Origin of the sequence: Rhizobium sp. NZLR10, assembly GCF_019685125.1 — a bacterium.
GTDB lineage: Bacteria > Pseudomonadota > Alphaproteobacteria > Rhizobiales > Rhizobiaceae > Rhizobium.
The window spans coordinates 114008-216303 of sequence record NZ_JABDWE010000012.1 but is presented as its reverse complement, the minus strand read 5'-3'; the positions used below and the strand labels follow the sequence as shown (position 1 = coordinate 216303).

General features: G+C 61.7%; 81 protein-coding genes, 1 tRNA gene and 2 pseudogenes (1 of these 84 cut by a window edge). 45 read left to right on the top strand and 39 right to left on the bottom strand.

Annotation, left to right across the window (positions count from 1 at the left end):
- A partial coding sequence (locus tag HJB82_RS19385) for a hypothetical protein (protein ID WP_221141023.1) occupies positions 1–180 on the top strand: 180 nt, incomplete at its 5' end.
- 100 nt (positions 181–280) lie between these two features.
- Here HJB82_RS19385 and HJB82_RS19380 read toward each other — a convergent pair.
- On the bottom strand, positions 281–2116 hold the full coding sequence (locus HJB82_RS19380; RefSeq protein WP_207581747.1) for a DUF882 domain-containing protein: 1836 nt from the start codon (positions 2114–2116) through the stop codon (positions 281–283).
- A gap of 178 nt (positions 2117–2294) precedes the next feature.
- Positions 2295–3839, bottom strand: a complete 1545-nt coding sequence (locus tag HJB82_RS19375) for a sigma-54 dependent transcriptional regulator (RefSeq protein WP_207581748.1) — start codon at positions 3837–3839, stop codon at positions 2295–2297.
- Between the two features lie 207 nt (positions 3840–4046).
- Here HJB82_RS19375 and HJB82_RS19370 point away from each other — a divergent pair, with 207 nt between their 5' ends.
- From HJB82_RS19370 to HJB82_RS19320, 11 genes are all read left to right on the top strand, one after another.
- Positions 4047–5903 carry a M3 family oligoendopeptidase gene (locus tag HJB82_RS19370; protein ID WP_221141021.1) on the top strand — a complete coding sequence of 619 codons (1857 nt, stop codon included), beginning with the start codon at positions 4047–4049 and terminating at the stop codon, positions 5901–5903.
- A 90-nt stretch (positions 5904–5993) separates the two neighbouring features.
- On the top strand, positions 5994–7154 hold the full coding sequence (locus HJB82_RS19365) for an aminodeoxychorismate synthase component I (protein WP_221141031.1): 1161 nt from the start codon (positions 5994–5996) through the stop codon (positions 7152–7154).
- Positions 7151–7780, top strand: a complete 630-nt coding sequence (locus HJB82_RS19360) for an aminotransferase class IV family protein (RefSeq protein WP_207581750.1) — start codon at positions 7151–7153, stop codon at positions 7778–7780. Before HJB82_RS19365 ends, HJB82_RS19360 begins: the two co-directional genes overlap by 4 nt.
- A 2-nt stretch (positions 7781–7782) precedes the next feature.
- Positions 7783–8067, top strand: coding sequence for a YciI family protein (locus HJB82_RS19355; protein WP_207581751.1), 285 nt, complete (start codon positions 7783–7785; stop codon positions 8065–8067).
- A 183-nt stretch (positions 8068–8250) separates the two neighbouring features.
- Positions 8251–9702 carry a homospermidine synthase gene (locus tag HJB82_RS19350; RefSeq protein ID WP_007631624.1) on the top strand — a complete coding sequence of 484 codons (1452 nt, stop codon included), beginning with the start codon at positions 8251–8253 and terminating at the stop codon, positions 9700–9702.
- A 172-nt stretch (positions 9703–9874) separates the two neighbouring features.
- Complete coding sequence (omp10, locus tag HJB82_RS19345) at positions 9875–10243, top strand: outer membrane lipoprotein Omp10 (protein WP_207581752.1); 369 nt, start codon at positions 9875–9877, stop codon at positions 10241–10243.
- Between the two features lie 20 nt (positions 10244–10263).
- The gene (locus tag HJB82_RS19340; RefSeq protein WP_207581753.1) at positions 10264–10584 is read left to right on the top strand and encodes a hypothetical protein; all 321 of its coding nucleotides are present in this window, start codon (positions 10264–10266) and stop codon (positions 10582–10584) included.
- A gap of 169 nt (positions 10585–10753) precedes the next feature.
- Positions 10754–12688 (top strand): bifunctional UDP-sugar hydrolase/5'-nucleotidase, encoded by a 1935-nt coding sequence (locus tag HJB82_RS19335; RefSeq protein ID WP_221141020.1) that lies wholly within the window; start codon positions 10754–10756, stop codon positions 12686–12688.
- Between the two features lie 127 nt (positions 12689–12815).
- On the top strand, positions 12816–13850 hold the full coding sequence (hemH, locus tag HJB82_RS19330) for a ferrochelatase (protein WP_221116423.1): 1035 nt from the start codon (positions 12816–12818) through the stop codon (positions 13848–13850).
- Positions 13851–14042: 192 nt separating this feature from the next.
- Positions 14043–15080, top strand: coding sequence for an SPFH domain-containing protein (locus tag HJB82_RS19325; RefSeq protein ID WP_207581756.1), 1038 nt, complete (start codon positions 14043–14045; stop codon positions 15078–15080).
- Between the two features lie 3 nt (positions 15081–15083).
- Positions 15084–15539 (top strand): NfeD family protein, encoded by a 456-nt coding sequence (locus tag HJB82_RS19320; protein WP_207581757.1) that lies wholly within the window; start codon positions 15084–15086, stop codon positions 15537–15539.
- A gap of 58 nt (positions 15540–15597) precedes the next feature.
- Here HJB82_RS19320 and HJB82_RS19315 read toward each other — a convergent pair whose 3' ends face one another.
- Positions 15598–16593, bottom strand: a complete 996-nt coding sequence (locus HJB82_RS19315; protein WP_207581758.1) for an SIS domain-containing protein — start codon at positions 16591–16593, stop codon at positions 15598–15600.
- Between the two features lie 143 nt (positions 16594–16736).
- On the opposite strand from HJB82_RS19315, the gene HJB82_RS19310 reads away from it, so the two are divergent.
- A complete protein-coding gene (locus HJB82_RS19310) occupies positions 16737–18275 on the top strand; it encodes an outer membrane beta-barrel protein (protein WP_207581759.1) in 1539 nt (512 codons plus the stop codon).
- Between the two features lie 177 nt (positions 18276–18452).
- Here HJB82_RS19310 and galU read toward each other — a convergent pair whose 3' ends face one another.
- Positions 18453–19340 carry a UTP--glucose-1-phosphate uridylyltransferase GalU gene (gene galU, locus HJB82_RS19305; protein ID WP_207581760.1) on the bottom strand — a complete coding sequence of 296 codons (888 nt, stop codon included), beginning with the start codon at positions 19338–19340 and terminating at the stop codon, positions 18453–18455.
- A 203-nt stretch (positions 19341–19543) separates the two neighbouring features.
- Between galU and HJB82_RS19300 the strand changes: the two genes are divergently transcribed.
- Both HJB82_RS19300 and HJB82_RS19295 read left to right on the top strand, forming a co-directional pair.
- Entirely contained in the window at positions 19544–20767 is a 1224-nt protein-coding gene (locus tag HJB82_RS19300) for a lytic murein transglycosylase (RefSeq protein ID WP_221131760.1), read from the top strand.
- A 171-nt stretch (positions 20768–20938) separates the two neighbouring features.
- Entirely contained in the window at positions 20939–22174 is a 1236-nt protein-coding gene (locus HJB82_RS19295) for an SGNH family hydrolase (RefSeq protein ID WP_207581762.1), read from the top strand.
- 36 nt (positions 22175–22210) lie between these two features.
- Here HJB82_RS19295 and HJB82_RS19290 read toward each other — a convergent pair whose 3' ends face one another.
- The 3 genes from HJB82_RS19290 to gltB all read right to left on the bottom strand — a co-directional run bounded on the left by HJB82_RS19290 (position 22211) and on the right by gltB (position 29666).
- Positions 22211–22843, bottom strand: a complete 633-nt coding sequence (locus tag HJB82_RS19290) for a hypothetical protein (protein ID WP_207581763.1) — start codon at positions 22841–22843, stop codon at positions 22211–22213.
- 422 nt (positions 22844–23265) lie between these two features.
- A complete protein-coding gene (locus HJB82_RS19285) occupies positions 23266–24720 on the bottom strand; it encodes a glutamate synthase subunit beta (protein WP_207581764.1) in 1455 nt (484 codons plus the stop codon).
- Positions 24721–24941: 221 nt separating this feature from the next.
- Positions 24942–29666: a glutamate synthase large subunit gene (gene gltB, locus HJB82_RS19280; protein ID WP_207581765.1), complete on the bottom strand. Its 4725-nt coding sequence runs from the start codon at positions 29664–29666 to the stop codon at positions 24942–24944.
- 536 nt (positions 29667–30202) lie between these two features.
- Between gltB and HJB82_RS19275 the strand changes: the two genes are divergently transcribed.
- Positions 30203–31255 carry a low specificity L-threonine aldolase gene (locus HJB82_RS19275; protein WP_221116428.1) on the top strand — a complete coding sequence of 351 codons (1053 nt, stop codon included), beginning with the start codon at positions 30203–30205 and terminating at the stop codon, positions 31253–31255.
- A 23-nt stretch (positions 31256–31278) separates the two neighbouring features.
- Here HJB82_RS19275 and HJB82_RS19270 read toward each other — a convergent pair whose 3' ends face one another.
- Complete coding sequence (locus tag HJB82_RS19270; RefSeq protein WP_207581767.1) at positions 31279–32133, bottom strand: LysR family transcriptional regulator; 855 nt, start codon at positions 32131–32133, stop codon at positions 31279–31281.
- A 48-nt stretch (positions 32134–32181) separates the two neighbouring features.
- Between HJB82_RS19270 and HJB82_RS19265 the strand changes: the two genes are divergently transcribed.
- Complete coding sequence (locus tag HJB82_RS19265) at positions 32182–33231, top strand: bile acid:sodium symporter family protein (RefSeq protein WP_207581768.1); 1050 nt, start codon at positions 32182–32184, stop codon at positions 33229–33231.
- Positions 33232–33299: 68 nt separating this feature from the next.
- Here the strand turns inward: HJB82_RS19265 and HJB82_RS19260 are convergent, their stop codons facing one another.
- Positions 33300–33770 carry an Hsp20 family protein gene (locus HJB82_RS19260; RefSeq protein ID WP_207581769.1) on the bottom strand — a complete coding sequence of 157 codons (471 nt, stop codon included), beginning with the start codon at positions 33768–33770 and terminating at the stop codon, positions 33300–33302.
- Positions 33771–34192: 422 nt separating this feature from the next.
- Here HJB82_RS19260 and HJB82_RS19255 point away from each other — a divergent pair, with 422 nt between their 5' ends.
- A complete protein-coding gene (locus HJB82_RS19255; protein WP_221141018.1) occupies positions 34193–35167 on the top strand; it encodes an alpha/beta fold hydrolase in 975 nt (324 codons plus the stop codon).
- Positions 35168–35195: 28 nt separating this feature from the next.
- Here HJB82_RS19255 and hisN read toward each other — a convergent pair whose 3' ends face one another.
- Both hisN and HJB82_RS19245 read right to left on the bottom strand, forming a co-directional pair.
- Positions 35196–35969, bottom strand: a complete 774-nt coding sequence (gene hisN, locus HJB82_RS19250; RefSeq protein ID WP_207581771.1) for a histidinol-phosphatase — start codon at positions 35967–35969, stop codon at positions 35196–35198.
- A 312-nt stretch (positions 35970–36281) separates the two neighbouring features.
- Positions 36282–37163, bottom strand: a complete 882-nt coding sequence (locus HJB82_RS19245; RefSeq protein ID WP_221116430.1) for an N-formylglutamate amidohydrolase — start codon at positions 37161–37163, stop codon at positions 36282–36284.
- Between the two features lie 188 nt (positions 37164–37351).
- Here HJB82_RS19245 and cpdR1 point away from each other — a divergent pair, with 188 nt between their 5' ends.
- The 4 genes from cpdR1 (at position 37352) to HJB82_RS19225 (ending at position 40330) form a co-directional block, all read left to right on the top strand.
- The gene (cpdR1, locus tag HJB82_RS19240; protein ID WP_003542883.1) at positions 37352–37714 is read left to right on the top strand and encodes a response regulator CpdR1; all 363 of its coding nucleotides are present in this window, start codon (positions 37352–37354) and stop codon (positions 37712–37714) included.
- Between the two features lie 84 nt (positions 37715–37798).
- A tRNA-Val gene (locus tag HJB82_RS19235) sits at positions 37799–37873 on the top strand.
- 514 nt (positions 37874–38387) lie between these two features.
- The gene (locus HJB82_RS19230) at positions 38388–39431 is read left to right on the top strand and encodes a porin (protein WP_221141016.1); all 1044 of its coding nucleotides are present in this window, start codon (positions 38388–38390) and stop codon (positions 39429–39431) included.
- Positions 39432–39820: 389 nt separating this feature from the next.
- Positions 39821–40330 (top strand): hypothetical protein, encoded by a 510-nt coding sequence (locus tag HJB82_RS19225; RefSeq protein WP_207584375.1) that lies wholly within the window; start codon positions 39821–39823, stop codon positions 40328–40330.
- A 122-nt stretch (positions 40331–40452) separates the two neighbouring features.
- Here HJB82_RS19225 and HJB82_RS19220 read toward each other — a convergent pair whose 3' ends face one another.
- The 3 genes from HJB82_RS19220 to HJB82_RS19210 all read right to left on the bottom strand — a co-directional run bounded on the left by HJB82_RS19220 (position 40453) and on the right by HJB82_RS19210 (position 42007).
- Entirely contained in the window at positions 40453–41175 is a 723-nt protein-coding gene (locus HJB82_RS19220; protein ID WP_221141015.1) for a hypothetical protein, read from the bottom strand.
- Between the two features lie 360 nt (positions 41176–41535).
- Positions 41536–41715 (bottom strand): hypothetical protein, encoded by a 180-nt coding sequence (locus tag HJB82_RS19215; RefSeq protein WP_221141012.1) that lies wholly within the window; start codon positions 41713–41715, stop codon positions 41536–41538.
- Between the two features lie 61 nt (positions 41716–41776).
- Complete coding sequence (locus HJB82_RS19210) at positions 41777–42007, bottom strand: hypothetical protein (protein WP_221116432.1); 231 nt, start codon at positions 42005–42007, stop codon at positions 41777–41779.
- Positions 42008–42360: 353 nt separating this feature from the next.
- On the opposite strand from HJB82_RS19210, the gene HJB82_RS19205 reads away from it, so the two are divergent.
- Entirely contained in the window at positions 42361–43452 is a 1092-nt protein-coding gene (locus HJB82_RS19205) for a DUF475 domain-containing protein (RefSeq protein WP_221131758.1), read from the top strand.
- Positions 43453–43619: 167 nt separating this feature from the next.
- Here HJB82_RS19205 and HJB82_RS19200 read toward each other — a convergent pair whose 3' ends face one another.
- The 8 genes and pseudogenes from HJB82_RS19200 to HJB82_RS19170 all read right to left on the bottom strand — a co-directional run bounded on the left by HJB82_RS19200 (position 43620) and on the right by HJB82_RS19170 (position 49973).
- Positions 43620–43790 (bottom strand): hypothetical protein, encoded by a 171-nt coding sequence (locus tag HJB82_RS19200; protein ID WP_221131757.1) that lies wholly within the window; start codon positions 43788–43790, stop codon positions 43620–43622.
- Positions 43791–43962: 172 nt separating this feature from the next.
- Positions 43963–45480 (bottom strand): tripartite tricarboxylate transporter permease, encoded by a 1518-nt coding sequence (locus HJB82_RS19195; protein ID WP_221131756.1) that lies wholly within the window; start codon positions 45478–45480, stop codon positions 43963–43965.
- Positions 45481–45569: 89 nt separating this feature from the next.
- Complete coding sequence (locus HJB82_RS19190) at positions 45570–46061, bottom strand: tripartite tricarboxylate transporter TctB family protein (RefSeq protein WP_221131755.1); 492 nt, start codon at positions 46059–46061, stop codon at positions 45570–45572.
- Entirely contained in the window at positions 46058–47002 is a 945-nt protein-coding gene (locus tag HJB82_RS19185) for a tripartite tricarboxylate transporter substrate binding protein (protein WP_221141010.1), read from the bottom strand. The genes HJB82_RS19190 and HJB82_RS19185 overlap by 4 nt, the downstream gene beginning before the upstream one ends.
- 285 nt (positions 47003–47287) lie before the next feature.
- Entirely contained in the window at positions 47288–48334 is a 1047-nt protein-coding gene (locus HJB82_RS19180) for an ABC transporter substrate-binding protein (RefSeq protein WP_221131753.1), read from the bottom strand.
- Positions 48335–48425: 91 nt separating this feature from the next.
- Positions 48426–48581 (bottom strand): hypothetical protein, encoded by a 156-nt coding sequence (locus HJB82_RS31655; protein WP_259673972.1) that lies wholly within the window; start codon positions 48579–48581, stop codon positions 48426–48428.
- Positions 48582–48639: 58 nt separating this feature from the next.
- A pseudogene (locus tag HJB82_RS31650) lies at positions 48640–48897 on the bottom strand (GNAT family N-acetyltransferase); the annotation flags it as partial.
- A 217-nt stretch (positions 48898–49114) separates the two neighbouring features.
- Positions 49115–49973: pseudogene (locus HJB82_RS19170) on the bottom strand (ornithine carbamoyltransferase).
- Positions 49974–50404: 431 nt separating this feature from the next.
- Here HJB82_RS19170 and HJB82_RS19165 point away from each other — a divergent pair.
- The 14 genes from HJB82_RS19165 to HJB82_RS19100 all read left to right on the top strand — a co-directional run bounded on the left by HJB82_RS19165 (position 50405) and on the right by HJB82_RS19100 (position 74641).
- The gene (locus tag HJB82_RS19165) at positions 50405–52273 is read left to right on the top strand and encodes an adenylate/guanylate cyclase domain-containing protein (protein WP_221116630.1); all 1869 of its coding nucleotides are present in this window, start codon (positions 50405–50407) and stop codon (positions 52271–52273) included.
- 197 nt (positions 52274–52470) lie between these two features.
- Positions 52471–53148, top strand: coding sequence for a response regulator transcription factor (locus HJB82_RS19160; RefSeq protein WP_207581784.1), 678 nt, complete (start codon positions 52471–52473; stop codon positions 53146–53148).
- Positions 53145–54527, top strand: a complete 1383-nt coding sequence (locus tag HJB82_RS19155) for a sensor histidine kinase (RefSeq protein WP_221131750.1) — start codon at positions 53145–53147, stop codon at positions 54525–54527. Before HJB82_RS19160 ends, HJB82_RS19155 begins: the two co-directional genes overlap by 4 nt.
- A 207-nt stretch (positions 54528–54734) precedes the next feature.
- Complete coding sequence (locus HJB82_RS19150; protein WP_207581786.1) at positions 54735–58061, top strand: DUF2126 domain-containing protein; 3327 nt, start codon at positions 54735–54737, stop codon at positions 58059–58061.
- A gap of 53 nt (positions 58062–58114) precedes the next feature.
- Positions 58115–60532: a circularly permuted type 2 ATP-grasp protein gene (locus HJB82_RS19145; protein WP_221116628.1), complete on the top strand. Its 2418-nt coding sequence runs from the start codon at positions 58115–58117 to the stop codon at positions 60530–60532.
- Between the two features lie 5 nt (positions 60533–60537).
- Positions 60538–61416 (top strand): transglutaminase family protein, encoded by an 879-nt coding sequence (locus tag HJB82_RS19140; protein ID WP_221131748.1) that lies wholly within the window; start codon positions 60538–60540, stop codon positions 61414–61416.
- Positions 61417–61529: 113 nt separating this feature from the next.
- Positions 61530–62765 (top strand): TadE/TadG family type IV pilus assembly protein, encoded by a 1236-nt coding sequence (locus tag HJB82_RS19135; RefSeq protein WP_221141008.1) that lies wholly within the window; start codon positions 61530–61532, stop codon positions 62763–62765.
- 273 nt (positions 62766–63038) lie between these two features.
- Complete coding sequence (locus HJB82_RS19130) at positions 63039–65501, top strand: glycogen/starch/alpha-glucan phosphorylase (RefSeq protein WP_221141006.1); 2463 nt, start codon at positions 63039–63041, stop codon at positions 65499–65501.
- Positions 65498–67705, top strand: coding sequence for a 1,4-alpha-glucan branching protein GlgB (gene glgB, locus HJB82_RS19125; protein WP_221141004.1), 2208 nt, complete (start codon positions 65498–65500; stop codon positions 67703–67705). Before HJB82_RS19130 ends, glgB begins: the two co-directional genes overlap by 4 nt.
- 19 nt (positions 67706–67724) lie before the next feature.
- Positions 67725–68987: a glucose-1-phosphate adenylyltransferase gene (gene glgC, locus HJB82_RS19120; protein WP_221141002.1), complete on the top strand. Its 1263-nt coding sequence runs from the start codon at positions 67725–67727 to the stop codon at positions 68985–68987.
- 3 nt (positions 68988–68990) lie between these two features.
- Positions 68991–70433, top strand: a complete 1443-nt coding sequence (gene glgA / locus HJB82_RS19115) for a glycogen synthase GlgA (protein ID WP_221141000.1) — start codon at positions 68991–68993, stop codon at positions 70431–70433.
- Between the two features lie 6 nt (positions 70434–70439).
- Entirely contained in the window at positions 70440–72071 is a 1632-nt protein-coding gene (locus HJB82_RS19110) for an alpha-D-glucose phosphate-specific phosphoglucomutase (RefSeq protein WP_207581794.1), read from the top strand.
- A gap of 12 nt (positions 72072–72083) precedes the next feature.
- Positions 72084–74063, top strand: a complete 1980-nt coding sequence (glgX, locus tag HJB82_RS19105; RefSeq protein ID WP_221116625.1) for a glycogen debranching protein GlgX — start codon at positions 72084–72086, stop codon at positions 74061–74063.
- An 89-nt stretch (positions 74064–74152) separates the two neighbouring features.
- Positions 74153–74641, top strand: coding sequence for a MaoC family dehydratase (locus HJB82_RS19100; RefSeq protein ID WP_207581796.1), 489 nt, complete (start codon positions 74153–74155; stop codon positions 74639–74641).
- Between the two features lie 15 nt (positions 74642–74656).
- On the opposite strand, the gene HJB82_RS19095 is transcribed toward HJB82_RS19100, so the two are convergent.
- From HJB82_RS19095 to HJB82_RS19075, 5 genes are all read right to left on the bottom strand, one after another.
- Complete coding sequence (locus HJB82_RS19095) at positions 74657–75055, bottom strand: VOC family protein (RefSeq protein ID WP_207581797.1); 399 nt, start codon at positions 75053–75055, stop codon at positions 74657–74659.
- Positions 75056–75102: 47 nt separating this feature from the next.
- Positions 75103–75651: a sarcosine oxidase subunit gamma gene (locus HJB82_RS19090; RefSeq protein ID WP_207581798.1), complete on the bottom strand. Its 549-nt coding sequence runs from the start codon at positions 75649–75651 to the stop codon at positions 75103–75105.
- Positions 75644–78637 (bottom strand): sarcosine oxidase subunit alpha, encoded by a 2994-nt coding sequence (locus tag HJB82_RS19085; RefSeq protein ID WP_221140998.1) that lies wholly within the window; start codon positions 78635–78637, stop codon positions 75644–75646. Before HJB82_RS19085 ends, HJB82_RS19090 begins: the two co-directional genes overlap by 8 nt.
- Positions 78634–78975: a sarcosine oxidase subunit delta gene (locus HJB82_RS19080; protein WP_207581800.1), complete on the bottom strand. Its 342-nt coding sequence runs from the start codon at positions 78973–78975 to the stop codon at positions 78634–78636. Before HJB82_RS19080 ends, HJB82_RS19085 begins: the two co-directional genes overlap by 4 nt.
- Before the next feature lie 145 nt (positions 78976–79120).
- Positions 79121–80374 carry a sarcosine oxidase subunit beta family protein gene (locus tag HJB82_RS19075; protein ID WP_207581801.1) on the bottom strand — a complete coding sequence of 418 codons (1254 nt, stop codon included), beginning with the start codon at positions 80372–80374 and terminating at the stop codon, positions 79121–79123.
- 298 nt (positions 80375–80672) lie between these two features.
- Here HJB82_RS19075 and HJB82_RS19070 point away from each other — a divergent pair, with 298 nt between their 5' ends.
- Positions 80673–81707 carry a FecR domain-containing protein gene (locus tag HJB82_RS19070; RefSeq protein WP_207581802.1) on the top strand — a complete coding sequence of 345 codons (1035 nt, stop codon included), beginning with the start codon at positions 80673–80675 and terminating at the stop codon, positions 81705–81707.
- A 5-nt stretch (positions 81708–81712) separates the two neighbouring features.
- Here HJB82_RS19070 and HJB82_RS19065 read toward each other — a convergent pair whose 3' ends face one another.
- Positions 81713–83884: a CHASE2 domain-containing protein gene (locus HJB82_RS19065; RefSeq protein WP_207584376.1), complete on the bottom strand. Its 2172-nt coding sequence runs from the start codon at positions 83882–83884 to the stop codon at positions 81713–81715.
- Between the two features lie 357 nt (positions 83885–84241).
- On the opposite strand from HJB82_RS19065, the gene rpsU reads away from it, so the two are divergent.
- The 4 genes from rpsU (at position 84242) to HJB82_RS19045 (ending at position 87886) form a co-directional block, all read left to right on the top strand.
- On the top strand, positions 84242–84454 hold the full coding sequence (rpsU, locus tag HJB82_RS19060; RefSeq protein WP_207581803.1) for a 30S ribosomal protein S21: 213 nt from the start codon (positions 84242–84244) through the stop codon (positions 84452–84454).
- A gap of 135 nt (positions 84455–84589) precedes the next feature.
- Positions 84590–85456: a tetratricopeptide repeat protein gene (locus HJB82_RS19055; RefSeq protein ID WP_207581804.1), complete on the top strand. Its 867-nt coding sequence runs from the start codon at positions 84590–84592 to the stop codon at positions 85454–85456.
- Between the two features lie 235 nt (positions 85457–85691).
- Positions 85692–87344, top strand: a complete 1653-nt coding sequence (locus tag HJB82_RS19050) for a sensor histidine kinase (protein ID WP_207581805.1) — start codon at positions 85692–85694, stop codon at positions 87342–87344.
- 59 nt (positions 87345–87403) lie between these two features.
- Positions 87404–87886, top strand: a complete 483-nt coding sequence (locus tag HJB82_RS19045) for a DUF992 domain-containing protein (RefSeq protein ID WP_221140995.1) — start codon at positions 87404–87406, stop codon at positions 87884–87886.
- Between the two features lie 39 nt (positions 87887–87925).
- On the opposite strand, the gene HJB82_RS19040 is transcribed toward HJB82_RS19045, so the two are convergent.
- From HJB82_RS19040 to HJB82_RS19015, 6 genes are all read right to left on the bottom strand, one after another.
- Entirely contained in the window at positions 87926–89323 is a 1398-nt protein-coding gene (locus HJB82_RS19040) for an NAD(P)(+) transhydrogenase (Re/Si-specific) subunit beta (RefSeq protein ID WP_207581807.1), read from the bottom strand.
- 7 nt (positions 89324–89330) lie between these two features.
- A complete protein-coding gene (locus HJB82_RS19035) occupies positions 89331–89729 on the bottom strand; it encodes a proton-translocating transhydrogenase family protein (protein ID WP_007631757.1) in 399 nt (132 codons plus the stop codon).
- The gene (locus tag HJB82_RS19030; RefSeq protein ID WP_221116622.1) at positions 89729–90877 is read right to left on the bottom strand and encodes a Re/Si-specific NAD(P)(+) transhydrogenase subunit alpha; all 1149 of its coding nucleotides are present in this window, start codon (positions 90875–90877) and stop codon (positions 89729–89731) included. Before HJB82_RS19030 ends, HJB82_RS19035 begins: the two co-directional genes overlap by 1 nt.
- A gap of 208 nt (positions 90878–91085) precedes the next feature.
- Positions 91086–91310, bottom strand: a complete 225-nt coding sequence (locus HJB82_RS19025; protein WP_007631760.1) for an aa3-type cytochrome c oxidase subunit IV — start codon at positions 91308–91310, stop codon at positions 91086–91088.
- 341 nt (positions 91311–91651) lie between these two features.
- Complete coding sequence (locus tag HJB82_RS19020; RefSeq protein ID WP_207581809.1) at positions 91652–92404, bottom strand: N-acyl amino acid synthase FeeM domain-containing protein; 753 nt, start codon at positions 92402–92404, stop codon at positions 91652–91654.
- Between the two features lie 143 nt (positions 92405–92547).
- Positions 92548–94851 carry a bifunctional diguanylate cyclase/phosphodiesterase gene (locus tag HJB82_RS19015; RefSeq protein WP_207581810.1) on the bottom strand — a complete coding sequence of 768 codons (2304 nt, stop codon included), beginning with the start codon at positions 94849–94851 and terminating at the stop codon, positions 92548–92550.
- Between the two features lie 327 nt (positions 94852–95178).
- On the opposite strand from HJB82_RS19015, the gene HJB82_RS19010 reads away from it, so the two are divergent.
- A complete protein-coding gene (locus tag HJB82_RS19010) occupies positions 95179–95718 on the top strand; it encodes a TRAP transporter small permease subunit (protein WP_207581811.1) in 540 nt (179 codons plus the stop codon).
- 21 nt (positions 95719–95739) lie between these two features.
- Complete coding sequence (locus HJB82_RS19005; RefSeq protein WP_221116620.1) at positions 95740–97227, top strand: TRAP transporter large permease subunit; 1488 nt, start codon at positions 95740–95742, stop codon at positions 97225–97227.
- A gap of 91 nt (positions 97228–97318) precedes the next feature.
- On the opposite strand, the gene HJB82_RS19000 is transcribed toward HJB82_RS19005, so the two are convergent.
- Entirely contained in the window at positions 97319–98425 is a 1107-nt protein-coding gene (locus HJB82_RS19000) for a TRAP transporter substrate-binding protein (RefSeq protein ID WP_207581813.1), read from the bottom strand.
- 290 nt (positions 98426–98715) lie between these two features.
- Between HJB82_RS19000 and HJB82_RS18995 the strand changes: the two genes are divergently transcribed.
- Positions 98716–99498 (top strand): gamma-glutamyl-gamma-aminobutyrate hydrolase family protein, encoded by a 783-nt coding sequence (locus tag HJB82_RS18995; protein WP_207581814.1) that lies wholly within the window; start codon positions 98716–98718, stop codon positions 99496–99498.
- A 50-nt stretch (positions 99499–99548) separates the two neighbouring features.
- Here HJB82_RS18995 and HJB82_RS18990 read toward each other — a convergent pair whose 3' ends face one another.
- The 4 genes from HJB82_RS18990 to HJB82_RS18975 form a co-directional block, all read right to left on the bottom strand.
- Entirely contained in the window at positions 99549–100328 is a 780-nt protein-coding gene (locus HJB82_RS18990) for a VWA domain-containing protein (RefSeq protein WP_207581815.1), read from the bottom strand.
- Between the two features lie 2 nt (positions 100329–100330).
- On the bottom strand, positions 100331–101218 hold the full coding sequence (locus HJB82_RS18985; protein WP_259673969.1) for a hypothetical protein: 888 nt from the start codon (positions 101216–101218) through the stop codon (positions 100331–100333).
- Positions 101219–101381: 163 nt separating this feature from the next.
- Positions 101382–102089: a TerD family protein gene (locus tag HJB82_RS18980; RefSeq protein ID WP_221116618.1), complete on the bottom strand. Its 708-nt coding sequence runs from the start codon at positions 102087–102089 to the stop codon at positions 101382–101384.
- A gap of 22 nt (positions 102090–102111) precedes the next feature.
- On the bottom strand, positions 102112–102296 hold the final stretch of the coding sequence (locus HJB82_RS18975) for a Toxic anion resistance protein (TelA) (RefSeq protein WP_221116617.1). The gene runs 991 nt beyond the window's last position; 185 of the gene's 1176 nt are visible here — the last part of the coding sequence; its start codon lies off the right edge, out of view — the gene reads right to left on this strand; its stop codon occupies positions 102112–102114.

Below are 102296 nucleotides of genomic sequence, written 5' to 3'. Positions count from 1 at the left end.
AATAAGCCGATATGGCCAGAAAACCCGCCTCAATCGGCCAAAATCCCACCGCACGACAGCCAGTCTGTAAAAAAATCAGACCCACAGCAAGCAACTGCGCCAACGCAGAGCGAATTTCAGCAGCCTGCTAGAACAGGATGTCATAAGAAAACCGCTCACACTTTCGGCATCACGCCCTGAAACACACTTGGCTAAACGGTCACCTCGCCTCGGTCGAAGCGGACAAAGAAAAACCGCCGGAATCGCTCCGACGGTTTTCGATATTTCATGATCGGCCGGCTCAGTTCGTGTTGAACTTGCGCACTTGCATGAAGTTCACCGCCGTGCCGCTGAAGCGGGCGGGGTCGACCGAAGCGGTCTTGACATTGAAGCCCTCGGCATAGACGGCGGTTGGTTGGGCACGCATCGTCTGGCTGACGAAACGCGGCGCCTTGACCTGCTTGGAGGCCATTTCGAGGCGGGCATTGGTCAGCGCCCACTGCGAGATCATCTTTTCCGTCAGCTTCGGCTCGGTGCGCACTGCCGCGCGGCTGGCATCGGCTGCGGCGGCTTCCTTGTGTGTCGGGCGGCCGCCCTTGGCAGGAAGTCCCTGAGCCACAGCGCTTTCGGTGGCCGGTTCGTCGAAGCCGTCACCAAAGCTTGCCGATTTGGACATCGGCGCCAAGGCGGCGAGTTCGAGCGGCGGCTTTGCGGCAGGCGCCTTTTGCGTCATCGCGGCGTTGATCGCCTGCTCTACTGTGATTGGCGGCGCCTTCGACGCGATCTGACTTTCCGCACCCTCGTTTCGCTGCTGGTCGAGCGCATCGGCGACGGCGGGAGACAACGCGTCCTGATCGGCTTCGTCGGCCTCCGCTTCGGGATCGGCATCGGCCGCGGCAAGAAGGTTCTCGGCAACGGCAGGGCGTTCGACCGGCGTCGGAACCGGCAGCGCATTGGCGCCCGTCAGCGACGCAAGCTCGGCGTCGCCAGGCGCACGGCGCGGGCCGAGAAGCGAGGGGACCGGAATACTATAGGCGCTGAGATCGGCAAACTGCTGCGGTTGGGCCTGATCGGCAGGAAGGGCCGCTGCAAGAGCCTGTTGCGCCGCATTACCCGAAGACGGTGCGACGAGCGCGCTCGCCACGTCGCTGCCGGCCGGCTGGTTGCTGAATGCCGGGCGAACCTGCGGCACCGGCGCGTTCAGATCGGCGACCTCGGTCTGTTGCGGCTCGGCAGGGGCTGGCTCGGACTTCGGCGGCGTCGCCTTGGCGACGGCAACAGGGGTCGAATCGTCCGTATCGTCTTCCTGCTCATCCGCTCCGCCGCCGAACAGCGCGGCAAACAGCGTCTTGTGCTTCGGCGCCGATTCGGAGGCGCTGGCGATCTCGATCTGCGTGCCGCTGACGCGGCGCTTGTAGTCGACCATCGCCTGCTGGTAGCCCGGCAGCGGCTTGCCGTCAGCCGGAATATGAATGGTGTTGCCGTTCGGGAAAAGCCGGACAAGCTCGTCACGGCTCATGCGCGGCCAGGCGCGAACGCCGCCGACGTCCATATGCACGAAGGGCGATCCTGATTTCGGATAGAAGCCGACGCCGCCGACCTGCATCTTCATGCCGATCCCACGTAATGTCGCGAGTTTGACGTCCGGAATGAAGAAGTCCATCGCCTTGCCGAGCATATGCTGGCTCTTTTCGGCGACGCCTGAGTTGCGCGAGCGGCCGCGCAGCATCTCGTTAGTTCCCGGCGAACGGAAACCGCAGACGACGTTGATATAATCCCTCGAACCGCTCTGGCGATAGACGTCCCAGATCAGGTCGAACAGGCGCGGATCCATCTTCGTCGGCTGATTCTTGCGCCAGTCGCGCAGGAAGCGGTTCAGCTGCTCCAGACCCTTCGGGTCGAACTTGCCGTTGCGCTTGTAGGTGATGACGGCTTTTTCGCCGGTATGGATGAAATAGAGCTTGAGGCTGCGGGTGTCGCCCGCGGCCTGCGAAGGTGTACCAACGAATACCGGTGAGGAAACCGCGAGCGCAAGAAGGGCGGCCGCTGCCGTCCTTATTGCCTTTCCGCAAATGTCGGCGCACAACAAACGCCAGCTCAAGCGCGAACGCTTGGAATTCCCATTCAGATTCGGCAACTCGATCCCCGTCAGACAGACAATGTCCCGTACTGTCTCAGATGACTGTCAAATGCGGTCACACGATGGCAAAAATGCCACACATGATCAACCTTTTCTTTACATAGTGAACGAGCCACTAACAAGTGGTTTATGACCAGTAACAAATCGTGGTTGCCTTAGTCTTAACAAAAAGCGCTTAAGCCGCATCTTTCTGGGGATTGTCGGGGTCTATACCGTAATCCTTGAGCTTGCGATAAAGTGTGGACCGGCCAATGCCAAGTTTGCGCGCCACTTGACTCATCTGCCCGCGATAGAATTTGAGCGCGAATCGAATGAGCTCTTCCTCGACATCGGCAAGCCTGCGTACGTCGCCGGCGGGATTGACGCTGGCGATCGCGTTTTCGGAGGCTTCGGACAGACGGTGATGCACCGCTCCCGAGATCGACGCCCTGAAATCCTCACCATAGGTGTCGTCGGGATCGAGGCCGGTATTGTCGGCAACGAGCGCCAGGTGATCCACGACTTCGTATTCCGGAAGCTGGGCGGCGATCTGCGGGAAGTCCCCCTCGGTCAGCTCCGGCCCTTCGGCGAGAACGACCGCGCGGAAGATTGCGTTTTCGAGCTGGCGGATATTGCCTGGCCAGTCATAGGCGGTCAGCAACGCCAGCGTGCCCGAGTTCACCGTCATGCGGCGACCATTTTTCTGCTCGCTGGAGAAGCGCTCGGCAAAGACACGCACCAGATTCGGAATGTCCTCCTTGCGTTTGCGCAGCGCCGGAATGGTGATCGGGAAGACGTTGAGGCGATAGTAGAGATCCTCGCGGAAATGGCCGTTCTTGACCTCCTCGATCAGATCCTTGTTGGTCGCCGAGATCAGCCGGACATTGACCTTATGGGCGGTGCGCGCACCGACGGTCTCGATCTCTCCCTGCTGCACGGCGCGCAACAGCTTCACCTGCACATCGAGCGGCAGGTCGCCGATCTCGTCCAGGAAAATGGTGCCGCCGTCGGCTTCCATGAATTTGCCGATATGGCGCTCGGTCGCGCCGGTAAACGCACCCTTCTCATGGCCGAAGAGAATGCTCTCGACGAGATTATGCGGGATCGCCCCGCAATTGACCGTGACGAAGGGCTTGTTCGAGCGGTCGCCGCCGGATTGGATGGCACGCGCCACCAATTCCTTGCCGACGCCGGATTCGCCTTCGAGCACGACGGGAATATTGGACTGAGCCGCCCGCTGGGCGAGATCGATGACGCGGATCATCGCCGGGCTTGCCGATACGATGTCGTCGAAGCCGACCGAGCCTGAGCGCGACCGGCGGCCGGCCCGCGCCTTCACCTCGCGCTGGTCGAGCTTCATCGCGTTCGAGATCGAGGTGGCGATGCGCTCGGGCGAGACCGGCTTGACGACGAAGTCGAAGGCACCGGCCCGCATCGCTTGCACCACCGTTTCGATACCGCCCTGCCCCGTCTGAACGATGACCGGGATCTGCGTGCCGAATTCGTGAAGCGCGTCGAGGAACTCGAGGCCGGTCATCTCCGGCATCATCAGATCGAGCACGATGACGCTGAAAAGGCCGCTGTCGCGTTTGACCATTTCCAGGCCGATGCGACCGTTTTCCGCCTGGTGCACGACATGGCCGTGCCGCTCGATTGCATTCTTGAGCAGGCGGCGCTGCACGGGGTCGTCCTCGACCACGAGGATTTGCCCTGCTCCCTTGAGCTCATTGTAACCGGTCATTGTCGCCTCACTTCATGCGAAACCATGGAGCGCACTCTGACAGGAAGGCTTGAACATCCAGTTTTGAGAAATAATTGCATTTTAACGATTGGAACGGGTCATTTTCGTGCCGAACCGATGCCTTTCTTGCGCCGAAAGGCCCTTGATGCCGGGCCTTCTCGCGCTTATTCAAGCAGACCTGTTATGAAAGTGGAGAGGAATTGCCCCATGAAAATCAAGCTCCCGCACGCCAGCCTTCTTTTCTCGGCAGCAGCGCCAGCTGGGGCGACCGATCCGGCGCTCGGCGATCTGCCGGTCTGGAAGCTGCAGGATCTTTATCCCTCCGCCACCTCGACCGCCTTCGTCGCCGACATGGAAAAGGCCGGCAAGGCCGCGATCGCCTTTGAAGAAAAGTGGAAGGGCAAACTGGCGGCGGCGGCGACCAAGACCGGCACTGAGGGCATCGGCGCGGCGCTGAAGGAGTATGAGGCGCTGGACGACATCATCGGCCGCCTCGGCTCCTTTGCCGGCCTCACCTATTTCTCCGACACCGCCAATCCGGCAAACGGCAAGCTCTATGGCGACGTGCAGACCAAGATCACCGAATTCTCCGGCCATCTCCTGTTCTTCGCGCTGGAACTGAACCGCATCGACGACGCGGTGATCGACGCCTGCATGGCTAGAGATACCGCCGCCGGACACTATCGCCCCTGGCTGATCGACCTCAGGAAGGACAAGCCCTACCAGCTCGACGACAGGCTGGAACAGCTCTTCCTCGAAAAGTCGATGACATCGGCCGCTGCCTTCAACCGCCTCTTCGACGAAACCATGGCGGAACTTCGCTACGATATCGATGGCGAGAAAGTGCCGCTCGAAGTGGCGCTGAACAGGCTGCAGGAAAAGGACCCCGAAGCCCGCCGCAAGGCCGCCATGGCGCTCGGCGAAACATTCAAGGCGAATATCCGCACCTTCACGCTGATCACCAATACACTTGCCAAGGACAAGGAGATCGCCGACCGCTGGCGCGGCTTCGAGGACATTGCCGACAGCCGCCACTTGGCAAACCGCGTCGAGCGCGAGGTCGTCGATGCGTTGGCCGCCGCCGTCCGCGAAGCCTATCCCCGCCTTTCGCACCGCTATTACAAGATGAAGGCGAAATGGCTCGGCATGGAGCAGATGAATTTCTGGGACCGCAACGCGCCGCTTCCGGAAACCTCCACTGCCGTCATCTCCTGGCCCGAGGCGAAGGACACGGTACTTTCGGCCTACGGCAATTTCGCCCCCGAGATGGAGGCGATCGCCAGGCGGTTCTTCGACGAGCAGTGGATCGATGCCCCGGTCCGCCCCGGCAAGGCGCCCGGCGCCTTCGCCCATCCGACGGTTCCCTCGGCCCACCCCTATGTGCTGGTCAACTACATGGGCAAGCCGCGCGACGTGATGACGCTTGCCCATGAACTCGGGCACGGCGTGCACCAGGTTCTGGCCGGCGCGCAAGGGGCACTGATGTGCCAGACGCCGCTGACGCTTGCCGAAACCGCCTCGGTCTTCGGCGAGATGCTGACTTTCCGCGCGCTCCTGGAAAAAACCAGCGACATGCGCGAGCGCAAGGCGATGCTCGCCCAGAAGGTCGAGGACATGATCAACACGGTCGTGCGCCAGATCGCCTTTTACGAATTCGAGCGCAAGCTCCACACCGCCCGCAAATCAGGTGAACTTACCGCCGACGACATCGGCGAACTTTGGCTCTCCGTCCAGTCGGAAAGCCTCGGGCCGGCGATCAACATTTCTGAAGGATACGAGACCTATTGGGCCTATATCCCTCATTTCATCCATTCGCCCTTCTATGTCTATGCCTATGCCTTCGGCGATTGCCTGGTGAATTCGCTCTATGCCGTCTACCAGAAAGCCGAAAAGGGCTTTCAGGAAAAGTATTTCGAACTGCTGAAGGCTGGCGGCACCAAGCACCACTCGGAACTTTTGAAGCCTTTCGGCCTCGACGCCACCGATCCGTCGTTCTGGAGCCAGGGCCTGTCGATGATCGAAGGGCTGATCGACGAATTGGAAGCTTTGGATAGAGCTGCCTGATCTGCCTCCCCACGGCCGACCTCTTCCCGCAGGCGGGGAGAGGCGCCGGCAGGCGGATAAGGGATCGTGCTCCAAGAAAAGACGCCGCTGATGGCCGAAACCCAACCCTCTATTCTCTACCGCGACGACACATCAGGACAGGTGATGCTTTTCGCCGAGCCGGCAGAGATCATTATTGCCAGGACGCGGGGCGAATTCTTTGCCGGCCTTGCCCGAATGGAAGAGGCCAAGGCCGAGGGCAAATGGCTCGCCGGGTACATGGCCTACGAGGCCGGATATCTCTTCGAAGAAAAACTCGCTCCCTTCGCCGGGGAAAACCGTGAAACGCCGCTACTCTGTTTCGGCGTCTTCGACGCCCCGCAGCCGGACACACACCCGCTTGCCCAACCAAAACAGCGCCTCGAAAACGAGGAATTCCTGACGGCCCCCAAGGCTGCCTGGGATTTCCCTCTCTATAAAGAGCGCTTCGACCGCCTGCACCAGCACCTGCGGCTTGGCGACGCCTATCAGGCGAACCTCACCATGCCGGTCGAGGCCCGCTGGAACGGCGATCCCCGTGCTGCCTTCTGGTCGCTGATCGAACGCCAGCCGGTCAAATACGGCGCGCTGGTTGATCTCGGCGGTCCGGTTATCCTTTCGCGCTCGCCGGAACTGTTCTTCCGCATTGATGAAGAGGGCTGGATCGAGACCCATCCGATGAAGGGCACTGCGAAACGCGGCGCTACCGCGGCCGAAGATGCCGAAATCATCGAGGCCATGCGCCGCGATATCAAGACGCAGGCGGAAAACCGCATGATCGTCGATCTGCTACGCAACGATATTTCCCGCATCACCGAGGTGGGCACGCTCGACGTCCCGAAGCTCTTCGACATCGAGACCTATCCGACCGTCCACCAGATGGTGAGCCATGTGCAGGCAAGGCTCCGTCCGGAGCTTTCGATCCGCGACGTCTTCGCCGCGCTCTTTCCCTGCGGCTCGATCACCGGCGCGCCGAAGATGCGGTCGATGGAAATTCTGCATGCGCTCGAAGACACGCCCCGCGACGCCTATTGCGGCGCGATCGGCATGATTTCGCCGAGCGGCGCCATGCGCTTTTCCGTCGCCATCCGCACCATCACGCTTTTTGACGGCGGCAGAGCCGTCTTCAATGTCGGCGGCGGCATCGTCTTTGATTCCACAGCCGAGGCCGAATATGAGGAATGCCTGCTCAAGGCCCGCTTCGCCGTCGGCGACCAATGGATTGCACGATGATCGATTTTTCGCTGGTCGAGACGCTGCGCTGGCAGCCTGGTGAGGGTTTTATCCGCCTGCGGCTGCATCTCGCCCGGCTTTCCCGCTCCGCCCGTCGCCTTGGCTTCCCGCAACCGATCGACGCCATGGCAAGGCTTGACGAAGCCGTTGCCGGTGCTGCCGGTCGGCTGCGTGTCCGCCTGACTTTCGACGCCCAAGGCCACATCGAGGTGACAAGCGCCGCGTTCGTGCCGCTGGCGCCCGACACCACCTGGACCGTGCGCCTTGCCGAGACACGTCTGAACTCCACCGACAGGCTGCTGCGCGTCAAAACCACCCGCCGCGCCGTCTACGAAAGCGCACGCGCCGAATACAGGCTCGACGAGGCCGACGAAGTCATTCTTTTGAACGAACGCGGCGAAGTCTGCGAGGGCACCATCACCTCGATCTTCCTGGACGACGGAACCGGCATGCTGCGCACCCCGCCGATCTCCTGCGGCCTGCTCGCCGGCGTGCTGCGCACGGAGCTGATCTGCGCCCGCAAGGCGCATGTCGGCCGCCTCACGCTTGCCGATCTCGATGCCGGCGCGCTTTATATCGGCAACTCGCTGCGCGGCCTGATCCGCGCAAACCTCGTCAGGAACTGACCATGTTCATTCTCTCCCTCACCTACATCAAATCCAATGACGAAGCCGACCGGCATATGGAGCCGCACTTGGCCTGGGTGAAGGAGGGTTATGCGAAGGGCTGGTTCCTCGCCTCCGGCCGCAAGGTGCCGCGCACCGGCGGCGCGATCCTGGCAGTCGGCGACTGCGCCACAATCGAGGCCTATGTCGCCGCCGATCCCTTTACAATCCATGGTGTTGCCGAATACGACATCACCGAGCTTGCGGTGACGACGACGGCCGAAGGGCTGGAAATCCTGAAGCGCTGATTTTAGAGAGGCCGGTCGGATGATCCCGTCGTCCCTCGCCGACCCGATATTTGCCCTTTCCCCCTCAACGCTCTTTATTGTGACGCCGTTTTATGGTTAGAGCCGGTCACTTCGCATCTCTGCGGCAATTTCAAAAGAATTCTTCGGGCTGAACGCCTTCGTCCCCTTCCATAGGAGAAAAGAATGACGGAACAAAACTATCCGGTATATGCCGAAATCACCGGTCCGATCGTGATGATCGGCTTTGGCTCCATCGGCCGCGGCACCCTGCCCCTGATCGAGCGCCACTTCAAATTCGACAAGAGCCGGATGGTCGTCATCGACCCGCGCGAAGAGCCCTCCGACATGGAGATTCTGAAGAAGCACGGCGTTCGCCACATCAAGGAATATGTCACCAAGGAAAATTACAAGGAACTGCTGAAGCCGCTGCTGACCGAAGGCGAAGGCCAGGGTTTCTGCGTCAACCTCTCGGTCGACACCTCCTCGCTCGACATTATCAAGCTCTGCCGCAAGCATGACGTGCCCTATGTCGACACCGTCGTCGAACCCTGGCTCGGCTTCTATTTCGACAAGGGCATGAGCAATGCCGACCGCACCAACTATGCGCTGCGCGAAACCATGCGCAAGGAAAAGGCAAAGAACCCGGGTGGCGCCACCGCCGTCTCCACCTGCGGCGCCAATCCGGGCATGGTCTCCTGGTTCGTCAAGCAGGCGCTTGTCAATCTCGCCAACGACACCGGCCTCAAATTCGAGGAACCGGACCAGCACGATCGCGAAGGCTGGGCAAAGTTGATGAAGAAGCTCGGCGTCAAGGGCGTCCACATCGCCGAGCGCGACACCCAGCGCACCAAGCATCCGAAGCCGCTCAACGTCTTCTGGAACACCTGGTCCGTCGAAGGCTTCATCTCCGAAGGCCTGCAGCCGGCCGAACTTGGCTGGGGCACGCATGAAGAGTGGATGCCGAAGAACGCCAAGAAGCACAAGAAGGGCAACAAGGCGGCGATCTACCTGGAGCAGCCGGGCGCCAACACCCGCGTACGCACCTGGTGCCCGACGCCCGGCCCGCAATACGGCTTCCTCGTCACCCACAACGAGTCGATCTCGATCGCCGATTATTTCACCGTCCGTGACAAGGACGGCGAAGTGACCTTCCGCCCGACCTGCCACTATGCCTACCACCCGGCCAACGACGCCGTGCTCTCGCTGCATGAGATGTTCGGCAATGGCGGTACGGCGCAGCCGGTCCACCACGTTCTCGACGAGGACGAACTGGAGGACGGCATCGACGAACTCGGCGTCCTGCTCTACGGCCATGAGAAGAACGCCTACTGGTATGGCTCGCGCCTGTCGCTGGAAGAAACGCGCCGCATCGCGCCCTATCAGAACGCCACTGGCCTGCAGGTGACCTCCGCTGTTCTCGCCGGCATGGTCTGGGCGCTGGAAAACCCGAATGCCGGCATCGTCGAGGCCGACGAGATCGACTACAAGCGCTGCCTCGAAGTACAGATGCCCTATCTCGGCCCGGTCGAGGGACACTACACCGACTGGACCCCGCTCGATGGCCGCCCAGGCCTCTTCCCGGAAGATATCGACACCAAGGATCCGTGGCAGTTCAAGAACATTCTCGTTCGCTGAGATCGCTCGCGCGACCCTGAAGATGCCCGCCGCAAGGCGGGCATTTTTGTAACGCCGGCTGTCTAAATGCCGCCCGGCGCGCCGCCAAGGCTTGCCTTCACGGCGGGCGCGCGCCATGTTTTGCCCGAACTTGGCGGGTGTTCCGCCGCGCCGATTCGCCGGGAGAAGCTTTATGAAAATCAGAACTGGTCTCGTTCTTGTCGGTGCAGCGGCTGCTCTTGCCGCCTGCGTTTCATCAGAGCCGCGCCGCCTGCCAGTTGCAATGACGCCGTCAGCCACCGGCGTCGAAGGCAACTGGAGCGATCCGAACGGCATCGTTTCCACCTTCCAGGGCGGTAGTTTCACCACCCGCACGACCGACAGCAACCAGCTTCTTGCCTCGGGCACCTATATCAACACTTCGCCGACCTTGGTGGAGATCAACATGACCTCGCTGGTGCGTAAGACCCAGTCCAAGGTGAATTGCGCCCTTGTCAATCAGAGCCAGCTCAATTGCACCTCCGATTCCGGCGCACAATTCACGCTTTCCCGCCGAGGCTAAGGGGATAGGCTAAGCACGCCATGCGCGCCCTCGCCGTTTATCTCGTCCTGCTGCTCGCGCTGCCGCTTGCAGCACTTGCCGTCGTTTTTCCGGCCAACGTCTATCGTGCCCAGGGCATCGCCGCTCCCGATTGCGACAGACCGGGCCAGGTGCTGATGTTGGCCGTGCCGGCAATATTGATCTACGGCGCCGGCGCACTCTTTGCCTATCGAGCCGGCCGGCGCTTTAATCGCCTCATTTTCCTTCTCTGTTTGAGCATCGCGCTCGCTACGGTTCCGAATATTGCGGAGGCCGTGCACGAACTCTATCGAAATGCCGCCGCCGGCGAATGCCGGGGATAGCAACCGGCTTTTTTGCCCTGCCCCCTTGGAAAGCGTCAGGCCTAGCCCAGCTTTCTCTTGCGGTCGCCCATCCTCTGATGGAACATCCGCAGGCCGGGACCGCCCCCGGCGGACTATGAAGGGATCGGCGAGGATCAGGGGGATCTCTCGCCCAATCAGGAGAACAGGGATGACGAAGTCTTTCAGCTTCGGTCTTTTGACCGCGTCCATGCTGGCGCTGAGCGCGGGCGCTGCCTTTGCGGATTACGAACTCAATATTCTTCATATTAACGATTTCCATTCGCGCATCGAATCGATCAACAAGTTCGACTCCACCTGCTCGGCCGAGGAAGAAGGCAAGAACGAATGCTTCGGGGGTGCTGCCCGCCTGAAGGTCGCGATCGACCAGCGGCGTCAGGCGCTGTCGGGCAAGAACGTCGTCCTCCTGAATGCCGGGGACAATTTCCAGGGCTCGCTCTTCTACACGACCTATAAGGGCGCTGCCGAAGCCGAATTCCTGAACCTGATGAAGTTCGACGCCATGACCGTCGGCAACCATGAATTCGACGACAGCGAGGACGGGCTTGCGACCTTCCTCGACAAGGTGCAGTTCCCTGTCGTGACGGCGAACGTTAAGGCGACAGCCGCCTCCAAGCTCGGCGACCGCATCAAGCCGTCGCTGGTGCTCGATGTCGGCGGCCAGAAGATCGGTATTGTCGGCGCCGTCACCAATGATACGGCCGAACTTTCCTCCCCCGGCCCGAATGTCACGATCGCCGATGACGTCCAGGCGATAACCTCCGCCGTTCAGGATCTGAAGGGCCAGGGTGTCAACAAGATCATCGCGTTGACCCATGTTGGTTACCCCCGCGATCTCGCTTTGATCGCCAAGATCCCAGACGTCGATGTCGTTGTCGGCGGCCACTCCCATAGCCTGCTCTCCAATACCGATCCAAAGGCTGAAGGCCCCTACCCGACGATGGTCGACAATCCCGGTGGCTACAAGGTGCCGGTCGTTCAGGCTGCCTCTTACAGCAAATATCTCGGCGATCTCGTCGTCAATTTCGACGATAGCGGCGTCGTCAAGGATGCCAAGGGCGATCCGATCCTGATCGATTCAACCTTTACGCCCGATCCGGCCGTCGTTGCCCGCATCACCGAACTGGCCAAACCGATCGAAGAATTGCGCAAGAAGGTCATCGGTTCCTCCGAGGCCCCGATCGAGGGCGACCGCAAGGTCTGTCGCGTCAAGGAATGCTCGATGGGCAATCTGGTGGCCGACGCCATGCTCGACCGCACCAAAAACCAAGGCGTTACCATCGCCGTCCAGAATGGCGGCGGTCTGCGTGCTTCGATCGACGGCGGCGAGGTCACCCAGGGCGAAGTCATCACCGTCCTGCCTTTCCAGAACACGCTTGCCACGTTCGAGGCAACCGGCGCAGATGTCGTCAAGGCGCTTGAAAACGGCGTCAGCCAGATCGATCAGGGCGCCGGCCGCTTCCCGCAGGTCGCCGGCCTGAAATTCTCCTTCGACCAGTCCAAACCTGTCGGCAGCCGCGTCAGCGATGTCCAGGTGAAGGAGGGCGACAACTCCGCCCCGATCGACCCTGGTAAGACCTACAAGGTCGCCACCAACAATTTTATGCGGGCCGGCGGCGATGGCTATTCGATCTTTAAGGACGGCAAGAACGCCTATGATTTTGGCCCGGATCTCGCCGACGTGACCGCCGAATATCTGGCAGCCCACTCACCGTATAAACCCTATACCGAAGGCCGCGTCACCGAAATCGCCGCGGTTGTGGCGCAGGCCCCCGCCGCCGAACCCGCTGCTCCGGCGACGCCGGCAGCACCTGCACCAACCACCGAACCTGCCCCCGCCCCTGCGGCAGCGCCAGCTCCGGCCACGCCGGCCGCACCCGCGCCTACTGCGGAACCGGTACCGGCGTCGGCACCCGCCGCAACGGCGCCGTCCACCTACGTGATCGCCGCGGGCGACACCTTCTGGGATCTCGCCGTGACCTTCTATGGCGACGGCACGCTATGGCGGAAGCTTTCGGAGGCCAACGGCAGTCCGAACCCACGCCACCTGACGGTCGGCAAAGAGATCGAAGTTCCGGCAAAATAAGACAATTTGTCCCGATTGCCATGACCGGTCCGGGGTTTCCCGGGCCGGTTTTTCTTTCTATAGGGTGAACCAAGATCTCCAGGCTGCGTATGAGCCGACGAGACAGAAAAGAGAGCGTTGGGGCCAAATGACAGCAGATCTTTCACACCGCCCGGCGGACCATCCGGCCGTCAAGTCAGGCAAGGTGGGTGTCCTTCTGGTCAATCTCGGCACGCCCGACGGCACCGATTATACCTCGATGCGCAGCTATCTCAGGGAATTCCTGACCGATCGCCGCGTCATCGAATGGTCGCCCTGGAAGTGGTATCCGATCCTGTTCGGCATCGTGCTCAACACCCGCCCGCAGAAAGTCGGCAAGGCCTATGAGCTGATCTGGAACAAGGAGAAGAACGAAAGCTATCTCCGCACCTACACGCGCAACCAGTCGGAGTTGATGACCGGGCGCCTGAGGGATCTTGATAACGTCAAGGTCGACTGGGCGATGCGCTACGGCACCCCGTCGATCGCTTCGCGCATCGAGGCGCTGAAGCAAGAGGGTTGCGACCGCATCGTGCTCTTCCCGCTCTATCCGCAATATGCGGCGGCAACGACCGCCACGGTCAACGACAAGGCCTTCCAGAAGCTGCTCTCGATGCGTTGGCAGCCGGCGCTGCGCACCGTGCCCGCCTATCACGACGACGAGACCTATATCGAGGCGCTCGCGAAGTCTGTCGAACGGCATCTTTCGACGCTCGACTGGAAGCCCGAAATGCTGCTCGCCTCCTTCCACGGCATTCCGATATCCTATTTCAAGCAGGGCGATCCCTATTACTGCCAATGCCAGAAGACCGGCCGGCTGCTGCGCGAGCGGCTCGGGCTCACCAAGGAAAACTTCATGGTCACCTTCCAGTCCCGATTCGGGCCGGAGGAATGGCTGCAGCCCTATACAGACAAGACAGTGGAGAAGCTTGCCAAGGACGGCGTCAAGCGCATCGCTGTCATCAATCCCGGCTTCGTCTCCGACTGTCTGGAGACGCTGGAGGAGATCGCCGAACAGGCTGCTCATTCCTTCCATGAGAACGGCGGCGAGACGTTCGCGCATATCCCCTGCCTCAACGACGGAGAGGACGGCATGACGGTGCTGGAAAAGGTCGTCCGCCGCGAATTGCAGGGCTGGGTCTGAGAAACCGTTTTCAGAAGGCAGCACTGCACGGTTAGCCGGCGACAGCCCGAATGGGCATTGCAAGACCAAACCTTCTTTCCACTTGGATGGGAGGTGGGCATGCGTGTGTCGTTTCCTCCTCGCAAAGAACATGCTAACTCACCACATCTATGGTGTGCACGCGCGCGCATGCGCGGATGAGAGGAATTTTTCATGCTGTTCGGCGGCTTCGATATCGTCGTGATCGTGCTGGTCATTTTCGTCATTCTGGTGCTCTTTGCCGGGATCAAAACCGTGCCGCAGGGCTACCGCTATACGATCGAGCGCTTCGGGCGTTATACCCGCACGCTGGAGCCCGGACTTAACCTGATCACTCCCTTCATCGAGCGTGTCGGCGCCCGGTTGAACGTGATGGAGCAGGTGCTGAGCGTGCCGACCCAGGAGGTGATTACCAAGGACAATGCCTCGGTCTCGGCCGATGCCGTCTCCTTCTATCAGGTGCTGAACGCCGCCCAGGCCGCCTATCAGGTCGCCAATCTCGAAAATGCCATCCTCAATCTGACCATGACCAACATCCGCTCGGTCATGGGCTCGATGGATCTCGACGAGCTGCTTTCCAACCGCGATGCAATCAACGACCGGCTGCTGCGCGTCGTCGACGAGGCCGTGCATCCCTGGGGCATCAAGGTCACTCGTGTCGAGATCAAGGACATCCAGCCGCCGCGCGACCTCGTCGATGCCATGGCTCGCCAGATGAAGGCCGAGCGCGAGAAGCGCGCCCAGGTGCTGGAAGCCGAGGGCTCGCGCAACGCGCAGATCCTCAGGGCCGAAGGCGCCAAGCAATCGGCCATTCTCCAGGCCGAAGGCCAGCGCGAGGCCGCCTTCCGCAATGCTGAAGCTCGCGAACGCCTGGCCGAGGCTGAAGCCAAAGCGACCAAGATGGTCTCCGAAGCGATCGCCGCCGGCGACATTCAGGCGATCAATTATTTCGTTGCGCAGAAATACACCGAGGCGCTCACCTCGATCGGCTCCGCATCCAATTCCAAGATCGTGATGATGCCGATGGAAGCCTCGTCCATCCTCAGCTCGCTCGGCGGCATCGGCGCCATTGCCCGCGAAGTCTTCGGCGATGCCGGCAACAACCCGGCAACGCTGCCACCCTTGTCGCGTCCGCGCCCCGCGCCGGCGCGCTCGACGCCGCCGATCAATCCGTCGACCCCCAATCCTTTCAATCCCGATCCGGAGCGATAAGCCATGCTGGCGAAGATCGTCGCCGAACTTGGTCCGTGGAGTTGGTGGGTCGCAGGCCTCGTGCTGCTCGCCGCGGAAATGATCGTACCCGGCTTCTTCCTGGTCTGGATCGGCCTGGCCGCCTTGATCGTCGGCGCGCTGTCGCTGCTCTTCTGGGACAGCGCCTTCTGGGTCTGGGAGCTGCAGGCGATCCTTTTTGCGCTGCTCGCGGTAGCCACGACGTTCGCCGGCCGTCGGCTGACGCTGCGCAATTCCACGACCGACGAGCCCTTCCTCAATCAGCGCGGCGCGAGCCTCGTCGGCCGCACCGCGACGCTGCACGAACCGATCAGCGAGGGCCGCGGCCGCATCCGCCTCGACGATACGCTATGGCAGGTGATGGGACCGGACCTGCCCGTCGGAACGCAGGTGAAGGTGGTTTCGAGCAACGGCCGCGACCTCACAGTCGAACCTGTCTGATCGAGCAAAAACAAAGACCTAAAGCGCAGGAAGTGAACCCGTTGGATCGCGGCGCGCCTCAGGCGACGCCAATCCGCAGTAGGTCATGGAAATGCACCAGTCCGACCGGCCTGCGGTCGTCGTCGGTGACGATCAGCGCGCCGATGTGATGCTGGTTGAGCAACGCCAGGGCGGCGGTCGCCAGCACCGTCGACTTCACGGTTTTCGGCGTCCGCGTCATGATGTCGTCGACGGCAAGTTCGGAGAGATTGCGGGTCAGGTTGCGCGCCATGTCGCCTTCGGTGACGATCCCGCAGAGCCGCCCATCCTCGTCAAGCACGCCGACGCAACCGAAATGCTTGCGCGACAGCACCGTGATCGCCTCCGGCATCGGTGTGCCCTTGGCAACGAGCGGCAGCCGCTCGCCGGTATGCATGATATCGGCGACGTGCATCAGGCTCGCCCCCAGCTTGCCGCCGGGATGGAACACGTGGAAGTCCGTCGCGGTAAAACCGCGCGCCTCCAACAGCGCCACCGCCAGCGCATCACCGATCGCAAGCTGCATCAGCGTCGAGGTCGTCGGCGCCAGCCCATTCGGGCAGGCCTCCTGCTCATTCGGCACGAGAAGGACGATATCGGCGGCGGTCGCAAGCGAGGAACGGTCGCTGCAAGTGATCGCGATCAGCGGAATGGAGAAGCGCCGCGTGAAGGAAATGATGCTCTTGAGCTCAGCACTCTCGCCGCCTTTGGAAATCGCCAACACGACGTCGTCGCGCGCGATCATGCCGAGGTCGCCGTGATTGGCCTCCGCCGCATGCACGAAAAAGGCAGGTGTCCCCGTTGAAGCGAACGTCGCCGCGAGCTTGGCGCCGATATGTCCGCTTTTGCCGACGCCGGTGACGATGACCCGCCCCGAGATGTCGCCGATCACTTCAATGGCGCGCGTGAAAGGACCGGCCAATCCATTGTCAAAGGCCTGTTCAAGCGCTTCAAGACCGCGTCTTTCGGTCTCTATCGTGCGTTTTGCCGATTCGAGCACGCTGTTTTCAACGAGGTTTATCGCTCTTCTGTTCATGAAATTGCGTTAGACCTTTTCACTTTCCAAGTCCACCCCGCACTCTTTCCGAAATGTGAACAGCGCTCGCCGCCGGCAACGAATGATTAACCACGAGGCTTTACCTTTGGGTAAGAACCGAAAGCATGTCAGGCGCGAATTGCATGGGCCAGCCAAAACAGACGAGCAGTGTGACGCCGCTCCGCGCCATGAGCCGTGCCGTCTCGTTTGTCGCGTTCTGCAGTCTGCTGCTCGGTCAGACAGCCTTTGCACAGTCCGCCTCGCCGCAGCCGGCAGGCACGGCAAACAGGCGCTCCACGGCCTCTCAGGACTATCGCACCACGAACAATGCTGCCGGTTTTGATGACGAGACCGACGATACCGCCACGCCCGCGACAAACGGCACATCCGCGAACGCGGACGATGCCCAGCAGAGGCCGGCGATACCGGATGCGCAAGCCAGCGACGACATTACCGGCTCCATCCTCGACGACGACATCCGCCGGCTGAACACACGCGAAACGCCGATCGACGAGACGCTGCCGCGCCGTAGGACTGCCGAAAGTGCCTCGGCGGCCGAAACGCCGGGCATTCCGATCGGCACGTTCGTGCTCCGCCCGAGCGTCACCCAGAGCATCAACACCGAGACCACTAAGGACGGCAACACCAGGCAACGGCGCGCCTTCCTCGAAACGGACGCAGCCGCGACCCTGACCTCGGACTGGGGCCGGCATCAGCTGACCGTAACTTCGGAAGGCGCCTGGCAGAGGAATATCAGCGGCGAGGGCGAGGAGCAGCCGTCCTTCAAAGTCAACGGCGACCTCCGGCTGGATCTTTCCGACGATACGGTCGCGCATCTCACCGCCGGGTACAATTTCTACCGCGAGGATACGGACGATCCCGAGGCCATCGCCAACGCAGCACAGCAGTCTGATGTGCAGGAGTTTAGCGCGGGCGCCTCAGTCCAACGCGATTTCGGCATCCTGCGCGGCACGACGGCACTGGCACTGACCCGCTCGATCTATTCGGATGCCACGCTTGCGAACGGCACGACCGTTGAGCTGAGCGACCGCAACCAGACGGCTGGCACGCTGCGCGGCCGCGTCGGTTACGAGCTGTCCCCCGCGCTCATCCCCTTCATCGAGGCGACGATCGGCCGGAGTGTCTATGACGAGACGCGCGATTCCGCCGGCTATGAGCGTTCTGGCCACGCCTATGGCGCCAAGGCAGGCGTCGAGGTCGACCTCGGCGAAAAGCTGAAGGGTGAAGTCGGTGTCGGCTACGAGATGGCGAATTTCGAAGACAGCCGCCTGTCCTCGATCGATACCGCCACGCTCGATGCGAGCCTGCTCTGGTCGCCGATCCGCGGCACCGACGTCAATCTCGACCTGCAGACGAGCATCCAGCCCTCGACCACGGCGGGCGAAAGCGGCTACGTCTCGCACGCGCTGACGACGACGGTCACCCACCAGCTGCGCGACAATCTGGTCGGGACGATGATCGGCGGGGTAACGTGGCGCGATTATCCCACAGATAGCACCATCAATGACGAACTCGTCTATACCGCCGCGACCGGTCTGACCTGGAACATCAACCGCTATCTCGATTTGACCAGCACGCTCGGTTACGAGCTGACAACGCGCAAGGAAGGCACCGATTCGCAGCAATTGCGAGCCGGCGTTGGTCTCAAGTTGAAGCGCTAATGCATGTCGCCGGGAAGTGTGCGGCGGTTCCCGGATAACGACATACACAAAAACAAAGAGCTAAAGCGCGTCGCATGAATCAAGCTAAGTGCGACGCGCTTTAATTTAGGGATGCAAAAACGCCACGCATCTGGGAGGATACGCGGCGCTCTATCATTTATATGCTGTGCGGGAAGGTTACTTCAGACCGGCGAGCAATTCCTTGAAGCCGCCTTCGACGGTCGGGCGGATATCGTCGCGTTCGAGAGCGAAGGCGACGTTTGCCAGGATGAAGCCATCCTTGGCGCCGCAGTCGTAGGTCGCGCCGCGGAAGTGGTAACCGGCGAAATCCTGCTCCTTCAGCAGCTTCAGCATGCCGTCGGTAAGCTGGATCTCATTGCCGGCGCCACGCTCCTGGGTTTCGAGGATCTTGAAGATCTCCGGCTGCAGGATGTAGCGACCGTTGATGAAGAAGTTGGAAGGCGCTGTCCCCTTGGCAGGCTTTTCCACCATGCCGGTGATTCGGAAGCCATCGCCGATCGCCTCGCCGACGCCGACGATGCCGTATTTATGGGCCTGGTCGGGCGCGCATTCCTCAACGGCGATGATATTGCCGCCGCTCTGGCCGTAGAGGTCGATCATGCCCTTCATGCAGCCCTTGTCGCCCTTCATGATCATATCGGGCAGCAACAGTGCGAAGGGCTCGTCACCGACGATTTCGCGGGCGCACCAAACCGCGTGGCCGAGGCCGAGCGGCTCCTGCTGGCGGGTAAAGCTCACCGTGCCGGCCTTCGGCAATTGCTGGGCGAGAAGGGTTATCTCGGCCTTCTTGGCGCGCTCGCGCAGCGTCTGCTCCAACTCGAAATGGATGTCGAAATAATCTTCGATGACGTGCTTGTTGCGTCCGGTGACGAAAACCAGATGTTCGATCCCGGCCTCGATCGCCTCATCGACGACATATTGAATGATTGGCTTGTCGACGACGGTCAACATTTCCTTCGGAACAGCCTTGGTTGCCGGTAGGAATCGCGTTCCTAACCCCGCAACCGGAAATACTGCTTTACGAACTTTATTGTGTTGAGCCACACGCGGCCTCCTGGTTCGATCATATCGCTTGGAAATGGAGCTTTTTAGCTTTAACTAGTATAGAATTGCTACGGTTTTGCAAATGGTGACCGCAGCGGATCGCCATGGTAAAGAATTTGTTGACTCCGTTCCTGTAGTCTCGGGTTTGGGCGGACATGATGCCCCGCTGCACCGGAAACTGAAGATGACGGATACGATTGTCGATGGCCCAGAATCACAAATACTCCCTTCGTGGTCTTGCTCTCGCCCTCGTTGTCGCCGCCCAGGTCGGGCTGGTTCCTGACAACGCGAAAGCCGATTCCCGGTTCCAGAAATGGATCGCGGATTTTTACCAAACTGCCGCTCAGAGTGGCATCAGTAAGGCAACTTATCAAAAGGCCTTTTCCGGAGTGACCGAGCCCGATCCGACCGTGCTCGAAAAGGCGGCCTACCAGCCGGAATTCACTTCGAAAATCTGGGACTACGTCGATTCCCGTGTCAATCCCTATACGATCAAGATCGGCCGCGAGATGGCCGTTAAGCACGCAAGAACGCTCGATGCGATCGAGCGGCGATTCGGCGTCGACAAGACCATTCTCTTGGCCATCTGGTCGATGGAATCGAATTACGGCGCAATCCTCGACAAGGACGACCGGCTGCACTACGTGCCGCGGGCGCTCGCAACGCTTGGCTATGCCGATCCGAGCCGCGCCAAATTCGCCAAGAAGCAGCTGGTCGCCGCGCTGAAGATCCTGCAGAACGGCGATGTGCCGGCACGCGAGATGACCGGCTCCTGGGCCGGCGCCATGGGCCACACCCAGTTCATTCCGACAAGCTACCTGCTTTATGCTGTCGATGCCGATGGCAACGGCCATCGCGACATCTGGAACTCGGTGCCCGATGCACTGGCGACCTCGGCCAATCTTCTGATGAAGAACGGCTGGGACACCGGCAAGACCTGGGGCTACGAGGTTGTCGTTCCCGCCGCAGCCGCCAAGCAGGCCGGCAAAACCCACACACTGGCCCAATGGGCGGCACTCGGCCTGGCACGCCCGAACGGCAAGGCTTTCCGAGAGAGCACCACCAAGGCCATGCTGAAGATGCCGGCTGGCGCCGGCGGCCCAGGCTTCCTGATGACCGCCAACTTCTTCACCATCAAGAACTACAATGCGTCGGACAGCTATGCGCTTGCCGTCGGCCTGCTCGCCGACCAGATCGCCGGCTACGGCGGCCTGCAGCAGCGCTGGCCGCGCCCGGACGGCGCCCTTGACGTCACCGAGAAATTCGAGCTGCAGACCCGCCTGAAGACGCTCGGCTATTACAATGGCGAGGTCGACGGCAATTTCGGCTCGGGTTCGAAGGCGGCGATCTCAGCCGCGCAGTCGCGCATCGGAATGCAGCCGGATGGCGAGCCCTCGCTGCCGCTTCTGAACGCACTACGCCGCTAGACCTGATGATCCCGACCGGATCGAACGGAACCTGAATCCGCCTTTGAATCAAGGAAATAGGGTATGATGCCGCCCGAAGACCACACATACTTTTCGGCATATGCCCTACAACTGGCAGAACCGTGACCTACATAGCAGCGGGAGTGGACGCTGGCCTACCCTGCCTGCAAGATGCCGGCAGATGCGGAACTGCCCATGACGAATAAAACTGATCGAACCCCAATCCGTTGGCTCATGCTCGCCGTGGCGGCCGCTTCGCTATGCCTCGGCGCCCTTGCGCCGGTGCATATTGCGGAAGCGCAGGAGCAGCGCTACCAGCGGCGTTCGATCCTCGATTTCTTCCTCGGCCGGCGCTATCTCGACGACGGCCCGCAAGCCCCCGACGTCCCGCAGCCGAGGCGCCAGCAGCACAAGCGACCGCCGTCGCAGAAAGCCGTCGTCAACACCCGCACCGCGCCGCCGCTCCGCGCGCCCGTGCAGGAGGAGCCGGTGGTGCAGAAGCTCGGCGACGCCAAGAAGATCCTGATCGTCGGCGATTTCCTGGCCAGCGGCCTTGGCGACGGCCTCACTGCCGCCTTCGAGACCTCGCCGGGGGTTGTCGTTGAAGCCCGCGGCAATGTCTCATCGGGTCTCGTCCGCGACGATTATTACGACTGGCCGGAACAACTGCCGAAGATGATCGACGAGCTGAAGCCGGCAATGGTCGTCGTGATGATCGGCGCCAACGATCGCCAGCAGATGATGACCGATACGGCCAAGGAAAAATTCCGCACCGATAGCTGGTTTACCGAATACCGCCGCCGTGTTCTCTCCTTCGGCAGGCAAGTTACCGACCGCAAGATCCCGCTGCTCTGGGTCGGCCTTCCCGCCTTCGAATCCGATCAGATGACGGCCGATGCCGTCCAGATGAACCAGCTCTACCGTAATCAGGTCGAAAGCATCGGTGGTGAATTCGTCGATATCTGGGATGGTTTCGTCGATGAAAACAGCAACTTCATCGTCACCGGTTCGGATGTGAACGGCCAGCAGGTCAGACTGCGCACATCCGATGGCATCAACCTTACCCAGGCCGGTCGGCGCAAGCTCGCCTTCTATGTGGAAAAACCGGCACGGCGTCTTCTCGGCACGCAGGCAAGCCCCGATCTGGTTCGCCTCGACTCCAGCAATCTGCCCGGTCTCGGCCTTCCCGCCAATCCGGCCGAACACACCGTGCCGATCAGCCTCTCCGATCCCAATCTCGACGGCGGCGCCGAGCTTCTCGGCGCAAGGCCGCCGCCTGTGGCTTTGACGCGGTCGCCCCGCGACCTGCTGGTCGAGCAGGGCGAAATGACGCCCGCGCCTCCTGGGCGCATCGATGATTACCGCCTGCCGGTGGCAAAGACGGCGGCCGAAGTCTCGGTCAAATGAAAAGGCCGCGTGCGCCAGCCTTGCTCGTCGTTCCGTTTATGTCGCCGTCGCCTGCGGCCAGCTCAGATAATAGTAGTTCGAGCCGATCAGGCCGAAGAAGGCGTTGCTGTCGTTCGTCTGGTCGACATAGCTGCCGTTTTCCTTGACGAAAGCGCCGTCGGCGCCGCGCTCCAGATGCGCATCGAGGAAGTCGCTCCAGCCGCTGACATCGATCTCCTTGCCGTCCTTGCTCTGAGTTTCCGCCTCATCGGCATCGTCCACGTCCCAGGCAGCAATCGATACGCCCTGCGTCGGGTCGGAGATGGTCAGCGTGCCCGCTTCGAGGGCGGCTAGCATGTCGTGGGCCTTGCCGCTCTCGCCTTCGGCCGCAGCCGCATCCTGCAGCTGCTTCTTCAGCATCGACATGAAGGAGGCGCTGGTCACGTCGGCGCTTCCGCCCGTCGTGTCGGTCGCATCGGACGTGTCGTTCTGGGATGAAAGCGTGTCGAGCAGCCCTGACAGGGCCTGGTTGGAAAGCAGCGAGGCGGAGCTCGGATCGAGCCCATAGCTGCTCAAGATACCGGCAGCCGACGAACTCTGCGTATCCTGCGAACTGTCATCGGAGCTGCGAAGGTTTTTCAGCGCATATCGGGCAGAAACCAGCCGCGTGCTGTCAAGTGCAGAAACCATTTGAAAAATCCTTGTCGAACATTCGCGGCGGTCGATGTCCCTAACGCCCGCGGCCGATGGTGAAATGCCTTCACCGAAACGGCATGGCACCTCCGCTCCGGTCGCCGCCGACTCTTCCCGAGCCCGCGTCCTGCGAAAATCTCGCTTCCCGGTATTGCCTGAGGCTTGCGCCGAATGCCGGCGCGTCAAGCGGTCGCACCCGGGTATAGTCCAAAGCGATAATGCATGTCGCCCGGAAGTGTGCAGCGGTTCCGGGATAACGACATGCATCAAAACAAAGAGCTAAAGCGCGTCGCATGAATCAAATTTGATCCGACGCGCTTTAAAGCGTCCTTGCGCGCCGACAGGACACGCAGCGCTTTACTATAAAACTCCGCCGTAGGGCGGAGCTCTTGTGTCGTGAGCGTCTGTGCCGCCGACGGTCAGTTCGGCAGGACGGTCGAGCCCATCAATTCCTCGTCGATAGCGCGCGCCGCTTGGCGGCCTTCGCGGATCGCCCAGACCACCAGCGATTGGCCGCGGCGTACGTCGCCCGCCGTCCAGAACTTGTCGACCGAAGTCTTGTAGTTGCGGTCGTTGGCGACGACGTTGGTCGAGCCGCGCTTGTCGGTGTTGAGCGTCAGCTTGCCCTCGAGCTCCTTCAGCACGCTGCCGGTGAACGGGCCACGGAAACCGATGGCGATGAAGGCGAGATCGGCCCGGATGACGAATTCGGTGCCCGGAACGGGCCGCCGGCGTTCATCGACCTCACAGCACTTGACACCGATCAGCACGCCGTCTTCGCCGACGAATTCAAGTGTGGCCACCTGGAATTCACGCACCGCGCCCTCGGCCTGCGAGGAGGAGGTGCGCATTTTCGTCGCCCAGAAGGGCCAGACGGCAAGCTTGTCTTCCTTCTCCGGCGGCTGCGGCCGAATGTCGAGCTGGGTGACCTTGACGGCTCCCTGGCGAAACGCCGTGCCGACGCAGTCCGAAGCCGTATCGCCGCCACCAACGACGACGATGTGTTTGGCGCCGGCAAGGATCGGGTCTGACGGCCAGCCGACGCTGTCGATGTTCTCGCGCCCGACGCGGCGGTTCTGCTGCACGAGATAGGGCATCGCATCATGCACGCCGGCAAGGTCTGCGCCCGGAATGCCAGCCTCACGCGGGGTTTCGGAGCCGCCGCAGTAGAGAACGGCGTCGTGATCGGCCAACAGCTGCTCGACCTTGACGTCGACGCCGACATTGGCGCCGCAATGGAAGGTGACGCCCTCGCCCTTCATCTGCTCGACACGGCGATCGATGAAGTTCTTCTCCATCTTGAAATCGGGGATGCCATAACGCAGCAGGCCGCCCGGCTTGGTCTCGCGCTCATAGACGTGCACCTCGTGGCCGGCGCGGCCGAGCTGCTGGGCGGCCGCCATGCCGGCAGGACCGGAGCCGATCACGGCGACCTTCTTGCCCGTATGCACCGTGGCCGGCTGCGGCCGGATGAAGCCGAGCTCGTATGCCTTGTCGGCGATTGCCTGCTCGACCGTCTTGATGGCAACCGGCGCATCCTCGAGATTCAACGTACAGGCTTCCTCGCAAGGCGCCGGGCAGACGCGCCCGGTGAATTCAGGGAAGTTGTTGGTCGAATGCAGGTTCTGGATCGCCGCTTCCCAATTGTTGTTGTACACGAGGTCGTTCCAGTCGGGGATCTGGTTATGAACCGGGCAACCGGTGGGGCCGTGGCAATAGGGGATGCCACAGTCCATGCAGCGCGCAGCCTGTTTCTGCACTTCCAGGTCCGACATCGGGATCGTGAACTCACGGAAATGACGGATACGATCCGACGCCGGCTGGTACTTCGCCACTTGCCGGTCGATTTCCAGAAACCCTGTTACCTTACCCATATTTTCGTCCCTTACCCTCATGACCGCCTCACCGCAGCCAATCTGTCTATCGTCAGTCCCGGTAGCCCGAGCGAGTTGCTTGTCTTGACCGTCATTGGATCATATCCCTTGCAAGACATCCGTGCGATCAAGACAGCCTTCGCCGTCGGCTCCACACGGGTCGTCGAGATATTTCGTCATCCGTCACCTCAGTCAGCAGGTGACGGATGCCCCAGTACAAATCATTCCGCGGCGATGCCCATCCGACTGCGTTCCATTTCCTCGAGCGCACGACGGTATTCGACCGGCATGACCTTGCGGAACTTCGGACGGTAGTCGGCCCAGCTGTCGAGGATCTGCTTGGCGCGGGTCGAGCCCGTATAGTGCAGATGGTTGGAGATCAGCTGGTAAAGGCGCTCCTCGTCATGGCGCGTCATGTCGCCGGAGACGTCGACGCGTCCCTTGTGCATGAGATCGCCGCCGTGATGATGCAGCTTCTCCAGCATGTCGTCCTCCTCGGGCACCGGCTCGAGCTCGACCATCGCCATGTTGCAGCGGCTGGCGAAATCGCCGGTCTCATCGAGCACGTAGGCGACACCGCCGGACATGCCGGCCGCGAAGTTGCGGCCCGTGGCGCCGAGCACGACGACGACGCCGCCGGTCATGTATTCGCAGCCATGGTCGCCGACACCCTCGACGATCGCGATTGCGCCCGAATTGCGCACGGCGAACCGCTCGCCCGCCACACCGCGGAAGTAGCATTCACCCTCGGTCGCACCGTAAAGCACGGTGTTGCCGACGATGATCGAGTTCTCGGCCACGATCCTCGAATTCTCCGGCGGCCGGATGATGATCTTTCCGCCCGAAAGCCCCTTGCCGACATAGTCGTTGCCGTCGCCGATCAGGTTGAAGGTGACGCCGCGCGCCAGGAAGGCGCCGAAACTCTGGCCAGCCGTGCCGCGAAGCGTCACATTGATCGTGTCTTCCTTCAGCCCGCGGTGGCGGTAACGCTTGGCGACTTCGCCGGATAGCATCGCGCCCACCGACCGGTCGACGTTCTTGATGCCGACCTCGAAGGCAACGGGTGTCTTGGCGGTCAGTGCCGGCTGTGCCTGCTCGATCAGCGCGCGGTCGAGAATATCGTCGATCGGGTGCTTCTGCCGGGTCGTCCAGAAGGTCTCCTCCTTGGCAGCATCAACCTTGTGGAAGATACGGCTGAAATCGAGGCCCTTCGCCTTCCAGTGGTTCAGCATCTCGTCCTTCTCAAGGAGCTCCGAGGCGCCGATGATATCGTCGAGCCGGGTAAACCCGAGCGAGGCGAGGATTGCGCGCACTTCGTTGGCAACGAAGAAAAAGTAGTTGATGACGTGCTCCGGAGCGCCCTTGAAGCGCTTGCGCAGCACCGGATCCTGCGTCGCCACACCAACCGGACAGGTGTTGAGATGGCACTTGCGCATCATGATGCAGCCGGCCGCAATCAGCGGCGCGGTGGCGAAGCCGAATTCATCAGCGCCGAGCAGTGCCCCGATGATGACGTCGCGGCCGGTCTTCAGGCCGCCATCCACCTGCAGCGCGACGCGCGAACGCAAGCCATTCAGCACCAGCGTCTGCTGGGTCTCGGCAAGGCCGATTTCCCAGGGGCTGCCGGCATGTTTCAGCGAGGTCAGCGGCGACGCACCCGTGCCGCCGTCGAAGCCCGCGACCGTGATGTGGTCAGCGCGTGCCTTGGCAACGCCGGCAGCAACCGTGCCGACGCCGACTTCCGAGACGAGCTTGACCGAGACATCCGCGGTCGGGTTGACGTTCTTCAGATCGTAGATCAGCTGCGCCAGATCTTCGATCGAGTAGATGTCGTGATGCGGCGGCGGCGAGATCAGGCCGACACCCGGCGTCGAATGGCGGGTCTTGGCAACCGTCGCATCGACCTTGTGACCCGGCAGCTGGCCGCCTTCGCCGGGCTTGGCGCCCTGCGCCACCTTGATCTGCAGCATGTCGGAATTGACGAGATATTCGGTGGTGACGCCGAAGCGGCCCGACGCGATCTGCTTGATCGCCGAACGTTCCGGGTTCATCGAACCATCGGGCAGCGGCATGTAGCGGTCGGATTCCTCGCCGCCCTCGCCGGTGTTCGACTTGCCGCCGATCCGGTTCATGGCGATCGCCAGCGTCGTATGCGCCTCCCTGGAGATCGAGCCGAAGGACATCGCCCCGGTCGAGAAACGCCTGACGATATCGGCCGCCGGCTCGACCTCGTCGATCGAAACCGGCTTGCGTCCGAGCGCCTCGGCGCTCTTGACGCTGAAGAGCCCGCGGATCGTGTTCATGCGCAGCGCCGAATTGTTCACCATATCGGCGAATTCGCGGTAGCGGTCCTCGGCATTGCCGCGCACGGCATGCTGAAGGGCGGCGACTGCATCGGGCGTCCAAGCATGGCTTTCGCCGCGCATGCGGTAGGCATATTCGCCGCCGATGTCGAGCGTCGTGGCAAGCAGCGGATCCGCGCCGAAGGCCGCGGTATGGCGGTCGACGGTCTCCGCCGCGATCGCCTCGAGGCCGACGCCTTCGATCATCGTCGCGGTGCCGAAGAAATACTTGTCGATGAACTCCGACTGCAGGCCGATCGCATCGAAGATCTGCGCGCCGCAATAGGACTGATAGGTCGAGATGCCCATCTTCGACATGACCTTGAGGATGCCTTTGCCGACCGCCTTGATGTAGCGGTAGACGACTTCGGTGGCATCCACTTCCTTCGGGAATTCGCCCTTGGCATGCATGTCGAGCAGCGTGTCGAAGGCGAGGTACGGATTGATCGCCTCCGCGCCATAGCCGGCAAGCAGGCAGAAATGATGGACCTCGCGTGGTTCGCCGGTCTCGACGACGAGACCGACCGAGGTGCGAAGCCCCTTGCGGATCAGGTGATGGTGCACCGCCGCTGTGGCAAGCAACGCAGGAATGGCGATCCGGTCCGGCCCGATCTGGCGGTCGGAGAGCACGATGATGTTGTAGCCGCCCTTGACGGCGGCTTCCGCGCGCTCGCAGAGCCGGTCGAGCATCTCGGGCATGCCAGCCGCGCCGCGCTCGATATCATAGGTGAAATCCAGCGTCTTGGTGTCGAAACGGTCTTCCGTATGACCGATCGAGCGGATTTTCTCGAGATCGCCGTTGGTCAGGATCGGCTGACGCACCTCGAGCCGCTTGGCGTTCGCCGCACCCTCGTGGTCGAGAATGTTCGGCCGCGGCCCGATGAAGGAGACGAGGCTCATCACCAGTTCCTCGCGGATCGGGTCGATCGGCGGGTTCGTCACCTGCGCGAAGTTCTGCTTGAAATAGGTGTAGAGCAGCTTCGGCTTTTCCGACATCGCGGAGATCGGCGTGTCCGTGCCCATCGAGCCGATCGCCTCCTGGCCCGTCGTCGCCATCGGCGACATCAGGATGCGGGTGTCTTCGAGCGTGTAACCGAAGGCCTGCTGACGGTCGAGCAGCGACACGTCGCGGCGCAGCGCCCGCGGCTCCACCGGCTTCAGTTCTTCCAGGATAAGCTGGGTGCGGCCGAGCCAGCTGCGATAGGGATGCGCCGTCGCCAGCTGCGACTTCACCTCGTCGTCGGAGATGATGCGGCCTTCTTCCATATCGATCAGCAGCATCTTGCCCGGCTGCAGGCGCCACTTCTGAATGATCCTCTCCTCCGGAACCGGCAGCACGCCGGCTTCCGACGCCATGATGACGCGGTCGTCATCGGTGACGAGGTAGCGCGCCGGTCGCAGGCCGTTGCGGTCGAGCGTCGCACCGATCTGCTTGCCGTCGGTGAAGGCGACGGCCGCCGGCCCGTCCCAGGGCTCCATCAAGGCGGCATGATATTCGTAAAAGGCCTTGCGTTCGGCGGCCATCGACTGGTTGCCAGCCCAGGCTTCCGGGATCAGCATCATCACCGCATGCGCCATCGAATAACCGCCGCGCACCAGGAATTCGAGCGCATTGTCGAAGCAGGCCGTGTCCGATTGTCCTTCGTAGGAGATCGGCCAGAGCTTGGAGATATCCTCACCGAACAGCGGCGACGACACCGACGCCTGGCGCGCCGCCATCCAGTTGACGTTGCCGCGCAGCGTGTTGATCTCGCCGTTATGGGCAACCATGCGGTAGGGATGCGCCAGCTTCCACGACGGGAAGGTGTTGGTGGAGAAGCGCTGGTGCACGAGGGCGACCGCGCTTTCGAAACGCGGATCCGACAGGTCCTTGTAATAGACGCCGACCTGATAGGCCAGGAACATACCCTTGTAGACCACCGTCGCCGACGACAGCGATACCGGATAGAAATTGCTCTCCTCGCCGTCGAACTCGTCATAGATGCGGTTGGAGATCACCTTGCGCAGTGTGAACAGCCGACGCTCGAACTCGTCGTTGTTTTCGGCATCCTCGCCGGCGCCGATGAAGACCTGCACATGATGCGGCTCGGTTGCGGCAATGGCCGGCGCCTTGGAGAGCGAGGAATTGTCGACCGGCACGTCGCGAAAACCGATGCAGACCTGACCTTCCTCGGCGATGACGTCCTTGATCACCTTCTTGAAGTGCTCGATCTGCTTTTCATCGCGCGGCATGAAAATATGACCGACGCCATATTCGCCGGCCGGCGGCAGCGTGATGCCTTGCGCGGCCATCTCCTCGCGGAAGAAACGGTCGGGAATTTGCACCAGGATGCCGGCACCGTCGCCCATCAGCGGATCGGCGCCGACGGCGCCGCGATGCGTCAGGTTTTCGAGCATGAACAGGCCGTCCTTGACGATCTGGTGCGACTTCTGACCCTTCATATGCGCGACGAAGCCGACGCCACAGGCGTCGTGTTCGTTGCGGGGATCGTAGAGGCCCTGCTTCTTCGGCAGGCCGGAGGCGGATTTGGACGTATTGGCCGTGGCGCGCACCTCGGCAGCAGCGAACCGGTCAAATTCCATGGATGGCGTCTTCGTCATCATCTTTCCTCCTGTCGAAGCCCGCGGGGCTGCGGGCGGCTTTTCGTCCCGCGCCGCAACCCGAAGATAGGTTCGGCGCATGACAGCGCTGCTGCATGGTGAAGATCGGCCGCAGACATCTGCTTTGAAGGAAAGCAAACCGTCGCGTTCCGCGCCTGCCATTCGCCTCCGCGCGCCGCCCTTGAGGCTTGACGCTCGGAAGAACTATAGCGTGAAAGCCCATCTGTTCCAGGGTTTTCAGCGCCTCCTCGGCCGTGAAGGCCAAAATAGGACAGCAACACTGTCCTAATTCATCAGCTCTATGCCAGAAAGCACTTCGCTCCGCAAGAGCGCGCCGCTAAAAAACATCAATTTGCGACGGAAGATTGCCCGAGAAATGGTCGTCGCGACATAAAATTACAATATTCGTGATTATTCTTTTTATTGATTGCGTAGTTCGATTTCTGTGATGTGTCGCGAGCGGCAACCTTGATCCCGTGAAGCTTTGGCGTAATCTCCGCTGCGACTTGCCAAGCTTTCCCTTCCAACGGTTTCCCCTCATGTTCTTTGCTTCCGATAATTGGGCCGGCGCCCATCGATCCATTGCCGAACGATTGCTGATGGAATCGACCGGTTTTGCCGCCGCCTACGGCGCCGGCGATCTCGACAAGAAGGTCGCGGCCCGCTTTTCCGAGATCTTCGAGCGCGACGTTTCGGTCTTCTTCGTCGCCACCGGCACGGCCGCCAACTCCCTGTCGCTGGCAAGCGTCCAGCGCCCCGGCGGCATCACCTTCTGCCATTCGCAGGCTCATGTGATCGAGGATGAATGCGGGGCTCCGGAATTCTTCTCCGACTCCGCCCGCCTCGTTGCCGTCGACGGCGAAGCCGGCAAGATCGACCCAGCGAAGCTCGTCGCCAAAATCGCAGGCTTTCCAGAAGATGCCGTCCGTCAAGGCCGCGCCAGCGCAGTGACCATCACCCAGACAACCGAGATCGGCACCGTCTATTCCCTGCCGGAGATCGGCGAGATCGCCGCCATCGCCAGAAAGCGCAGCCTGCCGCTCCACATGGATGGCGCCCGCTTCGCCAACGCGCTGGTCGCGCTCGGCGCTACGCCTGCCGAAATGACCTGGAAACGCGGCGTCGACATGCTGTCCTTCGGCGGCACCAAAAACGGCTGCTGGTGCGCGGAAGCGATCGTCTTTTTCAATCCGGATCAAGCCGGGGAAATGCCGTTCATCCGCAAGCGCGCCGCCCAGCTTTTCTCCAAGTCGCGTTTCATCGCCGCTCAGTTCGATGCCTATTTCGAAAATGGCCTCTGGCTCGATCTCGCCCGCCACTCGAACGGCATGGCCGATCGACTGCGCGCCGGCATTGCCATAAGCAACGCCGCGCGCCTCGCCTGGCCGACCGCGTCCAACGAAGTCTTTGCCGTCGTCAGCAAACATGCGGCAAAAACCGCCGAGGAAAAGGGCGCGAAATTCTACGAATGGCCGACCCCAGCGGCAACGCCCGAGCTCGTTTCCGAAAGTGAAACCCTGATCCGCCTGGTCACCAGCTTCGCGACGACGGAAGCGGACGTGGATGGTTTCCTCAAGTGCCTGGCCGCCTGATCGACCGCCGAAACGGCAGTGCCTCACCCCGACCTCAGCCCCCTCACCTTTTGCAGAATATCGTCCGACAGCGCCGAGACCAGCGCCTGATCCGCCCCTTTGCGCGGCACCAGCACGAATTCCACATCCTCCAGCACCGGGAGTTTACCCGCAGCGATCTCTTTCAGGCCCGAGGGCGCCATGCTGCGCGGCTGCACCAGCACGCCCATCCCGGCCCGCGCCGCCGCCGTCAATCCGCTGAGACTCCCGCAGGTGCAGACGATCCGCCAGGCGACGCCGTTTCGCGCCAGCGCCTCCAAGGCGATTACCCGTGTGACGCTCGGCGGCGGAAAGGCGATCAGCGGCAAAGGGCCGGAGGCCAGCACACGCTCCGGATCACGCGCCAGCCAAACGAGCGGCTCGCGATAGACGAGCTTTCCGCGGGCATCGCCGAGCCGGCGCTTGGCGAGCACCAGGTCGATCTCGCCATTGTCCTGCATCTCGTAGAGGACGCCTGATAGTGCGACCGTCAGTTCCAGGTCGACCGACGGATGCGAACGAACGAAATCCTCCAGCACCGCCGGCAACTGGCTGGTGACGAAATCCTCCGACACCCCGAGCCGCAGGCTGCCGCGCAGGCTGTTGCTCTGAAACAGCGACTGCACCTGCCCCGCGATCGAAAGCATCGCGCGCGCGTGCGACAATAGCGCCTCGCCATCGCCGGTCAGCATCACCTTATGTGTGTCACGGACGAGCAGCTTGCGCCCAAGCGCAGCCTCGAGCCGCTGGATATGTTGGCTGACCGTCGACTGCCCGAGGCCCAACCTGTCTGCGGCGAGCGTGAAACTGCCCATCTGTTCGACAGCGACGAAACTGCGCAATTGCGAAAGGTCGAGCATGAATATCCAGTTTCTCGATAACTGTTATTCCTTGCATCCTGGATCACAATGGACGAGAAAGCAATGACTGTTTTATCATGCCGCGAGATCGCCATGCGCCGCTTTCTGCCCGATACATTCACCATCCTGCTGGTCTGCACCGTCATCCTCGCCTCGCTGCTTCCGGCACACGGCACTTTCGCGGGTTATTTCGGCATCGCCACCGATCTTGCCATCGCGCTGCTGTTCTTCCTGCATGGCGCCCGCCTCTCGCGCGATGTCGTCATTGCCGGCCTGCTGCATTGGCGACTGCACCTCGTCATCCTGCTGACCACCTTCGGCATCTTCCCGCTGCTTGGCCTGGCGCTCGGATTGATTCCCGACACCATCCTGCCGCAGCCGCTTTATCTCGGCATCCTCTTCCTCTGCGTGCTGCCGTCGACCGTACAGTCGTCGATCGCCTTCACCTCGATGGCCGGCGGTAACGTGCCTGCCGCCATCTGCTCGGCCTCGGCATCCAACATCTTCGGCATGTTTCTGACACCGCTGCTCGTCGGCCTGCTGTTTTCGGTCGGCGGCCATGGCGGCTTCTCCTTCGACGCCCTGCAGCAGATCCTGCTGCAGCTGCTTGCCCCCTTCATTGTCGGCCAGATCCTGCAGCCTTGGATCGGCGACTGGATCCGCGCCAAGAAAAAGATCCTGATGCCGGTCGACCGCGGCTCGATCCTGATGGTCGTCTATCTCGCCTTCAGCACAGCTGTCGTCGAGGGGCTGTGGCATACCTTCTCGATCGCCGATATCGCGGTCGTCATCGTTGCCGACATGGTTCTGCTGGCAATTGTCCTCGTTTTGACGATGTTCGGCAGCCGCGGCCTGGGCTTCAACAGGCCCGACCAGATCACCATCACTTTTTGCGGCTCGAAGAAAAGTCTCGCAAGCGGCGTGCCGATGGCCAACGTCATCTTCGCCGGCCAGTCGATCGGCGCGATCGTGTTGCCGCTGATGCTCTTCCACCAGATCCAGTTGATGGTCTGCGCCGTTATCGCTCAGAAATACGCGGCCGCCGCAGCCCGCCGGGCGACGGAAAAGGAAATAGACGAAGCCGCGAGCCCGGCTTGAACCGCAATGCCATAATAAAAACGGCGCCCCGATGAGAGCGCCGTCTCTTTTACCCGAAGGGGAAACAATCAGCCGTTGATAATCTGCGCTTCGATGGCCTTCGGAGCCTCGATCGGTTCTGCGGCGATCGCAATCTTGCGGGGCTTCATGGCCTCGGGAATGTTGCGCAGAAGGTCGATGTGCAGCAACCCGTTCTTCAGCGAAGCGGCCGTCACCTCAACATGGTCGGCAAGCTGGAAGCGCCGCTCGAAGGCGCGCTTGGCAATGCCGCGGTAGAGGAATTCGCCGCTTTCGGCAGGTTCCTCGTTCTTTTCGCCTTTCACCGACAGCACATGGGCATGGGCCTCGATCGAAAGTTCGGTCTCGTCGAAACCGGCAACGGCCATGGTTATGCGATAGGTGTTTTCACCGGTGCGCTCGATATTATAGGGCGGATAGGTCTGGGCCTGCTCCGGCTGGGCAAGGCTGTCGAGCATGGTGAACAGCCGGTCGAAACCGACGGTGGAGCGATAAAGGGGAGAGAAGTCTACGTGACGCATGATGTCCTCCTGTGGAAGCGACGTGTTGCGATGAAATGCCCCTGAAACCCCATCTTTGGCGGCCTCGGGACGGTTGCGCGGGCCCTCTTCGGCACCCGCAAAGAGGAGATGGTGATGGGATTTGACGAGTTCAAGACCCTTTCGGAATCGCCTCGATCGGCCCGTGAACCGCGCATGAACGGCCGGTTCGGAGCGCATTCAGGCGCATGAGCCTAGAGATCGCAACGTCGGGTGAATCTGGTCCCGGCGGCTGAAGTGCATCGTCCCTTCTTCTTCAGCTTCAAACTCGGCCGGCTGTGAGCACCTCATGCTCCTGCCGGCCCTTTTCGGGCCGCGGCTTGGCGGCCCCAACGCTTTCCAAGCCGGATGCCATGCGTTATCCCTGAAGACGAAGCAGTCAGCAGCGGCGCATTGGCAAAGTCATGGATCAGGTTCTCTATTCGACGCCCGACAATCCCGCCCCGGAAAACCGCACGGAGGGGTTCTTCGAAACCCATGACGGCCACCGGCTGCGTTATGCCGTTTTCCGTTCCGGCGCCCAGGTCGCCAAGGGCACTGTCGTCATCCTGCATGGCCGCAACGAATATATCGAAAAATATTTCGAGACGATCCGCGACCTGACGGCCAAAGGCCTCTGGGTCGCTACCTTCGACATGCGCGGCCAAGGCGGTTCGCCGCGGCTGCTGAAGCGCCGCAATCACGGCCACATCCGCCGCTTCGTCGATTACGAGCGCGATCTGGACACCTTCCTCGAAAAGGTGGTGCTGCCGGATACACGCCTGCCCTTCTACCTGCTCGCCCATTCCACAGGCGGGCTGATCGCGCTCTCGGCCGCCCCCTATCTTACCACCCGTATCGATCGCATGGTGCTGTCGGCGCCCTTCATCGGCCTGACCGGCCAGTCGGCATCACCGCGCGTTATCCGAACGCTTGCCGGCACGTTGACCGCCCTCGGCCTCGGCTTCCTGCCGCTGACGTCGAAACTGAAGGAGCCGGATTTCCGCGACAATCCGCTGACCTCGGACGAACACCGTTTCGAGCGCAATGTCGCGATGATGAAAGCCCATCCGGAGCTGACGCTCGGGCCGCCGACGGCCCGCTGGTTGATCGAGGCTTTTCGCACCATGGACCGGGTGACCTCACCCAACCATCTCTTCTCGATCACCATCCCGACCATCGTCATCGCCCCGACCCGTGACGGTGTCGTGCCCTACACGGCGCAGGAGCGGCTATCGCGTTATTTCCGCGCCGGTCAACTGGTGCCGATCAACGGCGCCCGCCACGAGATCTTCCAGGAACGGGATACCTACCGCGCGGCAGCCCTTGCCGCCTTCCACGCCTTCATTCCCGGCAGCGATGCCGAAGAAAACCAGGACGTCGTCGCCCTCGGAACCTGACACCCGATCGGCACGACCGAGCTTGGGATTAGCGCTGCAGGACGGCGATCGCCTGCTCGTAGACCGCCCGGCTGCCGGCGGCGATGATCGAGCCGCCGTTTTCCGGCCGTCCGCCGTCCCAGGTGGTGATGATGCCGCCCGCCCCCTCGATGACGGGAATGATGCCGCCGACGTCATAGGGCTTCAGGCTGTTTTCGATGACGAGATCGATATGGCCGGCGGCAAGCAGCGCATAGGCATAGCAGTCGCAGCCGTAGCGGAAGAGCCGGACCTGACCCTCGATCTCGCGGTATTTCTCCATCTCCTCGCCGTTAAAGAGATGCGGAGAGGTGGTGAACAGGATGGCGTTCGAAAGCGTGTCGCACTGGCGCGTCGCCAGCCGCCGCTCCCCCTCCGGCCCGGTATAGAGCGAGCCGTTCTGGTCGGCGAAATAACGTTCGCCGGTAAATGGCTGTTCGATCATGCCCATGATCGCCCGCCCCTCTTTCTGCAGGCCGATAAGCGTTCCCCACACCGGCACGCCTGAGATGAACGCACGCGTGCCGTCGATCGGATCGATCACCCAGACATATTCGCGGTCGAGCCCGACATTGCCGTGTTCCTCGCCGAGAATGCCGTGGCCGGGGAAATTCTCCTCGATCAGCGCCCGGATGGCGAGTTCGGCCGCCCGGTCGCCCTCCGTCACCGGATCGAAACCGGAGGAAAGCTTGTTCGTGACATCGAGACCGGAGCGGAAGCGCGGCAGCGTCTCGGCTCGGGCGGCTTCCGCCAGGCGGTTGAAGAACGAACGGTCAGGAAGCATGAGGGATCCGTTTGGCTGGCGGGAGTGACGCTTTCATAACGAAAAGCAGCGGGAATGCAAACACAGCAGGCAGTTCGATAGGGTTGCGACGAACCCTCCAATCGCTTCCATTACGCGCCCACTGCCCAAAGATGTCGCAGCGCAATATATTGCTTGACATTTGTGCAATGCAATAGTAGCGTCGTTTGTACAGTCTTCTGACTGTAAATACCCTCCTTGGGTGTTTCCTCCCTAGACTTAGCCGCGCTTACAAGCGCGGTTTTTTTTGGCCGGGAAGACCAAGTGGAAAGACGTCGGTATAATCGACAGAGGTTATTCGGCGGCCAGCGCCCGATCGCCGGCGAATTTCTCGACATAATCTGCCATCTGCTGCATGAAACCCGTGACTGCCTCAGCGACCGCGGCGAAGTCGGCGCGTTTCTCCAGCGTCGCCTCGTCGACATAGATCGCCCGGTTCACTTCGATCTGCAGCGCGTGCAGTCCGCGCGAAGGCCGGCCGTAATGTTCGGTGATGAAGCCGCCGGCATAAGGCTTGTTGCGGATCGCCGCAAAGCCCATTTCCTCGAGGATGGCGATGGCCGCGCGCGAAAGCTCGGCCGAAGCGCTGGTGCCATAACGATCGCCGATTATGAAGTCGGGCCGTGCGGTGCTGCCGGCGACGCGCACATTGCCGGGCATCGAGTGGCAGTCGATCAGCACGCCGAAACCGAACTGCACATGCGTCCGCGCGATCAGCCGGCGCAGCGCCGCATGATAGGGCTTGTAGACCGCTTCGACCCGGTCGAGCCCCTCCTGCACCGGCAGGCGCCGCGCATAGATCTCCATGTTCTCGGCGACGATACGCGGGATGGTGCCGAGCCCGCCGGCGACGCGGAGCGAATTGACATTTGCATAGGGTGGCAACAGCCCGTCGAACATCCGCGGATCGAGTTCGTAGGGCTCGCGATTGACGTCGAGAAAGGCGCGCGGAAAGTTGGCCGCCAGCAGCGGTGCGCCGAGTGCGACGGCCGAGCCGAACAGCTCGTCGACATAGTGATCCTCGGAACGACGGATGGCGATACCCTCGAGCCTGGACTGCGCGATAAATTCCGGTGGATAAATACGGCCGCTATGGGGGGAGTTGTAGACGAAAGGGATGGTCTGCGACACGGGCTCATGAACCTCAAAAAGCTCGTATTCGCGTATTTCCGGCACTTTCGGCCCTCTTTACCATGTCATGAACTGACTGCTTTGCCCATGTTGCCAGTTGCCCGGCCTCAAGTCCATACTATGTAGCAGGGATGGCGGTCGGGCACGGGCAATTCACCGGTTGTTTACCGGGTGAAGACTAGTGTAAACGCTTGGCAGCCCACCAAAAACTTATTGATCAGCGGTCTGGATTGATGACTCAGAAGATACTTCTCGCAGAAGACGACAACGACATGCGCCGCTTCCTGGTGAAAGCGCTCGAAAAGGCCGGTTACAAGGTCCTTTCCTATGACAATGGCGCCAGCGCCTACGACCGGCTGCGCGAGGAGCCGTTTTCGCTGCTGTTGACCGATATCGTCATGCCGGAAATGGACGGCATCGAGTTGGCGCGCCGCGCCACCGAACTCGACCCCGACCTGAAGGTGATGTTCATCACCGGTTTTGCGGCGGTGGCGCTGAACCCTGATTCGAAGGCGCCGAAGGATGCCAAGGTCCTTTCCAAGCCTTTCCACCTGCGCGATCTCGTTGACGAGGTCAACAAGATGCTTGCCGCGTAAGGCTTGCCGGGCGGCACGTCACAAAACTGCAAAAAGCCTATTGACGGCTCCAAAGGTTTTGTGATCTATCCGCCGCCATCGGATGGGCGTGTAGCTCAGCGGGAGAGCACTACGTTGACATCGTAGGGGTCACAGGTTCAATCCCTGTCACGCCCACCATCCGATCCCCTTGCCCCACAAGGGATTTCGCCAAGCCGCTGTTTGGTGAATTTTCTCGGTCTCCATCCCATTTATTTTTGCCGATGCCGGACCTTCGTCGCTTCTCGAGGCGACATCGACATGGCCTGTCCCGGCAAACCATGTTGTCGGCCTTGGCTGGTCCGTGCAGATGGCAGTCATGACGCGCCGCATATGAGGGCGTGCTCACACGATCATCAATTGCACATCACTCGCTGGGATTCAGCCCCTCGTTGCTCGAGCATCCGGAAGTCCGGTTTTGTGACGGAGAGATGACGGGTTTGTGACAAAACGCGTGTTATTTCAGCAACATAGCTGACCGAGCCTACTGTCATGATCGACAATCTCGTTGCGGCGCAGCATCGCCTATGTAATTTCCGCGGCGAGGCAGGCGCCAAGCTAAAGGGTGCCGCTTCGGTCACACGGGGTGAAGATACGTAGGGACTGCCGATGGCAACGGTCTTCATCCTCTTGCATCTGAACTGGAGGTTATTCCATGAACATTAAGCGCCTTCTTCTCGGCTCCGCTGCTGCACTTGCAGCAGTATCCGGCGCTCAGGCTGCCGACGCTATCGTTGCTGCCGAACCGGAACCGGTTGAATATGTCCGCGTCTGCGACGCTTACGGCACCGGCTACTTCTACATCCCGGGCACCGAAACCTGCCTCAAGATCAACGGCTACATCCGTTTCCAGGTTGACGTTGCTCCGCACGCCAGCTCGATCGGCGCCGGCGGCGGCGGTTCCGTCGCCAACGACTCGGATTGGGACGCCCGTACGCGCGGCCAGGTTCAGTTCACCGCCAAGAGCGACACCGAATACGGTCCGCTGACCGGCGTCATCGTCATGCAGTTCAATGCTGACAACGCAACCGCTCAGAAGGCTCAGCTCGACTCCGCTTATATCGACATCGCCGGCTTCCGCGCCGGTCTGTTCTACAGCTGGTGGGATGACGGCCTCTCAGGCGAAACCGACGACATCGGTTCGCCGGTCACGCTGCATAACTCCATCCGTTATCAGTACGAAACCGACGCTTTCTACGCTGGCATCAGCGTCGACGAGCTGGAAGACAGCCCGTTCTATGATGGCGAAACCGCCAACAACGTCGGCGTTGCAGTCGGTCTCGGCGGCAAGGCTGGTGCATTCAGCTACCAGATCACTGCCGGTTACGACACCGACAACGAAGAAGGCGCCGTCCGCGCTATGGGTACGGTTGCTGTCGGTCCGGGCACGCTCGGCCTCGCAGTTGTCTACGCAACGAACCCGAACGCCTATTACAACAAGGCTGAATGGGCGATCGCGGCCGAATACGCCATCAAGGCGACTGACAAGCTGAAGATTACCCCGGCTGTTCAGTACTACGACAACTACGGTGTCACTGCTGGCGAGTTCAACGACGACGTCAGCGCCTGGAAGGCCGGCGTAACGATCGACTACCAGATCGTTGAAAACCTCTCGGCAAAGGTTTCGGTTCAGTACCTCGATCCGGACAATGCTGAAGACGTAACCTCGGGCTACTTCCGCCTGCAGCGCGCGTTCTAATAAAAGGCTGCAGCACTTCAAAGTGCTGCAGCGTCCTCTGTGCGTCTTAAAAGACGCGGGGCACTGTAAACCGGCAGCTACAAATTCCTGATCTGACTGACCTCCGATCGGGAAAGAATGGGCCTGGATTTCCCTGCCTGGGCCCATTCCCCTTGACCAGAAGTGCGTCCAAGACGGCAGGCGCTCGATGAGCGCCTTGCCATCGTCGCGTCACATCGGTCCTTTTTCGATGTCCGGCCGCCAATCCCATTGCTTGACCTTGCAATCGATCGCCGGCAGGCCCGGCGGCCATGGTATCTTTGTGCCGCGGGGACAATGGAACCAAATTCGGACACAGAGCCATGCCATGGCGAATCGAGGCTGAGAGGTGTGATTCGCCTCGCCAGGACATGGGGTTTGAGATCGAAATGAAGTTATCCGCGTTTGTTGCCGCCGCCATTTTTTCCGTCGCCCTGGCCCTGCCGGCTTCTGCCGCGCAAGCTCCTGTAGAGACGTTTCCAGGGGCTCCGGGGGTCATTACGCTGTCCGGCAAATGCGCCAAGCTTGTTGTCGCCAAGTTCGATGCCACCAAGGGCTGCAAGAACGAACTTGCCAGCGTCACCCTCGCCAATGGGGTGGTGACCTTCATCTTCACGTCGGATGGCAAGGCGCTTGGGTTCCAGGGCGACGGTAGCGGCATCAAGCCCGCTTCCAACGGTAATGCCCGCCTGCCGCTCAGCCTCGTCACCACGGGTGTCGGCAACAAGATGACCGGGGAGGTCAAGGTCGCCGGCTTCTGCACTTTCGGCAATCCCTATGCCGGCAAGCCGATCGCGATCGAATGCACTGCCGAAAGCAAGGATTCCTCGTTTGCCGGCAGCTTCCGCACCGGCGGCAAACTGGTGAAAAAGGGAAAGTAGAGCAGTTCCAGCAAAAGTGCGCGGCGATTTTACGTCCGGGATTGAGTGAAAACCCGAGATTGCGTGAAAACAAAGAGGCACAGCATTCCGTGATTCGAAGAAAAACGGAAATGCTCTGGCCGTCAGGCACACCAGGCGCCGCCGGCAGCGCCCGGCTTGCGCGCCAGCCCTTCATTGATCAGCTGCGCGCCGAAAGAGCGCCCGTCGCGCGAGACGACGCGCGGCGCGCCTGAGGGCTCGGCTTTGCCCGCGGCATTCATGGTGAAGGGACCGGCGTTCAGAAGCGCCAGCAGCCGCGACTTGGCGGCAAAGGCGACCCTGCGTTCGCCATCGCAGCGCGCCTGGTCGACGACAGGGCTTGCCATATCGGCGATCACGATCTTCTCGCCCTTGTACCAGAAGACGCCGCCATCGCCGACGCAATTGATATGGGCGCCCTGCCCGCAATAACCGAACGCGACCGTCCCGGTTTCCGGATTGGCAGGGGTAAGCGGGGACGGCACCGCCTTGACCGGCTGGATGACCGGCGTCGGGATCGTCGCCGGCGGCAGCAGCTGCGATTGCGGCGCCGGCGGTACGGCTTTCGGCAAGGGTGTGGCAAGCGCCACCTGCTTCGGCGACACGTCCTTCCTGACGGCAGGTCTCGGCTCCGCCGTTTCCCGCGTCATCGACGCCGATTGCCCTGCAAACATCGGCTGAATGCTCTTCCAATGGTCGTGGGCGATAATGCCGCCGATCGCGGCGATGCCGATCACTGCCCAGGGCAGCAATCCGCCACTGCTGCTCGCTTTGCTCTTTCCTCTCGCCGGCGCCTTGCGGCGGCCGCGTGTCGCTGTCCTGGCCATCTGTCCGATTCCCGTGAGGCAGGGATTATCGCCGCCCAATCCTTTCTGAAAGGTTGGCGCGGCGACAGGATGATGTCTTGTTCGCCGATCTTTACCTCAAATGACATTTAGGCACCGGCCGGCATCGGAGAAGCCGGTGGGGGAATCGAAACGCCTGAGGGGAAAAAGCCGAACAAATCCCGTATCGGCCGACTGCCTTCTCACGACGCTGGCCGCCGCCTGCGTGCTCTTCGCCTTCTGGAAGCTCAAACAACGGCTCGGCTCCAATTCCGCACGGCATGTCGATCGGGATGAGGACCAGTCGAAAACGAGACGCCCGGCATCATACCGGGCGCCTGTATCTGCGTGATTGTCTGTTGCTCATTCGGAGGGTGCGGCTGCAGGATCGTTTTTTGCAACCGGTGTCGTGCCACCGACGGACGCGGCCAGCGGCTTTTCCCGTTTGCGGATATTGATGCGCTCGTCCGCCGCCTCGCGTACGGCCTGCCATTCATTCTCGTGCCGGATGAAGATCTCGCGGGGCACAAAGTTGATCGTCATATTGTTCTCACCCTGTTTCAAATCTGCCGTCAGTGCGCAAAAGAGCCTTCCGGAATGCTGGTTATTTCTTGGTCTCTGCATTGCTCTTGATGTCGGGACCACCCTTGGAAAGATCTGCACCGGTAACGTGGGCCGGCACGTGAATGTCGTGATAGACGCCGGGTGTCAGTGTCAGGTCGACCTGATGCGGCGGCAGCACCTGCGCCTTCTGCATGCGATTTGGCTTTGCCCGCTTCATGCGGTCGGCAGCCTCTGCGCGTTTGTCGGGGACATGGGTCGAAGTGTGCATCATCGGCCTCCTCTTTTAAGCTCAACCAGTGGCTAACGGTCGGGCACCGGGATGGTTCCAAAAAAACACCTGATCTCCATGCGGCCACCGGCCTTGACAGGCCGGGGAAGTTCATTACCTAGGGCCTATCCCGCAGCCTTCCAGACATCGGCTGACGGGGAACTTTGGTGCCGGGCCCCTCTGGCGAGAGTTTTTAACGGCGCTCTCGTGATGTCGGTATCGCCTGCAGCTTAGCCGGCGGATTTTTCATCGATGAACAAGCTCACCATGCCTGACCCGCATGCCCGTGGTGGCATGCCTCCTCTTTCCAACATAGCCACCCCTTTCAACAGGATTTGCGGCCGCGAGGTGCGGCCATGATCCAGTCCGTAACCCACAAATCCTCGCTCAGCTATTTCCGCTGGGCCTTCATCGTCACTGCCCTCGGCCTCGTTCTCGGCGCCGTGCTCGGCTGGCAGACGACCGGCACGATCGGCGGCATGGCGACCGTCTTCTTCATCTGCACGGTGCTTGCGGTGCTGGAGATCTCGCTGTCCTTCGACAATGCCATCGTCAATGCCAATAAGCTGAAGGAGATGACGCCGGTCTGGCAGCAGCGCTTCCTGACCTGGGGCATCATCATTGCCGTCTTCGGCATGCGCATCGTCTTCCCGCTGGCAATCGTCGCGATCGCCGCACAGATCGGCCCTTGGGATGCTCTGGTGCTAGCCGCCCGCGAACCTGCCGAATATGCCCGCATCATGAATGACGCGCATCTGCCGATCGCAGCCTTCGGCGGTACCTTCCTGATGATGGTCGGCCTCAACTACTTCTTCGACCACAAGAAGGAGATCCACTGGCTTCCGAGCCTTGAAAGGATGATGGCCCGCTCGGCCACCATCAAGGGCATCGAGATCGCTTTCGTGCTGACGCTGATGCTCGTTTTCTCCTGGCTGATCGGCGGCGAGGAAGCCACCGTCTTCGTCCATTGCGCCATCTACGGCCTGCTCACCTTCCTCGCGGTCGAAGTGGTCGGCGGGCTGCTCGATGCCTCGCAGCAGACGATGAGCGCTGCCGCCAAGGGCGGCCTCGGCGCCTTCATCTATCTGGAGGTGCTGGATGCCAGTTTCTCCTTCGACGGCGTTATCGGCGCCTTCGCTTTGACGCAGAACCTCTTCGTCATTGCGATCGGCCTCGGCATCGGCGCCATGTACGTGCGTTCGATGACGATCATGCTGGTGGAGAAGGGAACGCTTGCCGAATACCGCTATCTCGAACATGGCGCCTTCTACGCCATCCTGATCCTCGCGGTGATCATGTATACGCAGACCCTGGTGCACATCCCCGAGGTGATCACCGGTCTCGGCGGCGCAGCCCTCATCGGCCTGTCGCTCTGGTCGTCCATCCGCCACAACAAGCGCGAGCGGATAGAGGATCACACCGCCAAGCAAGACGAGCTTCACGCCTGACGATTACAATGCACGTCGCCCGGAAGTGTGCAGCGGTTCCGGGATGACGACATGCATAAACAAGACCAAAGCCGCGACGCCCAGCGTTGCGGCATCCCCATTGGACAAAAATAAAGCCCGCGACCAACCGGTTGCGGGCTATTTCATGCATTCATGCCTTGAAGGTCTTAGCGGATGACCTGACCAAAGGAGACCGGGTCGATGCCGAGTTCCCTCAGATCGCGGGCACGCGGGCGGCGGCCGGCTTCAACAGCGGCGCTGACGGCGTTTGCGGCACCGAGCGCAGCAAATGCGCGGCCAAGGAAACCGGTATGGACTGAATTACGGATAGCGGACATTGTCTTTTCTTCTCGCTCTATGATTGACCAGTTATAGGTGGGCACCCGCACCCGCTGCAACAATGCTCAGAAAATCACCTCAGCCATGCAGAAACAGGAGGCCGGCACACATTTCCATGGCCGGCCTCGAGGGAGGGGGTAATGTCGTCTTTTTCTTCTAGCCTTCTTTGTTCTAGTCTTCGTTTGCCGCTAGCTGCGCCAGCACCTGGCCGCGGCCGCGAAGCCGCAGAATCAGCGGGATGAGAAAGGCCGCCGCTGCCACGATAAGCAGGCCCGCCGCGATCGGCGACATCACCAGCGTCGTGACGTCGCCCTGGCTGATCGCCAGCGCCCGGCGCAGTTGCTGCTCGGCCAGAGGCCCAAGGATCAGGCCGACGACCGCAGGCGCGATCGGATAGCCGAAGAGCCGCATGAGATAGCCGAGCACGCCGAAGGCGAGCAGCATGCTAAGCTCGAACACCGACGGGTTGGCGCCGATCGTCCCGAGCGTTGCAAACAGTAGGATGCCCGCATAGAGCCACGGCTTCGGGATCGTCAGCAGCTTTACCCAGAGCCCGATCATCGGCAGGTTCAGCACCAGCAGCATTGCATTGGCGATGAGCAGACTGGCGATCAGGCCCCAGACGAGCTGCGGATTGGTGGCAAACAGCAGCGGCCCCGGCTGCAAGCCGTATTGCTGGAAGCCGGCCAGCATGATTGCTGCCGTTGCCGTCGTCGGCAAGCCGAGTGTCAGAAGCGGCACCAGCGTGCCGGCGGCCGACGCGTTGTTTGCCGCCTCAGGACCGGCCACGCCCTCGATCGCGCCATGGCCGAACTCCTCTGGGTTCTTCGCCAGCCGCTTTTCGGTCGCGTAGGACAGGAAGGTGCCGATTTCGGCGCCGCCCGCCGGCATCGCGCCGATCGGAAAGCCGATCAAGGTGCCGCGCAACCAGGGCTTCCATGATCGCGCCCAGTCCTCAGCCGTCATCCACAGCGAACCCTTGACCGCCTCGACCTTCTCCGCGATCCGGTTGCCCTGCGCGGCGATATAAAGCGTCTCGCCGATCGCAAACATCGCCACTGCCAGCGTCGTCACCTCGACACCGTCGAGCAGGTCGGGAATGCCGAAGGAAAGCCGCGCCTGTCCCGTCTGCTGGTCGATGCCGACCATGGCGAGCGCAAACCCGATGAACAGCGACGTCAGCCCTCTCAATGCCGAATCGCCGAAGGCCGAGGAGACGGTGACGAAGGCAAGCACCATGAGCGCGAAATATTCGCGCGGCCCGAAGACCAGCGCCAGCTTGACGATATAGGGAGCGATGAAGGCAAGCCCGAGCGTGGCAATCAGACCAGCGACGAAGGAGCCGATCGCTGCCGTCGCCAGCGCCGGCCCGCCGCGCCCGGCACGCGCCATCTTGTTGCCCTCGAGCGCGGTGACGATCGAGGCGCTTTCACCCGGCGTGTTGAGCAGGATCGAGGTGGTCGAACCGCCATACATGCCGCCGTAATAAATGCCGGCGAACATGATCAGCGAGCCGCCGGGATCGAGCTTGTAGGTGACGGGCAATAGCAGCGCCACGGTGAGTGCCGGGCCGATGCCGGGAAGCACGCCGACGGCGGTGCCGAGCGTCACGCCGACCAACGCATAAACCAGGTTCATCGGCTGCATCGCAACCAGGATACCCTGCCATAGGAATTCGAATGTGTTCATCTTGGTGTCCCAAGCGGCGTTCCCGACCATGCGATTTCGAGGTCAGGCGCCGCGCAAAATCAAAACAGCCGACAGCGCGTCCCGCGCGGTCAGAAGAACAGATGCTCGAGCGGCCCGGCCGGCAGCGTCAGCTGCAGCATCTGCGAGAAGATCGCCCAGACGACGAAGCTGAGGACGATGCCAAACGGCAGCGAGATCCACAGCTTGCGTTTGCCGAAGCCGCGTGCCGTCAGCGCGAAGAGGATGCCGGTCGCAATCGAGAAGCCGGCGACCCGCAGAAGCAGCATTTGGCCGGCCAGACCGGCGACGATCCAGATGACCGGCGCCACCTCCTGCCGCTCGCGCTCCGGAAACTCGCCGCGCCAGGCTTCGGCGACGGTCCAGATCCCGAGACAGAAGAGGCCGAACGCCACCACTTCAGGCACTGTCGCCGGACCGATGCGGTCGTATTGCGCGATCGTTTTCAGATGCGAGGCGTCCCAGGCCATCACGCCGGCGACGACGAAGAGGAAAACGGCAATGATGAACGCCGCCCAATCAGGGCGGCGTGTCGTTGCCGAGGAGGTGTTATCCTCGCTCATTGAACAAGCCCGATATCTTTGAGAATGCCTTCGGTGGCGGAGACGTCCTTCTCGAGCTGCGCCTTGAAGGCGTCGCCGGACAGATAGGTGTCGGCCCAGCCCTTGGTCTTCAGAGTTTCCTGCCAGGTGGCGGAGCTATGCAGCTTCTCGAAATCGGCGGTGACACTTGCCACCTGCTCTGCCGACAGGCCGGGGGCTGCGGCAACCATGCGCCAGTTCTGGATGACGACGTCGGTGCCGGCTTCCTTCAGCGTCGGCGCATCGACGCCGTCGATGCGCTTGTCGCTCGATACGGCGAGAAGACGCAGCGTGCCGGATTTCACCTGCGATTCGAACTCGCTGTAGCTCGAGACGCCGGCCGTGACCTGGCCGCCGAGAATGGCGGCGAGCGCTTCGCCGCCGCCGGAGAAGGCGACGTAGTTGATCTTCGTCGGATCGACGCCGGAGGCCTTGGCGATCAGGCCGACGGCGATGTGGTCGGTACCGCCGGCTGAACCGCCGCCCCAGGAAACCGCGCCCGGATCCTTCTTCAGCGCCGCAACCAGATCGGCCATGGTCTTGATGTCGGACGCAGCAGGAACGACGACGGCTTCATATTCACCGGTCAGCCGGGCGATCGGCGTAACGTCCTTGAGCGTCACCGGCGACTTGTTGGTGAGAATCGCGCCGACCATGACATAGCCGCCGACGATCAGCGAATTCGGATTGCCGGCAGCCTGGCTGCTGAACTGCGCAAGGCCGATGGTGCCGCCGGCGCCGGGAACGTTCTGGACCTGCACGTTGCCGGAGATCTTCTCCTGCTGCAACGCGGTCTGCAGCGAACGGGCCGTTTGGTCCCAGCCGCCGCCGGGAGCCGCCGGTGCGATGATGGTGTAGTCGGCCGCATAGGCCGGCAGCGCTATGGTCGCGGCAAAAAGGGTTGCGATGAACGTATGCTTCACGATGTTTCCTCCGTCGGCGGCTGAGCGAACCGCCTGTTATTCTCCAGGGAATCGGGAGGAATGGCCGGCCAGCGGACGCAAGTGTCCTGATGACGAGCAGGATACCTCCCAAAGCTTCAGCTCTCCGCCTCCACGGAGAAGAAGTAGCCAAAGCCACCACAACAAGCTGTCATTTAGCTGACACCGGCGAGATAACCGGGCGAAGAGGACACTTTTTTGCCGTAATTGCCAGACGCGGGTCTAAATCCCGGGGTCCCATATGGACCGGCCGAAACGTGAGGCTCGTCACTGCGCCCGCAAAACCTCGTTCCAGTGCGCGATCAACCGCGCCCGTTTGACTTGGTCGAGATAGACCATCAGTCCGGGACTGACCGGCACCGGTCGAAGTTGGGCGCCGAGCAGTTCCTGCAGCGTATTGGCGGTATTTTCCCCCGCCACCTCGGGGCTGACCGCCGGGATCTGCAACTCGCGCGCCATGATCGTCTGCCCCTCCCTCGACATGAAGAAGGTGAGATAGCGCCGGCCGAGCTCCGGCTCGGCGGCCGCCTGCGGCACCAGCCCGATCCGCGACATCACCACGGTATAGTCCTTCGGCAGCACGATGCCGACATCCGGATAGCGCGAGGCCCAGTCGGCCGCATAGGAGCCGAGGATATTGTAGCCGAGCACGAAGCGCCCGTCGGCCACACGTTCGAGGATTGCCGAACTCGTTGAATAGAGCTTGACGCCGGCAGCCCCCATCGCTCCGATGACCGACCAGATGTCGCCGAACTGCTCCTGGTCGCGCGCCATGAACAGAAAACCGACGCCGGAGCGCTCGATATCGTAGGTACCGATCCGCCCATGGACGTCGTTGCCCTTGCGGTTCAAGTAGTCGACGAATTCCGCCCGCGAGCTCGGCACCGGCTCGTGCGCAAAACTCGGCTTGTGATAGACGAACACCGCCGGCTCGAAGGTCAGCGCATAGGCGGTGTTGCGCCAGTTCGCCCATTTCGGCCAGGCGGCACTCATCGGCAGATTGCTGACTTGCGCATATCCGTCGTTGGAGAGCTTCACCTGCAGATCCATCGCCGAGGAAAAGGCAAAGTCCGCTGTCTTCTTGCCGGCATCTGTCTCCCTGACGATCCGGTCGTAGATGTCGCCGGTCAGCATGTCCTCATACCTGACCGCAACGTCGGGATTGGCCTCCTGGAAACCCCCGATCATCGGCTGCGCCAACGGCTCGTCGAGCGAGGAATAAACCGTCAGCACCGGCGCATCGGCGCTGCCCGACTTCGCCGGATAGAAGGCCTGATCGGCCAGCGCAAAGCCCGGCCAACACGCCAGCAGCAAGATGAAAACTCTCCTCATGCCCCAACAATGCCTGAGCATGCCGGGGGGAGCAAGGGCGCTGGTCAGACAGTCGATGGCGCCCGTTTGCGGGTCAGAGTTCGCGCTCGAAGAACAGCAGGATCTGCTCAAGCGCTGGCGGGACCGGATAATATGCATCCCGTTCGCGGAAACCGAGACGGCGATAGAGCCCCTGCGCCGCCGTCTGCAGAATGCCGGTATCGAGCCGCATCGAGTGGTAGCCGTCCATCCTTTGCCCGGGCCATCGATGCCTCGCAGAGCGCTGCGGCGATGCCGCGGCCGCGTGCCGCCGCCGAGACGAAAAGTCTTTTCATCTCTGCAATGCCTGGCCCTTGCTCGTGATGCATGACACAGCCGACAGGCTCTCCATCGAGCCGCGCCAAGAGGATAGCACCCTTCGGCCTTTTGTGAATCTGCGGCAGGTCGACGAGCAGCGCCTCGAATTTCTGCGGATTGTAATAGGCATCGATGACTGGTCGATGCCGCGGGTAATTGTCATAGAGCCATTGCCGGAACGATCGGCAGAGATCCTGCACGGCGGTCATTTCCGCCTGGCTCTGAGCGAACTCGACCGTCAGTTCCGCCATTTGCCAAACCTCCCGATGCCTCATCGCTTTTATCATGAACAAGCTGCGCCGTGGAGATCGAACTAGAGCACGATGCCGAAAAGTGTGTCCGGTTTTCGGCGGACGTCGTGCTCTAACTATTGAACTTAGAACAGGATTCAGACTTTAGGCCAAGCGGGCCTAAAATCATCCTGTTCTAGGCGGCGACCCATTCCATCAGAGCATTTTGCGCATGCAGCAAAAAGGCCTTGGCAGGCAGAGCGGATGCTCCATCGCCCCGGCAGTCACCTCCTGGCCGCGCGTCACCGGCGGGCACGGCAGGAAGATCGCGTCGCCGGGCAAACGATCGAGAATATCGGTGCCGATCCGGTAACCGGCAAGCACCTCCGCGGCGGCTTCGTCCGGCCATGAATCGGTGATGACGCCGTCGGTATCTGATAACTCACCCATATCGGTGCTCATGCGGAAGCGCCCGTTGAGCAGTGCGACGTCATGGATGTGCCAGCGCTCGGGATAGACCTGCACCACGTCGATCGGCAATGCGATCGACGCTTCGGCCCAGGAACGGAGAATATTCGCGTCTGCCGCCACGCCAACGACCTTCAACCTATCGATCGAGCCGCGCCGGCTCTTGATATAGGCAAGGTCGCCGAGCGTCTCGCAGGGGGGTTGGAGCGCGTGCGCGCATTGATGACAGGCACCGGCGAGGCTGCCGCCACCGCCTTCAACGTAGAAAGCTCCTTCGTGCGGATCACCAGCATGTCGAACCAGTTGCCGAGATAACCCGCAAGATCGCCGGCTTCCTCTCGGCCGTTGAAGCCGATCGGCACATGCACGCAGATACCGCCCATCGCCTGGATGCCGAGATCGAAGGCACTCGTGTTTCGCCAGCCGCCGTCGTCGGCAATCAGCGCGACGCGCCTGCCCGCGAGGTTCTGCGGCATGGTGCGCTCTTCCCAAGTTATGGCGAGTTCCCCGGCGCGAGCGATAATCGATCGAAGTCCGGCCTCCGGAATATCTTGAAACTCCAGAAAATCCCGGGTCGAACCTGTCATCCAAAATCTCCGTCGCGCGTGAAACGTCGTCACAATAACGGGCGCCGGCCTCGTAGCAACCACGCACGGAAGCAACCGCGAATCACATTCCGTGGCGGATACCCCTCGCAATTGTCTTCCAGGCCATGCGCCTACGTCCGGCTCAAGCCCCGAACTGACCGACAGCCACTTTTTATAATACCGACGCCAAAGCATCGGCTGAAGCAGATCACTCCGCTTCGTCGATTAGAATCGCCTTTTCATCCCAAAGGATTAGCGCTGAACGCGATCCCTCACCCATTCAGAGTATTGATGAAGATCGGCGACGCTATATGGTCGCGCAGCCGTGTTAAAACGTCGAAACCGCCAGAATTTCTATTCGGTGGACGACTCTGCGCGACAAAAACTCTATAAAAAGCTAGACTAAACTGGGAAGATCCATGGGAGGGGTCATGGAACGACGACTGAGCGCTATTCTCGCTGCGGATGTCGTTGGCTACAGCCGACTGATGGGCATCGATGAGTCCGGCACGTTGCAGGCGCTGAACCGCCATCGCTGCGAACTGGTCGACATTCGTATTTCAGACTACAAGGGCCGGATCGTCAAACTCACCGGCGACGGCATCCTTGCCGAATTCCAGAGCGTGGTAAACGCGGTCGCCTGCGCCGCCGAAATCCAGCGCAGCATGGCGGCCCGCAACGAGAACGTGCCCAAGGACGAACGCGTCGAATTCCGCATCGGCATCAATCTTGGCGACGTCGTGGTCGAGAACGGCGATATCTTCGGAGATGGCGTCAATCTCGCCGCCAGGCTTGAGCGTATCGCAGCGCCGGGCGGCATCGCTGTGTCGGCCTCGGTGCGCGATCAGGTCGGCTCGCGCCTCAATCTCGGCTTCGAATTCATCGGCGAGCATATGCTGAAGAACATCCGGCAGCCGGTTCAGGTCTATACCGTCACCCTGGCGCCGCCCTCCTCGGCGAAATTGGTCGCGCAGAACCGCAATACCTGCTTCATCGCAGTGCTGCCCTTCACCAATATGAGCGGCGACGCCGATCAGGACTATTTCTCCGACGGCATCACCGAAGACATCATCACCGATCTCTCCAAGATCTCCAGCCTGCACGTCGTGCCGCGCAATACCATCTTCACCTACAAGGGCATCTCGGTGAAGGTGAAGCGGCTCGCCCAGGAACTTGGCGTGCGCTACGTGCTCGAAGGAAGCGTGCGCATCTTCGGCAATCGCGTGCGCATTTCCGGCCAATTGATCGACACCGCCAATGGCGATCATCTCTGGGCCGAGCGTTATGACCGCGACCTGACCGACATCTTCGCCATCCAGGACGAGATCACCCATGCGATCGTCGGCCAGTTGAAGGTGCGTCTGCTGCCGGAAGAAAAGAAGGCGATCGCCAATGAGCCGACCGCCAATGTCGAGGCCTATACCTATTATCTCAGGGGCCGCCAGCTCTCCCATACCTGGACCAAATCCTATCTCGAACTCGCAAGGCGCATGTTCTGCAAGGCGGTTGAACTCGACCCGGATTATGCCCGCGCTTATGCCGGCATCGCCGATTGCGACGCGGCGATCCGCGACTGGGCACCTGATGACGTGCCGCTGAGGCGCATCCTCGAGATGAGCGCCCGCGCGCTTGCGCTTGATCCCGACCTTCCCGAGGCCCACGCTTCTCATGGTCTGGCCCTGCATCAGAGCGGCTTTGACGGGAGGGCGGCGGCGGCCTTCGAACGTGCATTGGCGCTGGACCCGAACCTTTTCGAGGCGAATTTCCATTATGCCCGGTTCTTCTTCATGCACGGCAACTTTGCCGAATCGGTTCAATATTTCACCCGCGCCGCCGCGATCCGCCCTGACGACTACGTCTCGCCGATCCACCTGATGTCCGCCTACCGCTCGCTCGGCCGTGTGTCGGATACGGAAAACTGGGCGCGCCTCGGCCTGCTGCGCGCCGAACGCGCGCTGAACGTCAATCCGGAAAATTCCGGCCCGGCCCATCGCGGCGCGCTGGCGCTTGCCCATATGGGCGACGCGATGAGGGCACGCGACTGGGCTGCGCGCGCGATCGCCATCGATCCTGATGACATCGTCGCGCAGTACAATCTCGCCTGCGTCTATTCCGTCCTCGGCGATGTCGACCAGGCGATCGATCTCCTTGAAAGGCTGCTGCCTCACAGCTCCGTCTACCATATCAAATGGTTCAACAATGATTCCGATCTCGACAACATCCGCGACGATCCTCGCTTCCAGAGGCTGCTGGCCGCCGCGATGATGCAGCGCGAACGGGTCGAAAGGACCGGGAGCTGAAGCCAGGCCCTTCCCGCCGTTCACTGGCGCATCGCGCCCGAAAATCAGCATCGATTTTCGGAAAGCACGATGCGAGGATTGAAAGTGTTTCAGCGTCCTTTGCGCGTCTGACAGGCGCGCGGCGCTGTAAGCTCCAAAATCGCTGTGACATCGCTCCCCCACCTCTGTAATCTCCTTTGAAAAACAGGGGGAGATCCGTGCGCATCCTGCTCACCGAAGACAATATCGCGCTGGCCGACGGCCTGTCGGCGATCTTGCGCGGCACGGGCCATGCCGTCGATGTCGTTCACGACGGCGCATCCGCCAATGCGGTCATCGCCGCTGAAAATTTCGATCTGGTGATCCTCGACCTCAACCTGCCCGAGATGGACGGGCTCGACGTGCTGCGCGCCATGCGCGCCCGGCAAAACCAGGCAGCCGTGCTCATCCTGACCGCACGCGGTACGCCGGAAGAACGGGTGAAGGGTCTCGATCTCGGTGCCGACGATTATCTGATCAAACCCTTCGACATCGCCGAATTCGAGGCCCGCGTGCGCGTATTGCTGCGCCGCCAGGCAGGCCTGCGCTCGGCGACTGTCAGTTTTGGCAGCATCTCGTTCGATCTCAATTCCCGAGCCTTTTCGGCAGGCGCCACGCCGCTGGACATTCCCGCCCGCGAACTTGGGCTGCTCGAAATTCTTTTCATGCGGGCCGGCAAGGTCGTCGCCAAGGAGGCGATCATCCAGTCGCTGACGGCCTTCGACGACGACATTTCGGCAAACGCCATCGAGCAATATGTCAGCCGCCTGAGGAAACGTCTCTCACCGCACGGCCTGACGGTCAAGACCGCCCGCGGCATCGGCTATTATCTCGACAAGCTTCCCGAGGCCTCATGAAAGCCGCCTATTCCCTCAGGCGCCGGCTGCTCTTCTGGCTACTTGTGTCCACAGCGGTCATCGGCACGCTGGCGCTCGCCGATACCTATCGCGAGGCGGTCCAGACCTCGAACATCGTCTCCGACCGTGTGCTCGCCGGCTCCGCGCTGGCGATCGCCGAACGCGTCGTCGTTGCCGAAGACGGCACCCTGCAGGTCGATATCCCCTATGTTGCGCTTGAAATGCTGACCTCGGCCGCGCAGGACCGCGTCTTCTACCGCGTCGACGGTCCGCCGGGCAAATTTATCACCGGTTACCAGTCGCTGCCGGTCCTGAAGAAGACACCCGCCAATGCCGCCGCCTTCGCCGACGACAGCTTCCGCGGAGAGCCGATCCGCGTCGCCACACTCGAACGCTCCGCCTCGACGGGCATCCGCTCCGTGCCCTTCGTGGTGACGGTCGCCGAAACCACCATTGGCCGACGGCAGCTGGCGCAAGCAATCCTCGTTCGCTCGGCACTCCGCCTCGCCTTCATGATCGCGGGTGCCGCCGTCATTGTCTGGATCTCGGTCACGGTGGCCCTGCGTCCGCTCTACAAACTCGGCGACGCCATCGGCGAACGCAGCCCCGATGATCTGCATCCGATCGAGCAGACGGTGCCGAGCGAGGTCCAGCCGCTGGTCGATACGGTGAATAGCTTCATGGTCCGCCTGCAATCGGCCCTCGATGCGCTCCGCCACTTCACCGGCAATGCCAGCCATCAGCTGCGCACGCCGCTGGCGATCATCCGCACCCAGCTTGCTCTCTCTGCCCGCGCCGGCTCGCTTGGGGAGGCGCAGGCGGCAGCTCTGAAGGGCGATCAGGCGGTGGCGCATGCCGAGCGCATCCTCGCCCAGCTTCTCCTGATGGCAAAGATCGACGCGGCCACCGCGAAGGAAGCACTGACCGCCTCCGCCATCGATCTTGCCGCCATCGCCCAGGAAATTACCGGTGAGCAGATCCCGACGGCTGCCGTCGCCGGCATCGATCTCGGTTTCGAGGGCGGAAGCCCGGCGATGATCCGCGCCGAGCCGCTGCTCATCGGCGAAATGCTGCGCAACCTTGCCGGAAATGCCATCGCCTATGCCGGCAAGGGAGCTGAGGTCACCGTCCGCATCATCGCAGCAGCAGAGACGATCCGCCTCGAAGTCGAGGACAACGGCCCCGGCATTCCACGCAACAAGCTGGAGGCGGTGCGCGGGCGGTTTTCGCGCGGCAATGAGACAGGTGCGCCGGGCGCCGGCCTCGGCCTGCCGATCGTCGAGGAAATCGCCAATCTTTTCAATGCCAACCTGACGCTGGAGCCGGGCCCGGATGGCAGGGGCCTGAAGGCGGCCGTCACCTTCGCCAAGGCCGCATAAAAGCCTTCAGCCTCAACAACGCCGCGCGTCTTTCGGACGCGCTAAGGACGCCGTAGCATTTTGAATCGCGGCATAATTCCTTAAATCGATTCCGATTTAAGGAATTATGCCGGTGACCTTTCCAGCTTGCTTTCTTTCGCTGCATTGCACACACTGATTTCGGGAACAGCAAGCCGCACGACGATGCGCGCCGGATAAAAGAGAAATATGTCGATCAAAGCCAGCATCTATCATCTGACCCATTACACTTATGATAAACCGATCCGCCTCGGCCCACAGATCATCCGACTGAAACCTGCCTCGCATTCGAAGACACGGGTGCTCAGCCACTCGCTGAAGGTCACGCCCTCCAACCATTTCGTCAACCTGCAGCAGGATCCCTACGGCAATTACCTCGCCCGCTACGTCTTTCCGGACCCGGTGACGGAGTTCAAGATCGAGGTCGATCTCGTCGCCGACATGACGGTCTACAATCCCTTCGACTTCTTCGTCGAGGAAGAGGCAACCAAGTGGCCCTTCGGGTACCCTGAGACGATCCAGGAAGATCTCTCGATCTATATGACGCCGGAACCGGCCGGTCCCCGCCTGAAGGCAATGCTGCCGACGCTCGACTGGTCGCCCGACCAGCCGACGGTCGATATGATCGTCGGCCTGAATGCCCGCCTGCAGCGGCAGATCGGCTATGTCATCCGCATGGAAACCGGCGTGCAGACGCCGGAGGAGACGCTTGAAAGCGCCAAGGGCTCCTGCCGCGACACCAGTTGGCTGCTCGTCCAGATCCTTCGCCATCTCGGCCTTGCCGCCCGCTTCGTCTCCGGCTACCTCATCCAGCTGACGCCGGACCTGAAAGCACTCGACGGCCCCTCCGGCACCAAAGTCGATTTCACCGACCTGCATGCCTGGGCGGAGGTCTATCTGCCCGGCGCCGGCTGGGTCGGCCTTGATCCGACGTCTGGGCTGCTGACCGGCGAAAGCCACATCCCGCTTGCCGCCACGCCGCATTATCGCAACGCCGCGCCGATCTCGGGCGGTTATTTCGGCGAGGCCGAAACCGAATTCGCCTTCGACATGAAGGTCTCGCGCGTCGCCGAACACCCGCGCATCACCAAGCCTTTCTCCGATGAAAGCTGGGACGAACTCAACGAACTCGGCGAGAAGGTCGATCGTGTCCTCGAAGCCGAGGACGTGCATCTGACGATGGGCGGCGAACCGACCTTCGTTTCGATCGACGATTTCCAGTCCGAGGAGTGGAACACCGCCGCCGTCGGCCCGACCAAGCGCGAAAAGGCCGACAGCCTGATCCGCCGGCTGCACGAACGCTTCGCCCCCGGCGGTTTCCTGCATTATGGCCAGGGCAAATGGTATCCGGGCGAAAGCCTGCCGCGCTGGACCTTCTCGCTCTACTGGCGCCGCGACGGCAAGCCGGTCTGGCAGAACCTCGATCTGGTGGCTGTCGAAGGCAAAGATACCGGCGTCACCGCCGAGGATGCCGAGAAGTTTTTGACGGCGATCGCAAAGGAACTGGCGATCAAGCCTGACATGGTGCAGCCGGCCTATGAGGATCCAGCCGACTGGATCATCAAGGAAGGCAGCCTTCCCGAAAACGTCGATCCGTCGAATTCGAAGCTGAAGGATCCCGAAGAACGCAACCGCATCGCCCGGGTGTTTGCCCGTGGCCTTACCGTCCCCACGGGTTACATCCTCCCGGTTCAAGCATGGAACGCCAAGGCGGCTGAAAGCCGCGTCTGGGTCAGCGAGAAATGGCGCACCCGCCGCGGCAATATCTTTCTCGTCCCGGGCGACAGTCCCATCGGTTACCGCCTGCCGCTCGGCACACTGCCCTATGTTCCCCCGGCGCGTTATCCCTATATCCACCCCGCCGATCCGACGATCCCACGTGAACCGCTGCCTGATGTCTTTGTACCGGCCGGCCGCGCCATGCCTGAAGCCTCTTTCAATGCCGACGAGGGCAATCGCGGCCGGATCGAACAGACGCTCGGTGAACTCCGCGGGGCCGTGCGCACCGCCATGTCGGTCGAGCCGCGCGACGGCAGGCTCTGCGTCTTCATGCCGCCGGTCGAGCGCATCGAAGATTATCTCGAGCTGATCGCCGCTGCCGAAAACGCCGCCGCCGAGCTCAAGCTTCCTGTCCACATCGAAGGTTACCCGCCGCCGCAGGACGAGCGCATCAATGTCATCCGCGTCGCCCCGGATCCCGGCGTCATCGAGGTCAACATTCATCCGGCCTCGAACTGGAAGGACTGCGTCGATATCACTACGGCGATCTACGAGGAGGCGCGTGACACCCGGCTTGGCGCCGACAAGTTCATGATCGACGGCCGTCATACCGGCACCGGCGGCGGCAACCATGTCGTCGTCGGCAGCGCCAATCCGAACAACAGCCCGTTCCTGCGCCGTCCCGATCTCTTAAAGAGCGTCGTCCTGCACTGGCAGCGGCACCCCTCGCTCTCCTACCTCTTCTCCGGCATGTTCATCGGCCCGACCAGCCAGGCGCCGCGCATCGATGAGGCTCGTCACGACAGCCTCTACGAGCTGGAGATCGCCATGGCGCAGATCGCTGCACCCGGCCGCGGCCAGCAGCCGCTGCCCTGGCTCGTCGACCGCCTGTTCCGCCACCTTTTGACCGACGTTACCGGCAACACCCACCGCGCCGAGATCTGTATCGACAAGCTGTTTTCGCCGGACGGTCCGACCGGACGGCTCGGCCTCATCGAGTTCCGTGGCTTCGAAATGCCGCCGAACGCCCGCATGTCGCTCGCCCAGCAATTGCTGGTCCGCGCGCTGATCGCCCGGTTCTGGGTCAACCCGGTCGATGGCAAATTCGTCCGCTGGGGCACAACTCTGCACGACCGTTTCATGCTGCCGCATTTCGTCTGGGCCGATTTCCTCGACGTGCTTGCCGACCTTCGCGAAAACGGCTTCGACGTCAGTTCGGAATGGTTCAAGGCTCAGCTCGAATTCCGCTTCCCCTTCTGCGGCGAGGTCGAATACGAAGGCTCCAAACTGGAGCTGCGCCAGGCGCTTGAACCCTGGCACGTCATGGGCGAGGAAGGTGCGCCGGGCGGCACTGCCCGTTACGTCGACAGCTCCGTCGAGCGCCTTCAAGTGCGGCTCGAGACCAGCAATGCGGCGCGCTACACCGTCACCTGCAATGGCCGCACTCTGCCGCTGACGCCGACCGGCACCTCCGGCGTATCGGTCGCCGGCGTCCGTTACAAGGCGTGGCAGCCGTCCTCCGGCCTGCATCCCGTCTTGCCGATCAACACGCCTTTGACTTTTGACATTTATGATACATGGTCGAAGCGTTCGATCGGCGGCTGCATCTATCATGTTGCCCATCCGGGCGGCCGGACCTATGACACCTTCCCGGTCAACGGCAACGAGGCGGAAGCAAGGCGGCTCGCCCGCTTCGAGCCGTGGGGACATACGGCGGGTGGTTATATCCCGCGCGCCGAGACGGGTTCTCTTGAATTCCCGCTAACGCTGGATCTGAGGCGGCCCGCCGGAATTTGAAGCCGGGGGATTGAGGCTGAGGTTAAGGCCGGGGGTTTAAGGCTTGGGTTTTGATGGGTAAGAGGCCGGCAGTTGAGCGCAGGGGAGAAGCAGAGGACCGCATCGGCAAGGATGCGGCCTTCGACTATGCGCCGCTTCCTGGCACCGCCGACGAGATGGTCGACAATAAAGGTGTTGTCCGCCCGGTCTGGAAGAATTTCCTGTCGCATCTGAGCGCAATGCCGGAAAAGGATCTCGCCGAGCGTTTCGCCCGCGCCGACCGCTATCTCCGGGATGCCGGCGTCTTCTACCGTGCCTACGGCAGCAAGGGCACCGGCGAACGCGCCTGGCCGATCTCGCATATTCCGGTGCTGATCGACGAGCGCGAATGGCAGACGCTGTCGGCAGGCCTCGTCCAGCGCGCCGACCTGCTCGAGGCGATCGTTGCCGATATCTACGGCGACAACCGGCTGGTGCAGGAAGGGGTGCTGCCGCCGGCGCTGATGGCCGCTAATCCCGAATTCCAACGCCCGCTCGCCGGCATCCGGCCGGCCTCCGGCCATTATCTGCATTTCTGCGCCTTCGAGATCGGCCGCGGACCGGACGGCAACTGGTGGGTGCTGGCCGACCGGACGCAGGCGCCGTCGGGCGCCGGTTTCGCGCTGGAAAGCCGCGTCGCGACGACCCGGGCCTTTTCGGATATCTACGCCGAAACCCCGGTCCACCGCCTCGCCTCCTTCTTCGGCGCCTTCCGCGACGCGCTGCAGGGCATGAAACATTCGGGCGACGACCGCATCGCCGTGCTGACGCCAGGCCCCGCCAACGAGACCTATTACGAGCACGCCTACATCGCCCGCTATCTCGGCTTCATGCTGCTCGAGGGCGAGGACCTCACCGTCGTCAAGGGCCGCGTCATGGTGCGCACCGTCGCCGGCCTGAAGCCGATCGGCGTGCTCTGGCGCCGTCTCGATTCGGCCTTTGCCGACCCGCTGGAGCTGAACCAGAATTCGCATATCGGCACGCCCGGCCTCGTCGAAGCGCTGCGCGCCGAAAGCGTCACCATCGTCAATGCGCTCGGTACGGGGGTTCTCGAAACCCGGGCGCTTCTGGCCTTCATGCCGACCATCTGTCACCGTCTACTGGGGCAGGATCTGCAACTTCCATCGATCGCCACCTGGTGGTGCGGCCAGGAGGAAGAGCGCGAGCACGTCGCAAAGAATATCGAGAAGATGGTGATCGGCCCGGCCTATTCCCGCGCCCCCTTCTTCGACGACAGCGGCGAATCCGTGCTCGGCTCGTCACTGCGTGCGGCCGCCAAGGATTCCATCACCGACTGGCTGAGTTCGGACGGACCGAAACTTGTGGGACAGGAGGTCGTCACGCTCTCGACGACGCCCGCCTGGGTGGACGGCAAGCTCGTGCCGCGGCCGATGTCGCTGCGCGTCTTCGCCGCCCGCACAGCGAACGGCTGGCAGATCATGCCCGGCGGTTTTGCCCGCATCGGCTCCGGTGCCGATGTCGCGGCGATCGCCATGCAGTCGGGCGGAGCGGCCGCCGACGTCTGGATCGTCAGCGACAAGCCGGTCGAGCGCCACACTCTGCTGCCGGCCGAAGGCAGCTTCACCCGCAACATGCCGGGTAGCCTCCCAAGCCGGGCGGCCGACAATCTGTTCTGGCTCGGCCGCTACATCGAACGCGCCGAAGGGGCGCTGCGCATCCTGCGCGCCTGGCATGCGCGTTATGCCGAGGCTGCCGATCCGAGCCAGCCGCTGCTCGCCGACGTCTCCGAGTATCTCACGGCTGTCGATATCGATACCGCCGAGGCCGTGCCGGAAACGCTTTTACGCCACATCGACAGCGCCGTTTATTCCGCCAGCAACATCCGCGACCGTTTCTCGCCGGATGGCTGGCTCGCCCTCAACGATCTTGCCAAGACCGCCCGCCGTTTCCATGTCAGCGTCGCTGCAGGCGATGACGCCAGTCACGCGATGACCATCCTTCTGCGCAAGCTTGCGGGCTTCGCCGGCCTGGTGCACGAGAACATGTACCGCTTCATGGGCTGGCGCTTCCTCTCGCTCGGCCGTTATATCGAGCGCGGCCTGCACATGACGCGGCTGCTCGGCCACATGTCCGGCCCGGAAGCGCCCGACGGCGCGCTCGACATGCTGCTCGAGATCGGCGACAGCGTCATGACCCACCGCCGCCGCTACAACGTCAACACGGCGCGGCTGACCGTCACCGACCTTTTGGCGCTCGACCCCCTCAACCCCCGCTCGGTCCTCTTCCAGGTGAACGAGATCCACCACGAGGTCGAGCAACTGCCGAACGCCCTGATCAACGGCCAGATGTCGCCCTTCTACCGCGAGGCGATGCGGCTCCATTCCGGCCTGGCAGTGATGACGCCGGAGGGCATGGGGGTCGAGGTCTATCAACGGCTCGAACGCGAATTGGAGCAGCTTTCCGAGCTGCTCGCCCAGACCTATCTCGGGTGACATCAATGCTCTACGATCTTTCGCTTCGGATGGGTTACAGCTACGACGTGCCGGCCTCCGGCGCCCGCCACATCATGCGCCTGATGCCGCTGTCACTGACCAACCGGCAACGTCTGGTCGCCGGCTCGATCACCATCTCGCCGACGCCGGACGAGCAGTCGCATTTCGTCGATTTCTTCGATCATCCCGCCACCTCCTTCATGCTGCGCGCGCCGCACGAGACGCTCGACATTCGCATGCAGGCCCGCGTGCAGGTGGAAAGCCAGCCGATCGCCGCCGATTTCTCGCCATTGCTCGCCGACTTGCCGGAGGAGATATCAGGCATCTGGTCGCTGGCGCCGGATTCGCCGCACCATTTCCTCGGCGATAGCCCGCGCCTGACCCAAGCGCGCGAGATCAGCGACTTTGCCCGAAGCTGTGCCATGCCTGATCTGACGGCGATGCAGATCGCCCATGCGCTCTGTGCCCGCATCAACAAGAATTTCACCTACGACCCCGAGGCGACGACGGTGGACACGACGCCGCTCGAAGCATTCACGCTGAAGCGCGGCGTCTGCCAGGATTTCACCCACATCATGATCCTGGCGCTCCGGAGCCTCGGCATTCCGGCCGGCTACGTCTCCGGTTTCCTGCGCACCATCCCCCCACCGGGCAAGGAACGGCTGGAAGGTGCAGATGCCATGCATGCCTGGGTGCGGGTCTGGTGCGGCGAGACGATCGGCTGGATCGAACTCGACCCGACCAACAACATCGCCGCCGGCACCGACCACATCGTCGTCGCCTACGGCCGGGACTATTCCGACGTCGTCCCCGTCATCGGCGTGTTGAAAAGCTATGGCGGCCAACGCGCCGACCAGGCGGTCGACGTGATCCCGCTGAAATAATCCCAAAACTGGAAGAATCCGCCGATTCGTTAAAATTGTATTGACGTCGTAAGGACAACGGAAAGGAGGAGCGTGCCTAATGTCACCCACAGGGTCTATTTCGGGTGAACATGATGAGCACCTCTTTTTTGCATCCCTGCCTGCGTCGCATGTTCAGCGACCGTGGCGGTAATTTCGGTATGATGACGGCGATCCTGCTGCCCGTTCTTTTCGGTGCAGCCGGCATGGCGATCCAGGTGGGAGATATACTGCTCTCCAAACAGCAATTGCAGGAGGCCGCCGATTCCGCCGCGCTCGCAACCGCGACCGCGCTGGCGAACGGCACGATCCAGACTTCGCAGGCCGAGGCCTTCGCGCGGAATTTCGTCGCCGGACAAATGGCGAATTACCTGCAGAGCAGCGCCGATATTAAGAGCGCGACAGGCGTCGATATCAAGACGACGACGTCGGGCAAATCGACATCCTATCAGGTGACGGTTTCACCAGGTTACGACCTCACCGTCAACCCGCTGATGCAGGCGGTCGGTTTCAGCACGCAGCATCTTTCGACATCAAGCACGACGGTCGGCGGCCATTCGCAGAGCCAGGGCTCGCTTTCCATGTATCTCGCGCTCGATAAATCGGGGTCGATGGGAGATCCCACCGCGACCGTCAACGAGGATGATCCGACGGAACCATTCACCTATAAATGTAATCCTCACCTGAATAATGGCGGCAACCAGGTGATTTACGACAAATGCACCGGCAGCCGTGCGCACTATTACACCAAGATAGAGGCGCTGAAGATCGCTGCAGGCAATCTTTTTAGCCAGCTCAACAGCGCCGATCCCAATGCCGAATACGTGCGCACCGGCGCTGTATCCTACGATCTCGTTGAGTACACGCCGAGTAAGCTCGCTTGGGGAATCACCGCTGTCACGAGCTACGTTAACGCGCTTCAATCGGGAGGCGGCACGAATTCAAGCGGCGCAGTGAACACGGCTTACACGTCTCTGACCGCCAAGAACGCCGCGGGCAATGACGCCGAGGACGCAGCTCACAAGCTCAAGACCGGGCAAGTACCCAAGAAGTACATCGTTTTCATGACCGATGGCGACAACAACGACGACAGCAGCTACGGCCGTTCATACGACACCTTGACCAAGGCAACATGCGACACCGCGAAATCCAAGGGCATCGAAATTTACACGATCGCCTTCATGGCGCCCGCGGGCGGACAGGCGCTGCTGCATTATTGCGCTTCCGATGACGCCCATTATTTCCAGGCGGAAAAAATGGAAGATCTGCTTGCCGCCTTCAAGGCGATCGGAGCGAAGGCCTCTGCACAGATGACACGCCTGACGAACTGATAAACGCTCGAGAAACGGGAACCAAAAAGCCGCTCCGGAACAAACCGGGGCGGCTTTTCGTTATCGCTATCCCATCCATCTGATCGGGAAAAGCGATTGAAATCAACCCCCTTGAACCCTGTGAATATGAAGGTTTCGCAATTTTTTCGTTTGTCCAAATCCTTTGTTGCAAGTGCTTAGTAACGATGCATAAACTGTCGTCGATGCGAGCGACAAATCGATTAGATCAGGCATAACATCCTGAAACCAAATTAAAATTGGCGAGACCTGACAATGAACACCGTTTCCAAGCCGGTTATCCCCTCCCCCGCCCCGCGCAGCTCAAAGCCGGAAATTCTCGCCGAAGAAATCATCGAACGACTGACCTACCGCATCGGCAAGGATGCCAAGGTGGCAAAGCCGCATGACTGGCTGACGGCGACGATCCTCGTGGTGCGCGACCGCATTATCGACAGATGGATGGCCTCCACCCGCGAGGTTTATGCGACCGGCGCCAAGCGCGTCTATTATCTTTCCCTCGAATTCCTGATCGGCCGCCTGATGCGCGATGCCGTCTCGAACCTCGGCCTGATGGAGGAGGTGCGCGATGCGCTCGCCTCGCTCGGCGTCGACGTCAACGTCATTGCCGGCCTGGAGCCCGATGCCGCACTCGGCAATGGCGGCCTCGGCCGCTTGGCCGCCTGTTTCATGGAGAGCATGGCAACGGTCGACGTACCCGCCTACGGCTACGGCATCCGCTATGTGCACGGCCTCTTCCGCCAGCAGCTGGCCGACGGCTGGCAGGTGGAGCTGCCGGAAAACTGGCTCGCCCACGGCAATCCCTGGGAGTTCGAGCGCCGCGAGAGCGCCTATGAAATTGGCTTCGGCGGCGCCGTCGAATTCATCACCACACATGACGACCAGCCGCGCTACGTCTGGAAACCGGCCGAGCGCGTCATCGCCGCCGCCTTCGACACGCCGGCGGTCGGCTGGCGCGGCAAGCGTGTCAACACGCTGCGCCTCTGGTCGGCGCAGCCGATCGATCCGATCCTGCTCGATGCCTTCAATGCCGGCGACCACATCGGCGCGCTGCGCGAAAGCAACAAGGCCGAAAGTCTGACCCGGGTTCTCTATCCTGCCGACGCCACCCCGGCCGGCCAGGAACTGCGCCTGCGCCAGGAATTCTTCTTCTCGTCCGCCTCGCTGCAGGACATCCTGCGCCGCCATCTGCAGCAGTATGACGATTTCACTTCGCTGCCTGATAAGGTGGCGATCCAGCTGAACGACACCCATCCCTCCGTCTCGGTTGCCGAACTCGTGCGCCTACTCTGTGACGTGCACGGCATGGATTTCGACCAGGCCTGGGACATCACCCGCCGCACTTTCTCCTACACCAACCACACGCTGCTGCCCGAAGCGCTGGAAAGCTGGGCGGTGCCGCTGTTCGAGCGTCTGCTGCCGCGCCACATGCAGATCATCTATGCGATCAACGCCAAGATTCTGATCGACGCGCGCAAGGGCAAGAACTTCTCCGATGGGGAAATCCGCTCGATCTCGCTGATCGATGAAAGCGGCGACCGCCGCGTGCGCATGGGCAACCTTGCTTTCGTCGGCTCGCATTCGATCAACGGCGTCTCTGCCCTGCACACCGACCTGATGAAGGTCACGGTCTTTGCCGATCTCCACAAACTCTATCCCGATCGCATCAACAACAAGACCAACGGCATCACGCCGCGCCGCTGGCTGCAGCAGTGCAATCCCGGGCTCACCGGCCTGATCCGCGAGGCGATCGGCGACGAATTCCTCGACGACGCCGAGAAGCTGCGCCCGCTCGAGGCGCATGCTTCGGATCCGAGCTTCCAGGAGAAGTTCGCAGCGGTAAAGCGGGCCAACAAGGTGGCGCTCTCCAACCTGGTCGCCAGCCGCATGGGCGTGAAGCTCGATCCGTCGGCGATGTTCGACATCCAGATCAAGCGCATCCACGAATACAAGCGCCAGCTGCTGAACATCATCGAAGCCGTCGCGCTCTACGACCAGATCCGTTCGCATCCCGAGCTCGACTGGGTGCCGCGCGTCAAACTCTTCGCCGGCAAGGCGGCGCCGAGTTACTACAACGCCAAGCTGATCATCAAGCTGATCAACGACGTCGCCCGCACCATCAACAACGACCCATCGGTACGCGGCCTGCTGAAGGTCGTCTTCGTGCCGAACTACAATGTCTCGCTGGCTGAGGTCATGGTTCCGGCCGCCGACCTCTCCGAGCAGATATCGACCGCCGGCATGGAAGCATCCGGCACCGGCAACATGAAGTTCGGCCTGAACGGCGCGTTGACCATCGGCACGCTCGATGGCGCCAATGTCGAGATGCGCGACAATGTTGGCGAAGACAACATCGTCATCTTCGGCCTCAAGGCCGACGAGGTGTCGAAGGTCCGCAGTGACGGGCACAATCCCCGCGCCATTATCGAAGGATCGCGCGAACTCGCCCAGGCGCTCGCCGCCATCGGCTCCGGCGTTTTCTCTCCCGATGACCGCAACCGTTACACGTCACTGATCGACGGCATCTATTCGCACGACTGGTTCATGGTCGCTGCCGATTTCGACGCCTACGCCCAGGCTCAGCGCGAAGTCGATCAAATCTGGACCAACCAGTCCGCCTGGTACACCAAGACGATCAACAACACGGCGCGGATGGGCTGGTTCTCTTCCGACCGGACGATCAGGCAATATGCAGACGAAATCTGGAGAGCCGGATGAAAACGCCGAAAACCCTCCCTGAAGTAGCGCTTTCCTGGGAAGTTTCGGCAGATGAAATCGCGGCGATCCTTGCCGGCTCGCATTCCAATCCCTTTGCCGTCCTAGGTGTGCACCAGGCAGGCGACGCCTTCGTCGCCCGGTGTTTCATCCCGGGCGCGGAGGAAGTGACCGCCATGACGTTCGACGGCGGCGTCATCGGCGAACTGAAACTGCTCCATGCCGACGGCGTCTTCGCCGGCCCGGTTTCCTTCACAAAGCTCCAGCCGGTGCGTTACCGCGCCCGGCGCGGCGATGCCGAATGGGCTGTCACCGATCCTTACAGCTTCGGTCCGGTACTCGGGCCGATGGACGATTATTTTGCCCGCCAGGGCTCGCACCTGCGCCTGTTCGACAAGATGGGCGCCCACCTCATCAAGCATGATGGCGCCCAGGGCATCCATTTCGCCGTCTGGGCCCCGAATGCGCAGCGCGTCTCCGTCGTCGGCGATTTCAACAATTGGGACGGCCGTCGTCACGTCATGCGCTTCCGCTCCGATAGCGGCATCTGGGAAATCTTTGCCCCTGATGTACCGATCGGCGTTGCCTACAAGTTCGAGATCCGCGGCCAGGACGGCGTGCTGCTGCCGCTAAAGGCCGATCCCTTCGCCCGCCGCAGCGAGCTCCGGCCGAAAACCGCCTCCATCACCGCCGCCGATCTCGAGCAGGAGTGGGAAGACGAAGCCCATCTCAAACACTGGCGCGAGGTCGACAAGCGCCGCCAGCCGATCTCGATCTACGAGGTGCATGCCGCGTCCTGGCAGCGGCGGCAGGACGGCACGATGCTTTCCTGGGACGAGCTCGCCTCCAGCCTCATCCCCTATTGCGCCGATATGGGCTTCACCCATATCGAATTCCTGCCGATCACCGAGTATCCCTATGACCCCTCCTGGGGTTACCAGACCACCGGCCTCTACGCACCGACCGCTCGTTTCGGCGAGCCGGAGGGTTTTGCCCGTTTCGTCAACGGCTGCCACAAGGTCGGCATCGGCGTCATCCTCGACTGGGTGCCGGCGCATTTCCCGACCGACGAACACGGCCTCGGCTGGTTCGACGGCACGGCACTCTATGAGCACGAAGACCCGCGCAAGGGTTTCCACCCGGACTGGAGCACGGCGATTTACAATTTCGGCCGGACCGAGGTCGTTTCCTATCTGGTCAACAACGCGCTCTACTGGGCCGAGAAATTCCATCTCGACGGTCTGCGCGTCGATGCCGTCGCCTCGATGCTCTATCTCGATTATTCCCGCAAGCACGGCGAATGGATCCCGAACGAATATGGCGGCAACGAGAACCTGGAAGCGGTCCGCTTTCTGCAGGACCTCAACATCCGCATCTACGGCAATCATTCCAACGTCATGACCATCGCCGAGGAATCGACTTCCTGGCCAAAGGTCTCGCAGCCGGTGCATGAAGGCGGCCTCGGCTTCGGCTTCAAGTGGAATATGGGCTTCATGCACGACACGCTGAGCTACATGAGCCGCGATCCCCTATACCGCGGGCACCATCACAACGAGCTCACCTTCGGCCTGCTCTACGCCTATTCGGAAAATTTCGTCCTGCCGCTCTCGCATGATGAGGTTGTCCACGGCAAAGGCTCGCTGATTGCCAAGATGCCGGGCGATGACTGGCAGAAATTCGCCAACCTGCGCGCCTACTACGCCTATATGTGGGGCTATCCCGGCAAGAAGCTGCTGTTCATGGGCCAGGAATTCGCCCAGTGGAGCGAGTGGAGCGAGGCGAAGTCGCTCGACTGGAACCTGCTTCAGTATCGCATGCACGAGGGCATACGGCGTCTGGTGCGCGACCTCAACTTCACCTATCGCAGCAAGCCGGCGCTGCATGAGCGCGACTGCGAGGGTGAAGGTTTTGAATGGCTGGTCGCCGACGACCACCAGAATTCCGTCTTTGCCTGGCTGCGCAAAGCACCGGGCCAGAAGCCGGTCGCCGTCATCACCAATTTCACCCCCGTCTACCGCGAGAACTACACGATCCGCCTGCCGTCCGCAGGCCGCTGGCGGGAAATCTTGAACACCGATGCCGACATCTACGGCGGCAGCGGCAAGGGCAATGGCGGGCGCGTGCAGGCCGTCGATGCCGGCGGCAACATCACCTGCTCGATCACCTTGCCGCCCTTGGCGACAATCATGCTTGAACCTGAAAATTAGTGACTGGTGGGAGGAGAAAATGGTAGAGAAGCGCGTTCAGCCACTTGCCCGCGATGCAATGGCTTATGTTCTGGCCGGCGGCAGGGGGAGCCGTCTTAAGGAACTCACCGACCGGCGTGCCAAGCCGGCCGTCTATTTCGGCGGTAAGGCCCGCATCATCGATTTCGCCCTGTCGAACGCCCTGAATTCGGGCATCCGCCGCATCGGCGTTGCCACGCAATACAAGGCGCATTCGCTGATCCGCCACATGCAGCGCGGCTGGAACTTCTTCCGCCCCGAGCGCAACGAAAGCTTCGACATCCTGCCCGCCAGCCAGCGCGTTTCGGAAACGCAGTGGTATGAGGGCACCGCCGACGCCGTCTATCAGAACATCGACATCATCGAGGATTACGGTGTCGAGTACATGGTCATTCTCGCCGGCGACCACGTCTACAAGATGGACTACGAGTGGATGCTGCAGCAGCACGTCGATTCCGGCGCCGACGTCACCATCGGCTGCCTGGAAGTGCCGCGCATGGAAGCGGTGGGCTTCGGCGTCATGCATGTCAACGACAAGGACGAGATCATCGCCTTCGTCGAGAAGCCGGCCGATCCGCCGCCTATTCCCGACAAGCCGGATTTCGCCCTCGCCTCGATGGGCATCTACGTCTTCCACACCAAGTTCCTGCTCGATGCGCTGCGCCGCGACGCTGCCGACCCGAACTCCAGCCGCGACTTCGGCAAGGACATCATCCCCTATATCGTCAAGAACGGTAAGGCGGTCGCCCACCGCTTCGCCAAGTCCTGCGTCCGTTCCGATTTCGAGCACGAGCCCTATTGGCGCGACGTCGGCACGATCGACGCCTATTGGCAGGCCAATATCGACCTGACGGCGATCGTTCCGGAACTCGACATCTACGACAAGTCCTGGCCGATCTGGACCTATGCCGAGATCACCCCGCCGGCGAAATTCGTCCATGACGACGAGGATCGCCGCGGCTCGGCCACCTCCTCGGTTGTCTCGGGCGACTGCATCATCTCGGGCGCCAGCCTCAACAACAGCCTGCTCTTTACCGGCGTCAGGGCCAACTCCTTCTCCAAATTGGAAGGAGCGGTCATCCTGCCGAACGTCAAGATCGGCCGGCGGGCACAGCTCAGCAATGTGGTGATCGACCATGGCGTCGTCATTCCGGAAGGTCTGGTCGTCGGCGAGGATTCCGAACTCGACGCCAAACGTTTCCGGCGGACGGAAAGCGGCATCTGCCTGATCACCCAACCGATGATCGACAAGCTGGATATCTGACTTATGAAAGTTCTTTCGGTTTCGTCCGAAGTCTTCCCTTTGATCAAGACAGGGGGTCTGGCCGATGTGTCAGGCGCCCTGCCGATTGCTCTTAAAGCCTTCGGGGTCGAGACCAAGACCCTTCTGCCCGGCTATCCCGCCGTCATGAAGGTCATTCGCGACCCGGTCGTCAGGCTCGAATTCCCCGACCTGCTCGGCGAGCCGGCGACCGTGCTTGAGGTCCGGCATGAGGGCCTCGATCTGCTCATCCTCGATGCGCCGGCCTATTATGACAGGTCGGGCGGCCCCTATGTCGATCCGCTCGGCAAGGACTATCCCGATAATTGGCGGCGTTTCGCCGCGCTGTCGCTCGCCGCCTCCGAGATCGCCGCCGGACTGCTGCCCGGCTGGCGGCCGGATCTCGTCCATACCCACGACTGGCAGGCGGCGCTGACCTCGGTCTACATGCGCTATTATCCGACGCCGGAACTGCCGAGCGTGCTGACCATCCACAATATCGCCTTCCAGGGCCAGTTCGGGTCCGAGATCTTTCCCGGCCTGCGCCTGCCCGCCCATGCCTTCGCCACCGACAGCATCGAATATTACGGAACTGTCGGTTTCCTCAAGGGTGGCCTGCAGACCGCCCATGCGATTACGACGGTCAGCCCGACCTATGCCGACGAGATTCTGACGCCGGAATTCGGCATGGGGCTCGAGGGCGTCATTGCCAGCCACATCGACAATCTGCACGGCATCGTCAACGGCGTCGACACCGATATCTGGAACCCGGCGACCGATCCCGTCGTCCACACCCATTACGGCGCGACGACGCTGAAGAACCGCGAGGAGAACCGTCGCTCGATCGCCGAATTCTTCCATCTCGACAATGACGACGCCCCGATTTTCTGCGTCATCAGCCGTCTCACCTGGCAGAAGGGCATGGATATCGTCGCCAACGTCGCCGACGAGATTGTTGCCATGGGCGGCAAGCTCGTTGTGCTCGGCTCCGGCGAAGCGGCACTTGAAGGCGCGTTGCTGGCCGCCGCCGCCCGCCATCCCGGCCGCATCGGCGTCTCGATCGGCTATAACGAGCCGATGTCGCATCTGATGCAGGCCGGCTGCGATGCGATCATCATCCCTTCGCGCTTCGAACCCTGCGGCCTGACCCAGCTTTACGGCCTGCGTTATGGCTGCGTGCCGATCGTCGCCCGCACCGGCGGACTGAATGACACGGTGATCGACGCCAATCACGCCGCACTTGCGGCGAAAGTGGCAACCGGCATACAATTCTCACCTGTGACGGAAACGGGCATGCTACAGGCAATCCGCCGTGCAATGCATTTTTACGCGGACCGGAAACTCTGGACCCAATTGCAAAAGCAAGGCATGAAATCGGATGTCTCCTGGGAGAAGAGCGCCGAACGCTACGCTGCCCTCTATTCAAGCCTCGTCTCGAAAGGCATGTGAACTAAAATGAACAAGTCTGTACCCACCACGCCCTATCTGGACCAGAAGCCCGGGACGTCGGGCCTGCGCAAGAAGGTTCCGGTGTTCCAGCAGCCGAATTATGCGGAGAACTTCATCCAGTCGATCTTCGATTCACTGGAAGGCTTTCAGGGCAAGTGCCTCGTCATCGGCGGCGACGGACGCTACTACAATCGCGAAGTCATCCAGAAGGCGATCAAGATGGCCGCCGCCAACGGCTTCGGCAAGGTCATGGTCGGCAAAGGCGGCATTCTGTCGACGCCGGCCGCCTCCCACATCATCCGCAAGTACAAGGCTTTCGGCGGCATCATTCTTTCCGCCAGCCACAATCCCGGCGGTCCGACCGAAGATTTCGGGATCAAATACAACATCAACAATGGCGGCCCGGCGCCGGAAAAGATCACCGACGCGATTTATGCACGCTCCAAGACGATCGACAGCTACAAGATCGCCGATTTCGCCGACGTCAATCTCGACCGCATCGGCAAGGACGAGCTTCCCGGCGGCACGATCCTGTCGGTCATCGACCCGGTCGAGGACTATGCCGCGCTGATGGAAGAGCTGTTCGATTTCGGCGCCATCCGCAACCTGATCAGCCTCGGCTTCCGCATTGCCTTCGATGGGATGAGCGCCGTCACCGGCCCCTATGCCAAGGAAATCTTCGAAAATCGCCTTGGCGCTCCCTTGGGATCGGTGCGCAACTTCATGCCGCTGCCGGATTTCGGCGGCCATCATCCGGACCCCAACCCGGTTCACTGCAAAGAACTCTTCGATGAGATGATGGGCGATGACGCGCCCGATTTCGGCGCCGCGTCCGATGGCGACGGCGACCGCAATCTGATTATCGGCCGCGGCATCTTCGTCACGCCCTCCGACAGCCTGGCGATTCTGGCCGCCAACGCCAATCTCGCTCCCGGCTATTCCGGCGGCCTTGCCGGCATCGCCCGCTCGATGCCGACATCGGGCGCGGCCGATCGTGTCGCTGAAAAGCGCGGCATCGGCATGTACGAAACGCCGACCGGATGGAAGTTCTTCGGCAACCTGCTCGACGCCGGCATGGCGACGATCTGTGGTGAGGAAAGCTCCGGCACCGGCTCCAGTCACGTCCGCGAAAAGGACGGCCTCTGGGCCGTGCTGCTGTGGCTGAACATTCTTGCCGTGCGCGGCGAGAGCGTCGCCGATATCGTCACCCAGCACTGGCAGACCTACGGCCGCAATTATTATTCGCGCCATGACTACGAAGGTCTCGACACCGATGCGGCGAACGGCCTTGTGGACAATCTCCGCAGCCAGCTTTCCACCCTGCCCGGCAAGAGCTTCGGCAGCCTGAAGGTCGAAAAGGCTGACGACTTCGCCTATCACGACCCTATCGACAAATCGGTGAGCGAGCATCAGGGTGTCCGCGTGCTCTTCGAAGGCGGCTCCCGCGTCGTCTTCCGCCTGTCCGGCACCGGCACGTCTGGCGCAACCTTGCGTGTCTATATCGAGCGCTACGAGCCGGATTCGACTCGCCACAACATCGAAACGCAGGAAGCGCTCGCCGATCTGATTGCGGCCGCCGAAAGCATTGCCAGCATTCGTGAACGCACGGGACGCGATGCGCCAACCGTGATCACCTGATCCGGGGGGAACATGCGGGGGAACAGTTCGGCGCAAAGCGGCGCGATCGTCTTCGAGACCGGCGTCGAATTTGGCGTGTGGTCGCATCATGCCGCACAAATCGAACTCTGCCTCTTCGAGGATGACGGCAACAGGGAGTTCGCGCGCTTGCCGATGGCGCGCGACAGCAACTACACCCACCGTCTCTTTGTCGACGGGCTGAAGGCGGGGGCTCGCTACGGCTATCGTGCCGACGGTATCTACGCCCCTGACAACGGCCTCTGGTACGATCCCTCCAAACTGCTGATCGATCCCTACGCCAAGGAAATCGATAGGCCGTTCCGCTACGATCCCCGCCTCGGCATCTATGGCGAGGATAGCCAGGATCTGATGCCGAAGGCGATCGTCACCACCGATACGCCTGCCGAAATCCGCAAGCCGCTCTTCAAACCGGGCGGCTTTATTTATGAAGTGGCGGTACGGCCCTTCACCATTCTCCATCCCGACGTGCCGGAGGCCGAGCGCGGCACGGTCGCTGCCCTTGCCCATCCCTCCGTCATCGCCCATCTGAAGCGGATCGGTGTCGATGCCGTCGAGCTGATGCCGATAACCGCCTGGATCGACGAACGCCACCTGCCGCCGCTCGGCCTCACCAATGGCTGGGGCTACAATCCCGTCGCCTTCATGGCGCTCGATCCGCGGCTCGCCCCCGGCGGCATGGCCGAGCTGCGCCAGACGGTCGCGGCCCTCCATGCCGAAGGCATCGCCGTCATCCTCGATCTCGTCTTCAACCATACCGGCGAGAGCGACCGTTACGGCGCGACGCTATCGCTGCGCGGTCTCGACAACCTGCATTATTATCGCCACGCCCACAGCAGCCCTAACGAGCTCGTCAACGACACCGGTACCGGCAATACGCTCGCCTGCGACCATCCAGAGGTCCGGCGTCTCATCATTGATAGCCTACGCCATTTCGTGTTGAACGCCGGCGTCGATGGCTTTCGCTTCGATCTTGCCCCGGTTCTCGGCCGCACCGCGACAGGCTTCGAGCGCGACGGCGGAACGCTTGCCGCGATCCTCGCCGACAAAGTGCTTGCCGACCGCATCATGATTGCCGAACCCTGGGATATCGGCCCGGGCGGTTATCAGCTCGGCAATTTCCCCAGCTCCTTCCTCGAATGGAACGATCGTGTTCGTGACGATCTGCGCTGCTACTGGCGCGGCGACGATTGGAAGACCGGCGCGCTGGCGACCGCACTCGCCGGCTCCTCCGACATCTTCTCCCGCAACGACGGCAGGCAGACGCGTAGCGTCAACTTCCTCGCCGCCCATGACGGCTTCACGCTGACAGATCTCGTCTCCTACGCCGGAAAGCACAATGACGCCAATGGCGAACACAATCGTGATGGCCACAACGAGAACCACTCGTGGAATGGCGGCGTCGAGGGAGAAACCGTCTATCCGACGATCCGCAAGCGCCGCCGGGACGATGTGACGGCGCTGATATCGACGCTGTTTGCCACCCGCGGCAGCATCATGCTGACGGCGGGCGACGAGGGCGGCCGCAGCCAGCACGGCAACAACAACGCCTATTGCCAGGACAACGAGATCACCTGGCTGGATTGGAAGGCGCTGGACGAAGGTCTGGTCGCCCATACCGCCTTCGTCGCAGGCCTGCGTCGCCGCTTCACCGCCTTCTCCGAAACGGGATTGCTGTCAGGAAACGGCGATGTCGAATGGATTTCGCTCTCCGGCGAGCCGATGACGGTTGTCGAATGGGAGACGCCGTCGCTTTCCACGCTCGGCATGCTGCTGTCGACCGGCGACCGCTCCTTGCGCGGCAGGCAGACCCGGCTTGCCGTGCTTTTCAACCGTTCGGGGGATCGCCAATTTTTCACGCTGCCGTCCGGGGCCGAGCCGGGCTGGCGCCAGTTGACACCGGAGGGCGCGAAGAAAATCGGCGACCGCGCAACCGTCGAGCCGCGGTCCGTCGCCTTTTTCGTAGAAAATTGACCGCCGCCTCTCGCTTGCGCAAATCCTTGTCGCAATCGTCACAAATGCACGATAAGGCTTGGGCCGGCGGCTTGTTTCACGAGGAATTTATGGTCACGGAAATTTCACTCTCCGACGTGCGGGGATTGATCGGCATGGAAACGGGCCTTTCGGATTGGATCACCGTCGACCAGACGATGATCGACGCTTTTGCAGGGGCAACCGACGACCATCAGTTCATTCATGTGGATCCTGAGCGCGCGGCGGCGGAGAGCCCTTTCGGCGGCACCATCGCCCACGGTTTCCTGACGCTATCTCTGCTGTCGACGCTGAACTACAATTGCCTGCCGAAAGTGCGCGAGCAGACCATGGGCATCAATTACGGTTTCGATCGCGTCCGCTTCATGACGCCGGTGAAAAGCGGCGCCCGCGTCCGTGGTCGCTTCCTGCTTTCCGACGCCCGCTTCCGCGGCGCCGGCATGCTGATGACCACCTATGACGTTTCGATCGAAATCGAAAACGAGAAGAAGCCGGCGCTGACGGCAAAATGGATCACCATTATCCAATTCGACCCCAAGGACCGTCCCGAGGACGTTTGAGCGAAACGCGGCTTGTTACTCGGCCGAATTGCAGACGGCTTCGAGTGCGTGCCCGTCCGGATCCATCACGAACGCCGCATAATAGTGTTCGCCGTAGTGGGCGCGCAAGCCTGGACCACCATTGTCACCGCCGCCATGTGCGATTGCCGCGACATGGAACTGATCGACCGCCTGGCGGCTCGGGGCGGCAAAGGCCAGATGAAAACCCGGGCCGGCCGGACGCTGGCCATCCGGCCGATGTTTGATCGCCAGTTTGTCTCCGCCGCCGGGAAGGCCGTAGCCGACCGCCTGTCCCGTCTGCCCCGGCCTCATGTCATCCCAGACCCTGACATAGCCGAGGGCACCAAGGGCGGCATCGTAAAATGCCGCTGACCGCTCGATATCGGAAACGCCGAGGGAGGCATGGTGCAGCATTCACCTATCCCTTGAATGAGACTTACGAAGCCGGGATCCGTACGGGCTCAATGGCCGGCGTCATGAGCCGCCTCGTTGAGCAGCCCGAAGACGAAATCCGAAAACGACCGCCAGCACTCCACCCGGAACGTGTCTTCTTCCGTGCGCAGAAGCACGATCTCCGCCTTGCCGAGGATCGTGCGCGACGCGGCTCCGACCGGAAAAGAAGACAACGACAGATCTTGCGGGCAGCCGGCGGCAAGCGTCTTTTCCGCACCCGGCCCCGAGACGATGATCGCGAGATTGCGGTGAGAAACGTCGGTCGCCGAATGCACGGCGCCCACGCGCGAAAGCACTGTCATCAGATCGGCGCCGTCCTCGTCGATCACCAGCCATTCGTCTGGCCCGATCCAGAGCACCGATCGGGCGCCGGCCCGGACCGATGTTTTCGGGGCGGTCGGCACGGATAGACCGAGCGCCGAGGAAAGCGCGGCAAGCGATTCCGCCGGGGCGCGCAGCGCCACCCGGCTTGCAGTGGGTGCGGTCGTCAGCCGCACCGTTGCGGAACCGCCGAGACGGCCGGCAAGCGCCGGTTTGCGAATTGCAACATCAGCCATGGATGCGGCCTCCTTCCTTGTCAAAGAACACCATATCCGTCACTTCGACGGCGATCGTCCGGTCCGCCATCGGCACATAGAGCGTCTCGCCCATCCGCGCCCGGCCGCCGGCGACGAGCGCGAAGGCGATCGACCTGCCGCAATTATCCGACCAATAGGCCGATGTGACGTGACCAAGCATGGTCATCGGCTTCGGCTCGTTCGGGCTTGCGACAATCTGCGCGCCTTCTTCGAGCACCAGCTTCGGGTCGTTGGTGATAAGGCCGACGAGCTGCTTGCGCCCATCCTTGACGAGGTCCGGCCGCTTCAGCCCGCGGATGCCGACAAAATCCGTCTTTTTCTTCGAGACCGCCCAAGAAAGTCCGGCGTCATCGGGAGTTGCGGTCCCATCGGTATCCTGGCCGACGATGATGTAACCCTTCTCGGCGCGAAGCACATGCATCGTCTCGGTGCCGTAGACGCAGACGCCGAGCGGCTCGGCATTGGCCCAGACCGCTTCGAGCACCGACTGGCCGTAATCGGCCGGCACGTTGATTTCGAAGCCGGTTTCACCGGTGAAGGAGACGCGGAAAAGCCGTGCTGGCACGCCACAGACCGTGCACTCGGCAACGCTCATATGCGGGAAGGCTTCGTTCGAAAGATCGAGCCCCTCGACCAGCGGCGCGACGATGTCGCGCGCCTTCGGTCCCTGCACGGCAATGACAGCCCATTGCTCGGTCACCGAGGTCAGCCATACCTTCAGATCCGGGAATTCCGTCTGCAGATAATCTTCCATGTGATGGAGAACGCGCGGCGCACCGCCTGTCGTCGTCGTCACATGGAAACGGTCGTCTGCCAGCCGTCCGACGACGCCGTCGTCATAAACGAAGCCGTCTTCGCGGGTCATGATGCCGTAGCGGGCCTTGCCGGGCTTCAGCGTGTCCCAGGCATTGGTATAGATGAGGTTGAGGAACTTCGCCGCATCCGGCCCCACCACCTCGATCTTGCCGAGCGTCGAGGCATCGAAGATGCCTGCCGCCTCGCGTGCCGTCCGGCATTCGCGGCCGACCGCCTCATGCATGGTCTCGCCCGCCCGCGGATAGAACCAGGCGCGCTTCCAGTTGCCGACATCCTCGAAGACCGCGCCGTGGGCTTCTTCCCAGTCGTGCAGCGGCGTCTTGCGCGTCGGATCGAACAGCTCTCCGCGCGAATGGCCGATCAGCGTGCCGTAGGTGACCGGTGTATAGGGCGCACGGAAAGTGGTGAGCCCGACTTGCGGGATTTCCTTGCCAAGCATTTCGGCGGCGATCGCCAGGCCGTGCATGTTGGAGAGCTTGCCCTGGTCGGAGGCCATGCCGTTGGTCGTGAAGCGCTTGATATGCTCGATCGAATGCATGCCCTCGCGCACGGCAAGGCGGATATCCTTAGCGCAGACGTCGTGCTGGAAATCGATGAAGGCCTTGGCATTGGTCTTCGGTCCGGCGCCTTCGGCAGCGCCGATCATGCCGCCTGTCCAGTCATAGGCCTGCTCGGCCGAAATTGCGATCTTCTCGCCGCTGCTTCCGCCGGTGGCCTGCGCCATCAGCTCGCCGGCGGCAAGCGATTCTTCGATCGTCCGCTGCAGGTCGTCGGTGCCGTTGCAGGCGCCGACCGAGAGGCAGTCCTGCGCATAGGAGCCGGGCAGGAAACGTTGGCTTTCGGCATCGAAGGCCACTTTGCCGCGCGACTGCGAAAACATATGCACCGACGGCGTCCAGCCGGCCGAAACCAGCAGCGCATCGACCGCGATCTTGCGCGGCGAACCACCGCCGTTGCGCGCCACCGTCATCGATGAGATGCGCAGCCGTCCCGACGTGTTGACGACCGACTGGCCGGCCAGAACATCGATGCCGAGCGCTCGCGCCTCTTCCAGCACCGCCGCTCCCGGCGCCTGCCTGCTATCGACGATGGCGGCGATCGACACACCGGATCGTTTCAGATCGAAAGCGGCCTCATAGGCCGAATCATGCGCCGTGTAGATGCCGACCTTGGTCCCGACGGCGACGCCGTAGTGATTGAGATACATCCGCCCCGCCGAGGCCAGCATGATGCCCGGCCGGTCGTTGTTCGGAAATACCATGTGCCGCTCGATCGCGCCGGTGGCCAGGATCACCCGCTTGGCCCGGACCTGCCATAACCGCTCGCGCGGCAGATCGCGGGAAGGCTTGGCGATATGATCGGTGACGCGCTCGGCAAGACCGACGAAATTGTGGTTGTAGTAGCCGAAGGCGGTCGTGCGGACCAGCACTTCGACATTGTCCATAGCCTTCAGGCGAGTCACGGCCTTCTGCGCCCAGCTATTGCCGTCCTGTCCGTCGATCGTCACGCCGGTATCGTAACGCAACGCCCCGCCCGCTTCCGCCTGCTCGTCGCACAGGATCACCCTGGCGCCGCTCTCGGCAGCGGCCAGCGCCGCTGAAAGCCCGGCAAGGCCGGCGCCAACCACCAGCACGTCGCAATGGGCATAGCGGCTGGCATAATGATCGGGATCCTCTTCCGTCGGCGCGACGCCGAGACCAGCGGCGCGACGAATGATCGGTTCGTAGACATGTTTCCAGGCGGCACGCGGCCACATGAAGGTCTTGTAGTAGAAACCGGCGGCGAAGAACGGCGACATCAGGTTGTTGACCGCGCCGACGTCGAAGGCAAGCGACGGCCAACGGTTCTGCGAGGTGACGATCATGCCGTCGAAAACTTCCTGCACGGTGGCGCGCACGTTCGGCTGCTTGCGCGCCGTATCGCGGGCAACGTCGATCAGCGCATTCGGCTCCTCGGCCCCTGCCGACAGAATGCCGCGGGCCCGGTGATATTTGAACGAACGGCCGACGAGATGCACACCGTTGGCGATCAGCGCCGAGGCGACGGTATCGCCTTCGAGCGCCGTATAGGTCTTGCCGTCGAAGCTGAAGCGCGCTGTTTTGGCCGGTGTCAGGCGCCCCTTGCCGACGATACGGTTCACGCCGCTCATTGCGCCTCTCCTTCCACGGCTTCATATGTCTCGACAGGCGCATGCTGCTGGGCCGCCGCACCGATCTCAGGCTTCGGTTCACCCGCCTTGTAAGTCACGATGAACTTGTCGCTCACCGTATCGCGCGCCGCGTTGAAGAAGCGCCCGCAGCCATGGATGTGCCGCCAGCGTTCGAAGATCAGCCCCTTCGGATTGTCGCGCATAAAGAAATAGGCCTCGAACTCCTCGTCCGAGATCGAGGCGATATCGGCGGGCCGCACGATATGCGCGTCACCGGCACCGCGGAACTCAAGCTCCGAGCGCTCTTCCTGACAGTAAGGGCAATGGATCAGCAGCATGTGTGATTTCCTTCTCCTCCCCTTCTCCCCAGCGGGAAGAAGGTGCCTGAAAGGCGGATGAGGGGGTGAGCGACGAAAGGAGCGAGCATCCGAGTGGGAAGCGAGGATGGCACGCCCCACAAAATCTCAGTCATGATATTCGTCATCAGTGCGCCACCGCCGCCGCCGCCGCCTCGTCGATCAGCCGGCCACTGCGGAAACGCTCCAGTGTCAGCCCGGCATTGAATTTGTGCGGCTCATCGCGAGCAATCAGATGCGCGAAGAGATTGGCCGAGCCCGGCGTCGCTTTGAACCCGCCGGTTCCCCAGCCGCAATTGACGTAGAGCCCGGGAACAGGCGTCTTCGACTGGATCGCCGAACGATCCGGCGTATTGTCGACGATGCCGCCCCATTGCCGCATCATCTTGACGCGGCGGAACATCGGGAAAAGCTCGCAGATGGCGTCGAGCGTGTGGGTGATGATCTGCAAGCCGCCGGTCTGTGAATAGGAATTATACTGGTCGGTGCCGGCACCGATGACGAGCTCTCCCTTGTCGGACTGGGAGATATAGGCATGCACCGTGTTCGACATGACGACACACGGAAAGATCGGCTTCAACGGCTCGGAGACCAGGGCCTGCAGCGGGCTCGATTGCAGCGGCACGCGTACATCGGCCATCTTCATGATTGTCGTCGTATGGCCGGCCGCCGACACGGCGACTTTCTTGGCGCCGATGAAGCCGCGCGAGGTCTCGACCCCGGTCACGCGCCCATCGGGGCCGCGGCGGATGCCGGTCACTTCGCAATTCTGGATGATGTGCACCCCGCGGTCTGAGGCTGCGCGCGCATAACCCCAGGCGACCGCGTCGTGCCGCGCCGTGCCGCCGCGCCGCTGCAGCGCTGCCCCGTTGATCGGATAACGTGCGCTGGCCGAGATATCGAGCGGCGGACAATAGGCCTTCGCCTGCTCCGGCGTCAGCCATTCATTGTCGATGCCGTAGAGCCGGTTGGCATGGATATGCCGCTTGAACGACTGCTGGTCGTGAATATTGTGCGAGAGCATCATCACGCCGCGCGGCGAATACATCACGTTGTAGTTGAGCTCCTGGGAAAGCCCTTCCCAGAGCTTCATCGAATGCTCGTAAATGTGCATGCTCTCTTCGTAGAGATAATTCGAGCGGATAATGGTGGTGTTGCGCCCGGTATTGCCGCCGCCGAGCCAGCCTTTCTCGATCACCGCCACATTGGTGATGCCGTGCTCCTTGGCGAGATAGTAGGCAGCACCCAGCCCGTGGCCGCCGGCGCCGATGATGATGACATCATATTCGGCGCGCGGCTCCGGCGAAGTCCACTGCTTCTCCCAGCCCTTGTGGCCACGAAGGGCCTCCCTCGCCACGGCAAAAACCGAATATTTCCGCATCCGCCTTCTTCTCCTTCAGGAAAGGGCTGTTCTCCGCGCCCATACAAATCGCAAATCCAAATGCGGCACAACGGTTGTTTTGCGACGCGCGAGAGCTTTGCTTTTGACACTAAGCGACATGATGCCGAAAACGGCGCGGTTTTCAGACGACATCGTGCGCTGCTTGCGAAAGCCGTTCGGCGGGATAAGGCAAAGCTGACCTTTCCTCGGCCAGCCGCCCGGTCCTAGCCCAAGTGGGCGAGAAGACAACCAGTTACTAAAATGTTAATTCACCTTATGTTTCCGGGGTTCCTGTATCATGTGGGGTCGGCGTTCATTACTCCAGGCGTTTTGCATTGTGGTTGTTGGCGCGCAACCGGCACTCGCCGCCGAGCCGGTCGGCCAAGCTGTCGTCATCAAGACGGAGGTGACGGGAGAGAGCGGCCCGATCGAAGTCGACACCAGCGTCCATCGCAACGAACGCATCAAGACATCCCCATCGGGACTTGGCCAGTTCCTGTTCCGTGACGGCACGAAGCTCGCAGTGGGCTGGGGCTCGTCGGTCGTGATCGACAAATATGTCTTCGATGATTCCCAATCGGTCAAGAAACTGACCATCAGAGCGGCAAAGGGTACGTTCCGCTGGGTGAGCGGCAGTTCCAACTCCTCAGCCTACCAGATCCTGACGCCCGCCGGCACGATCGGGGTGCGCGGCACCGCTTTCGATTTCTACGTCGGCCCTGATGGCACGACCGCCGTCGTCCTGTTGAATGGCGCGGCTCGGTTTTGCGGCCCGGGCGGCTGCCGGCAGTTGCAGCAACGCTGCGATTGCGTGGTGGCCAAGCCGAACGGCAATATGTCGGCGGCACGCCGGGTCGATCCCAGCATTCTCGATACGCTCGGAAATCCCCGCGCGCTCCCCTTTCTCTCCGGCAATCAGCGGCTTTCAGGCGGCATCGGCATGATCGGCGGCTGCAATATGGCGTCAGCCGCGCCGGAAAGAAAAGACAGAAAACCGCCTCCGCCGGCGATTGCGCCAGTTCCCAAAAGGCAGGATCCGCCGCAGAGGCAGGCCGAGCCGCAGAAGGAGCGGCCGAACAAGCCGGACAAGCCGCATCACGACAAGCCAGATCATGACAGGCCAGATCACGACAGGCCGCATCATGACAGGCCCGATCGTCCCGACAAGCATGATGGTCATGATGATCACGACCGGCCCGGGAACCACGACCAGCATCACGGGAATGACCAGGATCATCAAGGACACGACCGCGATGGCAATCACGATGGCGATCACGATTACGACAGGGATCGGCATCACGACGGGGGCTGGGGTTTCAATCGCAACCGCTGACCCGTTCAGTCGGCCGCGCTCTTCTCGAACCGATCACTCACCTCGCGAAAATGATCGGTCCTGCCGGATACCCGCCGATAGAATTCCGCCAGGCCGTCGATCACCCCCGCCGCCCTGAGCTTTGCTGCGCCGACAAGCTTGCGGGTGTTCTTCGAATGCGCAAGCAGGGCCTGCATCAGCTGCTGGTGGGCGACAACAAGGGCTGAAAATTCGGCCGATGTGGCAACGCGTTCGTCGCCGACAACGGCAAGGATCTGCGTTCGGATGCTCTTTCCTTTGAGCGGAATGGCGCCAGCCTCGATCAGCGCCATTCCCTGCACCGACCTTGCCGTGCTGTCGGATATCAGAATGTCGAAGCCGACTTCCTTGCAGCATGATTCCAGCCGCGCCGCGACGTTGACGGCATCACCGACCGCCGAATAGTTGAAGCGCGTTTTGGCGCCCATATTGCCGACGCAGGCGAGGCCGGTGTGGATGCCGATGCCGATCCCGACCTGTTGTCCGGGTCCGAAGCCGAAAGCGTCGCCGGCGTTCAACTCGGCCAGGGTTTCACGCATGGCAAGCGCTGCGCGGACGGCCTTGGTTTGATGATCGGCCACATCGATGGGCGCATTCCAGAACGCCATGATCGAATCGCCGATGAACTTGTCGAGCGTACCTTCATTGGCCACCACATGGCGGCTCAGCGCATCGAGCAACGTGTTCAGGAATGCGACGACATCCGTCGGTGCCAGCCGCTCGCTGATCTCGGTGAAGTTCCTGACATCGACGAACATGACCGTCAGTTCACGGTCGTCGCCGCCGAGGCGCAATGCATCGCGGGTATGCTCGATGCGATGGAGCAGCGATGGCGAAAGATAATGCCCGAAGGCGCGCCGCACCGCCCGCCGTTCCCGGTCGATCACCAGGATCCGGAATGAGGTCGCGGCAAAATGGATGATTGATCCGCTGACAATCGGCGCCAGCGGATCGAAAAGAAGCCCCGCATAAAGAAACGACACCCAGGATGCCACGAGCGCCATTGCCGTAATCAACAGGCCGCAGATCAGCGCGACGGCCGGGCTGACGAAGGTCGTCACCACGACGAGAAGGCATCCGAGCACCGCGATGACAAGGATTTCCAGCCCGTCCGCCCAGTCGGGCCGCGACAGGAAATGGCCGGAGAGGATCTGCTCGACGGCCTGCGCATGCAGCGAAACGCCAGGAACGTTCTCGCCGAGCGCCGTGACGCGGATGTCCTGGAGCCCGGCCGCCGATGTGCCGACGAAGACGATGCTGCCGTTAATGGCAGCCGCGACCTCGGGAGAAGCCCCTTCGGCCGCAAGCATCTGCCGGGCGGATATGTACCGCTCAGCCCGGTCGGGGCTGACATAAAGCCAGAGTTCGCCCGCCGCCGTCAGCGGCACGACGAAATCGCCGATCTTCGCCGATGTCATAATGCCGGCGCGATCGGGCGCGCCTGATAGCACATAGGTCGACGCCCCCTGGGCGACGCGCAGGGCCTCGATGGCGAGATTTGGATAGAGCTGCTCGCCGTCGGTCAGGAACAGCGGAACCGCCCGCACCACCGGCGAGGGGTTGCCGGGGTTGAGGCTGATATGGCCGAGCCCCGCCGCATTGGCCTCCAATTGCGGCCTGAGCGGCGTCGAGGCGCCGAGATAGGGAGGAGCCGAGACAGGGCTTTCGCCTGTGAAGGCGAAACCCGCCTTCACAGGCGGCCGATAATGGCCCTCGTTGGAAAGGCCGAAGCCGAGTACGACGGGCTTGCCGGCAATCGAGCGGGCGAATATTTCGTCATTATCAGGCAGTTTCTCGGCAAGGGAAGGATCGACGCCTGCAACCTCGCTGACAACATTGCGCGGCGACAGCCGGTCCGGCTCGGCGAAAAGAATATCGAAGGCGATGGCCGAAGCGCCCATCTGCGAAAGCCGGTCCACCAGCAGGGCCAAACGGTCCCGCGGCCATGGCCATTGACCGAATTCCCGTAACGAGGCCTCGTCGATGTCGATCACGCGGACCGGCATCGGCTCGAAGGTCCTCGGAACCAGACGCTGATATTCGTCGAAAGTCACGCCGCGGATCAGCTTGAAAATCGCGGGATCGCCTGCCCGCAGGATCGTCAGCAGAGCCACGATCGCCAGGCCGATAGCGACACCGATTTGCTGGACGCGCGTCATGATCTCACCGGGTGTTCCCTCGACGGCCGGCAGAACGGCTCGCACCTGCCGATAGGCTACGCCGCTTTCGGTCCAAATGCCATTCGCGCATGCATCCGGGTAAACGATCGCCTCCGGGCCAGGACCGCTCTCATGGAGGAGATCGCCGCGCTGGACGAAGTCGCGCCAGAGCCGGATCTTGACCTGATAGGGCAAGCGGGATTTTTCCACCCCGCTTCCCATATCCATCTGGACTTCCTAAACCCGATCTGCTATCTGGCATGACCAATCGCAAGGCTGCGGCCGCGCGAACGTTATATTTTTGCCCCTGGCGCTGCGCCGCCGCCGGCATCAACCAACCAAAGGAACGTGATTCTCGTGCAGGTACTTGTCCGCGATAACAATGTTGATCAGGCTCTCCGCGTTCTCAAGAAGAAGATGCAGCGCGAAGGCGTTTTCCGCGAAATGAAGATGCGTGACTACTACGAGAAGCCGTCGCAGAAGCGTGCTCGCGAAAAGGCCGAGGCTGTTCGTCGCGTTCGCAAGCTGGCCCGCAAGCGCGCCCAGCGCGAAGGTCTGGTCGCACACTGAGCGTTGCCGTCGTTTTTTCGACGTTTTCAGATGCATTGTGGCGGGGGCGATGGGTTCGCCGCCGCCTTTTTTAGTTTGCCGCTGAAGATCGCATATCCGCGCACCGGATATGCCGCATGGGGAAATCGAGCCCGAATGGCTGTCAACACCTTCAATCCGTCCCGCGCTTTGCGCTTGCAGAAAACCGCATTCCTGCCCGCTTTGGCGCTAGCGGCAATGTTCGCCCTCGCCGGCTGCGAGACGACCAATACCTCGGATGCGGTGATCCGCATCGACAAGGCGCAGGGCTCGGAAGAGAATATCGCCTCACTGACGGCGGTTATCAACGCCAATCCCAAGGATCCCGAAGGCTACAATGTCCGTGGCTCCGCCTATGGTCGCGCCGGCCAGTTCCGTCCGGCTCTGAATGATTTCAATACGGCGCTGCAGATCAATCCACGGTTTTTCCAGGCCTACGCCAATCGTGCCCTCGTCTATCGCAACATGGGTCAGCAGGCCCAGGCGATCGGCGATTACAATGCCGCGTTGCAGATCAATCCGAGCTATGACGTCGCCTATATCGGCCGCGGCAATGTCTACCGCACGGCCGGCCAGGATGATCAGGCCTTCAACGATTTCGACAAGGCGATCCAGCTTGGCACCACCGATGGCCGTGCCTATCACAATCGTGGCCTGATCTATCAGAAGCGCAATCAGCAGGATAAGGCGATCGACGATTTCTCGAAGGCGATCTCGCTCGCGCCGAATTCGCCCGAGCCCTATAATGGCCGCGGCATTTCCTACATCGCACTGAACGACAACGACAACGCCTTTGCCGATTTCAACCACGCGATCGAGCTTAACGGCAACATTGCCGAATCCTGGGCCAACCAGGCGCTCGTCTACGAACGCCGCGGCGACAAGGCGAAGGCCACCCGGTCCTATCGTCACGCCGTCGGCCTCGATCCGAAGTACCAGCCAGCTCGCGACGGTCTCGCCCGCGTCGGTGCTTCCGCCGGCTAAGGACATCAGCTGGGCGGCGGGCAAATCGGCCGCCGCAGGGCTCGTCGTCCTCGATGACATATCATAGTATGTTGCAACCTGCTCTTGCTCCCCCTAACATGGCGCTGCTTCGATAGCCTGCTATCGGGTGTTCGAAACTTATTGAGGGCGGCTTGCGAGAGATGCGGATCTTTGCTTTCCTGACCGCTCGCGAACTCTGTTGTCTTTCGCCAGCGCATGAGACGTGGCGCAACAGATGAAGATCGTCGCGCTGTTCTTTCCCAAAGCCTCGATCGGCACTTACCTCGTCGCCATGGCGGTGGCGATCGCCCTGCCGATCTTCGCCTTTGTGACGCTGCTTCTGCTGCAGCTGGAAGACAACCAGCGTTCGACGCTGAGACGCGAGACGGCCCAGGATGCACTCGCCCTTTCGCGGATCATCGACCGTCAGCTTCAGGACATGGCGACGACGCTGCGGCTGCTTTCGAGCTCACCGGAGCTCGAAAACGGTAATCTTGCCGCCTTCCACGAGCGCACGGAAACCGCCCTCCGAGACAATACGCTGTTCGTCATCGCCGTCGACCGCACCGGCCAGCAACTCCTGAACACGCGCCGAGCCTTCGGCACGCCACTCGGCGAGGTAGCGAACATCACCGCCCTCCAGTCGGTCATGACCTCCGGCCGAATCGAGGCTTCCGACGTCTTTCGCGGCCGCATCAGCGGCGACTGGGTGTATAACGTCACCTTGCCGCGGGCGAACGATCCCGTCGCAGCCCTCATCATCACCCAGGATGCCAAGGATCTGAGCAAGCTCGTGACAACCGAGGGCCTTGCTCCCGGCTGGTCGGCCGCTGTCATCGATCAAAGCGGCCACGTGGTCGCCGCCACCGGCCCGGCCAATCTCGAACCCGGCACGCCCTTCGATCCGCGCATCCTGCCGGCGTTCACCGCTCCACGCGGCGTCTTCCAGGACGAGGCGATCCTGCCACACATGCTGCTCGGTTATGCCAGGATTCCCGGCTGGTCGTGGAAAACGGTGATCTGGGGACCGATCGCTCAGGCGTCGATCCTCAGCACCTGGCGTTTCCTCATCATCGGCGGCGTGGCCCTTCTGCTGGTCGCCGTGCTCGGCGCCTATGCCGTCGCACGGCAGGTGCGCACCACCATCCGCGATATTGCCGGAATGGCGAACCGCATGGGCGAAGGCCATATCGTCTCGCCGGTCGAAACCAGCGTCATCGAGGCGAACCAGGTAGCGATCGCCCTGTCGAACGCCTCCTTCGATCGCAGTCAAAACGAGGACCGGCTGCGCTTCGTTATGCACGAGCTTGTCCACCGCACCAAGAACCTTTTGACGCTAGCCCAGGCAATGATGCGCCAGCTCGCCAAACAAGCCGACAGCGTCGAGACCTTCCAGGCCGCCGTCGCCGACCGCCTCGAGGGGCTGGTGCGTTCGATCGAGCTCCTGACCAGCGAGCAATGGGGAGGCGTGTCGCTGCGGCGGGTGGTCGACATCCACCTGCAGGCCTTCCCGCAATCGCGCGAACAGATCGAAATCACAGGAAAAGATTTCATCCTGAAGCCGGATGCCGTTCAGAACCTTGGTCTTGCCCTGCATGAACTTGCCACCAATTCGGTGAAATACGGTGCGCTATCCGTCCCGCAAGGCCGTGTCCGCTTCGAATGGCGCGATGTCGCGGAGGAAGACAAGCCGGATGCCCTGCTCCGCTTCAGTTGGGAGGAGCGCGGCGGCCCGCCGGTCGTAGAGCCATCGCGCTCTGGCTTCGGCACGACCGTTATCAAGGCCCATGCCGCCTCCGCCTTCCGCGGCACGGTGCAGGTCGATTTTCGGCCCGAAGGCCTGTTATGGGTGCTGACGGCACAGCGTGGCACGCTGGAGCGGGAATAAGCTAGGAACATTCGCCACCTCTACCCGTTTCGAACAGGTCATTCCCAAGGAGAAAGACCATGTTCAAACAAACGATGATCACAGCGGTGGCTCTGGCGGCCGCTGCCTGGGCAAGCCCGGCGGGCGCGGAAAATTATGTCGCGCTTGGCGGTTTGATCTGTGGATCGGATGGCGGTCAAGGTCTGATCGTCACCTCGCAGAAGAACCTCATCTGCACCTATACCCCGGCATCAGGCGGCGCCAAGGCGGTCTACGCAGGCAAGATCGAGAAATTCGGCATCGATCTCGGCCAGACCGGCAAGACCGTGATGATCTGGCAGGTACTGGCAAAGACCGGCACGGATATGCCGCAATTCGCGCTGGCCGGCGAATATTACGGGGTCGGCGCCGATGCGAGCATCGGAGCTGGCGGCGGCGCCAAGGTGATCGCCGGCGGCACCAACAAGGCTTTCATGCTGCAGCCACTGAATGTTCAGGCCCAGGAAGGACTGAACCTCGCCATCGGCGTCGAGAAGATGACGTTGGTGCCGGGTGAAACCTGAGCGAAGCGGCCGCGTTCGAGCTGAGCGGCTGTATCTGCGTCATCCATGCGCGATCGCCTTGTTGATATCCTCGGTCATCTTCTTCGCGTCACCGAGCAGCATCATCGTCCCGTCCTTGTAGAACAGCGTATTGTCGATGCCGGCATAGCCTGAACCGAGCGAGCGCTTGACGAACAGGCAGGTCTTTGCCCGGTCGACGTCGAGGATCGGCATGCCGTAGATCGGCGAGGTCTTGTCGTCGCGCGCCGCCGGATTGGTGACGTCGTTGGCGCCGATGACGTAGGCGACGTCAGCCTGGGCGAATTCCGAGTTGATGTCCTCGAGCTCGAAGACTTCATCATAGGGAACATTCGCTTCGGCAAGCAGCACGTTCATATGACCGGGCATGCGGCCCGCGACCGGGTGGATCGCATATTTCACCTCGACGCCGTTCTTCTTGAGATTGTCGGCGAGTTCTCGTAGCGCATGCTGGGCCTGGGCGACCGCCATGCCATAGCCCGGCACGATGATGACCTTCGATGCATTCGCCATCAGATAGGCGGCATCCTCGGCCGAGCCGAGCTTGACCGTCTTGTCCGATGTGTCGGGCCCGCCCGATGCCATCTCACCGCCGAAACCGCCGAGGATGACCGAGACGAAGGAGCGGTTCATGCCCTTGCACATGATGTAGGAGAGGATCGCCCCGGAGGAACCGACGAGCGCGCCGGTGATGATCAGCGCCAGATTGCCCAGCGTGAAGCCGATGCCAGCCGCAGCCCACCCCGAATAGGAATTGAGCATCGAAACGACGACGGGCATATCGGCGCCGCCGATCGGCACGATCAGCAGAACGCCGAGCGCCAGCGACAGCGCCACCACGGCCCAGAAGTCGAAATGGCTCTCGGTGGCGGCAAGCCCGATGATGAAGAGCACGATCAGCACGAGCAGGCTCGCATTGATCACATGCCGGTAGGGCAACAGGATCGGCTTGCCGGACATGCGTCCGTCGAGCTTCAGGAAGGCGATGATCGAACCGGTGAAGGTCAGCGCCCCGATCGCCACGCCGAGCGCCATTTCGACCCGCGCTTCGGTGTGGATGTAGCCGATCTCGCCGATACCGAAGGAGGCAGGGGTATAGAGCGCCGAAGCCGCGACCAGCACGGCGGCCAGACCGACCAGCGAATGGAAGCCGGCGACGAGCTGCGGCATCGAGGTCATGGCGATGGTGCGGGCGATATAGGCGCCGACGCTGCCGCCGATGGCAAGTCCAAGGACGATCAGCACGAAGCCGCCGAAATTCGGCGTGGCCAGCACCAGCGTCGTCAGGATGGCGATCGCCATGCCGATCATGCCGTAGAGATTGCCCTTACGGCTGGTGGCCGGATGCGACAAGCCGCGCAACGCCAGGATGAAGAGAACGCCGGAGACGAGATAGAGGAAAGCTGCGATATTGGTCATCAGATCCTCACCGGTCCTTCTTGCGGTACATCGAGAGCATCCGCTGCGTCACGAGGAAGCCGCCGAAGATGTTTACCGAGACGAGCACGAGGGCGACGAAGCCGAAGCCGGTCGCAAGTCCGCTTGTGGAGATGCCGACCGCCAGAAGCGCGCCGACGACGATGACGGAGGAGATCGCATTGGTGACGGCCATCAGCGGCGTATGCAGCGCCGGCGTCACCGACCACACAACGTAGTAACCGACAAAGATCGACAAGACGAAGATCGCCAGCTGAAAGACGAACGGATCGATTGCCCCGCCGGTCGCAGCACTTGCCGCTTCCGGTGCGTGGGCGGCTGCCGTGACGACGGCAGTCACCGCCTGGTCGAGCTGCTCCAGCGCTCTGTCCATTGCTTCACTGGCCATCAGAGATCTCCCTTCTTCGCGCCGCCGAATGCGGGATGAACCACGTCGCCGGCATAGGTCAGCATCGTCGCCTTGACGAGTTCGTCGTCGAGGTTGACGACGACGCTCCTGCTTTCCTTGTTGACCATGGTCTCGAGGAAGGTCACGAGGTTCTTGGCGTAGAGCGCCGAGGCGCTGGCCGCAACGCGGCCCGGCATGTTGGCGAAACCGATCACCCTGACGCCGTCGACATCGGCAATCTCGCCGGCAACGACGCCCTCGATATTGCCGCCGCGCTCGACTGCGAGGTCGACGGCGATCGCGCCCGGTTTCATTGCTGCGAGCATGGCGCGCGAAACCAGCCGCGGCGCCGCGCGACCCGGGATCAACGCGGTAGTAATGACGATATCCTGCTTGGCGATATGTTCGGCCACGAGTGCGGCCTGCTTCGCCTGATAGTCGGCGGACATTTCCTTGGCATAGCCGCCGGCCGTCTCCGCCGCCTTGAACTCCTCGTCCTCGACAGCGATGAACTTGGCGCCGAGCGAGGCAACCTGCTCCTTGGCGGCCGGGCGGACGTCGGTGGCTGAGACCACCGCGCCGAGGCGCCGCGCCGTCGCAATCGCCTGAAGACCCGCAACGCCGGCGCCCATGACGAAGACCTTGGCGGCCGGCACGGTGCCGGCAGCCGTCATCATCATCGGCATGGCGCGGTCATAGACCGCCGCCGCCTCGATGACCGCCTGGTAGCCGGCGAGATTGGCCTGGGATGAAAGCACGTCCATGGACTGGGCGCGGGTAATGCGCGGCATCAGCTCCATCGCGAAGGCCGAAAGTCCGGCACTTGCCAGAGCTGCGATGGCTTCGTCATTGCCATAGGGATCCATGATGGCGATGACCACGGCGCCGCTTTTATAGCCTGCGATTTCGTGTTCGCTCGGGCGGCGCACCTTCAGCACGACGTCGGCCGAGGCAGCATCGGCAAAACTGCCGATCCTTGCGCCAGCTGCCTCGAACTCTCCGTCCGGAATGCGCGAAGCCGCACCGGCACCGGCTTCGACGACAACGTCGAAGCCGAAACTCTTCATTTTTTTCACGGTCTCGGCGGAGGCCGCGACACGCGTCTCCTCGCCCGCAATTTCCCTTGCAACGAAAACGATATTGCCCAACTGCCCCCTCCTCCGGGTCAGCCGGACCGCCGCAGGCTTTCCTGCGCGGGCCAAGCACCTAAAGCATGTCGTCGCGCAAAACTGTACGGCGCGTTGCAATAACGACATGCGCAAAAATAACGACCTGAAGCGCGTGGAGCGGATCTGAAAGATCGCGACGCGCTTTAGTCACAAAGCTTCGGAGAAGCCCCTCCTCCCCTTGCCGCGATCAGCGGAACAGGAAGATGCCGATGGCGAGAAGAATGATGAAGACGAAGAGGCCGCCAAGGAGGCCGGCGCCGCCGAAGAAACCGGCGGTCATCGCAAGCAGGAGGCAGATGAGAAGCATCGAGCCGTATTTCGCGGCAGCAATGAACATGTCGTAGGTGTTTTCATGTTCCTTGTAATCCATCGGCGCGCCGGTCTCGACCGGTCCGGTATGATGTTCGGCCATAAATATCGTCTCCCTGAAATGCCTCTGCGCTGCCTGATTCCCCCGCCCCGCGAGGGAAGTCCCTGCCTGCAGGAATTACACAATGACAGGCGAAAGCGCAATGCATGAGAACGCCGCAGCTAATGCATGTCGCCGGGAAGTGTGTAGCGGTTCCGGGACAACGACATGCATAAAACAAAGGCTTAAAGCGCGTCGCATGAATCAAATTTGATACGACGCGCTTTAGGCGTCAAAACCAGCTATTTCCAGGCGGCAAAAGCATGAGGGGCGACGACTGCGGATAATTGTTGCCGCCCCTCATTGTTCTCACTCAGATGCTAGCCCGGTGAGAGAGGAAGAAATCAGAGCGGCAGGTCGGTGCCGAGTTCGCCTTGCGGCACGAAGCGCGCCGTCGGAATGATGGTGAGCGGCGGCAATGTGTCGTTGGGATTGCGCGAAAACATCATGCGTTGCTCGCTGGCGCTGGAGATGAAGAAGGGGTAGCGCGTCAACAGCTTGCGCCCGACCTCGATCACATTCGTCGCCATCAACGTCACGTCAACCCCGTAACTCTCCGCCAGTCGGCCCGGCACAATGGTATCGGCATAGAAAACCCGCTTATAGAAGGCGGCATGTGGGGGCCGGACGGACTGAAGAACGCGGTCCGCCCTGAAATACGCTGCCGCAACGATGGTCGGCCGCAGCGTCAGATAGGGAACCCAGGGCAGATCGGCGGTGAGCTCGGGATCGGCCGCGAAACGCGCGGGGTCGATCAAGGTCAGCCCGGCGTCCAAAAGCTCATCCATCGCCTCGGGAAAGGCCTCTCCGGACCGACTGATACGGTGCTCGGGTGTCACATAATGAACCCGGATGGTGCTGACCAATTCCCCATAATAATACAGGCCGAAGATATAGGCATGGCTGTCGAAATCGACATCGTCCAATAGGCCTCCCGGGGCAAGCGACAGCGCGTCGTGGGCCTTGTAGGCCTTGTAGCGCAGGCGTTCTACCTGCTCCATGTCTTCGCTGCTTTCGACGCGGCGATACTCGACATGATCCAAAACTTCCAAAATTTTCGCGCTGAAATCGCTACGCTTGAACAGTGTCTCTGACATTTTCTCGATCCGCTCGTTAACGGATCATTAATCATATGCCGGCGAGATTTAGGCAAGAAAATCCGATAATTCGGGCCGTTTATAAAGTATTAAGGTTAACGGCGCGGAGGATTGTCAGCGGAAAAGCGGCCGTAGCAGAGCGCTCAGGCGACCTTGTTGCGCCGACGCTGAACGGGGCGGCGGCCGATGCCCTGCTGCAATAGCGGGATATTCTGGGAAGGCACCGGCTGAGAGAAAACATAGCCCTGCACGAGATCGGTGCTGCGGTGCTTGTTGAGCAGAGCGAGCTGCTCTTCGGTCTCGACGCCCTCGATGACGATCTTCAGCCCCAGTTCGCGGGCGAGATGGACCGTACCGCGCAGGAGCTTGTGGCGGCGGTTATCCTCGACGATGTTGCGGACGAAGGAGCGGTCGATCTTGACGATATCAAGCGGCAGCGTGTCGAGATAGCTGAGGCTGGAGAAGCCAGTCCCGAAATCGTCGATCGCGATGGTGATGCCGCGGGCCCTGAGCTCCGCCAGAATGGCGCGCACCGCCGCCGGCTCGTCGATCAGGCAGCTTTCGGTGACCTCGAGATGCAGCCGCGCCGAATCGAGGCCGGAATGGGCAAGCGCATCGGCGACGACCTGGAGAATGTCGGCATCCCTGAGGTCCCGCGCCGAAAGGTTGACCGAGACGGCAATATGGTCCGGCCAGTTCATGCATTCGCTGCATGCCTTGAACAGGACGAAGCGGGTGATGTCCGAGATGATGCCCATATCCTCGGCGAGCCGGATGAAGACATCGGGCGGGATCAAGCCCTTCTCCGGATGCACCCAGCGCGCCAACGCCTCGGCGCATTCGATCCGCGAACCATCGGCCCGGAACATCGGCTGGAAGACGAGATGCAGCGCCTGCGCCGAAACCGCATCGCGCAGATCCGCCTTCAGCTTCTGCTGCTCGATATAGCGGCCATCCATCTCCCGCTCGAAGCCTGATATGCCGCCCTTGAAGCGCGACTTGCTTTCGAACAGGGCAAGATCCGCCTTGACGCTCCATTCGTCCATCGCGAACGCGGTACTTTCGAGGATCGCGTAGCCGGCGCTGAGCGAGACGAGGAAGGTCAGCTCATCGACCTCGTAATGACCCTGGATCGCGGCGTGCACGCGGCGGATCTCGACGTCGAGCAAGGCCGGGTCCTTCGCGTGCGGGAAGAACAGGATGAACTGGTCGCCCATCAGCCGGCCGAGAATGGCGTTGCCGGAGGCCTGCTTGACGCGTGCGGCGATAGCGCAGAGCAGATGATCGCCGGTGATATGGCCGCGCATGTCGTTGACATGTTTGAATTCGTCGATATCGAGAACCATGAAGCCGAGCGGCCCGGACTTCCTTTGATGTTTGGCGAGATAGTCCTGCACCAGCTGCCCGAAATATTCCCGGTTCGGCAGGCCGGTCAGCGCATCGAAGCGGACCATGTGCATGATCTTCTGCTCCGCCTTCACGCGGCTCGAAACGTCCTCGAAGATCAGTACGGCGCCGCCGTCAGCCCTTCGGCTGGCAGAGAATTCCAGAGACAGGCCCTCGGGAAAATGAATGAGGGTGCGCGACAGGTTGCCTTCGGCGACCTGGGTGAGCTGGCGCAGGATGAGCTCCGGCTGCGAGGCGTCCATGAAACTGTAGCGCGCGCCGTAACGCAGGACGGCGCCGAGGTCGCGGTCCTTCAGCCGCTCCGGCGCGCCTATCTTCAGAAGCTCGCAGGCCTTGCGATTGACGACCTGGATACGGTTTTCGGCATCGACCATGACCAGGCCATGCGGCATGTTGTTGAGCGCTGTATCGAAGCGGTCGGCGATGATGGTGATTTCCCGGCGCGCGATGACATTCTCATAAAGGAACTCGCGCACACCGTTCGCCATGGCTCGCGTCGTCAGCCAGAAGGGAATGAGGAAGATCGACAGCAGGCCGCGATATAAATCCATAGCCAGCAGGCTGCAGACGATCATCGGCAGGCAGCAGAAGAACGTCTGGAGATCGACTGCGAAGCGTGAGCCGTAGTTGCGGCCGACGACGGAAACCATGGTCGCCATGGTGACGGAAATGCAGGCAAGTTCGGCAAAGGAATCGTGCACGACGAAGATGGCGTAGCCGCTGGCAAAGCCAAGCAGGGCGGTGGTGCAAGCCCCACTGGCGACCAGAATCCGCTCCCAGCGCTCGATTCCGGCATGCGACAAGCTCTCCTTGTCGACACGATCGAACCGTCGGAAGATGGCCATGCGAACGCTGAAAACCAGAAGAAAGGCAACCGACAGCGGAATATAGACGGAGGATTGCGTTTTGGCGGCCACGGCAAGGCACGTAGCAATATGCACGATCACGCCAACAAAAAGCGTCATGCGGTTCCCGGACAGGGAACTCACAAACGACAGATAGACATCTAAAGGGACCCTGTTCGGGTTATCTGGCTTCATCCACACTTTCCCTGTGCGCGGGAATTCTAAGCCCAACCCTTTAAAAATTGATTTCAATGGAATCAAACATTTGGTCAAATTTTCTAAAACCACAGGATGAACAGCACAGCCTACGCGCGTTATTGCAGCCTTATGGCGAGATTATTGAAATATTCGTCCACGCCTGGGTTGTTGAAATATTCGGCGGTCATATCGGCCAACCGGCGCATCTAAGACTATACTCCAACGCCAGGCATTTATCCTTCCAATTTCAAAGGCCGTGGTCTACATCGATTGCAAGAGGGAAAACTGCTGGAAAACCGGCAGGACAAGAACAAGGGGAGGCGAATGTCGGTATTCCTGGCCGCCAGTCGGCTGATCGACCGGGTCAGCCGCGTCATGGGCAAAATTTCCGAATATATGGTGCTGCTCTGCTGTCTGATCAGCGCCGGAAACGCCATCGTCCGTTATGCCTTCAACTACAGTTCGAACGGCTGGCTTGAGATTCAATGGTATCTCTTCGCCTTCGTCGTCATGCTCGGCGCCTCGCATGCGCTGCGCAACAACGAGCATGTCCGCGTCGATCTGATCTATGGTTCGGTTTCCGACAAGGCGAAGATCTGGATCGACATCGTCGGCCTGATCCTCTTCCTCATCCCCGTCTGCGTCTTCCTCACCTGGGTCTGCTGGCCCTTCTTTGCGCTTTCTTACCAACAGGGAGAAATCTCGGGCAATGCCGGCGGGCTGATCCGCTGGCCCGTCAAGCTGGTGCTCGTCGCCGGTTTCGCGCTGCTTTCCCTTCAGGGCGTTTCCGAACTGATCAAGCGGATCGCAGCCATTACCGGCCATATCAGTATCGACATGACCTACGAAAAGCCGCTGCAGTAACGCGGGCTGGGAGAAACACATTTGTTTGATTTCGGTATCATCCCGCCGGCGATGTTCCTGGGCATGGTCATCTTCATGCTCTACGGCTTCCCGGTCGCTTTTTCGCTTGCCGCCGTCGGCCTGTTGTTCGGCATCATCGGCATCGTCACCGGCCATTTTGGCGAAGTCTTTCTGCAGGCGCTGCCGCTGCGCTTCTTCGGCATCCTTTCCAACGACCTCCTGCTCGCCATCCCCTTCTTCACTTTCATGGGTGCGGTGCTGGAGCGCTGCGGGCTGGCCGAAGACCTGCTCGAAGGCACTGGCAAACTCTTCGGTGGCATACCCGGCGGCCTCGCCTATGCCGTCATCCTCGTTGGCGCGGTGCTCGGCGCAATCACCGGCACGGTGGCCGCCTCCGTCATCACCATGGGGGTGATCTCGCTGCCGATCATGCTGCGCTACGGCTACAACCCACGCCTTGCCACCGGCGTCATCGCCGCCTCGGGCACGATCACCCAGGTCATCCCGCCCTCGCTCGTGCTCGTCGTTCTTGCCGATCAGCTCGGCAGGTCGGTCGGCGATATGTATCTGGGCGCGATCGGCCCTTCGATCCTGCAGGTGACGATCTTCGTGCTCTTCATCCTGGTGATGTCGATCATCCGGCCGAAATCGATGCCGCCGCTGCCGAAAGAGGTGCGCGGCGATTTCAACTGGGCACTGCTCATCAAGGTGCTGATGGGCATGGTGCCCTCGATCGTGCTGATCTTCCTGGTGCTCGGCACGATCTTCATGGGCCTTGCGACACCGACGGAAGCAGGCGCGCTTGGCGTCGTCGGCGCCATGGCGCTCGCCGCCTTGCATCGCCGCCTCACCTGGCCGCTGATCCGCGAGGCGATGGCGTCGACCACGCACATCACATCCATGGTGGTGATGATCCTGATCGGCTCCACCTGTTTCAGCCTGGTGTTTCAGGGCATGGACGGCTCGCGCTGGATCGAGCATATGCTGTCGGGCATTCCCGGCGGCCCGGTCGGTTTTCTGATCTTCGTCAACATCTTCATCTTCGTGCTCGCCTTCTTCCTCGATTTCTTCGAGATCGCCTTCATCGTCATCCCGATGCTCGCCCCCGTCGCCTCCAGTCTCGGCATCGATCTGATCTGGTTCGGCGTGCTGATCTGCGTCAACATGCAGACGAGCTTCATGCATCCGCCGTTCGGCTTCGCGCTCTTCTACCTGCGCTCGATCGCCGGCAAGGACGTCAAGACCTCCGATATCTATATCGGCGCCCTTCCCTGGGTCGGCATGCAGCTGATCCTGGTGGCGATCGTGATCTTCTGGCCGCAATCGGTAACCTATTGGCTGGATCACGGTCCGAAGGTCGACCCGAACTCGATCAAGATCGAAGTCCCGGGCTTCGGCGGCCAGCTCGGCCTGCCGCCGCTGGGCGGCGGCAATGGCTCGCCGCAGATCCCCGGCCTGACCCTGCCGCCACTCGGCCTGCCGCAAGCACCGCCTCTACCCGCCAAATAACCCCACCAAGTAACAGAGCCAAAACAAAACCCCGGACCAAGCGTGATCCGGGGTTTTGGTATGCGTTCGTGTAATGCGCCGATGGAAGCTCTCAGAGCTTTCCGGCCCGCTGCTGGATCATCATGAACGTATCGAAAGTGTATTCCGAAAGCTGCATCCAGAGATAGGCGTCGCGTTTGAAGGCGGTCTGGTCGTCGTAGATCTTCTTGAAATACTGGTTGGTGCCCGAGATTTCGCTGTAGATGCCAATTGCCGCCTGAAAGCAGGCTTCCATGATTTCCTGGCTGAACGGGCGCAGCGTCGCGCCTTCGGCAACGAGCTGCTTCAGCGCGGTCGGGTTCTTCGTGTCGTATTTCGCCAGCATGTTGGTGTTGGCGAAAGCGCAGGCATCGGTCAGCGCCGCCTGATAATGCTTCGGCAGATTGCTCCATTTTTCGAGATTGAAGAATCCATGCACCGTCGGGCCGCCCTCCCACCAGCCGGGATAATAATAATACTTCGCCACCTTGTGGAAGCCGAGCTTCAGATCGTCATAGGGACCGACGAATTCCGCCGCATCGATCGTGCCTTTTTCCAGCGCCGGATAGATGTCGCCGCCGGCAATTTGCTGCGGGATGACGCCGACCTTCTCCATGACGCGGCCGGCAAGGCCGGCGATGCGCATCTTGACGCCCTTGAGATCATCTAGCGTATTGATTTCCTTGCGGAACCAGCCGCCCATTTGCGCACCGGTATTGCCGGCCGGCAGCGCATACATACCCTGTGTGGCATAAAATTCATTCATCAGCTTATTGCCGTTGCCCTCGTAATACCAGGCATTGGTCAGGCGGCTGTTCAGGCCAAACGGAATGGCCGTTCCGATGGCATAGGTCGGGTCCTTGCCGACGAAATAATAGGAGGTCGTATGGGCAGCCTCGACCGTACCGGCGGCAACCGCATCGACGGCCTGCAGGCCGGGCACGATTTCACCGGCAGCAAAAGGCTGGATCGTGAAATTGCCGTCTGTCGCCGCGGCGACATGTTTGGCGATATCCTCGGCGCCGCCATAGATCGTATCCAAGCTCTTCGGAAACGACGACGTCATGCGCCACGCAATCTTCGGATTCTCCTGCGCGATCGCAGGCGCGGCCAATGCCGTTGCGGCCACCGCGCCGGCACCGGCGGTTCCCGCCTTCTTGAAAAACGAACGACGATCCATCAAAAACCTCCCGTATAGATGGCACTGCGCGGGCAATCTTCACCCCTATCCGCAGCGAGGGGAAGCTAAGCATGGCGAGAGCCGCGATTCAAGCGTTAGTCTGTTAGCCTTTGGCATCAAGACGGCAATAGGACAACGGGCACGCATCCATCAAAATCAGCGGCTTAGCAGCGAACCCGGAGCCGCGGCAGCGCTTCCGCCGCATTTTGGTCACCTGACACAGCCAAGCGTTGACTTGACCGCCGTTCTGGCGGCAAAACGATGTGCAGAAAGATTTTATCGGGGCTGATATGACGAAACCAATCGTTGCTATTCCTGCAGATATCCGCAGCTTCGACGGCGCGACCTGGCACGCCGTACAACATCAGTACCTCAGTGCCGCATTGACTGCGGCCGGCGTTATGGCCTTCATCATCCCCGCCTTCGAGGAGGGCTACGATACCGACGCGATCCTCGACCGTGTCGATGGCCTCTTGGTTTCCGGCTCGGCCAGCAACGTGCATCCTTCGCTCTACGGTGCCGATGCCAGCGATAGGGACGGTCCCTTCGACCTCGCCCGCGACGCCACCAGCCTGCCGCTCATCCGCCGCGCCATCGACCGCGCCATTCCGCTGCTCGCCATCTGCCGTGGCATCCAGGAGCTTAATGTCGCGCTCGGCGGCTCGCTGGCAAGCGAGATCCAGGAGCAGCCGGGCATCTCAGACCACCGCCGGCCGGAAGGCGTCGACCGCGACGGCATGTACGCCATTCGCCAGAGCGTCTACGTCAAGGAAGGCTCCTGCATCGCAGGCATTCTCGGCCCGGGCGAGGTCCGCGTGAATTCGTTGCACCGACAGGCAATCGCCAGAACCGCACCGCGGCTGCAGGTGGAGGCAAGCGCCGAGGACGGCACGGTGGAGGCCGTTTCCGTCATCGACGCCAAGGCCTTTGCCGTTGGAGTGCAATGGCATCCGGAATACTGGGCCGAAACCGACAGGCCTTCGAACAAGCTGTTTGCCGCTTTCGGCGACGCCGTCCGCGCCTACGCCGCCGCCGCCAAGCTCCCGCTCATCCCCGCGAAGGCGACCGCCTGACGGTGCGGCGCCGGCGCGCTATCAGCCCGCCGAGCGTTGAGCAGCAACCATCAATGGTGATCGTCGTCCTCGTCGTCATGCTCGTGCTTGAGCCAGGTGCAGAGCTCCGCCGGTAGCAGTTTCTCATAGGCGTCGTCGCTGCCGACGAACTCCCCAAGATCCTTGACGCTGACGAAGCCGACATTCGGAAATTGCTCGGCCGCGCTGCGCAAGAAGTCGAAACGCTCGTCACCGACACCGACCATGACATAGTAGATCTGCGATTCGGCATGCTCGGCCTTCTGCAGCAGGGCCCAGGCTGCATCTCTGTCGGCATTCTCGCCATCGGTGAGGAAGTAATTGATCGCCGGAATGCCCGACCGTGTCTCCTCGCCGAATGTATCGCGGCTCATGCCGAAGATCATGCCGAGCAAGCCGCCAGCCGCCTCCTCTTCCATCAAACCGTACGTCATCAGGTTCGAGCGGATGACCGGTCCGTAATCCGTGCCACCCCAAAGTACGGCTTTCAGCGCATCGTTGCCGATGATTTCACGCTCGACGTAACCCTCGTAATTTTTGGCGGTGGCCGGTGCGATCGATGCCATCCTCTCCTGATTGGAAAACACCCAAGTATCGATACGCCCGTCGTCATCGAAATAAAGAGCGACGGGAAGAATACGCTCGAGCGCAGCCTGGACCACACCAGATTTGAAAAGGTCGGTCATCGAGCCCGAGACATCGATGTTGATGCCGACCTGGGCGGGAATGCGCTCGTGAATGCCTTGTTTCTGAAGGACGAAGCCGACGCGTCGAACTTCTTCCTCGGGCTTGTGCAGTTTGAATGTCGTCATTATCATCCCTCCGATCTGAGTTTTCCAAGAATGCGCGCATGAATGTCGCGAAGCAGTGATCTGATGCCAGCCTGCGCTGGCGGTTGCGCGCTTCGGGCCGCCGTCAGCGCCGCGGAATAGGCTGCATGCCAGGCAGGCAGGTCCTCGTGCAACAGGCCATCGCCAGCGTGTCCGAGCGCGTCCACGTGCCGCGCGAGCCCGGCAACGGTATGCGTGCTCATCTCGATCGTGGCCTTCGTCGCCGACAGGCTGGCAATCCTCGTCTCGATCGCGTCGGCTTGCGAGGTGTAATGCGCCTGCCGTTCGCGATCGGAAAACTGAACTCCGCCGATATGATCGACCAGGAAGCGCGCCGCCAGGATGTGTGCGGCGAGATCACGGCCGAGCGCCGCATAGGCCTTGCCGATGGCGCGAAGCCGTTTTGCGACCGCAACGATTTCGGGCGCAAGCGCATCGAGCTCCTTCGCCAGGGCCTGCACGTCGGGATAAAGCTGCAGAAAGAGGCTGTCGGGATCGCGCGGAGCCGCCAGCGCCTTGATTGCCTTCAAGACGCCGCCGCGAACGGCAAACACACGGTCTGGATCCAGATCGCCGAGACGCTGGAGCAGTTCGGCGCTAAGACGCCTTCCCATCGCCAAGGCTTCGCTGTCGGCAAGCGCGAGTTCGCTTTCGGCAAGCCTGCCATGCTCTGTCTGAAGGCGGGCGCCGAAGCGCACGACGTCGTCGAAATAATGATCGTCGAGATTGGTGCCGTCGACGATGCGCAACGCTGCCGTCGCGACCGATGCGGCAGCGCCGGGATCGATCTTCAGGAACGCCTCCACGCTGCAGGGAATGCGCCGGCGAATTTCCCCGGCGCCGAGAACACGCGGCTTGTCACCCTTGAGCATCGGCGGTCGCGGCGAACCGAATAGGACTTTCGGCTGGGTGGATTGTCCGGGAGGTTGGGCAACGTCAGGCGAGGCGCTTTTTGGAAAAAGCACCTTGGGCAACCGGCCCGGCTCCTTTCCCGGCGGTCCATCTGCCTTGCCGCTCATCAAACGAGGCCCCCGTTCAGTTGAAATAAGCCTGGATGACGTCGCCAAGCCCGGCATTCGATCCTGCACCGACGGCATGGAATCGCCAGGATCCGTCCGGCTGCTTCAGGAAGGAAGCCACCTGTATCGTCGTCTTGCCGGCAAATTCGGCGGTGAGCTGGTAGCGGCAAAGCTCGTCATCCATCGCGTCACAAACTTCGATATAGGCGTTCTTGACCTTGCCGAAATCCTGTTTCTTGCGCTCCGCATCATGAATCGTCGCCCAGACGGCAAGCTCGGAAACCTCGTCCGGCAGCTTCGCCAGCACGATCTTGAACTCCTCGCGGAAACCCTCGTCATGGTGGCCGCCGCCATGATCGTCATCGTCGCCGTCCTCATCGGGTTCCGACCCTTTGACCAGGCCGCCGCGCCCGGTCCGGTCGTCGCGTTCGTGCCACATCGAGCCGTCATCCGTCTGGAAGGAACCGTCGGCATTCTTGCTCAAAGACCCTTCCGGATTGCTGGAACTGCGCACGAAAGCATAGCAGAGTGCATGCGAGCCTTCATTGTAGAGCCGCGCGCGGTTCGCATCGCCACCGGGATGGACCAGCGCAAAACAATGCACGTCGAGATCAAAGGCCGGCCCCGAACCTTCGGGCGGATCCCAAACAAGTCCCGAATGGACGAGCTGGATCTCCTTCTGGATCTGGAATGATTGCCCCTTGTTGAGCTTGAAAGTTGCCATGCGCTGTCTTTCTCCTGAAGTCTCAGATCGGACGATCGGTCACGATTTGCCGGGCTTGTTCGAGTTTGGCGCGGGCGGCGGCATAACGTTCCTTGTTTCGCTCGCCTTCGGCGACCACCTTGTCGGCGATATTGCGCAGCCGCTGCGCGGTGCCGAGCACCAGATCGGCATCGGCAAGCCGGGTCTCGCCGGCCGCCCTGACCGAAT

What these genes read in the sequence shown, in the direction of transcription:
- HJB82_RS19375 (WP_207581748.1), bottom strand. Translation starts at nt 3,839, where the DNA reads ATGACCGGTTACAATGAGCTCAAGGGAGCAGGGCAAATCCTCGTGGTC.
- HJB82_RS19370 (WP_221141021.1), top strand. Translation starts at nt 4,047, where the DNA reads ATGAAAATCAAGCTCCCGCACGCCAGCCTTCTTTTCTCGGCAGCAGCG.
- HJB82_RS19365 (WP_221141031.1), top strand. Translation starts at nt 5,994, where the DNA reads ATGGCCGAAACCCAACCCTCTATTCTCTACCGCGACGACACATCAGGA.
- HJB82_RS19360 (WP_207581750.1), top strand. Translation starts at nt 7,151, where the DNA reads ATGATCGATTTTTCGCTGGTCGAGACGCTGCGCTGGCAGCCTGGTGAG.
- HJB82_RS19355 (WP_207581751.1), top strand. Translation starts at nt 7,783, where the DNA reads ATGTTCATTCTCTCCCTCACCTACATCAAATCCAATGACGAAGCCGAC.
- HJB82_RS19350 (WP_007631624.1), top strand. Translation starts at nt 8,251, where the DNA reads ATGACGGAACAAAACTATCCGGTATATGCCGAAATCACCGGTCCGATC.
- omp10 (WP_207581752.1), top strand. Translation starts at nt 9,875, where the DNA reads ATGAAAATCAGAACTGGTCTCGTTCTTGTCGGTGCAGCGGCTGCTCTT.
- HJB82_RS19340 (WP_207581753.1), top strand. Translation starts at nt 10,264, where the DNA reads ATGCGCGCCCTCGCCGTTTATCTCGTCCTGCTGCTCGCGCTGCCGCTT.
- HJB82_RS19335 (WP_221141020.1), top strand. Translation starts at nt 10,754, where the DNA reads ATGACGAAGTCTTTCAGCTTCGGTCTTTTGACCGCGTCCATGCTGGCG.
- hemH (WP_221116423.1), top strand. Translation starts at nt 12,816, where the DNA reads ATGACAGCAGATCTTTCACACCGCCCGGCGGACCATCCGGCCGTCAAG.
- HJB82_RS19325 (WP_207581756.1), top strand. Translation starts at nt 14,043, where the DNA reads ATGCTGTTCGGCGGCTTCGATATCGTCGTGATCGTGCTGGTCATTTTC.
- HJB82_RS19320 (WP_207581757.1), top strand. Translation starts at nt 15,084, where the DNA reads ATGCTGGCGAAGATCGTCGCCGAACTTGGTCCGTGGAGTTGGTGGGTC.
- HJB82_RS19315 (WP_207581758.1), bottom strand. Translation starts at nt 16,593, where the DNA reads ATGAACAGAAGAGCGATAAACCTCGTTGAAAACAGCGTGCTCGAATCG.
- HJB82_RS19310 (WP_207581759.1), top strand. Translation starts at nt 16,737, where the DNA reads ATGGGCCAGCCAAAACAGACGAGCAGTGTGACGCCGCTCCGCGCCATG.
- HJB82_RS19300 (WP_221131760.1), top strand. Translation starts at nt 19,544, where the DNA reads ATGGCCCAGAATCACAAATACTCCCTTCGTGGTCTTGCTCTCGCCCTC.
- HJB82_RS19295 (WP_207581762.1), top strand. Translation starts at nt 20,939, where the DNA reads ATGCCGGCAGATGCGGAACTGCCCATGACGAATAAAACTGATCGAACC.
- HJB82_RS19290 (WP_207581763.1), bottom strand. Translation starts at nt 22,843, where the DNA reads ATGGTTTCTGCACTTGACAGCACGCGGCTGGTTTCTGCCCGATATGCG.
- HJB82_RS19285 (WP_207581764.1), bottom strand. Translation starts at nt 24,720, where the DNA reads ATGGGTAAGGTAACAGGGTTTCTGGAAATCGACCGGCAAGTGGCGAAG.
- gltB (WP_207581765.1), bottom strand. Translation starts at nt 29,666, where the DNA reads ATGATGACGAAGACGCCATCCATGGAATTTGACCGGTTCGCTGCTGCC.
- HJB82_RS19275 (WP_221116428.1), top strand. Translation starts at nt 30,203, where the DNA reads ATGTTCTTTGCTTCCGATAATTGGGCCGGCGCCCATCGATCCATTGCC.
- HJB82_RS19270 (WP_207581767.1), bottom strand. Translation starts at nt 32,133, where the DNA reads ATGCTCGACCTTTCGCAATTGCGCAGTTTCGTCGCTGTCGAACAGATG.
- HJB82_RS19265 (WP_207581768.1), top strand. Translation starts at nt 32,182, where the DNA reads ATGGACGAGAAAGCAATGACTGTTTTATCATGCCGCGAGATCGCCATG.
- HJB82_RS19260 (WP_207581769.1), bottom strand. Translation starts at nt 33,770, where the DNA reads ATGCGTCACGTAGACTTCTCTCCCCTTTATCGCTCCACCGTCGGTTTC.
- HJB82_RS19255 (WP_221141018.1), top strand. Translation starts at nt 34,193, where the DNA reads ATGGATCAGGTTCTCTATTCGACGCCCGACAATCCCGCCCCGGAAAAC.
- hisN (WP_207581771.1), bottom strand. Translation starts at nt 35,969, where the DNA reads ATGCTTCCTGACCGTTCGTTCTTCAACCGCCTGGCGGAAGCCGCCCGA.
- cpdR1 (WP_003542883.1), top strand. Translation starts at nt 37,352, where the DNA reads ATGACTCAGAAGATACTTCTCGCAGAAGACGACAACGACATGCGCCGC.
- HJB82_RS19230 (WP_221141016.1), top strand. Translation starts at nt 38,388, where the DNA reads ATGAACATTAAGCGCCTTCTTCTCGGCTCCGCTGCTGCACTTGCAGCA.
- HJB82_RS19225 (WP_207584375.1), top strand. Translation starts at nt 39,821, where the DNA reads ATGGGGTTTGAGATCGAAATGAAGTTATCCGCGTTTGTTGCCGCCGCC.
- HJB82_RS19220 (WP_221141015.1), bottom strand. Translation starts at nt 41,175, where the DNA reads ATGGCCAGGACAGCGACACGCGGCCGCCGCAAGGCGCCGGCGAGAGGA.
- HJB82_RS19215 (WP_221141012.1), bottom strand. Translation starts at nt 41,715, where the DNA reads ATGACGATCAACTTTGTGCCCCGCGAGATCTTCATCCGGCACGAGAAT.
- HJB82_RS19210 (WP_221116432.1), bottom strand. Translation starts at nt 42,007, where the DNA reads ATGATGCACACTTCGACCCATGTCCCCGACAAACGCGCAGAGGCTGCC.
- HJB82_RS19205 (WP_221131758.1), top strand. Translation starts at nt 42,361, where the DNA reads ATGATCCAGTCCGTAACCCACAAATCCTCGCTCAGCTATTTCCGCTGG.
- HJB82_RS19200 (WP_221131757.1), bottom strand. Translation starts at nt 43,790, where the DNA reads ATGTCCGCTATCCGTAATTCAGTCCATACCGGTTTCCTTGGCCGCGCA.
- HJB82_RS19195 (WP_221131756.1), bottom strand. Translation starts at nt 45,480, where the DNA reads ATGAACACATTCGAATTCCTATGGCAGGGTATCCTGGTTGCGATGCAG.
- HJB82_RS19190 (WP_221131755.1), bottom strand. Translation starts at nt 46,061, where the DNA reads ATGAGCGAGGATAACACCTCCTCGGCAACGACACGCCGCCCTGATTGG.
- HJB82_RS31655 (WP_259673972.1), bottom strand. Translation starts at nt 48,581, where the DNA reads ATGGACGGCTACCACTCGATGCGGCTCGATACCGGCATTCTGCAGACG.
- HJB82_RS19165 (WP_221116630.1), top strand. Translation starts at nt 50,405, where the DNA reads ATGGAACGACGACTGAGCGCTATTCTCGCTGCGGATGTCGTTGGCTAC.
- HJB82_RS19155 (WP_221131750.1), top strand. Translation starts at nt 53,145, where the DNA reads ATGAAAGCCGCCTATTCCCTCAGGCGCCGGCTGCTCTTCTGGCTACTT.
- HJB82_RS19150 (WP_207581786.1), top strand. Translation starts at nt 54,735, where the DNA reads ATGTCGATCAAAGCCAGCATCTATCATCTGACCCATTACACTTATGAT.
- HJB82_RS19145 (WP_221116628.1), top strand. Translation starts at nt 58,115, where the DNA reads ATGGGTAAGAGGCCGGCAGTTGAGCGCAGGGGAGAAGCAGAGGACCGC.
- HJB82_RS19140 (WP_221131748.1), top strand. Translation starts at nt 60,538, where the DNA reads ATGCTCTACGATCTTTCGCTTCGGATGGGTTACAGCTACGACGTGCCG.
- HJB82_RS19135 (WP_221141008.1), top strand. Translation starts at nt 61,530, where the DNA reads ATGAGCACCTCTTTTTTGCATCCCTGCCTGCGTCGCATGTTCAGCGAC.
- HJB82_RS19130 (WP_221141006.1), top strand. Translation starts at nt 63,039, where the DNA reads ATGAACACCGTTTCCAAGCCGGTTATCCCCTCCCCCGCCCCGCGCAGC.
- glgB (WP_221141004.1), top strand. Translation starts at nt 65,498, where the DNA reads ATGAAAACGCCGAAAACCCTCCCTGAAGTAGCGCTTTCCTGGGAAGTT.
- glgC (WP_221141002.1), top strand. Translation starts at nt 67,725, where the DNA reads ATGGTAGAGAAGCGCGTTCAGCCACTTGCCCGCGATGCAATGGCTTAT.
- glgA (WP_221141000.1), top strand. Translation starts at nt 68,991, where the DNA reads ATGAAAGTTCTTTCGGTTTCGTCCGAAGTCTTCCCTTTGATCAAGACA.
- HJB82_RS19110 (WP_207581794.1), top strand. Translation starts at nt 70,440, where the DNA reads ATGAACAAGTCTGTACCCACCACGCCCTATCTGGACCAGAAGCCCGGG.
- glgX (WP_221116625.1), top strand. Translation starts at nt 72,084, where the DNA reads ATGCGGGGGAACAGTTCGGCGCAAAGCGGCGCGATCGTCTTCGAGACC.
- HJB82_RS19100 (WP_207581796.1), top strand. Translation starts at nt 74,153, where the DNA reads ATGGTCACGGAAATTTCACTCTCCGACGTGCGGGGATTGATCGGCATG.
- HJB82_RS19095 (WP_207581797.1), bottom strand. Translation starts at nt 75,055, where the DNA reads ATGCTGCACCATGCCTCCCTCGGCGTTTCCGATATCGAGCGGTCAGCG.
- HJB82_RS19090 (WP_207581798.1), bottom strand. Translation starts at nt 75,651, where the DNA reads ATGGCTGATGTTGCAATTCGCAAACCGGCGCTTGCCGGCCGTCTCGGC.
- HJB82_RS19085 (WP_221140998.1), bottom strand. Translation starts at nt 78,637, where the DNA reads ATGAGCGGCGTGAACCGTATCGTCGGCAAGGGGCGCCTGACACCGGCC.
- HJB82_RS19080 (WP_207581800.1), bottom strand. Translation starts at nt 78,975, where the DNA reads ATGCTGCTGATCCATTGCCCTTACTGTCAGGAAGAGCGCTCGGAGCTT.
- HJB82_RS19075 (WP_207581801.1), bottom strand. Translation starts at nt 80,374, where the DNA reads ATGCGGAAATATTCGGTTTTTGCCGTGGCGAGGGAGGCCCTTCGTGGC.
- HJB82_RS19070 (WP_207581802.1), top strand. Translation starts at nt 80,673, where the DNA reads ATGTGGGGTCGGCGTTCATTACTCCAGGCGTTTTGCATTGTGGTTGTT.
- HJB82_RS19065 (WP_207584376.1), bottom strand. Translation starts at nt 83,884, where the DNA reads ATGACGCGCGTCCAGCAAATCGGTGTCGCTATCGGCCTGGCGATCGTG.
- HJB82_RS19055 (WP_207581804.1), top strand. Translation starts at nt 84,590, where the DNA reads ATGGCTGTCAACACCTTCAATCCGTCCCGCGCTTTGCGCTTGCAGAAA.
- HJB82_RS19050 (WP_207581805.1), top strand. Translation starts at nt 85,692, where the DNA reads ATGAAGATCGTCGCGCTGTTCTTTCCCAAAGCCTCGATCGGCACTTAC.
- HJB82_RS19045 (WP_221140995.1), top strand. Translation starts at nt 87,404, where the DNA reads ATGTTCAAACAAACGATGATCACAGCGGTGGCTCTGGCGGCCGCTGCC.
- HJB82_RS19040 (WP_207581807.1), bottom strand. Translation starts at nt 89,323, where the DNA reads ATGACCAATATCGCAGCTTTCCTCTATCTCGTCTCCGGCGTTCTCTTC.
- HJB82_RS19035 (WP_007631757.1), bottom strand. Translation starts at nt 89,729, where the DNA reads ATGGCCAGTGAAGCAATGGACAGAGCGCTGGAGCAGCTCGACCAGGCG.
- HJB82_RS19025 (WP_007631760.1), bottom strand. Translation starts at nt 91,310, where the DNA reads ATGGCCGAACATCATACCGGACCGGTCGAGACCGGCGCGCCGATGGAT.
- HJB82_RS19020 (WP_207581809.1), bottom strand. Translation starts at nt 92,404, where the DNA reads ATGTCAGAGACACTGTTCAAGCGTAGCGATTTCAGCGCGAAAATTTTG.
- HJB82_RS19015 (WP_207581810.1), bottom strand. Translation starts at nt 94,851, where the DNA reads ATGAAGCCAGATAACCCGAACAGGGTCCCTTTAGATGTCTATCTGTCG.
- HJB82_RS19010 (WP_207581811.1), top strand. Translation starts at nt 95,179, where the DNA reads ATGTCGGTATTCCTGGCCGCCAGTCGGCTGATCGACCGGGTCAGCCGC.
- HJB82_RS19000 (WP_207581813.1), bottom strand. Translation starts at nt 98,425, where the DNA reads ATGGATCGTCGTTCGTTTTTCAAGAAGGCGGGAACCGCCGGTGCCGGC.
- HJB82_RS18995 (WP_207581814.1), top strand. Translation starts at nt 98,716, where the DNA reads ATGACGAAACCAATCGTTGCTATTCCTGCAGATATCCGCAGCTTCGAC.
- HJB82_RS18990 (WP_207581815.1), bottom strand. Translation starts at nt 100,328, where the DNA reads ATGACGACATTCAAACTGCACAAGCCCGAGGAAGAAGTTCGACGCGTC.
- HJB82_RS18985 (WP_259673969.1), bottom strand. Translation starts at nt 101,218, where the DNA reads ATGCTCAAGGGTGACAAGCCGCGTGTTCTCGGCGCCGGGGAAATTCGC.
- HJB82_RS18980 (WP_221116618.1), bottom strand. Translation starts at nt 102,089, where the DNA reads ATGGCAACTTTCAAGCTCAACAAGGGGCAATCATTCCAGATCCAGAAG.